Origin of the sequence: Stenotrophomonas sp. SMYL41 (assembly GCF_036319965.1) — a bacterium.
In the GTDB taxonomy this organism is placed as follows: domain Bacteria; phylum Pseudomonadota; class Gammaproteobacteria; order Xanthomonadales; family Xanthomonadaceae; genus Stenotrophomonas; species Stenotrophomonas maltophilia_R.
Map to the genome: position 1 here is coordinate 109,518 of NZ_JAWIRX010000008.1, position 105,687 is coordinate 215,204.

Consider the following 105,687-nt stretch of genomic DNA (forward strand, 5'->3'; position numbering starts at 1 on the left):
CATCTTCTGGGCCTGCTGCATCAGTTGGGCGATATTGCCGCGCATAGTGTCTTACTCGTCAAAAGAACGGATGGAATCGGAAACAACCCGTGCGCCATGCTGTTGGATCAGCACCTGCACTTCCGGGTCGTCCATGAAAACAGCCTCTGCCACCTGCTGCCGCTCGCCACGCTGGCGGTCGGCCCGCTGATGCAGGGTTTCGGCCGGAACGTGTTCGGTTTCCACGGTCTCAACCACGATCTTCGGCGCCTGGCCGAGGGCCTTCTGCAGCATCTCGCCCAAGGCAGCCAGCGCGCGCTCCGAGCGCAGGTATTCAAATCCGGGCGAAAGGCCCAGTTTCAAGGTCCCATGCTGGCAGCTGATGAACGCGGCGTTGGCGGCCAGCTGCCGCGAGGGGCCGCTGAGGCCGCTGTTGGCGACCAGGTCCAGCCAGTCTTCGGCAGTGGCCAGCTCGCTGACACCGTCCTGCGGTGCGGCGGCATGCGCCGGGGCCGGCTCGGCATGTTCGGCTGGTGCAATGGCAATGCCTTCGGCGCGGAACGGGCGCTCGGGCAGCGCAGGCTCGCTGGGAGCCGCGACGGGAGCCGGCGGTTCGTGCCAGGGCGCAGCCATGGCGGCGTCCGGGCCGGACATCTCGGCCGCCAACGCCTCGTCACGCGCCTCGGCTTCGCCGGTGGCCCAGGGCGGCAGGTCGTCGCTTGACTCTGCAGTGACGGCAGGCGCCGGCGCTTCTGCCTCGACCTTCACCGGCGGCGGTGAGACGGGCTCTTCCACCGGAACCGGCTCGGGCTCAGGCGTCGGATCCGGCTCCGGTTGCGGGGCCGGCTCGGGTTCGGGTTCAGGTTCGCGTGGTGCGGCCTGCGCGGTGGCAGCCACCTGCGGCGCCACGGTCGGACTGGCCGAGGTTGCGGCAGCGGCCGGCGTCGCTTCGTGGCTACCGGTACCGGCACCACCACCGGCAGCGTTGCCGCCTGGCGCGCCGCCCATCGCACCGTCGCCCCCCTTCGGCACCGGCGGTACCGCTGCGGCCGGACGGAACGCCAACATGCGCAGTACCGCCATTTCAAAGCCTGCGCGCGGGCTCGGTGCCAACGGCAGGTCGCGCCGGCCATTCAGGGCCATCTGGTACCAGAGCTGCACCACTTCCGGGCGCAGGCGCTCGGCGAATGCCGCGGCATCCAGGCCTTCCGCGGCGGCGGCGCCCGGCACCAGCTGCTGCACCTGGATGCGGTGCAGCCCTTCGGCCAGCGCTTCCAGCACACCACTCCAGTCCGGCGAGAACTCGGCCAGCGCGGCCACCACCTGCAGCAGGCGCGGGCCATCGCCCTCGGCCAGCGCATCGAGCATCGCCGCCACCTGGGTGCGGTCCACGGTACCCAGCATGGTGCGCACCACGTCCTCGCGCAGCGCGCCGCCGGCATAGGCGATCGCCTGGTCCAGCAGTGACAGGCCGTCACGCAGGCTACCATCGGCAGCCTTGGCCAGCTGCACGATGGCGCTGCCGTCGGCCTCGATCTCTTCGGCCGCCAGAATGCGGGTCATCTGGCCCTGGATCTGGTCTTCATCCAGGCGCTTGAGGTTGAACTGCAGGCAGCGGCTGAGCACGGTGACCGGCAGCTTCTGCGGATCGGTGGTGGCCAGCAGGAACTTCACATGCTCCGGCGGTTCTTCCAGCGTCTTCAGCAGCGCATTGAACGCCGCCTTGGACAGCATGTGCACTTCGTCGATCAGGTAGACCTTGTACTTGCCGCGCGAGGGCATGTACTGCGCGTTCTCGATCACCTCGCGCACGTCGTCCACGCCGGTGTTGGACGCGGCGTCGATTTCCAGCAGGTCGATGTAACGCCCGGCGTCGATGTCCAGACAGGCGGCGCACTGGCCGCACGGGTCGGCGCTGGTGCCCTGCTCGCAGTTCAGCGACTTGGCGAAGATGCGCGCGATGGTGGTCTTGCCCACGCCACGGGTGCCGGTGAACAGGAACGCGTGGTGGACCCGGCCGCTGTCCAGCGCGTTGCTGAGCGCACGGACCACGTGTTCCTGGCCCACCAGCTCGGCAAAACGCTTCGGACGCCACTTGCGGGCAAGGACGAGATAGGACATCAGGCCACCGTTTTCCATCGGATGTTCCATTGTGCCATGCCTGTCCAGCCCCCTCGCCACCCATTGCCATGGATACGCCCTTGATCGGGGTGCTTGTGTCCGGCCGCGCCGCCCGCTAGAATCTGCGCCCCTGCTGAGGCGTTTGCCGATGGCAGGGATCCGGAGAGGTGTCCGAGTGGTTGAAGGAGCACGCCTGGAAAGTGTGTAAGCGTCTAAACCGCGCTTCGGGGGTTCGAATCCCCCTCTCTCCGCCAGACAAACGCAAAAGGGCCGCCCACAAGGTGGCCCTTTTGCGTTTGTCTGGCGGATGGGATGGGTGGTGAGAAGCCACGCCGGGGTTCGACGGTTCTGCAGGAGCAGAACCGGACCGCCGCAGGCGGGTCCCGAGGAGCAACGCGCATCGGGATCGGGTGCATGGATGCACCCGACAATCCCCCTCTCTCCGCCAGATAACTGAAAAAGGCTGCCCTCTGGGCGGCCTTTTTCAGTTATCTGGCCGGAGACGCGAAGTGCGCTGCACGCGGCTCGCCCAAACCTTGCTGCGCAACGTTCGGGCGCCTCCCCTTGCCGGCCTCTCCCCGCTCCTGATCCATCGGTAGATCCACGCCATGCGTGGATGCCGGGCCGGCCACCCCGCGTCCACGTTCGACGGCCGTTCAACGACAGGACCTGCCCCGCGTCGCGGCACCCCGCCCCCTCCCTCACCACTGACCACGCTGTCGCGATGCAACGACACGCTGGCACTCACTGCCTGTTGCTATGCTCGGGGCACAGGGGATTGATGCCCGCCAACGGGCCGGATGAGGAACATCAACATGCGGTATTTCATGACGAAGCTAGTGATCACCTCCGCCTTGCTGATCGGCAGCGGCACCGCAGTCGCACAAGGCGGCGGTGCGGCGCAGTTCGGCGCATTGGGAGGCACGCATGCAGGCAACGCCCTGGCGTGCGGTGCAACCCCGGAACAGGCGGCCAAGCTGCGCGCAAGCCACAAGGCGCAGGCAAAAACCGTGTTCGGTACCGAAGCAGGCTTCGACCAGGCGTATGACACGGCCGAAGCACAGACGCAGAAGAAGATCACCGATGCCTGGAAGAAGGGCCAGTACAAGCCCACCAGCGAAGTCTGCAACGAACTGATGAAGCAGGTGCGTTCATGATGCAGACGCACGGATCGACGATGTCCGCGGTGCGCGCGAGCCTGTTGGCCGCCAGCCTGGTGCTCGCACTGGGCGCCTGCAAGCGCGCTGGCGAAGCTCCCGCAGAGGGCGGCGCTTCATCGGCCGCGCCATCCAGTGCCGCCGCGGGATCATCGCCCGAGGCTCCACCGGCCACGAATGGAAACGGGAAAGCCTCTGCTTTCAACGTTGCCGACCTTCCGGTATCCCAGGCGACCATTGGCAGCTTCCCCTATCTCGGGCTGCCGCAGGGCTACGCCAGCCAGGACGTCGTGGACAGCGAATTCGATCGCGTACCGTTCTGGACCGGTGATCGCGTGGAATGGATCGAAGGCAAGATTCACTCTTCGGTACTGCAGAGCAGCGGCGATCACCCTTACTCGCAACTTGAGCTCAGCCGCAATGTGCAGAGCCTGGTCGAGGCCCTGGGTGGCAAGCGTATTTTCTCCGGCACCATTCCCGCCGATGCATCACGCGACATCGGCAACAGCAAGGCTGCGACCACCTATGTCGGCGGCATCGGCGATATCTACAACGAACCCGCAGAAACCTATGTCATCCATCGCGAAGATCGTGACATCTGGATTCACCTGGGTTCGGGTGGAAACGCCGGCGGTCTGCTCGTCGCAGAGACAAAGCCGGTGCAGATCACGGCCAAGGTCATTGAAGCCGACAACCTGAAGCAGGCACTGGACAGCAGTGGGAAGGTATCCATCCAGGTGAACTTCGCAACCGACGCCGCCGAGATCCTGCCGAATTCGGAACCACAGATCGCGCAGGTCACGCAGCTGCTGCAGGCCGATCCGAAGCTTCGTCTTTCCGTGGAAGGACACACTGACAACAGCGGCAGCCAATCGCACAACCAGACGCTTTCGCAGGCGCGCGCGGAGTCGGTACGCAATCGTCTTGTCGGCAGCGGAATCGCTGCTGATCGCCTGGGCGCGAAAGGCTTTGGGCAAAGCCAGCCGGTCGCCGACAATACGACCGAAGAAGGGCGTCGCGCCAATCGTCGCGTGGAACTGGTCAAGCGCTGATATCACGACGACTTTAATGCGCTGCAACCATCCGGAAAAAAGCACATGCCCTGCATGTGCTTTTTTCTTTTCCGCAGTGCGCGACCATCCACTTCATCTCGAATCCCGCAGAGTAAAAAGCATTCGGATCTGTTATTCGATTCGAGTGGGGAACGGGTCCTGCATGCATCACAGGAAGCGCGCCAATATTTCGACACACCAACCACCTGCGTGACATAAATGTGTCAATCAGATGTTAATTTCTTCAATGAAAATCGGTGCATCTAGCTCAAAATTGACGCACTAATGTGCAGACAATTGTTAATTTGCAATACGCATCACATTTTCAAATATTTCATTGCATATCGGAAAAACCTGACTTGTAACGTCAATTTTCTGTCGATAGGCTTGGCCCCGTTCTCGAACGAGCGACAAATTTTCGACGAACCAGGGTGTGAGCTTCCTGTCTTTACCTCGCCCTGCCATTAATCAGGATCCCCCAGCGGACACGCCGAATATCCCGCACACCCGGGAGGATTCCTGCCATCAAGGAGGAAATACATGGAACGCAGCCGTCGTCACATCCGTTTTTCCCGTAAGCAGGCCGGTCAGGGCATGACCGAGTACATCATCATCACCGCGCTGATCGCCATTGCCGCGATCGGAGCCGTCACCTTCTTCGGAGGCACGGTTCGCAGCCAGGTGGCAGGCATGTCGAAAGAACTTTCCGGCCAGAGCGCGACGCAGTCGATCAACCGCGCCAAGAACCAGGCCAACAGCGCCCAGCAGGAAGCTGACAAGACCAAGGGCATGGACGCGTACAAGAACAAGTAATACCCCAGCCCTGGCGGCATGAAGCCGCCAGGGCCCTCCCAGCATAATCTCCCTGCGCGCACCGCACGCGGCGCGCGACGGGCAGCCATGGCCTCCGGCCCAGGAATTCGTTATGCGCAGCGCATTGGCTTTGGCACGAAGCCGTGCGGCCCGGGGCGTTTCCAGCCACCGAACGGTCGCCGGCCAAGCAATGGTTCTCGGGCTGGCACTCATTCTGGTTCTGTGCATCGGGATTGTCCTGCTGTTCAACACAGGGCAGGTGGTGAACAAGAAGGTTGAGCTGGTCAATGCGGCCGACGCCGCGGCCTACAGCGTTGCAATCCAGCAGGCGCGCGCACTTAACTACGCGGCCTACATGAACCGTGCCCGCGTTGCCAACGAAGTGGCCGTGGCGCAGACGATCAGCCTCTATTCGTGGCTGAACCAGATGCACACGACCTCGATCGTCATCCGCACCACGCTGGATGTGCTCTCCGCCATTCCCTACATCGGCGTGGTGTTCAAGGCACTGGCAACCGCCTTCAAGGTCGCCGAACGCATTCTCAAGGTCACCCGCCAGGCGTTCCAGCCTGTCGCGCAGGCGGCCATCATCGCAATCGACAAACTCAACATGATGTTCGCCGCCTCGGTGCAGCTCGTCATTGAAGGCGTATCGCGCCTGGACAGCTACACCATCGCCAAGGATGTGCTGCAGCGGAACTCACCGCAGGCACAGCTGGGCACCATAGGAACCGCGGTGCTTGGCACGCAACTGGCCACCGCCGAGAACCGGCTGCTGCAACGCTACAACATTCCCCGCACCGCCAACGGTGGCTCGGCCACGCAGCGCCAGGGCGCCGATCGCTTCCGCAATGTCGTCATGCAGTCCCGCGATGGCTTCAGCAAGAGCCGCAGCGATGATTTCCTCGGCTTCCTGGTGCAGTCCGGCGGCACCGACATGGTCGACTACAACCGATGGGCCGCGCTGGACACCATGGCCGTCGAGCTTCCACTGCCATGGCCGCTTTCCGATATTGACATTCCGGTCGGCTGGGGTGGCGCGCAGGCCGTGGAAAGCTATCGCAACCAGCGCTTCCTCAATGGCTTCGGCAACGGCAACGGCTGGTACTCGGACTGGGACCGTCGCCGCTACCGCCCGTATGGCGAAGCGGTGCGCCGCAATCGTGGCGCGGCGTGGATTGTCGACCGCAGCCAGGATGCCAACGTGCGCTTCGCCAATGGCCAGCATCGCAAGGCCTTCTTCACCGGCTACAACGGCCTGCGCGACTATCACGACGTCAAGGCCGGGCAGGCACTGCAGCCCTACGCCGAGAATGATCGTGACCGCGACAAGGTCGGCCCGGTCTTCACGATCTATGCAGAGACCAGCGGTGCCAGTGCGCGCACCACGTCCGGCGCCGGCATTGGCGCCCCGGCCGGCTCGCAGATGGAACTGCCGGACAAGATGGCCAACAACAAGATTGCCGCACTCTCCTCCGCGCAGGTGTTCTTCGACCGTCCGGTGCAACTGCGCATGTTCAGCCGCGATGACCGCAAGCGTGAAACCGGAAACCTGTTCAGTCCTTACTGGCAGGCACGACTGGTCAAGACCGATGCCACCACCAAGGCTGCCCTGGCGGCAGCCGGAGCCTTGATGCCATGACGTTTGCTGTTTTCAATCGCCTGCACCTGTCGATCGCCACTCTGCTCATCAGCGGGTGTGGCAGCGCGGCGGACAACGGCGAGCCTGCCGCTGCCAGGAACATGCCGGGCATCCATCTTGACCAGATTGCCGAAACCCTGGTGGATGGACGCAACGCGGCGCGTGCCAGCTACCAGCAGGCACTGAGCGACTGCCAGGCGGCAGGACTGCCGACCCGCGCGCTGGATGACGCCGATGTCGCCCGCCTGGGAACCGTCCGTTACGAAGCTTGGCTTTCCAGCAACGAGGAAGTGTTCCGTACCCGCGAGTGGCGTCTGCTCAACGATGGCCCGGCGACCAGCTGCCAGTTCCGGCTGGAGGCCACCGGCCTGCAGGAGACCCAGAGCGCCGCCGGCGTGGAGCAGGTCGACCTGGCAACGGGAGAGCGCAGCCAGTCCCCTGCCGACAGCGACGGGCTCACCCGCTTTGCCGCCGAAGCCGACGAAGGCGCCGCCTCGCCGGGCTTCCAGCGCGCGGGCAACCGCAGGGTCGCCGGCCAACCGTGCAACGCGTGGAAGGACGAGAACGGACGGTTCAGCCAGTGCGTGTGGTCGGCCGGTGCCAGCTGGGGCTTCACCCCCGGTGCGCTGAACGACTACCGGCCGAGCCGCTACGCCATTGTCCTGGAGCAGGAACCCCTGGACGGCAATGGCACCCGCCTGACCACGCAGCGCATGACGGTGGGCCAACCCTTTGAACGCGGCGACCTCGAGGTACCGCGCGAACCGTCCTCCCAACGATGACCTGCTGAGGTAGCCATGGACAGGGAACGCCCATTCCGCGGCGCGCGTCGCCAGCGCGGCCAGAGTCTCACCGAAGTCGCCGTGCTCTGCGCCGTGTTGGTGCCGATTTTCCTGCTGATCCCGATCCTCGCCAAGTACATCCACGCCCGCCAGGCCACCCAGCAGGCCGCGCGCGCGATCGCGTGGGAAGCCACCGTATCGCCGGACTACAAGCTGCCGGCCAGCGGACGCCAGCGCGATCTTGCCGTCGACCGCTACTTCGGGCGTGCCAACGACCCCATCGTCAGCCAGGCCCAGACCGGCGCACGCGATGCCGCCGTCGGCGACGTACTGATGAACACCTTCTCCAACCAGCCGCTGGTGCGGCGCGGTGACCTCGCCCTGGTTTCCTACACCAGCACGTCGGCAGGCGGCATGATGAAGAAGATCGGCGACGTGACCTCGATGTTCGGTTCGTTCCCGCCCAACCGCAACGGCCTGACCCAGGCCCAGCTGCGGTTGGATGTGCAGGATCTGAAAAGTGCCAACGGCAGTGCGGCCGCCTACCTGGAACCTTTCGATTCGCTGGGCCTGAAGCTGCAGGCCACCCATGTGGTGCTGGCAGACCCCTGGAATGCCGCCGGTTCCGGGCTCAAGGTCAACTCGTCACGCTCGGTCATTGCTCAGGTCAAGCCGTTGGTGCCATCCCAGCACATGGCGGGCATCGCCAAGGCCTTTGACGGCCTCTCCGGCATCCCGATGATCGGGACGCTGAGCAGGCTTGATCCCGGTTACATCGCACCCGACGTGGTGCCTGTCGACAAGTTGCCCGCCTATGCGCCGTCGCGTTGACCTGCTGGCGGCACTGGCCGCGCTGCTGCTCGCCTGGCCCGCGTTGGCCGCGTCCTGGCCCGACATTCCCGAGCCCGAGGGTGCCCAGAGCGAGTGGGTCGCCAAGGACATGCTCTACAACGGCCTGCCCATGCGCATCTCGCGCTTCACGTCCTCATTGCCGGTGTCGTCCATCGTCGGTTTCTACAACCGGGAATGGCCCGGGCAGACCGTGATCAACGAGGTCGGTGGCAAGACCGTGATCGGCCATGCGCACGGCGAGCACTACGTGACCGTCGAGGTATCGGCCAAGGGCAGTGGCAGCCAGTCGCAGATCGGCATTACACGCCTGCTCAAGCGCAAGCCCGATGCCGCGGCAGGCGCTGATTTTCCGAAGCCGTCCGGCACCCAGGTGATCAATGACATCTCCTACCTGGACACGCCCGGGCGCAGCCTGTCCATGGAAAGCACGCTGTCTCCGTTCCAGACCGATGCCTTCTACGCCAGCCGCCTTCCCGCGGACGGCTGGCGCCGCAGTTCCGGCCCTGCCGGGTGCTCGATGATCGCGCTGCAGTGCGTGGTCCGCTACAGCAAGGGCAACCAGGAAATGACCATGACCTTCAACCGGCACGAGCAGGGAACCTCGATTGTCGTCAACCAGTCGCAGCACTGAGACCACCGCCATGAGAAAACGCATTCCACCGTCCCTACGCCGCCAGCGCGGGGCCGCACTGATCGAGTACGCCGTGGTCGCTTCCGTCGGTGTCCTGGTCCTGGTCGCCGAGCCGAACATCGTGCTCGAGCTGATCGATTCACTGCGCAAGGCGTACCAGGGATTCACCTACATGCTGTCGATGGGAGTCGTATGAAGGCGCTCCCGCTGAAAGCCAACCGCAACGTCGTCTTCATCATCATCGCCCTCGCCCTTGGCCTGTTCGCGGCCCTGGTCGCCGTGCGCTACGTGCAGAAGGCAGTGAACGAACGCGCCGCACCGCCGGTGGAAATGGTGCCGGTAGCCGTGCCCAAGACCGACATGGAACCAGGCAGCATCGTCACCGTTGCCGACCTTGCAGTGCGCGAGGTCCCCGCCGACCTGCCGCCTGCCGATGCGATCACGCCCGACAACGTGTCCGAGTACAGCGGACGCATGCTGCGTGCACCGATCCGCGAAGGCGCACCGTTGGGTGCCAGTGCACTGGTACCACTGTACGACCAGTTCTCACGCGTGATCGCCAAGGGCAACGTGGGCTACACCCTCCAGGTGGACGAGACGAACTCGATCTCCGGCATGATCGCTCCCGGGGACCATGTCGACATCCTGCTGACCGTCGAGCAGGAACAAACCGGTGCGCGGGTGCTGCCGCTGCTTGAGGACATCAACGTGCTGGCGACCGGCAACCGCGTCGGTGAAACGCCGGCCTCGGAAGATCAGCAAGGCTATTCGAACATCACCCTGGAACTGACACCGGCGCAGGCGCAGCGACTCACGGTCGCTGCCAAGGCGGGTTCGATGCGGGTGATGCTTCGCCAGGTGGAGGATCGTGGTGCGTTCGGCCTCAGTGGCATGACGCAGAGGGAACTGCTCGGCAACGGCACGCAGGGTCGTGCTGGCGTGCAATTCATCATTGGGGGCAAAGGGTCGACGAATGCACAGCAATAATGGAATCCGCAGCCTCATCGCCGCCACTGCGGCCATCGCTGTTGCCGCCGCACCACTGCTGGCCGTGGCACAGACCACCGGCACCCAGCTGACCCCGGTACCGGTCATGGCCGCACCGCGCCCTGCCGTCCAGGCACCGCCGCAGGCAAGCGCCAACCATGCACCGGTGCCGGGGGGGCAGAGCGCTTTCCCGTCGCCGGTTCCCGATCCGGCCTATCGCACCAACGCTTCGGCGATGCCTGCCGTGCCGCTGCCCACCCGCGCCCGGATCTATGCCGGCCAGGCCGCGGTCTACACGTTGCCCAGCGGGCTCAAGCGCGTGGCCGTCGGTAGCGGCGAGATGCTCGAGGTCACCAACGTCGGCCCACGTGACCTGATCATGATGGGCATGAAGGCCGGCTCCACCACGGTTCACCTGTGGCTGCAGAACGGCAAGCAGCTGCAGGTGCAGGTGGACATCTCCGAGAACGATGCGGTCAGCCTGGCCGAAACCATCCGCACCCTGCTGGCCGATGTGGAGAAGATCAATGTGCATGCCGTTGCCGACCGCGTGGTCATCACCGGACAGGACATCAATCCGGGCATCGGCAGCCGCATCGACGCGATCCAGAAGATCTACCCGACAGTGTTGAACTTCACTACCGCCGACCCGGTGGGCATGCGCCCGATGGTGCAGATGGACGTGAAGATCATGGAGTTCGACACCAATGCTTTGGAAGAACTCGGCATCCAGTGGGACAACGTCATCCGCGGCCCGGTGGCGGGCATCGTCAAGGATTTCACCAACAACAACTACTACCGCATCAACCCCGAACAGAGCCCGGCCAACGGCGTGCTGTTGCCGAACAAGCTGCAGGGAACCCAGGCCTTCTTCGGCATCGCCACGCAGATCGGCTCGGCGATCAACCTGATGATGAACAAGGGCAAGGCGTTCCTGCTGGCCTCGCCTCAACTCAGTGCCCGCAGCGGCGGGCAGGCGAAGTTCCTGGCCGGCGGCGAAGTGCCGATCCCGGTTCCGCAGGGCTTCGGCCAGGTCACGGTCGACTACAAGGAATACGGCATCAAGCTCGACATCGAGCCACTGGTCAACTTCAACGAGGACATCTCCACCCGCATCCTGGCCGAAGTCAGCCGTGTCGACCCGACGGTGACCGTGCAGGGCGTGCCGGGCTTCACCACCCGTCGCACCGAGTCGGAAATCAACGTCCACGCCGGGGAAACCATCGTCATCTCCGGGCTGATCGACTCCAGCGCGCAGCAGGATGCCAAGCGCCTGCCGCTGCTGGGCGACATCCCGATCCTCGGAAAGCTGTTCCGCTCCGATGGCTTCCGCGGCAACCGTACCGAGCTGGTGATGTTCGTTACTCCGCGCGTGGTGACGCCGGGTTCGCAGGAAAACCTCGATGGCCTGGAGCGTGCGCGACAGATCCAGGAGCGCGGTCAGCAGGCCATGCCGCGCCGGAACAAAGATTTCGTGCAGTAACCGGAGCCGGCGCATGTTCAACATCCTCATCGACACACCCAACCGCGACCAGCGCCGTGTCCGCTGCCTGCACCGTGAATGCGGGATCGGCCGCGGCGACGGCAACCTGGTGGTGCTGCAGGGTTGGAGCATCGCCCAACGCCATGCGGCGCTGAAGCGCGAGGACCAGGGCATCTTCATCGAGAGCCTGGGAGGCCGCTCGCCGGTACTGGTGAATGGTGAACAGGTCAAAGGCAGCCGTGGCCCGCTCACCAGCCGTGACCGCGTGCAGATCGGTGACTACCTGCTGCAGGTGGTGGACGACGACCCTCCGGCCGAACCCACGGCCGACGCCGGTAGTTTCAATGCGGGCGCGGCCAACGATGCGCCGGTGGATTCCACGCAGGTGCCGGTGCCGGCTCCGGGACCGGCGCAGCCATCCAGCGAACGCCAGCTGGCGCGGCCGGAGCAGTTGCCGCCGGACATGGCTGTCTATCGTGCAAAGCTGCATGCCTCGCTGGTCAAGCAGATGGACCTGCGCCGGCTCGATGTGCGGAGCATGGACGATGAGTCGCTGCGCAATGCCACGATCAAGCTGATCGATGAAGTGATGCAACGGGAGTTCTCCGAGCTGCCGAAGACCATCAACCCGCGCAGGCTGGCCAAGGAGGTGCTCGACGAGGCCATCGGCCTGGGCCCGCTGGAAGACCTGATCGACGATGCGACGGTGACGGAAATCATGGTCAACGCGCACGACCAGATCTTCATTGAACGTGCGGGCCGTATCGAGCAGTCCCCCATTGTCTTCACCAGCGACCGCGCGGTGCTGTCGGCCATCGAGCGCATCGTGACGCCGCTCGGTCGTCGCATCGACGAAAGCTCGCCCATGGTCGATGCGCGGCTGAAGGATGGCTCGCGCGTCAACGCCATCATTCCACCGGTGGCGTTGCGCGGCCCGAGCATCAGCATCCGAAAGTTCGCCAAGCGCAAGCTGGAAGGAAAGGACCTGCTCACGTTCGGTTCGCTCAGCCAGCCGATGCTGGAATTCCTGATCGTTGCGGTGCGCGAACGGCGCAACATCGTCGTTACCGGCGGCACCGGCTCCGGCAAGACCACCCTGCTCAACATCCTGTCCAACTTCATTCCCGATACCGATCGCATCGTCACCATCGAGGACGCGGCCGAACTGAAGCTCGTCCAGCCCAACCTGGTCGCCCTGGAAGCACGCCCTCCCAACATGGAAGGCAAGGGCCACATTTCCATCCGCGACCTGGTGCGCAACGCGCTGCGCATGCGCCCGGACCGCATCGTGGTTGGTGAGTGCCGCGGCGGTGAAGCACTGGACATGCTGCAGGCCATGAACACCGGCCACGAAGGATCGCTGACCACCGCCCATGCCAACAATCCACGCGAGGCCCTGTCGCGCCTGGAAGTAATGGTCATGATGTCCGGCATGGAACTGCCGATGACGGTGGTGCGCGAGCAGATCTCGTCGGCAGTGGACCTGATCGTGCACCAGAAGCGCTTTCCCTGCGGTTCGCGCAAGGTCAGCCACATCACCGAGCTGACCGGCATGGAAAGCGGCACCATCCAGCTGCAGGATGTATTCCTGTTCAAGGCACGTTCCAGCGCTGGACGCGATGGCAAGGTGGTGGGCGAGTTCGTCGCGACCGGTGCAGTGCCGGAGTTCTATGAAGAGCTTGCCGAGCGCGGCGTCGCGGTCGACCTGGACATCTTCCGCACCGGGGGACGGCGGAATGAGTGACATCCTCCTGATCGCCCTGCTGTGTTTTGCCTGCGTGACAGGCTCGGTACTGCTGCTGGCGCGTGCCAGCTCCGGCTTCATGGACCGCTACCGCGCCAACTTCATGGACCAGGCGCGGGTCAATCTGGCCGACATGTTCCTGTTCGTCGATCCGCGTGTGCTGTTCAGGACCAATGTCCTGATGCTGCTGGCGATTCCGGTGGTGCTATGGATCGTCACCGGCGGCAACCTGCTGCTGCCGATCCTGGCCCTGGTGCTACTGGCGGTGGCGCCGCGCAAGATCTACCTGTGGCTGAAGCAGCGCCGCCTCGACCAGATCCAGCAGCAGTTGCCGGATGGCCTGCTGATGCTGGCCGGCAGCCTCAAGGCCGGCGTCGGCTTCAATCCCGCACTGGAGGCACTGGCCCATGATGGCCTGCCCCCGCTGGCGCAGGAGCTGGCACTGGTGCTGCGCGAACAGCACATGGGCGTGCGCACGGAGGAGGCGCTGGACAACTTCGCCGCCCGCGTGCCCATCGCCGATGTGAAGCTGTTCGTTGCCGCCGTCAGCATTTCGCGCGAGGTCGGTGGCAATCTCGCCGAAAGCCTGTCCACGCTCGCCGAAACGCTGCGGCGCAAACTCATCATGGAAGGCAAGGTCAAGGCACTCACCGCGCAGGGACGCCTGCAGGGCATCGTCATGGCGATGCTGCCAGCCGGCCTGGTCGGCTTCCTCGTGCTGTTCTATCCAGAAACGATGAACCCCATGTTCCACACTTTCATCGGCTGGTGCGTGATGGGCCTGATCGGGGTACTGGAATACCTTGGCTACCGCATGTGCCGCAAAATCATGACGATCGACATATGAACGCCCTGCTCATCCTGGTCGCACTGCTTGCCGCTGCCGCTGTTGGGCTGCTTGCATTCGCGCTGCGCGGACTGGTGCAGTCGGTCGAGGTGGACCAGCGCAACTACCAGGATCCGCTGCCGCTGCTGCTGCGCATCCTGTGGCCCTTGATCACGGTCGCTACGCGCCTGGCCGGGCCGCGCCTATCCTCGGCGCAGCTGGAGCGCGCGCACCGCAGCCTGCAGTCGGCCGGCCAGGATTTCGTGCTGTCACCGGAAGAACTGTATGGCGCACGCATCGTTTCCGCCGCCGTTGCCAGTACCTTCCTGCTGCTCACCATCATCCTGCTGGGCAGGTTCGGAGTCGGCTCGGTGCTGATGGCCCTGGCGTTCGGCGCACCGTTCGGCTGGATGTATCCCACGCTGTGGCTGGGCGAACGGCGGAAGGCGCGCTCCAAGCACGTGATCCGCGACCTGCCCATCTTCCTCGACTTCATCACCATGGCCGTCGAAGCGGGCCTGAACATCACAGGCGCGATCGAACAGTCCGTCGACAAGGGGCCACCCGGACCGCTGTCACAGGAGTTCTCGCGCATGCTGCGCGATCTGCGTGCGGGCCTTCCGCGCGCCGAAGCGCTGCGACGCATGTCCGATCGCGCCGACATTTCCCAGTTGACCAGCTTCACCAGTGCCTTGATCCAGGCCGACCGGGTGGGTGCAAGCCTGAGTGACACGCTGCGCTCGCAGGCCATGCAACGCCGCGAAGAGCGCTTCCTTCGCGCCGAGAAGCTTGCCCTGGAAGCACCGGTAAAGATGATGCTGCCGCTGGTGCTGTTCTTCTTCCCGCTGATCTTCGTCGTCCTGGCCTACTTCATCTTCCTGCAGATGAAGCAGCAGGGAATCCTGTGAGCCCCCGCACATGAGAACCGGCGCCCTGATCCGCGACCGTCAGCAGTTGCTCAGCTGCGTCTGGCACGCCGATCGCTGGCACCAGCGGCTGCGCGGCCTGCTGTTGCGCGCGCCACTCCAACCCGGGCAGGGCCTGCTGATCACCCCCTGCTCGAGCGTACACACGCTGGCCATGGGGTATCCGCTCGACCTGTTGTTCCTGGACCGCGATCAGCGCGCCGTTGGCTGGCGCGAGGCCGTGCGCCCCTGGCGTGGTGCCTGGTGTCGCGGTGCCTACTCCACGCTGGAAATGCCGGTGGACAGCCTCAGGCATATCGCTCCGGTGCTGGGCGAAACGTTCCACTGGTGCCCTTCTCCGCCTGCGGCACCGCCATCCACGAGGGCGCTGCAATGAAGCACATCCGCTCATCCATCCACCGCCAGCGGGGACAATCGCTGCTTGAATTCTGCATCGTGGTTCCGGCCTTCATCTTCCTCATCCTGGTCATCTTCCAGTTCGTCCTGATCTATCGCGCCAAGTCGCTGCTGGATTTCGCCACACTGCAGGCCGCGCGTGCCGGTGCGGTCAGTGGTGTCAATCATTCGGAGATGCGCAGTGCACTGGAAATGGCGATGGCTCCCTTGTACGCAACCTCGCCGGATGCCGCCGGTGCCGTCGCCGCCCGCGCCAAGGTCGCCCTGCTGTGGAAGAACCCGTTGCTGTCGCCGAAGATCGAGGTCATTTCGCCCAGCCGCGCGGCGTACAACGAGTTCCGCGAGCGCCAGTTCGATGGACGCTATGCATTGCCGAACGACAATCTTGCGTTCCGCGATGCACGCGTCGGCAGCAGCCGTGTCAGCGTGCAGGACGCCAACATCCTCAAGATCAAGGTCACCTATCCGATGCCCCTGATCGTTCCGTTTGCCGACCGGGTGATCGCCGGTCTTTCAGATCTGGTCAGCGAAGGCGACAGTTTCCGCCCGGCCTCGATGCTGATCGAGGACCCGATCACCGGCCATCGCCGCATGCCGATCGAGTCCTATGCAATCGTCCGCATGCAGAGTCCCGTGCATGACAGCAACAACCTGGCGCGCTGACATGCGGATGCGGCTGGCCGGTCTGTTGCTGGCAGCCACCTGGGCCGTCGCCGCGCAATCCACGGAGACTGCTGACAGCGAACCTCCACAGGCGCGATTGCTGGCGCGCGCCTATGGTCTGGGCCCACTCGGTCCAAGCTCCCCTGGCGGTGAGGTCGAGGTCGAGATCCGCTTGCGCGGCCCTGCCATCCGCATTGATTTCCGAGGCAGCAATGCGCCCGATGCATGGCTGACGACCCAGGGCCAGCGCGGCCGGGCATGGCTGGTGAGCGAGCGCGGCAACTACACGCTGCCGGTCGCGGACTCCAGCGGTCCCTACTGGTACGATCCCGCCGCCCCATGCCATACGATCGGCGGGCGCTGCTCACCCGCACCCGGCGAGTTCATCCTGGGCCGCCTCGCTGCCGGCTGGCGCTATGACAATGCGCGTGGCCCTGATGGCACCACCTCCGGCACGTTGTGGATCGATACCCGTACCGGCCTGCTGCTGGGCTACCGGGGCCGCACCGGCAACCAGCGTACCGAGCGCGGCCTGCGTGTTACCGAGGTTGCTTTCGATGAAGTGCCATCGAGCCTGTTCGACCCGCCCGCAGGGTTGCGTCGACGCACGCAGGATGCGGCTGAGCGGTCTGCGCGGCACAGCGGCGCCATGGATCAGCACTCACTCCCGCCGCACCGGTAGATCCACGCAGCGCGTGGATCCACCGCTGGCCCGCTCCCCTTAGAAGCCTACCCGCAGGTTGATCTGCCCGCCGACATCGCGGCGGCCATCACCGTGCTGGCCCTGCACGAACATCGACAGCTGGCTGTTGCGGCCAAGGCCGACCGCCACACCGAGCTGGCTGACCAGCGCATTGCGCGCCATTACCGCACTGTAGACATCGAAGGCATCACCACCGACCGCGAAGCGGTTGCGGCTGGCCACATCAGTGTCACCCGACGCATGCTGCCAGCCCAGGCCGACGGTCAGCTGCGCCGGGAAGCGCTCGCCGCTGCCCACGTCCCAGCGGCCCCGCACGCCCACCGTGCTGACGTTGAGCGTGTCCTTGCCGCCTTCCAGCACCAGTGCGGCACTGCCGCCCTGCTCCACCGCGCGATCACTGTCGACCCAGTGCTTGGTGAACTGCACGTACGGCTGCAGCTGGGTCCTGCCATGGGTCCAGGTCCAGCTGCCTTCGACCTGGGCGATGGTCACGTCCGAATCCTGGCGGCTGTACAGGGTCTGGCCCAGCAGCGGCACTTCACGCGTGGTGCGCGTGCGGTAGTCACCGCGCGACACGCTGCCACCGACCGCAAAGCCGTTGTTCCACTGTCCCTGTGCATACAGGCCGAACGTGTTGCCACGCAGGCGGGCGCGCGAACTGCGATCGTACAGGCGCGTATCCAGCCGCTCGTTGCCGGCCGCCGCACCCAGCACCACATGTTCACCCAGCTGCCAGTCCACGCCCGCCATCAGCGCATTGCGGTTGGACCGGATCTCATCACCGTTGCCATCGCCATCCTGCTTGAACACCTTGCCACTGCCGGCCAGCCAGGCCGAGGCGCGCTCGCCACGCACGGTCGGCAGCTCACTGCCCAGGCGCTGGCGGATGCCCTCTTCCAGGTAGTTGTCGTACAGCAGCACCGCGCGGCTGGCCGCGTGCACTTCACCGGAGAGCTGGTCGAATGCGCTGCGCGCAGTGCCGGCGTCATACATCAGCACCGTGTTGTACAGGCCCAGCGCCGCGCCACTCTGCGGCAGGCTGTCCAGCGCCGCGGCGGTGTTGTACTGGTTGCGCGTGTTGGCCACGGTAGTGAATGCCGCCGTCTGCGCCACGTCGATCTGCAGGTTGGCAGTGTTGGCGGTGTAGACCGGAGTGACGGAGAGGAACGCCGAGGTGGATCTTCCTTCCGCGAACTGCCCGTTCACCCCACCGCCCGCATTGACCACGGTGTACTGCTGGCCCTGCTGGTAGCTGGTGCTCGGCGAAATGGTGTTCACCTGCACCGTGCTTCCGCCCACGTTGGCGCTGCCGCCCACCTGCACCGTGTCGCTGCCGCTGGCACCGAGATCGATACCCAGCGTGCTGCCCGGCGACAGGGTCAGGTTGCCACCCACCGTGATCGTGCCGGTGCCATTGCCTGCGCCGCTGCCGTTGCCCGGGCCATTGCCCGGCGACAGCACGCCACCACTGGACACCGTCACGCCGCCGCCGGTGCCGCCGATGGTACCGGTGCCGGACAGGGTCGTGCCGCTGCCGATGGTCCACTGGCCGCCGATGGTGCCGGTGACATTCAGGCCACCGCCGGTGACCTGGCCGGTGCCGCTGAAACCACCACTGTTGCCGCCGAGATTCAGGCCACCCGGGCCGGCCTGCACGATGCTGCCGCCGCCGGTGATGCTGCCGCCGAGCGTGGTGGTGCCGCCGGTGTTGATCACCAGGCCACCGTTGTTGGTGATGTTGCCGGTGATCGCGCCGCTGGCCCCGCCGTTGCCGACCTGCACGGTGCCGCCGGCATTGATGGTGGTGCCGCCGGTGTAGGTATTGTTGCCGGTCAGGGTCACCGTGCCGGTACCGGCCTGGGTCAGGCCGCCGCTGCCGCTGATGGTGCCACCCACCGTGGTGTTGCCCCCCACGTTGAACACCAGGCTGCCGTTGTTGCTGACGTTGCCGGTGATCGCACCGCTCGCGCCACCATTGCCGACCTGCAGCGTGCCACCGGCGTTGATGGTGGTTCCGCCGGTGTAGGTGTTGTTGCCACCCAGGATCAGCGTACCGCTGCCGGCCTGGGTCAGGCCGCCGCTGCCACTGATGGCGCCGCCGACGGTGGTGCTGCCCCCCACGTTGAATACCAGGCTGCCGTTGTTGGTCACAGTGCCGCCGATCGCGCCGGTGGCACCGCCATTGCCGACCTGCAGGGTGCCACCAGCGTTGATGGTGGTCGGGCCGGTATAGGTGTTGTTGCCGGTCACGGTCAGTGTGCCACTGCCGGCCTGGGTCAGGCCACCGCTGCCGCTGATGGTGCCGCCCAGCGTGGTGTTGCCCGCCACGTTGGACACCAGCGTGCCATTGTTGATGACGTCGCCGACGATCGAGCCGCTCGCACCACCGTTACCCAGCTGCAGCGTGCCGCCGGCGTTGATGGTGGTACCGCCGGTGTAGGTGTTGGTGCCGGTCAGCAGCAGCGTACCGCTGCCGGCCTGGGTCAGGCCGCCACTGCCGCTGATCGTGCCGCCCAGCGCGGTGGTGCCGGCCACGTTGGAAATCAACGCACCGTTGTTGGTGATGTCGCCGGCGATGGCGCCGGTTGTACCGCCATTGCCCACCTGCAGCGTGCCGCCGGCATTGATGGTGGTACCGCCGCTGTAGCTGTTGTTGCCGACCAGGGTCAACACACCACTGCCGGCCTGCGTCAGGCCGCCACTGCCACTGATCGCGCCACCGACGGTAGTGTTGCCCGCGACGTCGAAGACCAGGCTGCCGTTGTTGGCGACATTGCCGGTGATCGCGCCGGTCGCTCCACCATTGCCGACCTGCAGCGTGCCTCCGGCATTGATGGTGGTGCCGCCGGTATAGGTGTTGTTGCCAGTCAGGGTCAACGTGCCGCTGCCGGCCTGGGTCAGGCCACCGCTGCCGCTGATGGTGCCACCCAGCGTGGTGTTGCCGGCCACGTTCGACACCAGCGCGCCGTTGTTGATGATGTCGCCAACGATCGCACCGGTCGCACCACCGTTGCCCACCTGCAACGTGCCGCCGGCATTGATGGTGGTGCCACCGGTGTAGGTGTTGTTGCCGGTCAGCACCAGCGTGCCGCTGCCGGCCTGGGTCAGGCCGCCGCTGCCACTGACCACCGCGCCCACGGTTGCCGTCGTGCCCAGGTTGTAGACCAGGTTGCCGTTGTTGGTGATGTCGCCCAGCACCGAGCCGGTACTGCCACCGTTGCCGATCTGCAGCGTGCTGCCACCATTGATGGTAGTGCCGCCGGTATAGACGTTGGCGCCGCTCAGGGTCAGCGTGCCGCTGCCACTCTGCACCAGGCCGCCGGTGCCACTGAGCACGCCGCCGAAGGTGGTGGTGGCGTTGTTGCCGCCGGTGGTCAGGGTTGCACCGCCCAGCACCACGCTGGATCCGGTCACGCCAGCCAGGCCACCGATGCTCTGGCTGCCACCGGCACTGATGTCCAACGTGCCGGCGCCGGCCAGGTTCACCGTGCTGGCACCGGACAGGCTGCCACCGGCCGCCACCGCCATCGTGCCGCTGTTGATCGTGGTGTCACCGCCATAGCTGCTGGTACCGCCAAGAGTGACGGTCGCTGCGCCATCCTTGAGCAGACCACCCGCACCACTGATCGCACCATTCAACGTGAGCGCGTTGCTGCCCGCCAGGGTCAGCGTGCCGCTGCCCAGTTGCACGTTGTTGCCCACGGTCAATGCGGCGGTGCCATCCAGCGTGGCATTGCCGCCCACCGTCAGCGTACCGGTACCCAGCGCACCACCATTGCCCAGTGTCAGGCCACCGCCATTGAGCGCCACACCGCCACTGAATGTATTCGTGCCGGTCAGGGTCTGCACACCCGCGCCATTCTTCACCAGCCCACCGGTACCCGTAATGTCACCAGCGAAGGCCGTGTTCCCTACGCCGTTGAGTGTCAGCGTGCTGCCACCGAGCGCGACCGTGCTGCCGGCAACACCGGCCAGTGACCCGATGCTCTGCGCACCACCGGCAGAAATATCGAACGCCGTTCCAGCGTTGGCCAATGTCACCGCGCCAGTCGATGCCAGGCTTCCTCCGGCGCCAATCGCCAGCGTGCCCGCATTGATGGTGGTACCACCGGTAAAGGTATTGGTACCGGTCAGGGTCTGGGTGCCGGTGCCTTCCTTGACCAGCCCACCGGTCCCCCCCACCGAGCCACTGAACGTGCCATTGGCGGGGCCACCAATGGTCAAGGTGTTGCCGCCCAGGTTCACTGTGCCGTTGCCGATCAGGGTACCGAACTGCTGCGTGCCGCTGCCCGCCGACAGATCGAAGGTCGCACCACTGGCCAGGTTGACGATGCCACTGGCATGCAGGCTTGCGCCAGCGCCCAATGCCAGCGTACCGGCATTGATGAAGGTACCACCGGTATAGGTATTGATACCGTTCAAGGTCAGCGTCGCCGCGCCCTCCTTGGTCAGCGATCCGGTGCCACTCAGGCTGCCGTTGAGGGTGAGGTTGTTGCTGCCGAGCACGGTCAGCCCGGCGTTGAGGACGAAGTTGTTGGCCAGCGTCACCGCGGAGTTCGAATCGAGCGTGGCATTGCCCCCCACCGTGACCGCCCCGGTACCCAGAGCTGCATTGTTGCCGGCTACCAGGCCGCCTGCATTGAGCGCTACACCACCACTGAAGGTGCTGGCGCCGTTGAGGGTCTGCACGCCTGCTCCGTTCTTGATCAGGCCACCATTGCCGGTGATCGCACCGTTGAACGTGCTGTCTCCCGTACCACCCAGGGTCAGCGTGCTGCCACCCAGTGCCACCGTGCTGTCGGCCACACCGGCAAGCGAACCGATGCTCTGGTTGCCGGCCGAGATGTCGAGGGTACCGGTACCGGCCAGGTTCACCGCACCGGTCGACGCCAGGCTGCCACCGGCGCCGATCGCCAGCGTGCCACTGTTGATGGTGGTGCCACCGGTGTAGGAGTTCGCACCGGTCAGCGTCACGGTGGCCGCACCGTTCTTGATCAGCCCACCTGCACCCGAGATCACGCCACCCAGAGCCAGCGCCTGGCTGCCGAGCAGGTCGAGGTTGGCACCCGATGCAAGGCTGATGTTGTTGGCCAGGCTGACGCTGGTCGATGCATCCAGCGTTGCGTTGCTTCCGACCGTCAACGCCCCGCTGCCGAGCGCCGCGCTGTTGCCGACCACCAGGCCGCCGCCATTGAGGGCCAGGCCGCCACTGAACAGGTTGGCGCCGCCCAGCGTCAGTGCGCCAGCACCGTTCTTGACCAGGCCACCGGTACCGGAAATCGCGCCGTTGAAGGTACTGTTGCCAACGCCACCGAGGATCAGCGTCCGTGCACCCAGGCTCAGCGTTGAACCGGCCACGCCAGACAGTGAGCCGATGGTCTGGTTGGCACCTGCGGTGGAGATATCAAAGCCGGTACCCGCAGCGGCCAGGGTGACCGCACCGGTAGCGGCCAGGCTGCCACCCGGACCAATCGCCAGCGTGCCGGCGTTGATGAAGGTGCCGCCGGTATAGGTATTGGTCCCGGTCAGCGTTTCGATGCCCGAACCGACCTTGGTCAGGCCACCCGTGCCAGCGATCGAGCCACTGAACGTGCCGTTGGTGGCACCACCGACCTCGATCGAGTTGGCCCCCAGGTTGACCGTACCGTTGCCGACCAGGGTGCCGAAGGTCTGCGTGCCGCTGCCCGCGGACAGATCCAGCGTGGCGCCGGTGGCGAGGTTCACGGTACCGCTCGCCGCCAGGCTGGCACCGGCGCCCAGCGCCAGCGTGCCGGCGTTGATGTTGGTACCACCGGTATAAGTGTTGACGCCGTTCAAGGTCAGCGTTGCGCCGCCATTCTTGGTCAGGCTGCCAGCCCCGGAAAGTATGCCGTTGAGTGTCAGTGCATTGCTGCCGAGCACGGTCAGCCCGGCATTGAGGGCAATGTTGTTGGCCAGTGTTGCCAGGCCGGTGGTATCCAGCGTGGCAGCACCACCGACAGTCAGCGCCCCCGCACCCAGCGCCGCGTCATTGCCGAGCACCAGCCCGCCTGCATTGAGCGTCACGCCACCGCCAAACGTGTTGGCCCCGGACAACGCCTGCACGCCTGCGCCCACTTTCACCAGGCCGCCGCCGCCACTGATCACGCCGTCGAACGCGGCGTTGCTGGCGGTTCCGAACGTCAATGAATTTCCGCCCAGCGACAGCGTGCTTCCGCCCGCACCATTGAGTGCGCCGATGGTCTGGCTGCTGCCGGCACCGGAGATATCGAAGCCAGCGCCCGCGCCCAACGTGACGTCACCCGCCGCGGACAGGCTGCCGCCCGTGCCCAGCGCCAGCGTGCCGGCAGTGATAGTGGTACCGCCGGTGTAGGTGTTGGCACCGGACAGCGTCAGCGTGGTAGCGCCGTTCTTGATCAGACTGCCATTGCCACCGACCACGCCCGACAGCGTCAGCGCATTGCTGCCCGGCAACGTCAGTGCAACGCCCGAGCCCAGCGTGACTGCATTGCCGAGCGTCACTGCCGCGCCCGCATCCAGCGTGGTACTGGCATTCACCGCAAGCGCGCCGGTACCGAGCGCACCATTCGCGCCGACCACCAGGCCACCGCCGTTCAAGGCCAGGCCGCCGCCGAAGGTATTGGTGTTGTTGAGGGTCAGCAGGCCCGCACCATTCTTGATCAGGCTTCCGTTGCCAGCCACCACACCCACAAGGGTAAGGTCACTGGTGCCGCCCAGCGTCAGCTGGGTTCCGGCACCAAAGTTCACCGCGTTGGCCAGGTTCAGGGGCACCGTTCCGTCCAGGCTGACGTTGCCGCCAATCCCCAGCGCTCCTGTGCCAAGCGCGCCCGCATTGCCCAGCACCAACCCGCCCGCATTGAGCGCCAGTCCACCACTGAAGGTATTGGCGCCGGACAACGTCTGCACGCCAGCGCCGACTTTGATCAATCCACCACTGCCATCAATGGCGCCGGCAAAGCTGCCATTGCTGGCGCCGCCAAAGGTGAGTGACTGCGTACCCAGCGCCACCTGGCTGCCTGCCACGCCGTTCAACGCACCGATGGTCTGGCCGGCACCCGCTGCGCCGATATCCAGCGTCGCACCTGCACCGGCAAGATTTACTGCCCCACCCGCGGCGAGACTGCCACCCGCACCCAGCGCAAGCGTGCCGGCATTGACCGTGGCGCCGCCCAGGAAGGTATTGGCACCGGACAGCGTCAGCGTCGAGGCGCCGTTCTTGATCAGGCCACCGGTTCCCCCCACCACCCCGGTCAGGGTCAGGTTGTTGCTGCCCGGCAGGGTCAGCGTATTGGCGCCCAGGTTCACCGCATTGGTCAGCGAAACCGGGGCGCTCGCGTCCAGGGAAACATTGCCGCCGATGTTCAGTGCCCCGGTGCCAAGCGCACCGTTGGCGCCCACCGATACGCTGCCCGCGTTCAACGCAAGGCCACCGCTGAAGGCATTGCTGTTGTTCAACGTCAGCACACCGGTACCGGTCTTGATCAGGCCACCCGTGCCAGTGACCAGACCGCCTAGAGCAACGTCCTCGTTGCTGGCCAGGCTCAGCTGCGCGCCGGCGTCGAGATCGATGGCGTTGCCCAGGCTCAATGCCACCGAGCTGTCCAGGGTCGCGTTTGCACCGACGGCAAGCAGTCCGGTTCCCAGTGCGCCGGCATTGCCCAGCATCAGGCCGCCGCCGTTGAGCACCAGACCGCCACCGAAGGTATTGGCGCCATTGAGCGTAAGGGTGGTGGCACCGTTCTTGATCAGACCACCGGCGCCGGAAACGACGCCACCAAGCGTGACCGCCTGCGTGCCTGGCAACGACAGCAGTGCACCCGCCCCAAGCGCCACATTGTTGGTCAGGTTCAGGGCCGTGCTGCCATCGAGTGATGCATTGCCGCCCACGCTCAACGCGCCCGTGCCGAGTGCACCGCTGTTGCCCAGCTGCAGACTGCCGGCATTGAGGTTCAGGCCACCGCCGAAGGCATTGGTGCCGTTCAAGGTCAGCAGCGAGGCACCGTTCTTGGTCAGGCTGCCGCTGCCGGTGATGTTCCCGCCCAAGGTGAGGTTCTGGCTGCCCGGCAACGTCAGTGCTGCCCCCAGACTGATGGCGTTGGTCAGGTTCAGTGCTGCGCTGCCATCGAGCGAACTATTGCCGCTGACCGTCAACGCCCCGCTGCCGATCGCACTGTCGTTACCCAGCAGCAGCCCACCCGCCGCCAGGTTCAGGCCACCACTGAAGGTATTGGCGCCGGCCAGCGTCTGCACGCCGGTGCCCTGCTTGATCAGGCCACCGGTACCGCCAATCGCGCCGGCGAAGGTCTGGTTGGTGGCGTTGCCAAGAGTGAGCGTGCTGCTACCCAGCGCCACCGTGCTGCCTGCGGCGCCAGACAACGCGCCGATGGTCTGGTTGCCGCCAAGCGAGATGTCCAGCTCCGTCCCTGCATTGACCAGATTCACTGCACCGGTGGCTGCAAGGCTGCCGCCACTGGCCAGCGCGACCCTGCCCGCGTTGATCGCCAATCCACCGGTGAACGCGTTGGCACCGCCCAGCGTCAGCGTGGCAGCGCCGTTCTTGACCAGGCTGCCGGTGCCGCTGATGACGCCCCCCAGGGTCAGCGCATTGCTGCCCAGCACGCTGAGAGAACCCCCGGCACCCAGGTTGATGCCATTGCTCACGCTCATTGCCGTGCTGGCATCGAGCGTTGCCAGACCACCGACGTTGAGTGCACCGGTTCCCAGCGCCCCGGCATTCCCAAGCACCAGGCCGCCTGCGGTGAGTGACAGGCCACCGCCAAAGGTATTGGCATTGTTGAGCGTAAGCGTGGCCGGACCGCTCTTGACCAGGCTGCCGGTACCGCCGATCACACCATTGAAGGTCAATGCCTGCGTACCAGGCAGGTTGAGGAAGCTGCCCGTCCCCAGGGTGACCGCGTTGTCGAGCGCCAGCGCTCCTGCGCTGCCATCAAGGCTGACGTTGCCGCCGACACTGAGCGCACCCGTTCCCAGCGCACCGGCATTGCCCAGCAGCAGCCCACCACCGTTGAGCGCAACACCGCCGGTGAAGGCGTTGGCACCGGACAGGGTCTGGGTGCCCGTACCGACCTTGACAAGCGTGCCACCGACACCGCTGATGGCGCCGGAGAAAGTGGTGCTGGTGTTCAGGCCACCCAGGGTGAGAGTGCGTGCGCCCAGGTTGAGCGCACCGGATCCGGCGAGCGAACCGATGGTCTGGTTGGCTGCAACCGAGAGATCAAGGTTGGTCCCTGCGCCCAGCGAGATCGCTCCTGTCGACGAGAGGCTGCCAGCGGCGCCCAGTGCCAGTGCGCCGCCGGTAATGGAGAACGTGCCTGCAAGGGTATTGGCACCATTCAAGGTCAATGTGCCGGCACCCGCCTTGAACAGATTGCCTGCTCCGGAGATCGATCCATTCAGGCCGAGCCCATTGCTGCCCAGCAGGTTGAGTGTTCCGCCCCCGTTGATGACAAGGTTGTTGCCCAGGTTGAAGTTGGCCGAGGTATCCAGGGATGCCGTGCCGCCGATGGTCAGATTACCGCTGCCGAGCGCCCCCGCATTGCCCAGCACCAGTCCACCGGCATTGAGATTGACTCCCCCGGAGAACAGGTTTGCATTACCGAGCGTGACGATGCCGCTGTTGTTGACCGTGAGGCTGCCAGTCCCTGAAAGCACGCCCCCGAGTCCGAACGCATTGGTCCCAGACAGGGACAGATTGCCACCGAGGCTGAAAGCGTTGGCCAGGCTCAGACCCGCCGTGGAGGAGGCGATGGCACCGCCGTTGGCGGTGAACAGCCCTGTGCCGAAGGAGGCGGCATTGTTGAAGTTGATCAGACCATCGTTGAGCGTCGTCGGCCCGGTTCCGCCCCATGCGCCCTGCAGGTTCCACGTACCGCTGTTGACCGTGAGCCTCTGGAAGTTGAGGTACTGGTTCCAGCCCAGCGTGGTCACTGCACCGCCGGTACCGGACCCCGGACCGCTGACGACGTTCTGCAGCACCAGCGTGTTGCTGGCGGCGCCGGCGCCCACGCCGGCATTGACCGTACCGGCGGCGGCGAGCGAAACCGAAATACCACCCAGTGCATCGATTCCCGCCGAGGCCCCGGCCCCGGTTGCCACATTGGACCCGGACACCGCAGTAAACGTATTCCCCTGCGCTGAATCACCGAGATAGACGCTGCCGGTGATCGTGCCACTGTTGTTTACCGAGTTGCCCAACGTCGAGCCGGCCAATCCGACTCGTCCGGTGATCCCGCCGCTGTTGCTCAGAATCGTCTGCGCGCCACCGTAGCTGACGATGGCCGGCGCGTCGGCCGTGCCGAGTCCGCCCAGCAGGAAATTCATGTTGACGGTGCCGGCATTGTTGATCGTGGTGACACCGCCTGCGCCATTCTGCACGGACAGCGCGCGGCCATTCGCGCCCAGCAGGGAGCCGATATCAATGAAACCCTGAAGCGTGCCGGTCGCGCTGTTGGTAACGCTGATCGCCTGGCCACTGGCATTGCCAAGCACCGCGCCGGAGGCAGCAAAGAGACCGACATTGGTGCCGATCGTGCCGTTGTTGGTGAGCTGGATGCCGTTGCCGCTCAGCGTCATCGAATTACCCAGGCCAGCGGTACTTCCTACATTCGCGCCAGCTGCCACGGTCACCTGGACGCCGTTGGTGGCGTCCGCAAAATTATTGGTGGTTCCGGTGCAGTTGATTACTGGCCCCGGGGTCGTGCACGCCGCAAAGGCCGAACCACTGGCCAGCGAGGTGGCCAACGCCAGCGCCAGCTGGTGCGCCCGCAATCGCGGCAGCCGCTTCACGCAAACCGCGCTTCCACCAGGATTCTGGGCGACCTCCGAAGCAACCTGCATTACGCCGAGGGCGCGATTGAAAACCAGACGGTAAATGCGGTTCATCGGTAAATCTCCCTGAAAAGACCGGATGGCACTGCAGGCAGTTTTTTGAAGACGATGCGACCCATCCCGGTTCCCGACACGGAAACAAGGGCTGGCGGCATTAACTCCTGAAAATCTTCACATCTTCACGCGATCGCACCCAGGACAGGTGCGCCAACGTTCCCGTCAAGGCGAAAACTCCCCGATTTCGCCTGACGAATGGCGGCACTGTGCGACCGACGGCGCCAGTGCGATGTGAATCACGCTCGTTATTTTCATGACGCACGTCAAATAAAACGGGCGGACAAAATGATTTGCCGGAAATGCATATACCTGCGACGGGCGGGGATTCCCTTCCCCACCATAAGTAAATGATTCAGCTGCTGGAGAGTTTCATCAGCACCAGGCCCGAGACGATCAATACCGCCGCACCGATCCGCATCGCGCTGACCTGCTCGCCGAGGAACACGATGCCAACCACGAATGCCCCGACCGCGCCGATGCCGGTCCAGATCGTATAGGCGGTTCCCAGCGGCAGGCTGCGCATGGCCACCGCCAGCAACCAGAAGCTGGCGATCATGCCGATGAGGGTGACCACGGTGGGGGTGAGCTTGGTGAAGCCTTCGGACTGTTTCATGGACACGGCCCAGACGATTTCCAGCAGGCCGGCAAACAACAGATAGATCCAGGCCATGACGGCCCTCCTCTTGGTAGGGCCAGGCCGTCCTGGTCTTTGATTCCCGATGTGGGGGAGGTCGTTCCTCCTGGCCGGCATTCTAGCAACGGGGGTGGCCTCCGGCCGCCGTCGCCGGGAACGGGTTACAGCCGATTCAGCGCGTGAAGCTGGCGCCGATGGACCTGCCTGCGCTAGAATGCGCGTCTGCCATCGGCCAGCCGATGTGCGGTCCGGCTGTGGTCTCCGGCGCATCGCGCGCTGCTTCCCCTGATCCGTGAACTGGCCGCCCACCGGGCGGCCAACGTCTCTATGGTGGCCCCGTCGGCCCCTCGCGACGCTAGGTCGAAAACCCCGCCAGGGCCGGAAGGCAGCAACGGTATCGATCGACGCGGGCGCCGAGGTCAGCCGGCGGGGCCACCGCCTTTTCTGCACTGGGGTCAGATCCCTTTGCCCGGCAAAGGGCTCTGACCCTTAAGCCGTTCGTACCAGGCAACGCCCGCCGCTACCCTGCCTCGGGCGTTCCTTGGTGGAACACCATGCGCCATCCGTCCCCGTGCCGGCGCCACAGCGAACTGCGCAGCACCCAGCGTTGCGGCCGCCCATCGAGGTGATGGCGGCTGCGGTAGCGCACCTGGGCCAGGCCCTCGGCCAACAGCCGCACCGCGTACTGATCGGACTCGATCTGCACCTGCGCACGCTCCAACGGGATCTCCTGCAACGCGGCCGCACGGTCGTAGCATTGGCCGGAACTGCCGATCTCGCTGAAATCCTCATCCAGCAATGCCGCCAGTTGCTCACGGTCGGCCCGCACGTTTGGCGCATGCAGTGCACGCTCCAGCGCCTCCAGTTCGGCAGCCAGCGCCACATCGGCGGGCTGGCCGGTACCGCTCACGGCGGGTCCTGCGCCAGCACGTGCGGTGCGGTCGGGCTCGCCAGCGGCACGCACTGCCCCGGCTGCGCCACGCGGTGCCCACGCGCAGCCAGTGCCAGACCATCGGCTGCGCTGGCGTAGTGGTACAGCATCATCCGCGCCTGCAGTTCGGCGCTGTACTCACGCTCCAGATCGTCCACGCCGGTATGCGACGGATTGCCGTGCAGGCCGCAGTCGTGAGCGATCAGTTCGTTGTCGTTGGCAAAGCGGGCCAGCATCTCCGGAACCGGCCGGGTATCGCCGCTCCAGGTCAGCGCGCCCTGCAGGCGCAGGCCATAGGCGGTCTCCGGCCAATGGTGGCGCACCGGGAACACTTCCAGTCGCACGCCCTCATGCCAGAATGCCTCACCGACCACGATCAACTGGAAGGCATCCCAGAAGTTCGCACCGCCCTCGGCCAGCACGTTCGGGTAATCCCCGATGCGCTTGTGCAGCAGCGGCACCACCGTGGCGGGCACGTACAGGCGCACCTTGCCGCGTCGGTGCGCATTGAAGTAGGTGTCCACGAACAGGCGCTCGAAGCCGGCCACATGGTCCAGGTGCACGTGGGTGACGAACAGCGACTGCGGCATGTGCCCGTAGTGCGCCTTGAACGCGGTCAGGCCTTCGCCACCGCAATCGATGGTCAGCCACGGACGCCCCTCCCGCTCGATCACCGACATCGGCGACCCCAGCTCGACTGCCGACGCATTGCCGACGCCGAGGAAACGCAACGACCAGTCCATCAGGTGCCCCGGTTCCAGGCCATGTCATAGGCGCGGCGCAGCCGCGCGTAGTCCTTCTGCACATCTTCCACGCTGCGCTCGCCGCGCAGCTTGATCAGCGAGCGCAGCAGGCGCTTGAGATTGCGCTCTCGCCAGGCGGTCGCCGGGATGCGGATCACGCCGCGGTCGAAGTCGATCAGCCAGCCATGGCCACTGCCATCGAACAGGATGTTGTGCGCGTTGAGGTCGGCATGGTCCAGGCCGGCACGGTGGAAACGGGCGATCAAGCGCCCGGTCTCCTCCCAGGGGGCACCACGGCCGGCGACCAGCGCGCGGTCGGCCAGCGAGCGTACACCCTCGATCCGCTCCATCAGGATCGCCGCCCGGTAGCGCAGGCCCTCGCGCATGTAGAACGCGGCGATCGGCCGTGGCACCGGCAGCTTTTTCTCGCGCAGCGCCCGCATCAAGCGGAATTCGGCGAAGCTGCGGGTCCGGTCCGAGCCGCGCCAGAGGTACTGGTCGTGGCTGATACGGGCCGCCATGCCGCCGCGCAGGTAGTGGCGCAGCACGCTGGCACCGAACGGCGCATCGACGAACCAGGCACTGCCGCGGCCACCCTCGCCCACCGGCCGGGCCCTGCTGCCCCAGTGCTGGGGCGAGAACAGGCCGATCTCGGCTTGCCGCAGCCGCTCGCGGTCGAACAGAATGGCCCCGATGCCGCGACCCTCGCGGCATGGCGTCAGCGCTTCATTGGCGTCGAATGCGACCATTTCATTGAGTCTAACAACACATGGCATCAGCGTCCTCCTCCTTGTGCCTCCTGCGCCTGTCCGCACTTGGCGATGTCACCCACGTGGTGCCCCTGGTGCGCACCCTGCAGGCCGCGCGCCCGGACACGCCGATCCACTGGATCATCGACAAGGTCGGCCACAAGCTGCTCGACGGCCTCCCCGGCGTCACCTTCCATGCCTATGACAAGAAGAGCGGCATGGCCGGAGTCAAGGAACTGCGCAGGCAGCTGCCGCCGGGGCGCTTCGAAGCGCTGCTGCAGATGCAGGTCGCGTTCCGCGCCAACCTGCTGTCGGCCTTCATCCCGGCCGAGCGCCGCATCGGCTACGACCGCAGCCGCTCCAAGGACCTGCATGGGCTCTTCATCAACGAGCGCATCCCCGACCGTCCCGGCATCCATGTGCTCGATGCCATCGGCAGCTTCTGCGAACCACTGGGCCTGCGCCAGACCGGCGTCAGCTGGGACCTGGCCGTGCCGTCGTCCGCCTTCGAGTGGGCCGCCGCGCAGTGGCAGGACGATGGCCGCCCGGTGCTGATGATCTCGCCCTGTTCCAGCCACGTGCGCCGTAACTGGTATGCCGACCGCTACGCCGCAGTGGCCAACCATGCCGTCCAGCGCGGCTGGCAGGTGGTGCTGTGCGGTGGCCGCAGCGAACTGGAGCGCAGCATGGCCGACGCCATCCAGGCGCAACTGATCACACCGGCACTGGACCTGGTCGGCAAGGACACGCTCAAGCAGCTGCCTGCCCTGCTTGCCCGCGCCAACCTGGTGATGACGCCTGACTCGGGCCCGATGCACATCGCCAACGCGATGGGCACCAAGGTGCTGGGCCTGCATGCGGCCAGCAATCCAAACCGCAGTGGCCCGTACTCGGACCGCCGTTATTGCGTGGACCGTTACGACGACGCTGCGCGAAAGTACCTCGCCAAGCAGGCCACCGATCTGAAGTGGGGCACGAAGATCGAGTTCGACGATGTGATGGAACTGATCACCGTCGAAGACGGCATCGCCGCCTTCGAACGCTACGTGGCCGACCATCTGGGGTAAGCGGCGGGCGCCGTCCACGCATGGCGTGGACCTGCTGCATCGGCCCGCCCGGGATTACGCGCGCTGCGCGTAATCCTGATAGGACTTCTCTTCCACGTACGCCGAACCCAGCGCGAGGTTGATCGCCTTCTTGATGCGCGCGCGTTCGTCGTTGCGCAGGTAGACGCTGCGCGCCAGATCGATGAAAACCTGGTCGAACGCCTGTTCCTTTTCCTTCAGCCGGATGTCGTCCTCGATCTCCCACAGCTGCTCATTGACCGCCTTCAGCTCTGCACGCAGCTTGGCGATGTCCTTCACCGCGGCCGGGTGTGCCATCCAGGTCCGCTCAAGCGCCGACAGCTCCCTGCGCACATTGGCCAGCTTGCCCTCGTCGCTGATGCGCTCGGACTTGATCTGCAGGATCGAGATCTTGTCCAGCAGCTCGCCGAAAGAAACGGGGACGAGGATTTCAGCGGTCATGGGGAAAGCTCCAACAGGTGGTGCGTACATGGTAACCCGCAGCGTCCGGACGGATATGCCGGGTAGATCCACGCCATGCATGGATGAGCCTGCCAGCAGGAACAGCATCCACGCACCGCGCGGATCTCCCGTGATGCATCTGGAGGAACAAGCCCCTCTGCTGAGGGGCTGCCCCGACAGGGGCGGGGAGAGGCCGGCAAAGGGAGGGGCCCACAGGTTGCGCAGCAACGTGTGGGGCGACGCGCAGAGCGCGGCGCGTCCCGCGCCAGATAAAGAAAAAGGGCTGCCTTTCGGCAGCCCTTTTTCTTTATCTGGCGGAGAGGGGGGGATTCGAACCCCCGAGGCGCTATAAACGCCTGCCTGATTTCGAGTCAGGTACATTCAACCACTCTGCCACCTCTCCGGGTGGTCCCCGGCGGACCGGGGACGCGCATCATACGAGGAAGTGAGGCCGACGACAAGTCATCCCGGTCAATGAAGTGAAAATTTCCTGGGTGCATGCCTTGCCGGATGCCTGCAGCCCCCCGATGATGCCTGTCTCCCCAGCAATACCCGCCCCCGCACACCATGATCGAATTCGGACATCTCACCCACCCCGGCCTGCGCCGCGAGCTCAACGAGGACACCTACTACGGTGACAGCGAGCTGGCCCTGTGGCTGGTGGCCGATGGCATGGGCGGCCACGCCTGCGGCGAAGTCGCCAGCGCGCTGGCGCGTGAAACCATCGTGCGCGAGATCCGCGCTGGCGCGCCGCTGGCCCACGCCATCCGTACCGCCGACGAAGAGATCATCCGTGCCTCGCGGCGGCGCAACGACACACTGCCGATGGGTACCACCGTGGTCGCCGCACGCGTGCAGGGCAATCGCTATGAAGTGGCATGGGTCGGCGACAGCCGTGCCTACCTGTGGCGTGACGGCCAGCTGGCACAGCTCAGCCAGGATCACAGCGTGGTGCAGGAACTGGTCGCTCAGGGCAACCTGACTGCCGAACAGGCACGCGCCCATCCGCATCGCAACGTGGTCACCCAGGCGCTGGGCGTCACCGATCCGGCACACCTGAACGTGGCCACCACCAGCGGTGAGCTGCGCCCCGGCATGCAGCTGCTGCTGTGCAGTGATGGCCTGACCGAGGAAGTGGACGACCGCGGCATCGCCCGCACCCTCGCCTTCGAAGATGCAAGCGCGCAGGAATGCGTGGACACGCTGGTCGCCGCCGCGCTCGACGGTGGTGGCCGCGACAACATCAGCGTGATCCTGGTGCGCTGCCACTGAATGGCGTAATCCGGTAGCGCCAGGCCATGCCCGGCGAGAATCCGCCGGATACCGGATCCCATCGTTTACGCGCTGGCGGCTTCTTCCACCTTCGGGCCATCCCACAGCGCGTGGCCGGCCTTCTTGCGCAGCCGTTCCAGCCGCGCGGCATGCGCTTCCAGCTCCGACGGCGTCGCCACCACGCGCGGGCGCGGCAGCAGCTTGCTGGTATCGAAGGCCTGCAGCGCCGCCCCGGTGCCGCCCCCATCGTCATCGCCCAGGCCGAAGCCGATCTCTTCCTGGCCTGAAGTCAGTGCGATGTAGACGTCGCCCAGGATCTGCGCATCGAGCAGGCCGCCGTGCAGCGCACGGTGCGAATTGTCCACGCCCAGTCGCTTGCACAGCGCATCCAGCGAATTGCGCTGGCCCGGAAAGCGCTCGCGCGCCATCACCAGGGTATCGATCACCGTGCAGCGGTCGGTGATCCTGCCGTACTGCGGGCCCAGCAGCGACAGCTCGTTGTCAAGAAAGCCCAGGTCGAACGCCGCGTTGTGGATGATCAGTTCGGCGCCATCGATGAACGCCAGGAACTCGTCGGCGATCTGCGCGAAGTCCGGCTTGTCAGCCAAGAACTCCAGGGTCAGCCCGGTGACTTCCTGCGCGCCCTGTTCGAACTCGCAGTCCGGCTTGATGTACTGGTGGTAGTTGTTGCCGGTCGGGCGGCGCTTGAACAGCTCCACGCAGCCGATTTCGACGATGCGGTTGCCCTTCTTCCATTCCAGGCCGGTGGTTTCGGTATCGAGGATGATCTGACGCATGGGCTCAGTTTACCGGGCTGGCGTCGCGGATCTGGATGGCCGCATTGCGCGCCAGCGTATCCACCCGCTCGTTGTCCGGGTCACCGGAGTGGCCCTTCACCCAGCGCCAGTCGATCTGGTGCCGCAGCGTGGCCGCATGCAGGCGCTCCCACAGCTCGCGGTTCTTTACCGGGTCGCCGCCGGCGGTCTTCCAGTTCTTGCGGATCCAGCCGGGCATCCACTGGGTCAGGCCCTGCCGCACATACTGCGAATCGGTGTAGAGCACGATGTTGCACGGCTCGGTCAGCGTCTCCAGCCCGGAGATGGCCGCCATCAGCTCCATCCGGTTGTTGGTGGTGTGCGCTTCGCCACCGCTCAGTTCGCGCTCGTGGCCCTTGTAGCGCAGCAGCGCAGCCCAGCCACCGGGGCCGGGATTGCCAAGGCAGGAACCGTCGGTGTGGATTTCGATGGTTTTCAATACAACTCCAGATCAGGTAACAACGGTGCCGTGCCAACGCACCGGCAACGGTTTCGGCCCGGGCAGGGCCAGCGTGCGCTTTTCAGCATGGAACAGGCAGGCCGCGCGCAGCGGCGCCCAACCGCCCGGGCGACGGCTGCCAGCGCCGCGCCAGAGTGGGCCGAGGTAACGCATATCGTCGCACTCCAGCCCGTGGCGGCCGAGCAGCAGGCGGATCCGCTGCGGCGTGCGCACCACCAGGCCATGCTGGCGCCAGTGCGTGCGGTAGGGGCTGAACGGATTGAGGCTGCTCAGCCATAGGTGGCCGCCGGGCATCAGCACGCGCTCGCACTCGTCCAGCAGCTGGTCGGCATCGCCCGTGGTGACATGCTGCAGCACGACCGCGTTGACGCTCTCGTTGGCCAGCGGCAGCGGCAGCGCGCAGCGGGTATCGCCGGCATAGCCCTGTCCCTGACGGAACAGGCGCAGGCCGCGCCCGCCCAGCTGCGCATCGTCCAGCCAGGCGGCACTTGGTGCGATCCACAGCCAGGGCTGCGTCGGCAGGACAGACAGCTGCGGCAGCAGCAACTGCCGCTCTAGCACGCGCAAGGAGTCCGCCGGTTCAGTGTCGAACCACGGGGTCTGGCTCGCTTGACGGGTGCTCTGCAGCGCGGGCATGGTCCAATTCTATGCGACTGACTGCCCTGCCCGCATTTGCGGACAACTACATCTGGACGTTGATCGACGACGCTGGCGCCGCCGTGGTCGTCGATCCCGGCGATGCCGCGCCGGTGCTGGCGCTGGCCGATCAGGGCCTGCGCGTGGACACGATCCTGCTCACCCATCATCACGATGACCACATCGGTGGCGTGCCCGCGCTGCACGCACGTTTTCCCGGTGTACGGGTCATCGCGCCCGTCGAAGAGCGCATCCCCATGGCAACCGAACGGGTCGGCGAAGGTGAACGCGTTCAGGCACTGGGCCGGACGTTCCACGTACTATCCGTGCCCGGGCATACCCGCAGCCACATCGCGTTTCACACTGCTGAACATCTTTTCAGCGGAGATTCGTTGTTCAGCCTGGGCTGTGGGCGCCTGTTCGAAGGTACGCCGTCCCAGCTTCTGGCATCGATGCGCAAGCTGGGTACCTTGCCCGCGCAACTGCTGCTTTGTTGCGCCCACGAGTACACCGTGTCAAATGCCGTCTTCGCGCGGCATGTCGACCCCGCCAACGCTGCCCTGTGGCAGCGCCAAGAGGAGGCTTTGGCCATGCGCCGCGATGACCGTTCCACCCTGCCGGTAACCCTGGCCAACGAATTGGACTGCAATCCGTTCCTGCGTGTGCACACTGCGCCGATCCGCGCGGCAGTGTCGGCGCACCTGGGCCGCGACGTCGTTGACGACGTCGACGTCATGGCCGGCCTCCGGCACTGGAAAGACGGCTTCCGCGCATGATGCGCCGAAGTCTGCCGCTGGCCCTGGGCCTGGTCCTGGGGCTGGCCGGAACCGCCGGCGCGCAGTCGCTGGGCGCCGGCATCAGCCAGAACCTGACCGCTGCTGCGGCGCTGCCGCTGGATCCGGCCGCGTTGCCGGCTGCCTCCGTGCGCAATGGCCAGGAGATCTTCTCCAGCTTCCGCGACGGCCTGGCCGAACCCACCTGCGACGCAGAGGCCACCAGCCCGCGCTGGCAGAAGCAGTTCGCCCACGCCCCGTCGCGCCTGGCCAACCAGGATGACGATGCGCTGGTGCTGTTCGGCTACGTGGTCGAAGAGCTGCGCAAGGCCAACCTGCCTACCGAATTCGCACTGATTCCGTTCGTGGAAAGCGGCTATCGGCCCAACGCCCGCAACGGCAGCGGCCCGACCGGCCTGTGGCAGTTCATCGCCACCACCGCGCGCAACCATCGCGTACCCATGGCCAACGGCTACGACGGCCGCCTGTCGGCGGTCGATTCGACCCAGGCCGCAGTGCGCTACCTGAAGACCCTGCACGGCATGTTCGGCGGCGACTGGCGCTTGGCCACCATGGCCTACAACGCCGGCGAGTACCGCGTGCTGCAGTCGCTGCGCAAGGCCGGCATGAACGCACAGAACGCCAAGCCGTCCGCGCTGCCCGGCCTATCGCCGGTCACCTATGCCTATGTCGAGAAGCTGCATGCCCTGGCCTGCGTGCTGGAAGACGTGGAAGACCAACCCGGCGTGATGGCCTCGCTCGACCGCACCGTGCCGGTGCTGAAGGACCACACTCTGCCGGCTGGCACCAGCGTCCAGCAGTGGGCCGCACAGCGCGCCCTGGACCCGGCCAGGATCGCCCGCCTGAACCCTGCCCTGGCGGGCGGTGGCCGCGCCTCGTCAGGCACTACCCGCGTGCTGGCACCGGTCTCGGCCGCCAATGCGACTGCCGCCGAAGCGGCCACTGCACTGGTGGCCAGCGCCGCACCGGCTGCCGCCGCCACGCCAACGCCGCAGGTCGCCAGGACCGTCGCCGCGATTGCCGATCGTCCGCGCAGCCGCCGCCACACCGTGCGAGATGGCGAGTCGGCCTGGACCATCGCCCGCCGCTACGGCATGCCGGTCAAGGCCCTGCTGTCGCTGAACGGGCTGAGCGGCAGCAGTGTGCTGAAGCCGGGCGCGGTACTGCGCGTCGAAAACTGACGGCCGGCGCGGTCCCCCCGCGCGCACGCCTTCCTGCTGCGCCGGGCCCATGCTCGGCTTTTTCACGGCTGCGCCCGGCAGATGCAGTCCAGCAAGCTCGACTCTACATAGGCACGTAAAAAAAAGGCCCGGCATTGCCGGGCCTTTCTCATGGATGCAGCCGCAAGGCTTACAGGTTCGCTTCGGTGGTCTGGACCACGAACTTCCTGCGCATCGCCTCGATGTAGGCCTTGGCCGCGGCCATGCCGTCGATCTGGCTCAGCTGTTCCTTCAGCTGCTTCTGCTGCTCGGCGGTCACTTCCTTGATGTCGCCCGGATTGACCTTGTTCACCGCGAACAGCAGCGCGTGGCCATTGACGTCGACCTTGCCATAGCTCGGCTTGCCTTCGGCCGGTACCGGCGCACTGAAGATCGCGCGGTTGATTTCCGGGGTCGGCACCGGCTGGCTGCGCGGCAGACCCGGCATCGGGCTCAGCTGCAGCTTCTCGCTGGCAGCCAGCGACTGCAGGGCGGCGCCTGCCTTCAGCTTGGCCAGGATGGCATCGGCGGCCTTGTCGCTGGCCTGGCGCTGGCGGTCAGCGCGGATGGCGGCGATCACCTGCTCACGGGCCTTTTCCAGCGGCAGGGCCTGTTCCGGGGTGTGCGCAGCCACGCGGATGACCACGCTGTGGTTGGTCGCGCCACCCAGGGCGATCGGGTCGCTGGCGGTACCGTCCTGCACCAGCACGTCGGAGAAGGCAGCACGCAGCACAGCCGGGTCAGCGGCAATGCCACTGGCGGTCGCGCGGGTGATCGGGCCGAGCGTCTGCAGCGGCAGGTTCACTTCCTTGGCCGCAGCGGCCAGGTCGCTCGGGCTCTTGTTGATGGCATCGACCAGGTGACCGGCCAGCTCGTTGAAGCCACGCTCACCGTCCGCCTTCAGCTGCTCGGCGGCCAGCGTGTCACGCACTTCCTCGAACGACTTGCCCTGGCCACCGCGCACAGCGGCCACCTTGATGATGTGGTAACCGAACTCGGTCTTCACCGGGCCGATCACGTCACCGGCCTTGGCCGCAAACAGCGCGTCCTCGAACGGCTTCACCATTGCACCGCGCTCGACCCAGCCCAGGTCACCGCCCTGGTCCTTGGAGCCTGGATCTTCCGAATTGGCCTTGGCCAGCGCGCCGAAATCGGCACCAGCGGCCTTGGCTTCGGCCGCGAGCTTGTTCGCCTTGGCTTCGGCGCCGTCACCGGTGATCAGGATGTGCGAAGCCTGGCGCTGCTCCGGCGAGGTGAACTTCGCCTTCTCGTCTTCATAGCGCTTGCGCAGGGTCGCTTCATCGGCCGCCGTCGGTGCCGGCAGGTTCGCGCCATTGATCTCGACGTATTCCAGCGACACGCTCTCGGCCTGGCGGAAATCCTTGCCATGGCTGTCGTACCACTTCTTGATCTGCTCATCGGTGACCGGTGCGGTATCAGCCGGCACGGGCGGCAACGCGGCCAGCTCGACGTCGCGGGTTTCGCCCAGCAGCTTCAGCAGGCGCTCGGTCTCAGCCTGGGTGACGAAGCCCGAGCTCTGCAGGCCCGACGGGATCACCGACTGCTGCAGGCTCTCACGCACCAGTTCCTGGAACTGGGTCGGCGTACGCGGCGGGTTGCCGCCGGCCAGGGCCAGGCGATAGTTGTTCTCGTTGAACTTGCCGTTCGAATCGAGGAACGCCGGCATGGTCGCAATGTATTCACGCACCGCACCGTCGCCGATCACCACGCCCGCCTGCTCACCGACCAGGCGCACGACCTGCTCGTCGATCAGCTGGTCGAGCACGGCCATCTTGTTCTCGGTGCTCTCGAACGCGCGCGGGTCGAAGTTGTCGCCCTGCTGCTGGCGCTCACGCATGCGCTCCTGCTCGAAACGCGTGCGGAAATCCTGCGAGCTGATCTCATGGTGCTGCCACAGCATGCGCACCGGCCACCACGACGGCGCCGAACGCCACCAGGTCGGCGGCGCGGAAACCTTGGCCACGTTCTGTGCGCCAACGCCACCGAGGTAGCTGTTGTCGATCACGAACAGGAACGGAATCATCAGCAGCCCCAGGATCACGGTGACGATCCAGCCTGAGGTCTTGTCGCGGAGTTTCTGCAGCATGGTGAGGAATCACAAGGCCTGATTGGCGAGCCCGGCAGTGTAACCCGCTTCGCCGCAGGGACCAAAAGCACCAGCGGCGTGGCCTGCGCCCACCACCGCCGGCGCGCGCCACCCACGCATCGGCACCCTCCGGCGCAACGCAAAGAAAAAGCCCCCGGCTTGCGCCGAGGGCTTTTGAAGTTGGCGGAGCGGACGGGACTCGAACCCGCGACCTCCGGCGTGACAGGCCAGCATTCTAACCAGCTGAACTACCGCTCCGCGCTGAAACTTTGCAGGCGCCCAGTATATCCGAAGATTCCCTGAAAACCCAGCCCGATGAACACTTTTTTCAAAGTTTTTTCACAGGGACTTAAGAATTCTGCAATGGCGGAGCGGACGGGACTCGAACCCGCGACCTCCGGCGTGACAGGCCAGCATTCTAACCAGCTGAACTACCGCTCCGTTCTTGCAAAAACCTTTTCGCCTTGCCCCCAAACCTGCCGGGGGAGAAGACAAGGCCCCCAGCTTTCGGCCGGGGGCCTCGATGCAATGGCGGAGCGGACGGGACTCGAACCCGCGACCTCCGGCGTGACAGGCCAGCATTCTAACCAGCTGAACTACCGCTCCACAGTGTTGCTTTTTTGCTTTCAGCCGGCCTGGGCCAGGGAGAAAACAAAGCCTCCAGCTTTTGGCCGGAGGCCTCGTTGAATGGCGGAGCGGACGGGACTCGAACCCGCGACCTCCGGCGTGACAGGCCAGCATTCTAACCAGCTGAACTACCGCTCCACACTCAAACTTTTACCGCGGTGCTGTGGTGGGTGCTGAGGGTTTCGAACCCCCGACCCTCTCCGTGTAAAGGAGACGCTCTACCGCTGAGCTAAGCACCCCAGCGAGCCGCTTAGTTTACAGCATCCTTCAGGGCCTTACCAGCCTTGAACGACGGATTCTTCGAAGCAGCGATCTTGATGGTGTCGCCGGTCTTCGGGTTGCGGCCGGTGCGGGCAGCACGGTCGCGGACCTGGAAGGTACCGAAGCCAACCAGGGTGACCGCATCGCCGTCCTTCAGCGCCTTGGTGACGGCGGCAACGACGGCATCGACAGCGCGGCTGGACTCGGCCTTGGTCAGGTCTGCAGCTTCAGCAACGGCATCGATCAATTCGGTCTTGTTCATTCTCTACAACTCCTTTGGCGGTGGGTTCCGCTTATTCGACAGGGAAGCAACCGCACACGCTCTGCATGCGGCCGCCATGTGGAAACGGTTCGCCGAATTCAGTGATCGCCCGACTGCGATCACCCATTCGCGAGTGCTGCTTTTATACCAGTGGCCCTACCCCCACGCAAGCTGGAAAGCCAGCAACGACGCGGGTTTCAAGCCATTGGACAGCGCGCGTCAATGCTTGACGCGCGCGTTTCCACTCGGTTTGGCCTTGCTGCGCACCGTGACACGTTGCGCACTCTTGCGCGCCTTCTTCGGTGCCAGCGGACGCTCCAGCGCCAGGTCCAGGACTTCTTCGATGTACTTCACCGGCACGATCTTCAGATCGCGGGTGACGTTGGCCGGGATGTCGGCCAGGTCCTTGCGGTTCTCTTCCGGAATGATGACCGTACGGATGCCGCCACGCAGTGCGGCCAGCAGTTTCTCCTTCAGGCCACCGATGGCGGTGACGCGACCACGCAGGGTAATCTCGCCGGTCATCGCCACGTCGGCACGCACCGGCACCTTGGTCAGCATCGACACCAGCGACGTCACCATCGCCGCGCCGGCACTCGGGCCGTCCTTCGGCGTGGCGCCATCGGGCACGTGCAGGTGCACGTCGTGCTTCTGCAGGAAGTCGCTGTCGATGCCAAAGCCCACGGCGCGCGAACGCACCACCGACAGCGCCGCCGAGGCCGATTCCTTCATCACGTTGCCGAGCTGGCCGGTCAGGATCAGCTGGCCCTTGCCTGGCACCAGCGTCGATTCGATCTGCAGCAGATCACCACCGACTTCGGTCCAGGCCAGGCCGGTGACCAGGCCGATCTCGTTTTCTTCTTCGGCGCGGCCGAAGTCGAAGCGACGCACGCCCAGATACTTGTCCACGTTCTTGCCGGACACGTTCACCAGCGCCCTGGACTTCTTCGCACCCTTCTTCGCCTTCACCGGCTGCGGGCCGGCCAGCGCGATCTCCTTCACCACCTTGCGGCAGATCTTGGCGATCTCGCGCTCCAGGTTGCGCACGCCCGATTCACGCGTGTAATAGCGCACGATGTCCTGGATCGCATCACTGCCGATCTCCAGCTCTTCCGGCTGCAGGCCGTTGGCCTTGATCTGCTTGGGCACCAGGTAACGGGCGGCGATGTTGAGCTTCTCGTCCTCGGTGTAGCCCGGGATGCGGATCACTTCCATGCGGTCCAGCAGCGGGCCCGGAATGTTGAGCGAGTTCGAGGTGGCCACGAACATCACTTCGGACAGGTCCAGGTCCACTTCCAGGTAGTGGTCGTTGAACGCGTTGTTCTGCTCCGGATCAAGCACTTCCAGCAGCGCCGACGACGGATCGCCACGGAAGTCCATCGACATCTTGTCGATCTCATCGAGCACGAACAGCGGGTTCTTGCTGCCGACCTTGTTCAGGTTCTGCACGATGCGGCCCGGCATCGAACCGACGTAGGTGCGACGGTGGCCACGGATCTCGGCCTCATCACGCACGCCGCCCAGCGACATGCGCACGAACTTGCGGTTGGTGGCCTTGGCGATGGACTGGCCCAGCGAGGTCTTGCCCACGCCCGGCGGCCCGACCAGGCACAGGATCGGCCCCTTCATCTGCTTCACGCGCGACTGCACTGCCAGGTATTCAAGGATGCGTTCCTTGACCTTTTCCAGGCCGTAGTGGTCCGCATCAAGCGTATCCTGCGCAGCCTTCAGGTCCTTGCGCACCTTGCTTCGCTTCTTCCACGGCACGCCCAGCAGCCATTCCAGGTAGTTGCGCACGACCGCGGCTTCAGCCGACATCGGCGACATCTGCTTGAGCTTGTTCAGTTCGTTGCGCGCCTTGGCTTCAACCGCCTTCGGCATGCCCGCTTCGGCGATCTTCCGGGCCAGCTCTTCCAGTTCGCCCGGCGCGTCGTCCAGGTCACCCAGTTCCTTCTGGATGGCCTTCATCTGTTCGTTGAGGTAGTACTCGCGCTGGCTCTTCTCCATCTGCGACTTCACGCGGCCGCGGATGCGCTTCTCCATCTGCTGCACATCGATCTCGCCATCGACCAGGCCGACCAGCATCTCCAGGCGGTCACCGACGGCCAACGTCTCCAGCAGGCGCTGCTTGTCGGCCAGGCGCACGCTGATGTGCGCGGCGATGGTGTCGGCCAGGCGGGCCGGCTCATCGATGCCCGACAGGGTCTGCAGCAGTTCCGGCGGCAGCTTGCGGTTGGTCTTCACGTACTGCTCGAACAGCGACATCAGCGAGCGGGCAATCGCCTCGACCTCGCGCGTTTCACGCTCGTCGGTGGCGTCGATCTCCACGGCCTGGCCGTGCAGCGAGCCGTTGCGCTCGTCGACGTGGGTAACCTGCACGCGTGACAGGCCCTCGACCAGCACCTTGATGGTGCCGTCGGGCAGCTTCAGCAGCTGCAGCACCTGCGCCAGCGTACCGACCTGGTAGAGGTCGGCCGCGTGCGGGTCGTCGGTCTCGGCCGACTTCTGCGCCAGCAGCAGGATGCGCTTGTCCGCTTCCATCGCCTGTTCGAGCGCGTGCATCGACTTGTCACGGCCGACGAACAGCGGGATGACCATGTGCGGGAACACCACTACGTCGCGCAGCGGCAGGACCGGCAGGTCGAGGGTTTCACTTGGGGAACGGGCCATGGGGGCTCCAGGGAAGGGGAAAACCGCCTCCGGGAGGGCATCTTCCGGAGACAAAAAAAGCCGATGGTCCCGTTATGGGGCCATCGGCTTTCAGATGCAAGGCGTTCGTTTAAAGTCCTTTCCAATCAACAACCTGGAAGGATCACTCGGCGCCTGCGGCCTTCTGTTCAGGGGCCGCCGGGGTCTGGTAGATCAGGTACGGCTCGGACTTGTGCTCGATCACCGACTCGTCCACCACCACCTTGCTGACGTTCTCCTGCGACGGGAGGTCGTACATGGTGTCCAGCAGGACCGATTCGACGATGGTGCGCAGGCCGCGGGCGCCGGTCTTGCGCTTGAGCGCCTTCCTGGCGATGGCCGACAGCGCGTCCGGACGGAACTCCAGCTCGACGTTCTCCATCTCGAACAGCTTCTTGAACTGCTTGGTGATGGCGTTCTTCGGCTCGGTCAGGATCTTGATCAGGGCCGGCTCGTCCAACTCCTCCAGGGTCGCCACCACCGGCAGGCGGCCGACGAACTCCGGAATCAGGCCGAACTTGATCAGGTCTTCCGGCTCGACTTCGGCCAGCACCTTGCCCACTTCCTGCTTGCGCTCGCTGCTCTTCACCTTGGCGCCGAAGCCGATGCTGCCGACGTCGGTGGAACGGGCCTGGATCACCTTGTCCAACCCGGCGAACGCGCCACCGCAGATGAACAGGATGTTCTTGGTGTCCACCTGCAGGAATTCCTGCTGCGGATGCTTGCGGCCGCCCTGCGGCGGAACGCTGGCCACGGTGCCTTCGATCAGCTTCAGCAGGGCCTGCTGCACGCCTTCGCCGGAAACATCGCGGGTGATCGACGGGTTCTCGCTCTTGCGCGAGATCTTGTCGATTTCATCGATGTAGACGATGCCCTGCTGCGCCTTCTCGACGTCGTAGTCGCACTTCTGCAGCAGCTTCTGGATGATGTTCTCCACGTCCTCGCCCACGTAACCGGCTTCGGTCAGCGTGGTGGCGTCGGCCATGGTGAACGGCACGTTGAGCAGGCGGGCCAGGGTCTCGGCCAGCAGCGTCTTGCCCGAACCGGTCGGCCCGACCAGCAGGATGTTCGACTTCGCCAGTTCGACGTCGTCGTTCTTCTGCCGGCTCTCGATGCGCTTGTAGTGGTTGTACACGGCCACGGCCAGGGTGCGCTTGGCGCGGTTCTGGCCGATCACGTACTGGTCGAGAACCTCAAGGATCTCGCGCGGCTTGGGCAGCGAACTGCGCGCCGACTGCGCCTTTTCCTCGAGTTCCTCACGGATGATGTCGTTGCACAGCTCCACGCACTCATCGCAGATGAATACGCTCGGACCCGCAATCAGCTTGCGCACTTCATGCTGGCTCTTACCGCAGAAAGAGCAGTAGAGGATCTTGCCGGTGTCCGTGGAACGACCTTGGCGGTCTTCGCTCATGCTTCGCTTACCCAGTTACCCCACCCGCTGAACGGGGGTTCGATTCGAGAATAGCACAGGGCCGAGGGGACACCAGTCCCGCCCGACCCTGCAGGAACGGGGCCTCCATGGCCCCGTGAAGGCCGGTCAACCGGCCTGGATCGACTCATCCGGACGACGCTCCAGGACCTGGTCGACCAGACCGTAGGCCTGCGCCTCGAAGGCGCTCTTGAAGTTGTCGCGTTCGGTATCCCGCGCGATTGTCTCCAGTGACTGGCCGGTGTGCTTGGCCAGCACTTCGTTCAGGCGCGAACGCAGGGTCAGGATCTCGCGCGCGTGGATGTCGATGTCGGTGGCCTGGCCCTGGTAGCCACCCAGCGGCTGATGGATCATCACGCGCGAATTCGGCAGCGCATAGCGCTTGCCGGCTTCGCCCGCGGCCAGCAGCAGGGCGCCCATCGAGGCGGCCTGGCCGATGCAGGTGGTGCTCACATTCGGCTTGATGTACTGCATGGTGTCGTAGATCGCCATGCCGGCGGTGACCACGCCACCCGGCGAGTTGATGTAGATGTTGATGTCCTTTTCCGGGTTTTCCGATTCCAGGAACAGCAACTGCGCCACCACCACGTTGGCCATGTGATCGTCGATCGGCCCCACGAGGAAGATCAGGCGCTCCTTCAACAGGCGCGAATAGATGTCGTAGGCACGCTCGCCGCGGCTGGTCTGCTCGACCACCATCGGAACCAGGTTCAGGGCTTTGGTTCGGTTGTCCATTACGTGAGGTACCTATCTTGGGGGGCAACAACCCCGCGCCGGCAAAGGCGCGGGGCATCCGGTGATCCGCCCGGGCTTACTGGCGGATCGCGTCCTGGAACGACAGCTTCTCTTCGGTGTGCTGGGCACGCTCGGCGATCCAGTCGATCACCTGCTCTTCCATCACACGGTTCTGCAGGCCAGACATCAGCTGGGGGTCGTTGCGGTACATCTCAATGACCTGTTCCGGCTCTTCGTAGGTTGAAGCGATCAGACGCATCGTTTCGTTCAGGCGCTTGGCTTCCAGGCGCAGGTCGTTGATGCGGGCCACTTCACCGACCAGCAGGCCGACCAGCACGCGCTTGGCGGCAGCGTCCTTGAAGCCTTCATGGGCATCGGCCGGGATTTCGCCGACGTTCTGGCCGTTGCGGCGGATCTGCTCGACCTGCTGGGCCAGCATGGCGCGGGCTTCGTTCTCGACCAGGCGCGGCGGCATTTCCACCGACGAATAGGCGGCGATCAGCTGCTCGCCCACTTCGCGGCGCAGGCGGTTCATCAGAGCACCCTTCAGCTCGCGCTCCAGGTTGGCACGGATGTCGCTGCGGAACTGCTCGACGTCGCCGCCCTTCACGCCGAAGCTCTTGATGAAGGCTTCGTCGACCGCCGGCACGACCGGCTCGGACACTTCGGCGACCTTGACGGTGACCTGCACGGTCTTGCCGGCCAGCACCGGCACGCGCCAGTCAGCCGGGAACTCGACGTCCAGGGTCTTTTCTTCGCCCTTGGCCAGGCCGACCAGGCCCTTTTCGATGGTGTCGAACATCATGCCCTGGCCGAGCACGATCGAACCCTTCTCGGTGCCTTCGGCCGGCAGGCGCTCTTCGCCGGCCTGCGACCAGGTTTCCACCGCGACCAGGTCACCGTCCTGCGCGCCACGGCTGACCGGGGCCCAGGTACGACGCTGGTTCTGCAGGTTCTCGATCATCTGGTCGATGTCGGCGTCGGTGATCTCGGCGCTGTGGCGCACGACGGTCAGCTTGCTGACGTCGATGTCGCCGAAGTCCGGCACCACTTCCACGGTGGCCACGAAGGAGAATTCACCCTCGTCGCCCTTGTCGATGCGCGGGCTGCCGACGATGCGCAGGTCGTGCTCACGCACGGCGGCATCGAAGGTTTCGCGCAGCAGGCCGTCCAGCGCCTCGCCACGGACCTGCGCGCCAAAGCGCTGCTCGATCACCTTGGCCGGCACCTTGCCCGGACGGAAACCCTTGATGCGGGTGGTACGGGCGATTTCGCCCAGACGGCCGACGATATGGCTCTGCAGACGGTCTTCCGGCAGCGAGAAGCTCAGGCGGCGTTCCAGGTTGCCGGTGGATTCGATCGAAGCTTGCATGTTGACTCCTGCCACCGGTGGCCCAGGCCCCCGGCTCGATGATTGGGATGAAACGGTTGTAAGGACACGACGTCTGGGACGCGCCTGCTTGCCGCAGCCCTTTAGTTTCGCCCAATTCGGCCTGCACTGCCAGCGCGTGCCGGTCAAGGGGGCGCAGATGGCCCGATCAGGGCGGGGACAGGCCGGCACTGGTGCGAAAGGGGGGACTCGAACCCCCACGCCTTGCGGCACTGGAACCTAAATCCAGGGCGTCTACCAATTCCGCCACTTTCGCGTGGCCGGCACAGGCGCTCATTGTCGCAGGCGGCGACTGGAATCGGAAGGCCTGCACAAAGCTGAATCCACCGCACTCCGCGCCATTGCTGCATCGCAGCCGCCCCGGCGGGTGCGCGACCCGCCGGGAGGGCTGCAGCTTACCGCTGCGGCACGGCGCGGGCCGGCGCCATGCCTGTGCCAGACTCAACGGCTGCATCCACCTTCCGGACTTCCACGCCCCCATCGTCGGTACGACGCAGGGCCACCGACTCCGGCGCAGCCTTGCGCACATCCATCGAATAGTCCGCATTGCGCTGCACCTCGACCGCGTCGGGCAGGACCTCCCCCTCCGCGGGCTGGGCCGGCTGCATCTGCAGGGCGTCACCGACCGGGCGCGCCGGAATGCTCTCCGCGCCCGCATCGCGCTCGACGGTCTGCGCGGGATCATTGCCCGGCGCGCAGGCCGCCAGTGCCATCAAGGCGAAGGGAACCCACAGCGTGCGGTGCAATCGAGTGATCTCAGCCATCAACATCTTCCTTCGTGCATGCGCCATCGGCGCGGAAGATTCATTGGGTGCGATGCAGGAGGCGATGCGGTGAGAAGCAGTGCACAGCATTGAAAACAACGATGGCGCATATGCCCCAGATTTCAGCATCGCTTCAGTAGTTCCACGGCATGCGTGGATGAAGCACAACCCAGCGTACAGGCAAGAAAAAAGCCACTTGGCGAACCAAGTGGCTTTCGTCTGGTGGGCTGTCAAGGATTCGAACCTTGGACCTATTGATTAAGAGTCAACTGCTCTACCAACTGAGCTAACAGCCCGAAATCGGGGCGCGAATTATGACCCGATCCGCTCGGTGGGTGCAAGCACTTTCTTCAACATCGTTGAAACCAGCACTGCGATCCCGCTGCGTTGCGGATCCACGCCACGCGGGGTTCTGCAACGTGTGGCCCGTCGAAACGAAAGGGTCACACCTATAAGAAAAAAGCCACCTGGCATACCAGGTGGCTTCTGTCTTGGTGGGCCGTCAAGGATTCGAACCTTGGACCTATTGATTAAGAGTCAACTGCTCTACCAACTGAGCTAACGGCCCGTGAAACTCAGACGCACATTGTAGCGTGCTTTCTGTTTATTGCAATACCGTTTCGGCAGCGCCGATGCGGTTCAATCAGTGGGGTGGCTGAGGGGATTCGAACCCCCGACCACCGGAATCACAATCCGGTACTCTAACCAACTGAGCTACAGCCACCACTGAAACTTTCGTTCACCCGCCGATGCCACTGGCGGTGGAACCTCAAATCTTTGCCTGGAGACTGTCACCGAAGTTCCGGTCCGCCGAAGCGAGTGCGATATTCTGGTGGAGTCTTTACGCTTTTGCAAGCACTTCTTCACATCCGCCGATACGATCCCGCTGTCTCGCCGATGGCGCGCCCGACAGGAATCGAACCTGTAACCGCCGGCTTAGAAGGCCGGTGCTCTATCCAGTTGAGCTACGGGCGCCCGAACCGGAACGGTGTCCAATCCGACGTGACGTGGGATTGGTCGGGGTAGAGGGATTCGAACCCCCGACATCCTGCTCCCAAAGCAGGCGCGCTACCAGACTGCGCTATACCCCGGTCTTGCAATCCCCTCGGGTCAGGCCCGCGGAGTCGTTCATTGTCGCCAAGCACATCGCGAACTGTCAACGCAGGCGGTGCCGACCCGAAGTCTGCCACAGCGCCGTGCGTGGTCATCAGCTATGCTCGCGGTCATCGGCCGGATGGCCGTCCCGACCCTCATTCGCACGGAGAATACGCATGCGCAGCGGCAACCCGGCTCTTTCCGAGTCGACCTTCCTCGACCTCGCCAGCGGCTCGGTGGTGACCAGCCCCGACCAGGTGATGACCCTCAACGGCACCGCCAACAAGACCGGCATCCTGCTGTTGTTGGCCGTGCTGACCGCGGCGTTCGCCTGGAGCCAGTCGGTCGACGAGTACGGCCAGATTTCCGGCAGCGCAAGCCTGTACGCCATCGGTGGCGCGATCGGCGGCCTGGTGCTGGCGCTGATCACCATCTTCAAGAAGGAATGGTCGCCGGTCACCGCGCCGATGTACGCGCTGGTCGAAGGCCTGTTCCTGGGCGCCGTGTCCGCACTGTTCAACATGAAGTACCCGGGCATCGTGTTCCAGGCGGTGCTGCTGACTTTCGGTACCCTGGCCGCACTGCTGTTCGCATACCGCAGCGGCGTGATCAAGGCCACCGAGAACTTCAAGATGGGCGTGGTCGCCGCCACCGGCGGCATTGCCCTGCTCTACCTGGCTTCGTTCGTGCTGGGCTTCTTCAACATCAATGTGCCGGTGATCCACGACTCCAGCTGGCTGGGCATCGCCTTCAGCCTGTTCGTGGTGGTGGTGGCCGCGCTGAACCTGGTGCTGGACTTCGACTTCATCGAAACCGGCGTAGCCCAGCGCGCACCGAAGTACATGGAGTGGTATGGCGCATTCGGCCTGATGGTGACCTTGGTCTGGCTGTACGTGGAATTCCTGCGCCTGCTGTCGAAGATCCAGCAGCGCTGAATCCAGCCGCGCCGAGAACGACAAGCCGCGACCCGCAAGGGTCGCGGTTTTTTTTGGAGTCGAGCACGCTCGACACTACTGAACCCCGCCCCATGCCCGACACCTTCCACAGCTACCGCCCGGCAGAGGGCCACCGACTGCCGCATGATCCGTTCAACGCCATCATCGGCCCGCGCCCGATCGGCTGGATCTCCAGCCACGATGCAGACGGCACGTTGAACCTGGCGCCGTACAGCTTCTTCAACGCCTTCAACTACACCCCGCCGATCATCGGCTTCTCCAGCCAGGGCCGCAAAGATTCGCTGCGCAACATCCAAGCGACCGGCGAGTTCGTCTGGAACCTGGCCACGTTCGACCTGGCCGAGGCCATGAACGAAAGCTGCCGCGCGGTCGCCCCGGACGTCGACGAGTTCGCCCTCGCCGGCCTGACTCCGCTGGCATCCACCCAGGTCGCGCCACCACGTGTTGCACAGAGCCCGGTGAGCATGGAATGCCGCTGCACCCAGATCGTGCGCCTGCGCGACGCCGCCGGCCAGGACACCAACGGCTGGCTGGTGCTGGGCGAGGTGGTCGCGGTGCATATCGATGCCCGATTGCTGGTCGAAGGCGTCTACGACACTGCGGCGGCGGCCCCGATCCTGCGCGGCGGCGGGCCCGCCGACTACTTCCGCATCGGCGCCGAACAGCGCTTCCGCATGTTCCGTCCGGCCTGACGCTCAACCGGTTACGGGCGCGCCAGCAGCAACGGCAGCGACGACGCCAGCAATGCGATGCCCGAGGCGGTCAACAGGCTCAGCACGACCTGCCGGAACCGCAGCTCGCTGATGCCGATGTAGACACGCGCCCCCAACAGGGTCGGCACCAGCATGGCCGGTGCCACGATGGCGAAGTACGGCAGCATCTGCCGGCTCACCAGTCCGCTGCCGACATAGGTGGCCATGGTCACTGCCAGCATCGCCAGATTGAAGTTCTGGATGACCGCGCGCTGCTCGTCCTTGCCGAAGCCACGCAGCGTGCTCCACAGCGTCGGCACCGGTCCGGCGAAACCGCCGATGCCACTGAGAACGCCACCGGCCATGCCGGCGATCGCGTCACCGATACGACCACCCACGCGGATCGGCGGCAACGAGCGCGCCATCAGCATCACCGGGCACCACAGCGCAAGGAAGCCGCCCAGCAGCGCCTTGAACCAGTCCATGTCCAGCTGCGGCAACACCATCACGCCCAGCGGAATGCCCGCCAGCCCACCCAGCACGAACGGCAGCAGCAGGCGCAGATTGAATCCACGCCGCACGGTGAACACTGCCACCAGCTGACCCACCAGCGCGCCGAACACCGACAGCGTGGCGGCCAGTCGCGGCTCCAGCCCCCATGCCCAGAACGACATCGCCACCATGCCGAAAGCGAAACCGGACAGGCCCTGCACGAATCCGGCGACGATCGCCCCGAGCGCGACCAGCAGATACACCGACTCCATCACCACCTCGGTTGCAGCCGCGCGGCTACCCTGCCGCGCTCACCTGTGCAGCGTAGTGCGCCGCGAGATGCTCGACCAGCGCACGTACCTTGGGCGCCAGCGCGCGTGCATGCGGATACAGCGCGAAGTAGCGTCGTTGGCCGGCATGCCAGGCCGGCAGCACGCGGATCAAACGGCCGGCGCGCAGATCCTCCTGCACGGTCAGCGCGGTGAACAGGCTGATGCCCATGCCGGCCAGCGCGGCGGCGTACAGTGCGGGCGTGGCATCCACGCGCAGGCGCTGCCCGGCTTCGACGCTCGCGGTTGCGCCGCGCGGCCCCTGCAACTGCCAGGGCGGCATTGACGGCGTGGGACTGAAACCCAGCAGCGTGTACTGTGCCAGGTCCGCTGCCTGCCGCGGCAGGCCGTGGCGCGCCAGGTAGGCTGGTGCGGCGACCAGGATGCGCGGGCAGCTGGCCAGTTCGCGCGCGACCAGCTGGCTGTCCGGCAATGAAGCCGCAATGCGCAGGGCCAGGTCGAAACCACCGCCCACTACATCGACCAGCTGATCATCTGCCGACAGGTCCAGCGTGACCTGCGGGTAACGCTGCAGGAACGACGGCAGCCAGTGCGGCAGCTCCTGGCTGGCCACCACCTGCGGCACGCTGATCCGCACGCTGCCACTGGGCTGCGCCTGCCCGGCACGGGCACGGTCGTCGGCTTCCTGCAGGCGATCCAGCAGCGTCGCCGCCTCACGGTAGTAATCGCGCCCGGCCTCGGTCAACGACAGCCGACGGCTGTTGCGATCGAGCAGGCGCACCTGCAGGTGTTCTTCCAACTGCCGCAGTTGCCGCGACATCGCCGAGTGGGTGGTCCCCAGGCGTTCGGCGGCCGCAGTAAAGCTGCCGGCGTCGACGATGGCGCGCAGCGCACGCAGGGCGGCGAAGTGATCCATCGGCGGGCAGCTCCACGTGGCGGGGCCCGCGGCATGCGGACCCCGCCAGCTTATCAAGCGCCGTCGCCGGCCTGGCGCACCGGCAGCGCCAGGATTGCGTCAGTACTCATGACATCACCGAAGGTGTCCTCGATCTGGGCCAGAGAGGCCTCATGCAGCGCACGATGGCCGATGCGCTGGCCGCCGGCCAGATCCAGGTCGCGGCTGGCGCTCGCATCGGACGAAACGATCACCCGGTAGCCGCGCGGCGCCGCTGCCGCGTCGCGCGCGGCACCCGCCACGCAGGCATGGGTCTGCAGGCCGGTGACGATCAGGGTGTCGATGCCGGCGTTCTTCAGCACCTGGTCGAGTACTGCGGCGGACGCACCGGCGAACACGCTGACATTGTCCTTCTGCACCACGGTCTCGCCCTGGCGTGGCTGCAGGTCTCGATGGAACGCGGCATTGATGCTGCCCTGCGCGAACAGCGGCGCGCCGGCCGGCAACACGTGCTGCACATGGATCACGCGGATGCCATGGGCGTCGGCAAATTCGACCACCCGCTTGGCCTGGCGCAGCGCGGCCACGCCATCGGGGATGACCATGCGGCCACCGGCAAAGCCTGGTGCGGCCTTGGCATCGAAATACTCATTCTGGAAGTCGATCACCAGCACGGCGGTCTTCGCCGCATCCAGCGAGGTCGCCACCGGCGCGCCGGCCATGTGGCGGATGGTCGGATGGGCCGGTTCGACAGCGCTGACGGGGGTAACGGTGGCCATGCCGATCAGGCTGGCCAGGCCAAAGGCGGTGAGGTTCATGTTCAGGCTCCTGTGCGTTGGGAAGTGGGCACAGGATGCGGAGCGAATGGCGCACGAACCAGCCGTATATCAGCACATGATCTGTGCGAATTATGCACAGACCGGCGGTGTCGAGGCGAGCCATGCTCGACGCTGCAAGAGCGGGAAAACGCAACGGGGCGCCCGAAGGCGCCCCGCTGTGGATCCAACCGAGGTCGGCCGGCCGCTTACAGGCGGCTGGCGATGGCCTGGGCAAAGCTCATGGTGGTGCCGGTGCCGCCCAGATCGCCGGTCAGCGAGTCCTTGGCTTCCATGGTGGCGACGATGGCCTTGTGCAGGCGCTCGGCGTTTTCCGGCTGGCCGACATGGTCCAGCATCTGCGCGGCTGCCAGCAGCAGCGCGCACGGATTGGCCTTGCCCTGGCCGGCGATGTCCGGCGCGGTGCCGTGCACGGCTTCGAAAATCGCTGCGTCCTTGCCGATGTTGGCGCCCGGGGCCAGGCCCAGGCCGCCGACCAGACCGGCGCACAGGTCGGAGATGATGTCGCCGAACAGGTTGGTGGTGACGATCACGTCGAACTGTTCCGGACGCATCACCAGCTGCATGCAGCAGTTGTCGACGATCATTTCCTGGAACTCGATTTCCGGGTACTGCGCGGCGACTTCACGGGCGACGTTCAGGAACAGGCCCGAGGTCGACTTGATGATGTTGGCCTTGTGCACGGCGGTGACCTTCTTGCGGCCGGTGCTCCTGGCCAGCTCGAAGGCGTAGCGCACGATGCGCTCGGAGCCCTTGCGGGTGATGCGGGTGCCGGAGAAGGCGGTTTCGCCGTCGGCCGATACTTCCTGGCCTTCGGCCAGGTAGGCACCTTCGGTGTTCTCACGAACGGTGATCAGGTCGACGTTGTCGAAACGCGACTTGGTGTTCGGGAAGGTGTGGGCCGGACGCACGTTGGCGTACAGGTCGAAGTGACGGCGCAGGCTGACGTTGATCGAGGTGAAGCCACCACCGACCGGGGTGGTCAGCGGGCTCTTCAGCGCGACCTTGTTGCGCGCGATCGATTCCAGGGTCACCGCCGGCATCAGGTCGCCGTGCTTTTCCAGGGCCACCAGGCCGGCGTCGGCGTCTTCGTACTCCAGGCCAGTCTTGAGCTGGTCGAGCACGAACAGGGTGGCGTCCATGATTTCCGGGCCAATGCCGTCGCCGCGGATGACCGTAATTTTCTGCGTCATTGATCGATGTTCCGAACAGGGGGAAAAACGCCGTCCGGACGTGCCCGGAAACGCCGGCGCAAAGGAAGTTTCACCGGCAATTATGCCTTACCCGGCTCGGAGACCCCAAATAGGCAATTAGTCCGAGCCGGGTAAGGCAGAATTGCCCGCGCATCCCACCTTATCCCCGCTCCTGTCGGCGCGCCCCCTTGAACAACAAGGGGGCTCCCTGGGCTGTTGGATCGCGGGAACGGGCCCGGCGCTACCTCAATGCGCGTGCGCTTCCGGGGCGGCGGCGCCGCCTTCGAGCTGGTCGAGGAAGTCGACCGCGCGGCGCAGGTGCGGGATCACGATGGAACCGCCGACCACCAGGCCGACCGAGAAGGTCTCGAAGAACTCCTCGCGGGTCACCCCGGCGTCCTTGCACTGGGCCACGTGGTAGCTGATGCAGTCGTCGCAGCGCAGCACCATGGAGGCCACCAGCCCCAGCAGTTCCTTGGTCTTCACGTCCAGCGCGCCGGCCTGGTAGGTCTGCGTATCCAGCGCGAAGAAGCGGCGAACCACCTGGTTCGGTTCGCCCAGGATGCGCTCGTTCATGCGCTTGCGGAACTCGGTGAACTCGGCGATGCGGTCCTTGCTGCCGTCGTCGGCCGTGCTCATGCCTGGCCCTGCCCGGCCAGCAGCGGCTCGAGCTTGCCTTCACGGTGCAGGGCCATCATGTCGTCGTAGCCGCCGACATGGACGTCGCCGACGAAGATCTGCGGCACGCTGGTGCGGCGGGTCAGCGCCATCATCTTCTCGCGCTCGGCCGGGTCCAGGTCGATGCGGACCTCGGTCCACTGCTGGCCCTTGCTCTTCAGGAAGTTCTTGGCGGCCACGCAGTACGGGCAGACGGCGGTGGAATAGATGGTGATGGCGGGGGCACCGCCGGCGGTCTGGGCTGTCACGGGAAACTCCACGATGGATCGACGGTCTACATATGGTACCGGTGCGCTGGAATTTCCACGCCACGGCCGCAACACTGTGGATTAACGAATGGTTGCCCCCTGCCCTGCCACGCTTGGCGCGCCCCGCCCGAGGACCTTCTGCTTGCGAGCCCTGCTGCTGACTACCGCCGTCACCCTTGCCCTGGCCATGCCGCTGGCCCGGGCCCAGGAGAAGCTGCCCGACATCGGCTCCTCGGCCGGTGAGCTGCTGACCCCGGCCCGGCAGGCCGAGTACGGCGCGATGATGCTGCGCGAGCTGCGCAACTACGGCTACCTGCTGGAGGATCCGCTGGTCAATGACTGGCTGCAGACCATGGGCACCCGGCTCGGCTCCAACAGTGACCAGCCACGGCAGACGTACACCTTCTTCGTGATGAACGACCGCCAGATCAACGCCTTCGCCACGCTGGGCGGCTACATCGGGGTCAATGCGGGCCTGGTGCTGACCGCCGAGCGCGAGGATGAGGTCGCTGCAGTGTTGTCCCACGAAATCGCCCACGTCACCCAGCAGCATGTGCTGCGCGGTGTCGAGCGCGCCCAGCGTGACCAGATCCCGATCCTGCTGGGCATGCTCGCGGCGGTGGTTGCCGCCCAGGCCAGCAACAGCACGTCGTCCGGCAACGCGACGATGGCTGCGATCAGCTCCGGCATGGGCCTGATGCAGCAGCGGCAGATCAACTACACCCGCTCCAACGAGTCCGAGGCCGACCGCCTCGGCATCCGCACCTTGTCGCGCAGCGGCTACGACGTGGATGCCATGGCCGGCTTCTTCGAACGGATGTCGGCGGCGATGCGTGGCAACGAGGGCGGCTACAGCGTGCCGGAGTTCCTGCGCACCCACCCGGTCAACATCACCCGCATCAGCGAGGCCAAGGCCCGCGCCGAGCAGATGAAGAAGGATACGGTGCTGCTGACCACCAGCACCCCCACTGGTGAGCGCAAGGAGCGGGTGGACCCGGCCGATCCAAGCCTGGGCGAGCCGCTGCTGCGCGGCAACAATCCGCTGCTGCCCAGCAATGTGCTGCGCCTGCCGATCGGCCAGCTCAACCGTGGCGCCAGCGGCGACTTCGACTGGGCGCGTGAGCGCCTGCGCGTGCTCAGCGCGGATTCCACCCCCGAGCTGGAACGCGAGTATGCCGACCTGGCCAAGCGGCAGAAGGACGGTCTGAACGACGCACAGCGCTATGGCCAGGCACTGGCGGTGATGCGCGGTGGTCGTGCCGGTGCCGGCCAGGCCCGGCAGACCCTGGCCAGCCTGCTGCAGACCCATCCTGGCAACCTGTGGCTGGCGCTGGGCCTGGGCGAAGCGGAGTCGCGGGCGGGCCAGGCCGCCCAGGCCAACAGCCGCTTCGAGCAGCTGCTGCGTGAACACCCCAACAGCCGCCCGGTGGCACTGACCTACGCCGAGATCCTGAACGAACAGGGCAACCGCGAGGCCGGCCAGCGCGCGCAGGCAATGCTGCGCCCGCTGTTGTCGCAAAGCGGTAACGATCCGGTCTTCCAGCAGCGCTTTGCCCGCGCCAGCGAGCTGGCCGGCGACAGCGTGCGTGCGAGCGAGGCCTATGCCGAGGCGGCCTTCCTCAGTGGGCGGCCGGAACAGGCGCTGATGCAGCTGCAGGCGCTCAAGCGCAACCCGGCGCTGGATTACATCGGCCGGGCGCGGGTCGACGCCCGCATCGAATCGATCACCCCGACCGTGCTGGAGCTGCGCCGCCAGGGCGTGCAGGACCCGGACCTGGACCGCCGCTGAGCGCTGCATGACCGGCCGATGGCAATCCAGGCCGGTTCCGGCCGGGTAGTCACAAACATGTCATCAAACCGTAGTCTACTGGCACCACTCCAGTAACCGAGCCCTACGGTGTCCTCGTGCAGAAACGCATCCTGATCGTCGATGACGAGCCCGCGATCCGTGAAATGGTCGCCTTCGCCCTTCGCAAGGGTGATTACGAACCGGTCCACGCCGGCGATGCCCGGGAGGCCCAGACCGCGATCGCCGACCGCGTTCCGGACCTGATCCTGCTGGACTGGATGCTGCCCGGCACCAGCGGCCTGGACCTGGCCCGCCGCTGGCGCAAGGAAACGCTGACCCGCGAAGTGCCGATCATCATGCTGACCGCCCGTGGCGAAGAGAACGACCGTGTTGGAGGCCTTGAAGCAGGCGTCGACGACTATGTGGTCAAGCCGTTCTCGGCGCGCGAACTGCTGGCCCGCATCCGTGCAGTCATGCGCCGTGCCCGCGAGGATGACGAGGATGGCAGCGTGGCAGTCGGCCCGATCCGCATCGACGGCGCTGCCCACCGCGTGTTCGCCAACGACCAGCCGGTGCCGATCGGCCCGACCGAATACCGCCTGCTGCACTTCTTCATGACCCACCCGGAGCGCGTCTATACCCGCGCCCAGCTGCTGGACCATGTGTGGGGCGGCAGCGTGTACGTGGAGGAGCGCACCATCGACGTGCACATCCGCCGCCTGCGCAAGACGCTGGAACCGTTCAACGCCGAGAACATGGTGCAGACCGTGCGCGGCGCCGGCTACCGCTTCTCCACGGCCACCTGAGTCTCGTCGTGCCGGCGCCGCGCACCTGCGGGTGCCGGTGCCGGCAACTCTGCTATAACCCTCGGTTCACCCCAGTGAACCGCCGCACCTCAACGACGAGACCGCAATGCCCCGCCACATCCGCTCTGCCTGGTTGAAGACCCTGGCCACCGTTGCCGCGGTACTGCTGTTCTCCGGACTGGTGGGGTGGTTCACGGGCCATCTGTGGTTGTGCATCGCACTGGGCGCGCTGGCCACCCTGGCCTGGCATTACTGGCGCCTGCGCAGCGTGCTGCGCCGCCTGACCGCACGCCAGCGCTGGGACACCGCCGAGGAAGGCACCGGCGTCTGGAACGAACTGGACCGCCTGCTGTATCGCAACCAGGTGGAAATGCGCGTGCGCAAGCGCCGCCTGCTGGACATGCTGCGCAGCTACCGCGCCGCCGCCGCCGCGCTGCCCGATGCGGTGGTGGTGCTGGACCGCAACAGCCAGCGCGTGCAGTGGTTCAACGAAGCGGCCACCGCCCTGCTCGGCCTGCACCATCCCGGCGACCTTGGCGAGGCCCTGGTCGAACGCCTGCAGCCGATGCCGCTGGCCCACTGGCTGGCCGGTGGCCGCAATGCCGAACCGATCCTGGACGTGCCCTCGCCGGTCGATCCGGCGATCCGCCTGAACCTGCGCCTGATTCCTTATTCGTCGGATTACTGGCTGCTGATCGCCCGCGACGTCAGCAAGCTCCTGCGCCTGGAACAGGTGCGCCGTGACTTCGTGGCCAACGTTTCACACGAACTGCGCACCCCGCTCACCGTGGTCCACGGCTACCTGGACATGATGGACCCGGAGGATTTCCCGGGAACCGGACCGATGCTGGAAGAAATGCGCAAGCAGAGCCAGCGCATGGCCCAGCTGGTGGAAGACCTGCTGACCCTGTCGCGCCTCGAATCGCAGGAACACAGCGAGGAAGAGACCGTGGCCATGCAGCCGATGCTGGCGACGCTGCGCCGCGAGGCCGAGGCGCACAGCCAGGGCCGCCACCAGATCAGCATCGACGACCTCGCCGGTGTCGACCTGCAGGGTTCGACCAAGGAACTGCACAGCGCCTTCTCCAACCTGGTCACCAACGCTGTGCGCTATACCCCGGCCGGGGGCCGCATCGCGGTGGAGTTCCGCCGCGAGGGCGACGGCGCGGTGCTGGCGGTGCGCGATTCCGGCTACGGCATCCCGGCTACCCACCTGCCGCGCCTGACCGAACGTTTCTACCGCGTTTCCAGCAGCCGCTCACGCGAGAGCGGCGGCACCGGGCTGGGCCTGTCCATCGTCAAGCACATCCTCGGCCTGCACCACGCACGGCTGGAGATTGAAAGCGAGGTCGGCAAGGGTTCGGTGTTCTCCTGCCATTTCGATGCCGACCACGTGCGCCCGCGCGAGTCCGCCCCCCTGACCTCCATCGAAGAATGACGCCATGAGCAGCCTCGGATCCCTCCCCCTCCCCGTGAGCCCGGACAACGATCCGTTGCGCGACCCGGCGCTGTACATCAACCGCGAGCTGTCGCAGCTGGATTTCAATTTCCGCGTGCTGGCGCAGGCGATGGACCCGCAGGTGCCGCTGCTGGAGCGCCTGCGCTTCATGTGCATCTCCTGCACCAATCTCGACGAGTTCTTCGAGATCCGCGCAGCGGCCGTGCGCCACGCACAGGAATTCGGCCTGCCGCCGGCACCCGACGGCATGAGTCCGCAGGCGATCCTCAATGCCATCCATGACCGCGCCGCCGAACTGGTGGACCAGCAGTACCGCTGCTGGAACGAGACCCTGCGCCCGGCACTGATGGACGCAGGCATCGGCGTGCTCGGCCGCCATTCCTGGACCGACCGCCAGAAGCGCTGGCTGCGCGCCTACTTCCGCAACGAGATCATGCCGGTGCTGTCGCCGCTGGGCCTGGACCCGGTGCATCCGTTCCCGAAGATCCTCAACAAGTCGCTGAACATCGTGGTGGTGCTGAAGGGCACCGATGCGTTCGGCCGCGCCGGCCACCTGGCCATCGTGCGTGCGCCGCGCTCGCTGCCACGCATCATCCAGTTGCCGGAGAAGCTCGGCGGCCCGCAGAACTTCGTGTTCCTGTCCTCGGTGCTGTCCACCTTCGTCGATGAGCTGTTCCCGGGCCTGGAAGTCCAGGGCGCCTACCAGTTCCGCGTCACCCGCAACTCCGAGCTGGTAGTGGACGAGGAGGAGGTGGAGAACCTGGCACTGGCGCTGCGCGACGAGCTGGTCGACCGTGGTTACCGACCGGCGGTGCGCCTGGAAATCGCGCAGGACATGCCGCGCGAGATCGTGCGCACCCTGCTGCAGAATTTCGGCCTGACCGAGAACGCGGTGTACCGCATCGATGGACCGGTCAACCTCAACCGCATCATCCAGCTCTACGACCTGATCGCACAGCCGGACCTGAAGTACCCGCCGATGACCCCGCGTACCCTGCGCGACAGCGACGGCATCTTCGAGACCACCGCGCGCCACGACCTGCTGCTGCATCACCCGTTCGATGCCTTCACCGCAGTGCTGGAACTGATCCGGCAGGCGTCGGTCGATCCCAACGTGCTGGCGATCAAGCAGACCCTGTACCGCACCGGCAAGGATTCGCTGATCGTCGACGCCCTGATCCAGGCCGCGCGCAACGGCAAGGATGTGACGGTGGTGGTGGAACTGCGCGCGCGCTTCGACGAAGAGGCCAACCTCGGCCTGGCCGATCGCCTGCAGGAAGCCGGCGTGCAGGTGGTGTATGGCGTGGTCGGCTACAAGACCCACGCCAAGATGCTGCTGATCGTGCGCCGCGAGGGCCGCAAGCTGCGCCGCTACGTGCACCTGGGTACCGGCAACTACCACAGCGGCACCGCCCGCGCGTACACCGACATCAGCCTGATCACCGCCGATGCGGACATCGGCAATGACGTGCACCTGCTGTTCCAGCAGCTGTCCGGGCTGGCCTCGAAGATGAAGCTCAAGCGCCTGCTGCAGTCGCCCTTCACCCTGCACACCGGCATCCTCGGCCGCATCGAACGCGAGACGCGCATTGCCGCCGCCGGTCGCCCGGCGCGGATCATCGCCAAGATGAACGCATTGAACGAACCGCAGGTGGTGCGCGCGCTGTACGCCGCCTCGCAGGCCGGCGTACAGATCGACCTGATCATTCGCGGCGCCTGCACGCTGCGACCCGGCGTGCCGGGCATCTCGGACAACATCCGCGTGCGCTCGATCGTCGGCCGCTTCCTGGAGCACAGCCGCGTCTACTGGTTCGGCAACGACGGCGCACCGGAAATGTACTGCGCCAGCGCCGACTGGCTGGAACGCAACCTGCTGCGCCGGGTCGAGACCTGCTTCCCGATCCTCGACCCGGAACTGGCCAAGCGGGTATACCGCGAAGTCCTGCAGAACTACCTGGACGACAACCTCAACGCCTGGGAACTGGACGCCGACGGCGTCTACCACAAGCGCGCGCCGGCCCACGACGAGGCACCGCATTCGGCACAGATGGCATTGATGCAGGGGCTGTAGCCCGGTGTGTCGACCAAGGTCGACACCTGCCAAGAGCGGTAGGCACCGATTTTGGTCGGGATTGGATCAGTGCCGACCAACGGTCGGCACCCACCATCAGATCGCGGAATTCTGTCGAAGGCGGGGTGGGTCCGGTTGAGGGGGCGTGAGCGGCATGGGCCCGAGGCATGCTCGGACGGGTTGGGCAGGATGCCCAGCCCCGGTCTTGCCGTGTGCGCAGGACAGCGCACACGAGCAAGCGCGACCGAGCTTACATGGACGTACTTGCGCCGTCCCCCTCAACCGGACCCACCCCGCCATCCCACGGATAGCCCGCTGTTGCTGTTGCTGTTGCCGCCGGTTCGGCACGTGCAGGGCGCTGCCCTGCCGCACTCCCCTCTTCCAAAATGTGAAGGCCGCGCGGTGACGAGCACACCGCCCCTTCGGCTAACATTCGTCCATGCCGCATACCACCACGACTCCGCCCGCATTGCAGGATGGCGACCTGCTGGCCGCCATCGACCTTGGCTCCAACAGTTTCCACATGGTCATCGCGCGCTACACGCTCGGCCAGCTGCGGGTGATCGACCGCCTGCGCGAAACCGTGCGCATGGCCGACGGCCTGGATGGCAAGGGTGGACTCTCATCCGCTGCCCGGCAGCGCGCGCTGGAATGCCTGGCCCGCTTTGGCCAGCGCATCCGCAATGTGCCGCCGCACCGGGTACGCGCACTGGCCACCAACACCGTGCGCCAGCTGCGCTCGCCGCAGTCGTTCCTGGTCCCCGCCGAAACCGCACTGGGGCATGCCATCGAAGTGGTCAGCGGCCGCGAAGAGGCTCGCCTGATCTACCTTGGCGTGGCCCACGCGCAACCACCCAAACCCGGCCAGCGCCGGCTGGTGATCGACATCGGCGGTGGTTCGACCGAGTTCATCATCGGCATGGGCATGCAGACCCTGGAGCGCGAAAGCCTGCAGGCCGGTTGCATCGCCAGCACCCGACGCTTCTTCCCCGGCGGCAAGTTGAGCAAGAAGCGCTGGAAGGACGCGCTGGCCGAGATCGGCCGCGAGTTCCAGCCGTTCGCCAGCAAGTACCGCGCGCTGGGCTGGCAGGAAGCACTCGGGTCTTCAGGTACGCACAAGGCGATCAGCGAGATCTGCGCAACGATGAAGCTGAGCAAGGGCGCAATCACCGCCGAGGCGCTGCCCCAGCTGCGAGATGAATTGCTGAAGGCCAAGAAGATCGACGACATCCAGTTGCCGGGGCTGTCCAGCGACCGCCGGCCGATCATCGCCGGCGGCATCCTGGTGCTGGAGGCCGCCTTCCAGGCGCTGGGCCTGCAGAAGCTGCTGGTCAGCAAGGCGGCGATGCGCGAAGGCATCCTGTATGACATCGTCGGCCGCGCCGGCGAGAACGACCTGCGTGATGAATCGGTGGCCGCACTCAGCCAGCGCTATGGCATCGATACGGTGCAGGCCGACCGCGTGCAGGACACCGCGCTGTCGCTGCTGGAGCAGGTGCAGGAACGCTGGAGGCTCGATGCCGACGATGCGCGCATGCTCGGCTGGGCCGCGCGCCTGCACGAGCTGGGCCTGATGATCGCGCACAGCGGCTACCACGTGCATGGCAGCTACGTGCTCGAGCACTCGGATATCGCCGGCTTCTCGCGCCAGGAGCAGCAGATGCTGGCCGCCCTGGTGCGCAGCCACCGCCGCAGCGTGACCAAGACCGCATTCGACGCCCTGCCCGAGCGCCTGCTGCTGACCGCACGCCGGCTGGCGGCCCTGCTGCGCCTGGCGGTGCTGCTCAACCGCGCCCATGAGGACGACCCGCTGCCGGCGCTGGAACTGACCGCCGACGACAACCGCCTGTCACTGATCGTGCCGCAGGCCTTCATCGATGCCCGTCCGCTGCTGCGCGCCGACCTGATCGGCGAGACCGACGGCATCGCCGGGCTGGGCATCCAGTTCCGTCCGTTCGTGGCCTGAATACGCTGTCCCCTGTTGTCCACAGGACAGCAGGGGTGACGCACTTCCCACTCCCGCTTTGCGCAGTCTGGCGGTTTTTTATGCTGCTTCGCAACACAACGGCGCGGTACGGGCGATCGCACCCCTCACGTAAGCACCTGCTTTTGTTCACGTTTCGTGAAGGAAGAGGATGCAGCGTGACATAGATTGATACGAACTCTTTACAGGGCATTAACCAACGAGACTACTATCGGGTCACCGGCTCGGTCATTGACCCTGCTGGCTCCTTCGACGCCCACTTTGGCGTCCTTTGCACGACCTGAGAGAGAGAGCTCGCCATGACTTCACGCACCACCGCACTGGGGCAGGCCATCCGCTACGCCCTGGCTACCACCGCAACGCTGGCCGCCCTGCCCGCGTTTGCCCAGGACGGCAGCAGCGCCACTCCCACCAACCTCGACCGCATCGAGATCACCGGCTCACGCATCCGCCAGGTGGACGTGGAAACCGCCCAGCCGGTGTTCGCGATCACCCGTACGGCCATCGAGCAGCAGGGTTTCAGCTCGGTCGCCGACATCCTGCAGAACGTCACCGCAATGGGCAGCCCGGCGATCAGCCGCGCCAACGCGCTGACCGCCGGCGAGAACGCGGGGGGTTCGTACATCGACATGCGCAACCTGGGCACCCAGCGCACGCTGGTGCTGATCAACGGCAAGCGCCTGGGCATCAGCACCTCCGGTTACCAGGACATCTCTACGATTCCGGTGTCGGCGGTGGAGCGCATCGAAGTGCTGAAGGATGGCGCGTCGGCCATCTACGGTTCCGATGCCATGTCCGGCGTGGTCAACATCATCACCCGCTCCAATGTCACCGGTGTGACCGCCAACGTCTACCACGGCCAGTTCAGCCAGGGCGACGGCGCGCGTGACCGCTTCGACGTGGTGGCAGGCTGGAGCAACGACCGCATTTCGCTGACCGTCGCGGCCGAACATGCCGAAGAAAAGGCCGTGTGGGCCAAGGACCGCGGCTTCAGCGCCTATGGCCTGACCGACCGCCATGCCGACAACCTGACCAACTGGACCACCATCAGCCAGTGGGGCCAGTTCACTGGCCTGAAGGGTCGCCCAGGCTGCACCAACGCGAAGGACGGCTGCAACTACTCGCTCAATCGTGGTGCCGACCCGACCAACCCGGCGAACTACCACATCACCGATCCGTCGGCGTTCACCGGCGACGTCAGCAACGCCAACGAGCAGATGCACCTGAACTTCCCGCTCAAGCGTGATTCGGTGTACTTCGACGGCCGCTTCAAGATCACCGACAACGTCAACTTCCGTACCGAGCTGGGCTACAACAAGCGCAAGGCCGTGCGCCAGATCGCCGGCTACCCGCTGCAGTCGAGCACCGCCGGCGTGGGTTCGATGTCGATCGACAGCTACTTCAACCCGTTCGGCCGCCAGCATGGCTACGCCACCCCGACCGCCGTGGCCTGGAACCGCCGTACCTGGGAAGTGCCGCGCGTGACCACCAGCGAGCTGAAGACCTACCGTGCGGTGGCTTCGTTCGACGGTTCGTTCGAGATCGGCAGCCGCTACTTCGACTGGGAAGCGGGCTACCAGTACAACCGCAACGAACTGGAAACCATCGCGACCGGCAACCTGCACAAGGCGCGCGTCGCTGGCGGCGTCGGCCCGTCGTTCTACAATGCGGCCACCGGCAAGGTCCAGTGCGGCACCGCTGCCGCGCCGATCTCCTATGACGTGTGCAAGCCGTGGAACCCGCTGGTGCCTTACGGCACGATCGATCCGAACGGCATCGATGGCAACGCCGAACTGCAGGCCTGGCTGTTCCCGCCGGAAGTCACCACCGGCAAGACCACCAGCAAGAACTTCTTCGCCAACATCGCCGGTTCCATCGTGACCCTGCCGGCAGGTGACCTGGGCTTCGCCTTCGGTGTGGAAAGCCGCAAGGAAACCGGTGAGTACCGTCCGGATCCGCTGGCGCAGGCCGGCGCCACCACCAACCTGGCCGCGGGCCCGACCGGTGGCGGCTACAAGGTCAACGAGGCGTACCTGGAAATCAACGTGCCGGTGCTGGCGGACCTGCCGGGCGCGAAGGAACTGACCTTCAACGGTGCCACCCGCTTCTCGGACTACGACACCTTCGGCAACACGCTCAACAGCAAGTTCGGCTTCAAGTGGAAGCCGTTCGACCAGCTGCTGGTCCGTGGTACCTGGGCTGAAGGCTTCCGCGCCCCGACCATCAGCGATCTGTACGGTGGCGGCTCGCAGACCTTCGCCCAGTTCAGCGATCCCTGCGACGTGCAGTTCGGCTCCTCGCGCACCAGCGCCGAGGTTCGCGCCCGCTGCGCCCGTGACATCGCCAACGCTGCAACCTTCCGCCAGCTGCGCCAGGGCAATCAGCCGGTCGCCACTTCCGTCGATGCGACGCCGGTGCCGTTCGTGTCGGGTTCCAACCCGACCCTGACCCCGGAAACCTCGACCAGCAAGACGCTGGGCCTGGTCTGGAGCCCGAGCTTCATCAAGAACTTCAATGCATCGCTGGACTGGTGGAAGATCCGCATCGACAACACCATCGTTGCCGACAGCCCGACCCAGATCCTGATCGACTGCTACGAGCAGGGCATCGATGCACGCTGCCAGCGCTTCACCCGTGACAAGTCGACCGGCCCGACCGCCGGCATCGTCGATACCCTGCAGTTCGGCAGCCGCAATTCCGGCTTCATGGAAACCGAAGGCTACGACCTGGACCTGAACTACCGCCTGGAAACCAGCGTCGGCAAGTTCAACGCTGGCTGGGCCACCACCTATGTCAGCAAGAGCGAGTTCCGCTCGACCAACGACAGCACGGTGGTGCCGACTGTCTCCAATGGCATCGGCAGCAACTTCCGCGTCCGTTCGAACCTGGTGCTGGGCTGGGATCTGGGCAACTTCGGCGTCAGCTGGACCGCGCGCTACTATTCCGGCGTGAAGGAACAGTGCGTGGACATCCGTGCCTATCCGGACGAGTGCTCCGATCCGGGCGTGTACGCCCCGTGGTACAAGGGCGCACGCAACTACAACGAGCGTGGTTCGGTCACCTTCCACGACGTGCAGTTCCGTTACTCGCTGCCGTGGGATGCCACCGTCTCGGTCGGTGCCAACAACGTGTTCGAGAAGACCGGCCCGATCATGTACACCAAGCCGAACTCGGCCTTCTCGTATTACGGTGGCTACGACATCGGCCGCTTCGTCTACATGAAGTACCAGCAGCGCTTCTGATCCATCGCGCTGTGATGTGAAGCACTACGACCACGGCCCTTCGGGGCCGTGGTTTTTTCAGGGGGGCAGGGCCTCCATACGGTGGCCGGCGCCGCCGTCATCTGACCGTCGCAAAGCGGTCATGTCGGCTACATCGCCAGGCCCGAGCATGCCGGAAACCGGGAGGCCCGCCATGCGCTATGCCATCGTCACCGAGACCTATCCACCGGAAGTGAACGGCGTTGCCCTCACCGTGCAGGGGCTGGAACAGGGTCTGCGCGCAGCCGGGCACGAGATCGACCTGGTGCGCCCCCGCCAGTCCAGCGAAGCACTGGATTCGGCGCCGGGCACGCTGCTGGTTCCTGGTGCCGCCCTGCCCCGCTACCCCGGCCTGCGTTTCGGCCTGCCAGCGCCGATCCGGCTGGGCCGCCACTGGCAGAAGCAGCGCCCGGATGCGGTCTACATCGCCACCGAAGGTCCACTCGGATGGTCCGCGCTGCGTACTGCACGCCGCCTCGGGATTCCCGTCGCCAGCGGCTTCCACACCCGCTTCGACGAATACCTGCCCGACTATGGCGTGGCGTGGCTGCAGGCTGCCGCCATGCGCTGGATGCGCCGGTTCCACAACCAGGCGGACGCCACCCTGGTGCCGACCCGCGAGCTGCAGCAGTTCCTTGGCGAACAGGGCTTCGAGCGCGTGCGCCTGCTGGCCCGCGCGGTGGACAGCCAACAGTTCGATCCGGGCCGGCGCGATCCTGCGCTGCGCGAGGAATGGGGCGTGGATGGCAATGGCCTGGTGGCGATCTATGTCGGCCGCATTGCCGCGGAGAAAAACCTTGGCCTGGCGGTGAAGGCATTTCGCCGGCTGCAGCAGATCCGGCCCAAGGCACGCTTCGTGTGGGTGGGGGAGGGTCCCGCCCGCGAGAGGCTGGCACACGAGAATCCCGACTTCATCTTCTGCGGCATCCAGCGCGGCGACGCCCTGGCCCGGCACTTCGCCAGCGGCGATCTGTTCCTGTTCCCCAGCCGCAGCGAGACCTTCGGCAACGTGACTCTGGAAAGCATGGCCAGCGGTGTCGCCACCGTGGCGTTCGACTATGGTGCTGCACGCGAGTACCTGCGCAACGGCGAGAACGGCGCGGCGGTGGGCAGTGACGAGCAGTTCATCGAGGCCGCCGTGCAGCTGGCTGCCGATGACGCGCAACGCCGCGAACTGGGCGGCAACGCCGCGCGCGCGATGAAGCGCCTGCATCCACAGCAGGTGGTAGCCGAGTTCGATGCCCTGCTGGCCGAACTGGCACAGTCGAGGAGGAGCGGCCATGCGCACCACGCGGCTTGAGTTGCTGGCCGACCGCGACGCACGCCTGTGCCGACGGGCCAACCACTACTGCCGGCGCCGCCGGGTGCGCCGCCTGTTCTCGATCATCAGCCGGCTCGGCGATGGCGTGTTCTGGTATGTGCTGATGGGTGCGCTGGTGGTGCTGGACGGATTCGATGGCCTGCGCGCCTCGGTGCACATGGCTGCCACCGGCCTGGCCGCGCTGCTGCTGTACAAGGGCCTCAAGCGCTGGACCCGGCGCCCGCGGCCCTATGCGGCCGACCTGCGCATCCGCGCCTGGGTGGCACCGCTGGACGAATTCAGCTTCCCCTCCGGGCACACCCTGCATGCGGTGTCGTTCACCATCGTCGCCCTGGCCTACTACCCCTGGCTGGCACCGTTGCTGGTCCCCTTCACCGCCGGCGTCGCGCTGTCGCGGGTGGTTCTGGGCCTGCACTACCCCAGCGACGTACTGGCGGCGACGGGCATCGCGGTGCTGCTGGCGTCGGCCAGCCTGGCCTGGCTGCCGCTGCCGGTGTAGCCCGGGGTCAGATCCCTTTTCCTTCGGAAAAGGGATCTGACCCCCACAATGGCGGCGGCGCTACCGTCATCGGGGAGGGGCTAGAATGCGGGCATGACCACGCTGTTCATTTCCGACCTGCATCTGGACCCCAGCCGTCCGGAGATCACCGACCTGTTCCTCCGCTTCCTGCGCGAGCAGGCGCCCGGCGCCGATGCGCTGTACATTCTTGGCGACCTGTTCGAAGCCTGGATCGGCGACGACACGCCCTCGCCCGCCGCCGATGCCGTCGCCGATGCATTGAAGGTGCTGTCCGACAGCGGCGTGCCGGTGTACTTCATCCGCGGCAACCGCGACTTCCTGCTCGGCGAGGATTACGCGCGCCGTGCCGGCCTGCGCATCCTGCCCGACCCGTGCATGATCGAACTGTACGGCCGACCCGTGCTGCTGCAGCACGGTGACCTGCTGTGCACCGATGACATCCCCTACCAGCAGTTCCGTGCACAGACGCGCGATCCGGCGTTCCAGGCGCAGTTCCTTTCTCAGCCGCTGGCCGCACGCATCGCGTTCGCGCAGAAGGCCCGCGAAGCCAGCCAGGCGCGCCAGTCTGAAATGAAACAGGACGATCGTGCACAGTTCGAGTCGGTGACCGACGTGGCCGCTGCCGAAGTCGATGCCACCTTCGTGCGCCATGGCGTGGACACCATGATCCATGGCCATACGCACCGGCCGGCGATCCACACGCTGCAGGCCGGTGGTCGCGAGCGCACCCGCATCGTGCTGGGTGACTGGTACGAACAGGGTTCGGTGCTGCGCGTGGATGCCAGCGGCTGGACGCTGGATACTCTTGCCCGCAGCTGATGCGCGCGGGCCGGAAATCCGCGGCCGCACGAGGCGGCCGCGGACGATACAGGCTCAGCGGAATGCCGCGATCGTGTGCTTGGTATTGACCAGCACGCGCTGGTTGTCGGCGGTACTGGCATTGCCCATCGGGATGCCGCTGTAGCTGATGTTCGGGTTGGACCAGTAGTTCAGGCGCGGGCAGCTGCGGGTGCAGTTGTAGGCCATGATCGTGCGCCAGCCGGTGCCGGTTGCCGGCTCATAGCGGTAGCCATGGCCGTAGGCGTACGGCGACGTGCTCGGGTCGGTGGCGATGTCATGCCGCGCGCTCTGCAGATGGCCGATCTCGTGCGCGAACGAGTAGTAGCCGGTCGCGCAATCCCAGTACACCGCCGCGAACGCCGTCGACGCTGTCGATCCGATGCCCGAGGCCAAACCGCAGTAGCTGGCGTTGTTGATCAGCAGTACCCCGACGTCTGCGGCGGTGTTGTTGCGGCTGGTATGGATGCTGTCCATGTAGCCGTCGCTGGTGTTGCGGAAGCGGGTCAGGTCGGTGGTGAAGTTGCCGGACTCGGCGTAGCTGGTGGTCTCGTACCCGGCCAGCTGCAGGGTGAGGCCGACGTTGCTGTTGGTGTAGCCCTGGTTGGATTCGGCCACGGCCAGCTGCACCAGCGACTGCATGTTGCCGCCATAGGCAGCCACCGCAGCATTCGTCGCCACCACCAGCACGCGGATGGTCGCCGGCGTGCCGGACGAAGCCTGGGCGATACCGAGGCGATCATTGTTGCCCATCGGGATCTTCGGCAGCTGGTTGTAATCGGCCGGATGGTCGGCCGGCATCCGCGACTCATCCACTTCCACCAGCACGTGGCGGTTGCCCAGCGGGCGCAGGCGGTACAGCTTTCCATCCTTGCGGATCGAGCCGGTGATGGTATCGCCCGAGCGCACCAGGATCAGCGAATTGCCGGGATCGTCCTGGCCGTTGGAGGTGGCCGCGGTCAGCTTGTCCGAGGGCGAACGGAACTGGCCGTACCAGATGCTGCCGCCATCGGGCAGCGCCTGAACCTTGCTGCGCACCGCCTGCACGCGCTGGCCGAGCAGTTCGAATTCCAGCTGCGGCTGTGCAGTGGCTGCTGCATCGACACGCACTTCCTGTACCGTCGCCGTGGACGGGGTGGCCAGCAACTTGCCAAGTGCGGGCTCACTGCTTGCCGATGCGCGGCTGATGACCGTCACCGGCTCAAACAACGGTGCGGCATGCGCGGCCGCTGCCACCGACAAACCCAGGACCAGGCCACCTGCCGCTTTACCAATCGATCTGGACAACATTGCGTCGCTCCTTGAATGATGTGAACAGCGTTGATGCAGCACGACCCGGTTTGCCGGGTCTGGCCATCTGGCCTGCGCGGGTCGTGTGAATTCAATAGGCGAGTGAAATGAAAGTCGGGATTTGTGATCTACCGCATCTGCGTTCAGTCAGGTCAAAAGCGTCACTACACTTCGCCAATACACCGCTTTCGCGCTACCGTGACGCAGCCACGACGGGGAATGCACATGGCACCATCGCAGGACACGGACGAAGATGTCGGCTTGCTGCGGATCGGCCTGTTCTTCGATGGCACCCGCAACAACGCACACAACCTGGCGCGCGGTCGCCCACAGGTTCCGCAGCCACGCCCGGCGCAGCTGCGCGCGGATGATGATTCGACCTACCAGAGCCGGCTGACCAGCAGCTACGACAACGGCCTGACCAACATCGCGCGCCTGCAACAGCTGTATCCGGACAGCCGCCGCGATGCGATGGCCGTGCCTTCGCTGTCGATCTATGTCGAGGGCGTGGGCACCCGCGATGATGCCGATGACGATCTGATCGGACTGGCCTTCGGCATCGGTGCCAGTGGCGTTCGCGCGAAAGTGCAGCGCGCGCTGCAGGTGCTGCTGCCGGCGGCACTGGCCGAGCTGTCCGCGCGCTGGCAACGACCGCTGCATAGCGTGCAGGTGGATCTGTTCGGCTATTCGCGCGGTGCTGCCGCGGCACGTGATATCGCAAACCAGCTGCAGGCCTGGGACAGCGCGCGCTGGCGCCAGCTGCTGCAGGGCGCCGGCCTGCCCTGCACTGTGCACTTCGCCGCCGTCACGCCGGTGCTGCGCTTCATCGGACTGTTCGACACCGTGGTTGCGGTCAGTGGTGGCCGCGCCGACGAACACCCGCAGCTCGCCCTGCGCAGCGGCATCGCTGCGCGCGTGGTGCAGTTGACCGCGCGCGACGAACATCGCCAGCACTATCCGCTGACCACGGTGGCACCGCCGTTCACCGAGATCGCCCTGCCCGGCGTGCACGCCAACATCGGCGGTGGCTACAACCAGCTGGAAGAAGGTCCCAAGCTGCTCAGCCGCCCGCGCCGGCAGCAGTTGCGTCGCCCGGCCGTTGCCGACTACCAGGTCCCTCCACTGGCGTTGCTGCAGGCCACCACGGCCTACGCCGAAACGCAGGCCGATGCCGAGCGCTGGCGGCAGCAGCTGGGCGTGGGTGAAAAGGAGGTCTGGGTGGATGTCTGGCACCAGTGGCAACAGCAGCGTCGCGCCGGCAGCCGCAGCGTGCTGCTCTCCCCGGTGCTGTACGTCACCGCGGCTGCGGTGCTGCGCCGGCGCATCGATTGGCGCTACCAGTTGATCGCGCTGCAGGTGATGCAGCAGCACGCCATCGATGCCGGCGTGCAATGGACCGCCAATGCCGCTGGAGTTCCCGGCTGGGAGCTGCCGTCCTCCCTGCAGCCGATCGCACGCCGACTGGTGGCCGGACAGGCGCTGACCCAGCCCCAGGAGGCGCTGCTGCGCCGACGCTACCTGATGCAGTCGGCACACTGGAATTTCGATGCACTGGGCGACACTGCACTGACCTACACCGCCGACGCCGGCGTCAGCGAACTGCCCTACAGGCCGGGTCCCGGCCTGTTCTACATCAACCGGCCAACGGTGGATGGCAAGCGCGTGGTGTTGCCGAACGCATGAAAAAAGGGACGGAGGGGATTAAGTCGTTTGTGCCACAAACGACTTAATCCCCTCCGTCCCCTTTTCTGTCAGCCGGCCTGTTCGACCAGGTTGGCGAGCTCGTCGGCATCGAAGCCGGCCAGCAGGCGCGCTTCGATGTTGAACGGCCCATGCAGGTAGCCGCCGGCGTATTCCACCAGCAGCTCCTTGAACCGCGCGCGCGGTTCGACACCGGCGCGATCACAGTACCAGCGGTACCAGCGCGAACCGGCCGCAACGTGCGCCACTTCCTCGCGCAGGATCACTTCCAGTACGTCGGCGGTATCGCCATCACCCACATTGCGCAGTTTTTCGATCATGCCCGGGGTCACGTCCAGGCCACGCGCTTCCAGCACGCGCGGTACCAGTGCCATGCGCGCCAGACCATCATGGGCGGTCTTCCCGCACATTTCCCACAGGCCGTTGTGCGCGGGAAAATCGGCGTAGTCGTGGCCGTGTACCTGCAGGCGCTCGCGCAGCAGCATGAAGTGCCGCGATTCGTCGTCGGCACAGCTGACCCAGTCGGCATGGAACGCCGGTGGCAGGCCGCGGAAGCGGTACACCGCATCCCAGGCCAGGTCGATCGCATTGAGTTCGATGTGGGCGATGGCGTGGATGAAGGCGGCACGCCCTTCCACGCCACCCAGGCCACGCCGCGGCACTTCGCGCGGATGCACCAGCACCAGCCGAGCCGGCCGGCCAGGCATGCGGATCGGTTCCGGCGGCGGCGCATCGGCGGTCACCCTCAGGCGGCCGGCACGGAACGCGGCCGCATACGCCTGGGTCAGCGCCACCTTGCGCAGCGGGTCGGCTTCAGCCAGGCACTGCTGCGCCGCGCGCAGCAGGTCACCACCAACATCGGGCACCGCAACCACGCCTGGACCTCAGGCGCGGCGCTTGTGCTTGGCGTCGTCCGAACGCAACTGCTGGATGCGCTCGAAGTAGCCCGGCTCGATACCCGTCGGGTAGTGGCCGTTGAAGCAGGACGAATCGAAGTTGCGCAGCGCCGGGTTGCCCTCGCTGACCGCCGCTTCCATGTCTTCCAGGTCCTGGTAGATCAGCCAGTCGCAGCCCAGGTGGGCTTCGATCTCTTCCACGGTGCGGTTGTGCGCGACCAGCTCTTCGGCCGCCGGCATGTCGATGCCGTAGATGTTCGGGTAGCGAACCGGCGGCGCCGCGCTGGCCAGGTAGACCTTGCGCGCGCCCGCATCACGGGCCATCTGCACGATCTGCTGGCTGGTGGTGCCACGCACAATCGAGTCGTCCACCAGCAGCACCACGCGGTTGCGGAACTCCAGGTGGATCGGGTTGAGCTTGCGGCGCACCGACTTCACGCGTTCGCCCTGGCCCGGCATGATGAAGGTGCGGCCGATGTAGCGGTTCTTGATGAAGCCCTCGCGGTACTTCACCCCAAGCACGTTGGAGATCTCCAGCGCGGCATCGCGCGAGGTATCCGGGATCGGGATGATGGTGTCGATGTCGTGGTCCGGGCGCAGGCGCAGGATCTTCTCGCCCAGCTTGATGCCCATGCGCATGCGCGCCTTGTGCACCGAGACATTGTCGATCATCGAATCCGGGCGCGCGAAGTACACATACTCGAAGATGCACGGTGTGTGTTCGGCCGGCTCGGCGCAGATCTCGGAGAACAGCTCGCCGCGCGCGGTGATCACCAGCGCTTCACCCGGCTGCACGTCACGCACGCGCTGGAAGCCCAGTACGTCCAGCGCGGCCGACTCGGAGGCCACGATGTACTCGTCGCCCTCGGCATGGCTGCGCTTGCCCAGTACCAGCGGGCGGATGCCATGCGGGTCGCGGAAGGCAACCAGGCCCAGGCCCAGTACCACGCTGACCACCGCATAGCCGCCCTTGCAGCGGCGGTGCACGCCGGCCACCGCGCGGATCGCGGCTTCCGGGCTGAGCTGGCGCTGCTGCTCCAGTTCGTAGGCGAACACGTTCAGCAGCACTTCGCTGTCCGAATCGGTGTTGACGTTGCGGCGGTCCTGTTCGAACACCTGCTGGCGCAGCGCCTCGGTGTTGATCAGGTTGCCGTTGTGGGCCAGCGCGATGCCGTACGGTGAGTTGACGTAGAACGGCTGCGCCTCGTCCATGCCTTCCGAGCCGGCGGTCGGGTAGCGCACATGGGCGATGCCGACACTGCCTTCCAGGGTGGACATGGTGCGTGCATCGAACACATCGCGGACCAGGCCGGTGGCCTTCTGCACCCGCAGGCGGCTGCCATTGGCCGTGGCGATGCCCGCCGCATCCTGGCCGCGATGCTGGAGAACGGTCAAGCCGTCATACAACTGCCCGGCGACGTTCTGGTTGCCGACGATTCCGACGATGCCACACATGGTGCGAAGTCTCCGCTGGGCTGTGCCCAGTTACAAGGAAGGTGGCCGTACCTGGCCGCGGTGGTCGCCGCGCCCGCGGTCGACATTGGCCGGATCGCCCGGCTCGATACTGTCCGGCAGTGCTGGGGCGTCCGGGCGCACTTCGGCCGGATCGTATGCGTCGCCCTGTTCCGCTTTCGCGGGCCGCAGCCATCCGCCGCCCGCCACTACCTGGTTGAGGATGCCATTATCGCCTGCCGCGCCCGGCTTTCCCAAATCGGCGCCTGCGTTCTTTCCCAGCTCCATCAATGCAGATGGGGACAGCATGTCGGTCGGCAAGGTCTTGGGCAGCAGATCGGCGCCGGGCACCTGCCAGTGCGGCAGCTTCCCGTTCATCCAGGCCACGGCCGGGTTCAGCACCGGGCGGACCGCCGAGCGCTTCCAGGAGGGTTCGGCGGTCAGCGGGGTGAAACCGGCCAGCAGCACCAGGATCGCCGCGATCAGGCCGCCACGCACGGCTCCCAGCACGCCGCCCAGCAACCGGTCCAGGCTGGTCAGCATGCTGCGGTGGATCATCGCCTTGATGACCATGCCGATCACCGCGACCACGATCATCACGCCAATTCCCACGCCCAGGTAGCCGCCGACGAAGTGCTCGCCGCCAGGCGCGGCCGGCGCCGCCCACCAGCGTGCCGCATCGTTACCGAAGGCGAAGGCCGCCCACGCGGCCAGCAGCCACGACAGCGTGCCGATGACGATTCCAACAAAGCCACGCAGCATCCCGAGCAGAGTCGAGGCGGCGATCACGATCAGCAGCACCACGTCGATCATGGCGCCCCGCTCCTTCGGCGGCGCTGGCAACGGGCCTGCGCGTGGGTCATGGGTGCGGTCGGACCATGCCGGCCACGCCGACCTTGGCGGCGACCTGCGCCTTCAACTGCTCGGCGTCAGCCCGGTTGGCCACCGGCCCGACGCGGACGCGATGCAGGGTGCCCTTTTCGGTGCGCACCTGCTCGACGAAAGCACTGAAGCCGGCGGCACGGACCTTGTCGCGCAGCGCATTGGCATCGTTGGCCTGGCCGAACGCGCCCAGCTGCACAGCGAAGCCGACGCCACTGGCCGCCGGTGCGGCCGGCGTGGCCGGTGCCGCCGCCGGCTTGCTGGCGGTGGCCTCCGGCTTCGGCTCGGGCTTGGCTTCCGGCTTCGGCGCCGGCTTGGGCGGTTCCGGCTTGGTGGCCGCCGTCGGCGTGCTCGGCGGCAGGCTTTCGCTGCGCACCGGGTTGCTGGTGGCCGACGGCGTAGTGGCCGCAGCCGGGGCGCTGGCAGTCGGCGCCGGCGTGGCGGCGACCGCCGCACTGCTGCCTGCTGCCGCGTCCAGGGCGATGACTTCGGCCTTTACATCGGCGCGGACCTTCACCGCCTGCAGGCGGGCAGCCTCGGCCTGCGCACGGTCGGCATACGGTCCGACGCGCACACGCCACGCCTGGCGCCCGTTGATGGTGGTCGTTTCGGCAAAGCCCGGCAGCTGCGAGCGCTGCAGGTAGGCGATGACCGCGTCGGCGTCGGCCTTGCTGCCGTAGGCGCCAAACGTGACGGCGTAGTTGCCGGCGGCAACGGCCGGAGACGTGTCCACGGTCGGCGGAGTGGCCGGGGCGGCGGCCTCCTGCAGGGGCTTGGCCTGCCCGGCCTGCAGGCCGGTGGCTCCACCGGCCGGAGCAACCAGCGGCAGCTCACGGGTTTCGAACTGGCCATCGGCCGGTGCATCCGGCGCGGCGATCGGCACCGAGGCCACACCGCTGTCCGGCGCCGGTCCCTTGACCAGCATCGGCAGGAAAATCACGGCCAGCGCGACCAGCACGATGGCACCAATCAGACGCTGTTTCAGAGGCGTATCCACGTGAGGCGGCAACTGTCCGGAGGTTGCAGTCGATTATACGGGTGCCGGACCGGACGGCGTCGGCATTGGCTGAACGCGGATCAGGCGGCGCCCTGCAACCATTGCAGCGCGGCAGCAGCGGTATGGAAGGAGCCGAACACCAGCACGCGGTCACCGCGTTCGGCCCGTGACAACACCTGTGCCAGCGCCTGTTCGACGCTATCAACCCGCTGTGCCTGGGCCGCAGCCGTGCTGGCCAGGCGCGCCTGCAACTGGGCAGCGCTCTGCCCGCGCGGGCCGTCCAGGCCCGCCAGGGTCCACTCGCCGACCACGTCCTGCAGCGCCTGCACCACGCCTACCACGTCCTTGTCCTGCAGCGCGGCGTATACCGCGAGGGTGCGCCCGGCTGCCGCTTCGGCCTTCAGCGCGCGCGCCAGCTGGCCCGCCGCCTGCGGGTTGTGCCCGACGTCGACGCGGATCTGCACACCCTCCCGCTCGAACGCCTGCAGGCGGCCAGGGATGCGCGCCGCCGCGATACCGGCAGCCCACGCGGCGCGCGGCACCGGCTTGTCCAGCGCACGCAGCGCAGCGATGGCAGCACCCGCATTGGCCAGCTGGATCGGGCCGGCCAGCGCCGGCGCCGGCAGTTCCATGCGCAGGCCGACGTCGCGCCAGCGCCAGCGCTGGGCATCGATCGGCTCGTAGAAGTAATCGCTGCCACCCCGGATCGCATTGGCACCGACCAGGTAGGCACGTGCGAGCACGCTCGAGGGCGGATCGGTCTCGCCCAGGATCACCGGCTTCCAGCCACGGATGATGCCGGCCTTCTCGGTGCCGATCGCTTCGCGGTCCTCGCCCAGCCATTCGGCATGGTCGATGTCCACGGTGGTGATCACGGCCACGTCGGCATCGATGATGTTGACCGCATCCAGTCGACCGCCCAGGCCCACTTCCAGTACCGCCAGGTCCAGCCCGGCGTCGGCGAACAGCTGCAGCGCGGCCAGCGTGCCGTACTCGAAATAGGTCAGCGTGATCTCGCCACGCGCGGCCTCGACTGCGTTGAACGCAGCGACCAGCGCGGCATCGTCCACCTCCTGCCCGTCGATGCGCACGCGCTCGTTGTAGCGCAGCAGGTGCGGCGAGGTGTAGGCGCCGACCTTCCAGCCCGCCGCGCGCGCAATGGCTTCGATGAAGGCCACGGTGGAGCCCTTGCCGTTGGTACCACCGACCACGATGGTGCGCTGGGCCGGCGTCCCCAGCCCCATCGCCGTGGCTACGGCGCGCACGCGCTCCAGGCCCATGTCGATGGTCGCCGGGTGCTGGCGTTCAATGTAATCCAGCCAGTCGGCCAGGGTGGTCGGGGTGTTCGTCACGGCAGCGGTTCCAGCAGAAGCAGTTGATGCGGGAGGATGGATCAGAGAGCGCGGTGCTTGGCTTCACCGAAGAACGGGGTGTGGTGGGCGCAGTCGTTCAGGCGCACCACCTCCAGGCTGTCCAGGTCGGCGCCTTCGAGCAGGTTGAGCGTGGTCGGTGCCTGGCGGAAGGTCCACAGACGGGAGATCGGCAGGCCCAGCACCCTGCACAGGATCACCCGGTTGACCGCGTCATGGGCGACCACCAGCAGGGTGTCGTGTTCGCCAAGGCCTTCGGCAGCGCGGGCAAGGCCGCGCCAGCTGCGCTCCAGCACCAGGCGAAGCGATTCGCCGCCGGGCATCAGAACGGTATCCGGTTCCTCGCGCCAGGCCTGCAGGCGCGACGGATCCTTCTCGTGGATCTCGCTGGCCAGCAGCCCTTCCCATTCGCCATGGGCGATTTCCTGCAGCTCCGGCTCGGTCAGCAGCATGTCGGCACGGGCGGCGCCGAGCGCCAGCTGCGCGGTGCGCTGCGCGCGCGACAGCGGCGAGGCGACGGCACGGGTGATGTCGACCGAGGCCAGGCGGGCACCCAGTGCCTGGGCCTGGGCTTCACCGATCGGCGAAAGCGGGATGTCGATCTGGCCCTGGTAGCGGCCTTCGGCGTTCCACGGCGTTTCGCCGTGGCGGGCAAGCAGGATGCGCATGCGTGCAAGGGGTCCTGGGGGGAGGAGGTTTCCGCGTTTCGTTCACATCCTGTGAAGTACGCGGAACAGCGATGATACCTGTTCGGCGCACCGGGCCGGGCCGGGCATGAAAAAACCCCGCGACCTGCGTCGCGGGGTTCCGGAGTTTCCGGTCATTGGGTCGAGGTTTGCCGGCCAGCGGCCGGCACTACCGCAACCGGGTTATTTGGCCAGGTTCAGTTCCTTCAGCAGCTCCGGTGCCGGCGCCACTTCCTGCATGATCCACTGCATGTAGCGGCTGTCGACCGCGATCATGCGGGTCATCACCGGGTCGAACACCCAGTTGGAACTGACCGATTCCCAGTTGCCGTCGAAGGCCAGGCCGACCAGCTTGCCGTTCGCATCCAGCACCGGCGAGCCGGAGTTGCCACCGGTGATGTCCAGGTTGGACAGGAAGTTCACCGGCACCGAGCCGACGCGCTTGTCTTCCAGGCCGCCGTAGCGCTTGGCCTTGGCCGCGTCGAGCAGCGCCTTGGGCGCATCGAACGGATCGACGCCGGTGTCCTTGGCGACGATGCCTTCCAGCGTGGTGAACGGGGTGTAGGCCACGCCATCCTTGGGCTCATAGCCCATCACGTTGCCGAAGGTGATGCGCAGCGACAGGTTGGCATCGGGGTACACGAACTCGCCCTGGCTCTTCTTGTAGTCGGCCAGTGCCTGCAGGTACAGCGGGCGTGCGGTCAGCGACTCGCCTTCGCGGATCTTCTTCTGCTCTTCCTGCTTCAGCAGCGACGGCATGATCGCCACCGCGTACTGGATGGCCGGGTCGGTGCTGGCTTCGAACGCAGCGCGGTCGGCCTTGAACCACTTCAGGCGCGCATCCAGGCTGCCCAGCTCGGTGCCCGACAGCTTGCTCACCAGCGCCTTGACGGCGCTGGCATCGCTGCCGCCCAGCCATTTGTTCAGCACGTCGTTGTTGCGCTGCGCGGCCGGCAGGGCAACGTACTGCTCCAGCCAGTAGGCCTGCAGCTGCTGGTCCATCTTCGCCACATAGCGGCGATCCATCTGCTTCAGGCCGCCTTCCAGGGTCGGCAGGTCGCGCTGCTGGTAGCCGACCTCACGCTCGGCATCCGGCTTGCTGCGCTCGATCGACAGGCGGTACAGGGTGATCGCTGCGCCAACGGCCGAGGTGTTGTTGAACTGACCGACGAACAGGTCGCGTTCGCGGGTCGACCTGCTGGTATCCAGGTGCTTGAGCAGCTGCGCGTGCGCCGCCAGGGCCGGCTTGCCGGCGGCGCCCTGCTTCTTCAGCCAGGCCAGCACGGCGGCTTCTTCAGCCTGCTTCTGGCCAGCGGCGTCGATGCGCTTGAAGCCTTCCAGCTGGCCGGCGTAGTTCTTGGCCACGTTGTTCATGCTGGCCGCGGTGGCGGCGTACTTCACCTTGACGTCGGCGTCGGCCTTGCCCGCCTCATCGATCATCTTCAGCACCGCGTTGTAGTGCTTGGCGATGGTCGGGTAGGTCCAGCTGGCGGTTTCGTTGAACTCACCGGCCAGCGCGTAGCGGTTGGTGCGGCCCGGATAGCCGGCCACCATCACGAAGTCTCCGGCGCCGAGCGGCTGGTCGGTGAACTTCAGGAAGTGCTTGGGCTGGTACGGCACGTTGTCGGCCGAGAACGCGGCCGGCTTGCCGTCCTTGCCGACGTAGGCGCGGTAGAACGAGAAGTCGCCGGTGTGGCGCGGCCACATCCAGTTGTCGACGTCGCCGCCGTACTTGCCGACGCTGCCCGGGGGCGCGTAGACCAGGCGCACGTCCTTGATTTCCATGTTGCGGAACAGGCGGTAGGTGTTGCCGCCGGAGAAGGTATACAGGCGGCAGCGGAAGCCTTCCTCGGCCTCACACGCGGCGACCTGGGCCTTGTCGAAGGCGTCCAGCGCGCGGCTGCGGGCCAGCGGGTCGTTGCCGGCGGCGGCAATGGCCGCCTTGGCCTGGGCGGTGACGTCGGTGATCTGGTCGAGCACGTAAACGCGGGCGTTCGGGCCGGCGCTCAGCTCATCGCTGTGCTTCGGCGCGTTGAAGCCGTCCTTGATCAGGTTCTTCTCGGCCGTCGAATTCAGCTGGATCGCACCGTAGGCGCAGTGATGGTTGGTGACCACCAGGCCCTGCGGCGAAACGAAGCTGGCGGTGCAGCCGCCGAGGGCGACGACCGCGCCCATCGGGTCGCCGGTGAGGTTGGACAGCTGCTGCGGGGACAGCTTCAGGCCGGCCTTCTGCAGCGGACCGGCAATTTCCGGCAGCTGCTGCGGTACCCACATGCCTTCAGCGGCATGGGCGACCTGGGCCAGCCCGAGGCTGGCGACGATGGAGAATGCAAGCAGGTTCGAGCGCATGGAGCGGCCCCTGGTAGTGGAACCTTCGATTGTAGCCCGCCGCCCTGCCCCGGCCCGAACCCCGGAAGTCATGGGCTCACTTCGTTCCGCCGCGCGCACGGGAACCCTCCTGAGGGGGCGTGGTCGCCCCCTCCCCCGAACCAGGGAGGCGCTGCTGTTTGCAGTACGTTCGAAACGCCCGCTGGCGCACGCCTTTCGTTCCGCCACTGCACCCGCAGCGCAACATGGGAAATCCGCGCGGCACCCTATAATCCGCGCTTTCCCCCTGACGAGTTCCACCCCGATGGCGCAGCAAACGATGAAGGCCCTGGTCAAGCGCGAAGCAGCCAAGGGCATCTGGCTGGAAGAAGTTCCGGTTCCGACCCCGGGCCCGAACGAGGTCCTGATCAAGCTGGAGAAGACCGCGATCTGCGGCACCGACCTGCACATCTACCTGTGGGACGAGTGGAGCCAGCGCACCATCAAGCCGGGCCTGACCATCGGCCACGAGTTCGTCGGTCGCGTCGCCGCGCTTGGCTCGGCGGTGACCGGCTACGAGATCGGCCAGCGCGTCTCGGCCGAAGGCCATATCGTCTGCGGCCACTGCCGCAACTGCCGTGGCGGCCGCCCGCACCTGTGCCCGAATACCGTCGGCATCGGCGTCAACGTCAACGGCGCCTTCGCCGAATACATGGTGATGCCGGCCAGCAACCTGTGGCCGATCCCGGACCAGATCCCATCGGAGCTGGCCGCGTTCTTCGACCCGTACGGCAACGCCGCGCACTGTGCGCTGGAGTTCAACGTCATCGGCGAAGACGTGCTGATCACCGGTGCCGGCCCGATCGGCATCATCGCCGCCGGCATCTGCAAGCACATCGGTGCGCGCAACGTCGTGGTGACCGACGTCAACGACTTCCGCCTGAAGCTGGCCGCCGACATGGGCGCCACCCGCGTGGTCAACGTCGCCAACCAGTCGCTGAAGGACGTGATGAAGGAACTGCACATGGAGGGCTTCGACGTGGGCCTGGAAATGAGCGGCAACCCGCGCGCGTTCAACGACATGCTCGACTGCATGTACCACGGCGGCAAGATCGCCATGCTCGGCATCATGCCCAAGGGCGCTGGCTGCGACTGGGACAAGATCATCTTCAAGGGCCTGACCGTGCAGGGCATCTACGGCCGCAAGATGTACGAGACCTGGTACAAGATGACCCAGCTGGTGCTGTCCGGTTTCCCACTCGGCAAGGTGATGACCCACCAGCTGCCGATCGACGACTTCCAGAAGGGCTTCGACCTGATGGAAGAAGGCAAGGCCGGCAAGGTTGTTTTGAGCTGGAATTGACCCGGCACACGGCGACGCCGGGCATGGCCGGGCGCTACCGGAAAGAAAAGGGCGCCCTGTGGGCGCCTTTTTCATGTACCGCTGCCTGTCTGGAGGAGAGCCCCCTTGTTGTTCAAGGGGGGGCGCCAACGGCGCAGGGATAAGGTGAAATGCGCGGGGCAATCGCCGGTGCCGCAGGCCCCGGTTATTGCCCGATCGCGACCGACAGCATCACCCGGCTGTGGGCCAGCTTGCCGGAGTTGTCGCGGCCGTTGCCGTCGGTGCCGTAGTAGCCCAGGCCGACGTTGAACAGGCCGAACTGGCGCGCGACGCCGACGTTCCAGTCGGTGTAATCCTTGGCGATGCCATCCTCGAAGGTACTGCGACCGACGTTGGCATTCAGGGCGAAGTCCTTCGGCAGGCCCCAGCTGCCGCCCAGGCCGAAGTACCAGCCATCGGTGCTGCTGTTCCATACATCGTTGGTGTAGGCCACCGTCAGCTTGTAGGTGTCATCCAGCGTGGTGGTGGTGATCAGCTCGTTGTAGTTCTGGTGGCTGGACTTCAGGTAGGTGTAGCGGTTCAGCAGCACATCAACGTTGACGCGCTCGGTGACATCCACGCCGTAGCCGATCAGGTAGTCGACCTCGGTCTTCGGATCACCGGCACCGAAATCCACGCCCGAACCCCACACGCCGGCATACAGGCCAACCGGGCTGGTGTAGGTGAAACCGGCCTGCAGGGTCGGATCCTCGTCGGTCTGCGACACACCACGGAACAGGTAATCGGAAACAGCGGTGACGTTCCAGCTGTACGGCGATTCGTTTTCCTGGGCGCTGGCGGCGAACGGGGCGGCCAGGGTCAGGGCAGCGGCAATGGCGAGGCAGGCACGGGCGTGCTTCATGAGCGTCTCCGGTGGGGGCGGTGGCGAGGCGTGGAAGGCGGAAGCAGCCGGAGCGCGACAGCTCCGGTTCACGAATTCTTAACCAGTTTGCTATTGCGATGCAACATGCGCCGACCATGGCGATGGCCCATCCGGCCCGGTCGGCGAACGGCGATGCCCGGTAGAATCAACGGTTTCCCCGTTCAGAGCCGTGCCCACGCCATGACCGACGCCTCCTCCGCCCTGACCCGCCACTACGCCGAGGAACTGGACGCCATCCGCGCCCAGGGCCTGTTCAAGTCCGAGCGGATCATCACCAGCCCGCAGTCCGCCGAGATCACCCTCGACGACGGCCGCAAGGTGCTGAACTTCTGCGCCAACAACTACCTGGGCCTGGCCGACCACCCGGACCTGATCCAGGCCGCCAAGGACGCGCTGGACACGCACGGCTTCGGCATGGCCTCGGTGCGCTTCATCTGCGGCACCCAGGACCTGCACAAGCAGCTGGAGAAGCAGATAGCCGATTTCTTCGGCAAGCAGGACACCATCCTGTACGCGGCCTGTTTCGATGCCAACGGCGGCCTGTTCGAGCCGCTGCTCGGCGAGAACGACGCGATCATTTCCGATGCACTGAACCACGCTTCGATCATCGACGGCGTCCGCCTGTGCAAGGCCAAACGCTTCCGCTACGCCAACTGCGACATGGCCGACCTGGAAGCGCAGCTGCAGGCCGCTGATGCCGCCGGCTGCAAGACCAAGCTGATCACCACCGACGGCGTGTTCTCGATGGACGGCTTCATCGCGCCGCTGGACGAAATCACTGCGCTGGCGAAGAAGTACAACGCACTGGTGCACATCGACGAATGCCACGCCACCGGCTTCCTTGGCGCCACCGGCCGTGGTTCGGCCGAGGTCAAGGGCGTGCTGGAAAAGATCGACATCATCACCGGCACCCTGGGCAAGGCCATGGGCGGCGCCCTGGGCGGCTTCACCTGCGCCAGTGCCGAGGTGATCGAACTGCTGCGCCAGCGCTCGCGTCCGTATCTGTTCTCCAACTCGCTGCCGCCGCATGTGGTGGCCGCCGGCATCAAGGCGTTCGAAATGCTGGCTGCCGCCGACGACCTGCGCAGCACCCTGGCCGAGAACACCGCCTACTTCCGCGAGAAGATGACCGCCGCCGGCTTCGACGTGAAACCGGGCGTGCATCCGATCAGCCCGGTGATGCTGTATGACGCACCGCTGGCGCAGAAGTTCGCCGAGCGCCTGCTGGAAGAAGGCATCTACGCGATCGGCTTCTTCTTCCCGGTGGTCCCCAAGGGCCAGGCCCGCATCCGTACCCAGATCAGCGCCGCGCACAGCCGCGAGCACCTGGACCGCGCGATCGATGCCTTCACCCGCATCGGTGTCGAACTGGGCGTGGTCAAGGGCTGATCATGGCCGGGGTCGGATCCCTTTCCTGCGGAAAGGGCTCTGACCCCACCGGTCAAGGCGTGTCGACCAAGGTCGACACCCACAGGCGTCACTTCTTTTTCTTCTTGTCCTTGGGCTGGTCCTTGCTGGCCACCACCACCGGCTTGGCGGCGGCGTCCTGGCCGTTGCCTTTGGCGACACGGATCCCGTTGGCCTTCATCCAGGCATCGAACTCATCGGCGGTCATCTTCTTGTCGCCGTTGCTCATCAGGAAGCGGTAGCTGCCGCGACCATCCAGCTCCGGCGTCTTTACTTCCACCACCGGGGTCTCGGCAGGCGTTTCCGCCTTGGCCACCTTCTTGTGGCCGCCACAGGCGGTCAGCAGCACCATCGGCAGCAGCAGGCCTGCACAGCGCAGGGTTTGGTTGAGGGTCGGGTGGTACATGGCAGGCTCCGTTCGGGAATGTCGACAGCCAGGCGCCCCCTACGCCTGGAACGGTGGCCGGCAACTGCCGGCCGTGGGCGGTGATCAGCCCGGTGCGGCGGCCCCCAGCCGCTGCTGGTCGCTGACCTCCAGTACCCGCCATTGCCCCTTGCCGAGATCGCCGAGCAACAGCCCACCGATCGCGACCCGGACCAGGCGCAGCACCTGCAGGTCAAAGGCCGCCAACAGGCGGCGGATGTGGCGGTTGCGGCCCTCGTCGAGGACCACCTCCAGCCACGCGGTCTTGTCACCGCTGCGCAGCACGCGCACGGCCAGGGCGACGAGGAACTCGCCCTCGTCTTCGACACCGGCGCGCAGCGCTGCCAGGGTGTCCTCGTCAGGCAGACGATCCACCTGCACGTGATAAGTCTTCTGCGGCCCGGTCTCCGGGTCGGTCAGGTGCGCCGCCCATTGCGGATCATTGCTGAACAACAACAACCCTTCGCTGGCCTTGTCCAGGCGCCCGACCGGCGCGATCCACGGCAGGCCGGCACCATCGAAGCAGCGATACACGGTGTCGCGACCACGCTCGTCCTGCGTCGTTGTCACCACGCCGCGCGGCTTGTTGAGCATCAGGTACATGCGCTGCGGCGCACCCATCGGCTGGCCATCGACTTCGATCGATGGCGCAGGCTGTCCAATCGGGAACTCGGGATCGCGCACGATGCGGCCGGACACACGCACGCGGCCTTCGGCGATCCAGCGCGCGGCCTCGCTGCGCGAGCACACGCCGGCCTTGGACAACACGCGCGCCAGGCCATGGCGCACGCCACTGGAGGCATTCGGAACCGCACGCCCACGCGGTGCGTGGGAGCGGGCGGCGGGGGTGGCAGGTGGGCGGCGCGTGCGCAAGCCTCTGCTCCCCGCGGCGCTTACTTCTTGTCGACCGGCTTGGTCTCAGCCGGTGCTTCGGCCGCAGCCGGAGTGGCGACCGGCGCCGGACGCGCCTTGACCACGCGCACGCCGCGCGCCTTCATCCAGGCATCGAATTCTTCGGCGGTCATGCGCTTGCCGTTCTGGCTCATGTCGAAGCGCCACGGCGTGTTGTCGAACTCGGTCTGCGGCTTGTAGGCCGCCGGATCGTTCGGCTTCACCGCCGGCGCGCTCGGGATGGCCTTGGCGATGTTCTGGCAGCCGTCGATGCGCAGGCGCTGCAGCACCTGGTCCAGCGACTGCGATGGATCGTAGTTGCTGCTCAACACGCCAGCCGGCATGCCAAGCTGGTTGCCACGGATGTACAGCTCGTCGGCCACCGGTGCGATGGTCGTGGCCGGCAACGGCAGCGGCGACGCGCTGGTGTTGACCGAGCAATCGACCGCAGCGTGGGCGGCGGGAACCAGGGCCAGCGCCAGGACGGCGGCCGATGCAGAGCGCAGCATGAGGACATCCACGGAAGGAAGTGACGCGGCGAGTTTAGCAATGCCGCGCCAGCTTTCAAGCGCCACTTTCAATGAATACGGCAACTCATTGGTTTTATGGACAAAAACCCGACGAGCGGCTGCCCTCGCGCATGAAGATCCAGGTTCCTGGCCGCAGAAACAACAAGACCCGGCCGAAGCCGGGTCCTGCTGTGTCTTACTTGCAGAGCGTCAGAACTTAGTTCTGGACGTTCAGCTCGGTACGACGGTTCTTGGCGCGACCTTCCGGGTTGTCCGAACCATCCGGGTTGGTGTTCGGAGCAATCGGACGGCTCTCGCCGTAGCCGATCGGGCCGACCAGGCGACCGGCGTCAACGCCGTTCTTGGTCAGGTAGTTGTACACGGCGGTGGCACGACGCTCCGACAGCTTCTGGTTGTAAGCGTCGGTACCCTTCGAGTCGGTGTGACCGGCGACTTCAACGCGCAGATCCGGGTAACGCTTCAGGATCTCGGTGGCTTCGCTCAGGATCGCCACGGCGTCCGGACGCAGGTTCGACTTGTCGAAGTCGAAGTTGACGCCCTTCAGGTCGATGGAGACCGGAACCGGGCAACCGTCCGGACCGATGGTCTGACCCGGCTGCGAGTTCGGGCACTTGTCGTCGCAGTTGTTGACGCCGTCACCGTCGTCGTCCAGGTCGGCGCAGCTCGGGGCAACCGGAGCCGGAGCCGGAGCAGCCGCGACCGGAGCCGGGCCCAGCGGGATCACGACGCCGACCGAAGCCAGCACGTCGCCGAACCAGCTCTCGTCACGTGCGGCGATGCTCTGGTCGTCGAAGTCAGCGCGGTAGGCCACTTCGGCGCGGACAGCAACACGCTTCTCGAAGGTGGTCTGCAGGCCGACGCCCAGCTTGGCGGCAACATTGCCGTCCTTACGCTGGCGCGGGCCGTTGTTGTCGAGCGCAGCGTACTCTTCTTCCGACTTCTGGTAGCCCAGGCCACCGACGATGTACGGGTTCCAGCCGCGGCCTTCCTTGATGAAGTGGCGACGCAGGTCCAGCGAGACGCCGTACTGCGACCAGTTCAGGTCCTGGTTGCTGTCGAAGTTCGGGTTCTGGTAGTTCAGCTCACCGTCCAGCGACCAGTTCGGGCTGATGAACTTACCCAGGCCCAGGGTCACGAACGGAGCGTCATTGGTCAGACGGTCGCTGTCCTGGAAGTTGAAGCCGGCCGAACCGGTCAGGTACCAGCGGTCATCGAACTCCTGCGCCGAAGCTGCCTGGGCGAAAGCCAGGCCGCCCAGCAGCGCGGCAGTAAGGATCTTCTTGTTCATTGAGTACAGCTCCTATTTCGGGGGTATGAAACCGGTAGAGGCATGGGCCAGCACTAGTGCGTCGATGTACGACAGCCGATTCAGCACGCCACCGCCGCGAACATTATGCTCAGGCGGGTGAAGGCCATGTTAACAGTCCCGTAACATGTGAAGTGTTGCGCCCGACCGTCCGCCGGTCCGACGTTGAAACCCTATACAGGATGATGAAAATCCGCAAGACCCACACGCTGCAAGGGTTTGACGGGGTTTAAGCGGCAAAAACGACATATTGCGCAACGCGCTGCAGGACACGGTTCAGCAGGTTTGCGGAAACGTGAGGAACCTTATGATGGGATCACGAACCCAGCCGGAGCCGTGATGAAAGCCGTCGCCCTGAGTCGTGAATTCGCCCCTGCCCTGCGTGATGTCCTCCTGCCTCCGCCGCTGCCGCCACGCGGCCGCGACCTGCTGGTCCGGATCGAAGCGGTATCGGTCAACCCCGTCGACGGCAAACAGCGGGCCGCCACCGATCCGGCCACACTCGACGTTCCCCGGGTGCTGGGCTGGGACGCAGCCGGTGTGGTCGAAGCCATCGGTGACGAGGCCAGCCTGTTCGCCTCCGGCGACGAGGTCTACTTCGCTGGCGACGTGACCCGGCCGGGCTGCAACGCCCAGTACCAGTGGGTGGACGAGCGCCTGGTCGCCCGCAAGCCGACCACGCTCGACTTCGCGGACGCCGCCGCGCTGCCCCTGACCACGCTGACCGCCTGGGAGCTGCTGTTCCAGCGCATGCCCCTGCACCTGGATGATCGCCGCCATGGCGGCCAGCACCTGCTGGTGATCGGCGGCGCGGGCGGCGTGGGCTCGATGGCGATCCAGCTGGCCCGCCATGCAGGTTTCGAAGTGATCGCCACTGCCTCGCGCGAGGCCTCGATCGATTGGTGCCGGCAGATGGGGGCCACGCACGTGATCGACCACCGGCAGCCACTGCAGCCACAGTTGCAGGCGCTGGGCATCGATGCGGTCCAGGTTGCGCTCAATCTGGCCGACACCGATCACTACTGGGATGAGCTGGGCCAGCTGCTGGCACCGCAGGGCCATGTCGGCCTGATCGTGGAGCCGCGTGGCGCGCTGCGCATCGGCGATCCCTACAAGGCCAAATGCATCGGCATCCACTGGGAATTCATGTTCGCGCGCTCGCGCTTCGCCACTGCCGACTGCATCGAGCAGCACCGCATTCTCAGCCGCGCGGCCAGCATGATCGATGCCGGCCAGCTGCGTGGCACGCTCAGTGAAACGCTGGGCACGATCAATGCCACCAATCTGGACATCGCGCATGAACGCCTGGCCAGTGGGCGCACGGTGGGCAAGCTGGTGCTGGTGGGCTGGGACGACTGACGCCTCATGTAACGCCCCACCGGCAGGCTGGACGCTGCCTGTAGCGGTGGATTGACCGGCATCTGTATCTATGGACCAAGCGAAAACGGGGATACGGTGGAAACAGATTCCTCCCCCCCGAGCGTCGCCATGCCTACCGCCCTGCCCCTGCGCCTGCTGCAACTGATCACCGGCCTGTTCCTGTATGGCTTCGGTGCCTCGCTGATGATCCGCGCCGCCATCGGCGTGGCGCCCTGGGATGTGCTGTCGCAGGGCATCGCCGCACAGACGCCGCTGTCCTTCGGCCTGGCGACCAATGTCATCGGCGCACTGGTGCTGTTGCTGTGGTGGCCGCTGCGGCAGAAGCCGGGCGTCGGCACCGTGCTAAACGTGATGCTGATCGGTCCCTCCGCGCAGTTCGGGCTTTGGCTGCTGCCACCGGCCGTTGGCCTGGGCTGGCAGTTGGCGATGTTCTGCGCCGGTATGCTGCTGGTCGCGCTGGCCACTGGCCTGTACATCGGCGCCAAGCTCGGCCCCGGGCCGCGCGATGGCCTGATGACCGGCCTGCATGCCCGCACCGGCTGGCCGATCTGGAAGGTACGCAGCCTGATTGAAGGCAGCGTATTGCTGCTGGGCTGGTGGCTGGGCGGCAATGTTGGCCTCGGCACCCTCGCCTTCGCCCTGCTGATCGGCCCGTTGTGCGGAGTGACCCTGGGCTGGTTCGGGATTGGCCGCCCACCGGTGGGTAGCGCCGGGCCGCGCCCGGCGAGCGCGCAGCGCGGCCACGGGTAGTCATGTACCCGGCCAACGGCCGGCACCGCCCGCCAAGCAACCCTTGCCCCGGCCGCCGTTTCGCGGCACGCTTCGCGCTTCCGTACGCAAGCGTATCGACCATGTCGCCAGCCAACGAAAGTGCCTACCCCCATCTGTTCGCCCCGCTGGACCTGGGCTTCACCCAGCTGCGCAACCGCGTATTGATGGGCTCGATGCACACCGGCCTGGAAGATCGCGCCCGCGATTTCCCGCGGCTGGCGGCCTACTTCGCCGAGCGCGCCGAGGGCGGCGTCGGCCTGATCGTCACCGGCGGCTTCGCGCCGAACGTGGTCGGCTGGCTGAAGCCGTTCGGCGGCAAGCTGTCCTGGCCCTGGGAAGTGCGGCCGCACCGCCAGCTCACCGCCGCCGCACACCAGCACGGCGCGAAGATCTGCCTGCAGCTGCTGCACGCCGGCCGTTACGCCTACCACCCGTTGTCGGTGGCACCGTCGAAGCTGAAGGCACCGATCAACCCGTTCACCCCGCGCGCGCTTTCGGCCGGCGGCGTCGAGCGCCATATCGCCGACTACGCACGCAGCGCGAAGCTGGCCCGCGAGGCGGGCTACGACGGCGTGGAAGTGATGGGCTCGGAGGGCTACCTCATCAACGAGTTCATCGCCCCGCGCACCAACAAGCGCACCGATGCCTGGGGCGGCGACGCGCGCCAACGCATGCGCTTCGCGGTCGAAATCGTACGCCGCATCCGCGAGGCCTGCGGTCCGGACTTCATCATCATCTACCGGCTGTCGCTGGTCGACCTGGTGGAAGACGGCAGCAACTGGGAAGAGATCGTGCAGCAGGCGCAGGCGATCGAGGCGGCCGGCGCGACGATCATCAATTCCGGTATCGGCTGGCATGAAGCGCGCATCCCGACCATCGCCACCTCGGTACCGCGGGCTGCATTCGCCGGGGTCACCGCCAAGCTCAAGCCGCATGTGACACTGCCGCTGGTGGCGACCAACCGCATCAACATGCCCGAGGTGGCCGAACGCATCCTCGCCGATGGCGGCGCCGACATGGTGTCGTTGGCGCGCCCCCTGCTGGCCGACCCGCAATGGCCAAACAAGGCCCGCGCCGGCCGCGCCGAGACGATCAACACTTGTATCGCCTGCAACCAGGCCTGCCTGGATCACGTATTCGAGAACAAGCTGGCCAGTTGCCTGGTCAATCCGCGCGCCGCCCACGAGACCGAGCTGGTCTATCACCCGGCCCACGCGCCGAAGAAGGTCGCCGTGGTCGGTGCCGGCCCGGCCGGCCTGGCCTGTGCCACCGTCGCTGCCCAGCGCGGCCACCACGTCACCCTGTTCGATGCCAGCGACGAAATCGGTGGCCAGTTCAACGTGGCCAAGCGCATCCCGGGCAAGGAAGAGTTCCACGAGACCCTGCGCTACTTCCGCCACGCGCTGCAGGAAACCGGTGTGCAGCTGCGCCTCGGCACCCGCGCCGATGCCACCCAGCTGGCCGGCTTCGACGAGGTGGTGCTGGCCACCGGCATCACGCCGCGCAAGGTCGACTTCCCCGGAGCTGATCACGCCAAGGTGGTCAGCTACCTGGACGTGCTGCTGGGCCGGGTCGAAGTAGGTGCCAATGCGGCGATCATCGGCGCCGGTGGCATCGGCTTCGATGTCGGCGAGTTCCTCAGCCACGCCGGCGAGTCACCCTCTCTCGACCCGCAGCGCTGGATGGCCGAATGGGGCGTGGACGGCACCTTCGAGGCCCGCGGCTCGCTGGCCCAGCCGCATGCCGAGGCCTCACCGCGCCGGCTGTGGCTGCTGCAGCGCAGCCCGGGCAAGCCCGGCGCGCGCCTGGGCAAGACCACTGGCTGGATCCATCGCGCCACGCTGAAGGCCAAGGGCGTGCGCATGCTCGGCGGCGTCGAGTACCTCGGCGTGGACGACGAAGGACTGCGCATCCGCGTGGACGGCAGCGAACAGCTGCTGCCGGTCGACCATGTGGTGATCTGCGCCGGGCAGGAACCGAACCGCATGCTGCAGGCCGAATTGCAGGCGGCCGGCATCAACGCGCAGCTGATCGGCGGTGCCGATGTGGCCGCGGAACTCGATGCAAAACGCGCCATCGATCAGGGCAGCCGGGTCGCTGCCGCGCTCTGACAAGCGCCTGAATGGGGGGCGGAATGTGATTTTCGTCACCCCCGTTGAACCTGAATGTCAAGCCGAGCGGTTCACGATGCGTTCGGCTACGCCCCCCTACCTTGCGCCATCTTTCCGCTCACCAGCCAGTTTCCGGTGAGCCGGCGCAGCCCCTCGATCGGTACTGATCGTTTCTTTTGGGGCTGCCCACGGGGCGGCCCCGATGGCCGCCTCCCCATGACGCCAAGTCGTGCCCCGCCTCCTGTCGCCCTGCGGCCGGAACCGGAGTGTGCGGCCCATACGGAGCAAGGAGTTATATGAAACTGGCCTGGATTCTCTGGCTGTCGCAGTTGTTGCCGCAGCCGGCCGCTGATTCATTGTGTTTGAGCACCACCGTTTACCTGGAAGCCCGCGACCAGACCCTGCGTGGCCAGCAGGCCGTCGCCGAGGTCGCACTGCGCCGTCTCGACAGTGGCCTGTGGGGCGACTCGATGTGCCAGGTGGTCACCGCACGCAAGCAGTTCGCGCCGACCATCGTCTCCCCCGGCACCCAGCTGGGCAACGACGCGGCCTGGAGCGAGGCGATGAACGTGGCCTTCGACGCCGAGCGCAACTGGGCGCTGCCGGCCGGCGAGCGCCGCGAGATCGTGCCCGGTGCCAGCCACTTCGCCGCGCTGGCCATCGCCAGCCCGAACTGGCGCAACGCCTACCAGGTGGCCACCATCGGCGATCACACCTTCTACAAGGTGCAGAACCTCAAGCCGCGGCAGTCGTAACGATCCGTGCTGGCGGCAGCGTTGCCGCCCGCCGCCAGGCTCTGGGATAGTGGGCGTTTCCCGCCCGCATCACCTGGAGTTCCCATGAAGCTGTACAGCAAGCCCGGTGCCTGTTCCACCGCCGACCACATCGCCCTGCAGTGGACCGGCCAGCCGTTCGAGGTTGAACTGCTGAACAAGGACACCCTGAAGGGTCCGGAATTCCTCAAGATCAATCCGGCCGGCGCCGTTCCCGCACTGGTAGACGGCGACTTCGTGCTGCTGCAGAACGCCGCGATCATGGGCTACATCGCCGACAGCTTCCCGCAGGCCGGCCTCGGCGGCGATGGCAGCCCGCGTCAGCGCGCCGAAGCCACCCGCTGGCTGGCCTTCGTCAATTCCGACGTGCACCCGGCCTTCTCGCCGCTGTTCGCGCCAGGCAAGTTCATCGCCGACGAGAGCCAGTTCGATGCGATCCGCGCCGCCGCGCACAAGCGCCTGCGTGGCCTGTTCGAGACCGCTGACAAGCAGCTGGCCGACAAGCCCTGGCTGGCCGGCTTCCGCAGCTTTGCCGACCCGTACTTCTACATCACCCTGCGATGGGCCGCCGGCACCAAGGTCGACCTGTCCGGCCTGGACAACCTGGCCGCCTACAAGGCGCGCATGGACGCCGATGCCGGCGTGCAGGCCGCGCTGAAGGCCGAAGGGCTGGCCTGAGCCTGACCTGGGGGGTCAGAGCCGCTCGCGTGGCGAACGGATCTGACCCCATCGGTTCCATCGATCCGCTCAGCCGATCTGGCGGATCACTTCGCCCTTGGCATCGCGCAGGTAGGTCGGCACCACTTCAATGCGCAGTGCCCCCGCCACCGGGTAGATGCCGCGCTCGGCGCGCACGCCCGCCAGGGCCTGCAGCCCCGTTTCATCCAGCGCCCAGCGCGCGCTGTCTGCCGACACCACGCCGGCGTCACCGCGCGCGGCCGGTATGAATTCCCACTGGCGCTCGCGGCTGGCCAGCTCCAGCGATTTGCCGTGGCGCAGGCGCAGCGGCAGCAGCTCGCATACGCTGGCCACCTGGCCGGCACCGAGCACCAGCGTGGTGGCGCCCGCCTCCTGCCGCCAGTCCAGCGTCTCGATGAACAGCATGCCGGTGCTGGAGCCCTCACGCTCGCTGCCGGCCTGCACCTGTGCCGCCAGTGCCGGATCTTCCAGCAAGTTGCTGCGATGCAGGTCGCTGATCCAGAGCGGCATCGCCGGCTGCAGTGCCTGCAGCACGCCGCGCGTCGACCAGCGCTTGACCGCCTCCATCTCCTCATCCGTCAGCCCGACCAACTGCAGGAACAGCAGGTGACCGTTGGCGGTATCGCGTGCGGGAAGCTGCGGGTCGGCGATGAAGGCCAGATGGCACAGCCGCGTGCCGGTCTCCAGCGCAATGGGACCGTTGGCGTTGAGGTGGTGACCATCCTCGAACACGTTGCCACTGCCGAACACATAGCGCGCCAGGTTCTGCAGCAGGTTCATCGGCCACACCGGCGGCGTGCTGCCGGCGTTCTCACCGGCTTCGGCAGCGAGGCGGAAGGTCAGCTCGAAACCATAGCCGCTGGCGGCGACATCACTGCTCTCCTTGGCGTACAGCTCGGAGAAGCCGTAGGTGATGTAGTGCCAGTGCGGGATCGGCGTTTCCGCCCAGTACACGCTGATGCCATCCAGCGGATCCTGGCCACCGAGCGTGTACGGAAGCGCGGTGCCGAAGTGGCGCGGCTCCTGGCCGGCATACAGCGGCGCCAGCGCCGCATTGATCGCGTCCCAGCCTGGGGTGTCGGTGTCGTCGTGGTCGTCCTGCACGCGGGACTCCTTGTGGGGAAGTGAACCGATCACTTTACGCGGTGGCTCAGGCCTGCACGACCTCAGTGCCAGCGTTCACCAGGGCCGCCTGGGTTTCCTGCCACCAGCGCTGCGCCAATGCCGGGCTGCGCGCCTTGCCCACCGCCGCCAGCAGTTCCGGGCACAAGCGCTCCAGCGCCAGCGCATCGGTGCAGCGTTCGATCTTCAACTGCATGAAGTAGCCCTTCAGGCCCAGGTGGCGGCGCACCGCCTCGCTCATCGCAGCGTACAACTGCTGGTACAGCGCCGGATCCTGTTCGCGGCCGGTGCTGATACCACGCGCCGGCGCCACCTCTGCGCTTCCGCCGATCACTTCGATCAGGCCTTGTGCGGCCAGCTGTTCCAATGCATCGGGTGGTGCGCGCAGGCCTTCGAACAGGCCACGCAGCTCGGTGTCGTCGCGATGGCCATCGACCATCAGCAGGATTGAACGCAGTGCCGCCGGCAGGCGCCGGCTACGGTCTTCGATTTCCTGACGGCCAGCAGCCGTCTTGGCGTGCAGCAATGCCATTGCCTCCCCCCTCCCTTGATGCGCAATGCCAGCGCACCCTCGCGGGCACGCCCCCCTGGGTGCCATCCCCGGGCGGCACGCGCGTTCCCCGGCGCGCGCCGCGTGTTGCAGGTCGATGACAGGCCGAGCTTAGCGCAAGTGCGCAGAGTAGTGCCGGTCGCTGGCCGGCAACCTGGGGATCGATGGGGGTGCCGGCCAGCGGCCGGCGCTACCTGGTCAACGGCCCAGCGCCCGGCGGATCTCCTCCAGCGCGCTGGGGTCGTCCAGTGTGGACAGGTCACCCGGGTCGCGCTGCTCGGCCAGCGCCTGCAACGAGCGCCGCAGCAGCTTGCCGGAACGGGTCTTGGGCAGCGCGTTGACCACGTGCACGTGCGCCGGGCGCGCCACCGCCCCAAGCGAGGTGGTCACCGTGGCCATCATCTCGGCTACCAGCGCCGCCGTATCCTCGCCATCCAGCCCCTGCTTGAGGGTGACGAATACCAGCGGCACCTGCCCCTTCAGTTCGTCCTTGACCCCGATCACAGCGGCCTCCGCCACGCGTGGATGGCTGGAGATGGCCTCCTCGATCTCGCGCGTGCCCAGTCGATGCCCGGCCACGTTGATCACATCGTCGGTACGGCCAAGGATGAAGGTGTAACCATCGTCGTCGCGGATCGCCCAGTCCAGCGAGCTGTACAGCAGTTCCTTGAAGTGGCTGAAGTAGCTCTGCAGGAATCGGTTGTCGTCGTTCCACACCGTGCTCATGCAGCCCGGCGGCAAGGGCGGCGACACCACCAGCACACCCTTCTGCCCCGGGGCGACTTCCTCGCCGGTGTTCTCGTCGATCACCTTCATCCGGTAACCAAGGTTGGGGAAGCCCGGTGAACCGAAGCGCACCGGCTTCATCTCCAGGCCCGGCAGCAGGGTCAGCGCCGGCCAACCGGTTTCGGTCTGCCAGTAGTTGTCGATGATCGGCTTGCCTAGCGCTTCGCTGATCCAGTGCGCGGTCGGTTCGTCCAGCGGTTCGCCCGCCAGGAACAGGTACTTCAGCGCGCGCAGGTCGTGGCGATGGATGAAATCCGCGTCGTGCTTCTTCAGCACGCGAATGGCGGTGGGCGATGAGAACATCGTGCGCACGTTGTACTGCTCGCACAGCGCCCACCAGATGCCGGGGTCCGGGTTGGTCGGCAGCCCTTCGTACAGCAGCGAGGTGCAGCCGCCGATCAGCGGGCCGTACACATTGTAGGAATGGCCTACCGCCCAGCCGACATCGGAAGTGGAGAACATCACCTGTCCCAGCTTGCAGTCGAACACGGTTTCCATCGACTGTGCCATCGCCACCGCGTAGCCGCCGACATCGCGCTGCACGCCCTTCGGCTTGCCGGTGGTGCCGGAGGTATACAACAGGTAGCTCGGCTCGCTCGCTTCCAGCCACTGCACCGGCACATCGACTTCACCAACCTGCGCACGCAGCTCGGCGTACTCCACATCGCGGCCCGGCACGCGTGGTTCGGCGGCATCCAGTCCGCGCGACACGATCAGCACGTGCGGCGGCGGCGACGCGGCTTCGGCGCAGGCGGCGTCCACCATCGGCTTGTACGGAATCAATTTGCCACCGCGCATGCCGGCATCGGCGGCGATCAGCAGCTTGGGCTTGGCGTCGTCGATGCGCAGCGCCAGGTTGTGCGCGGCAAAGCCACCGAACACGACCGAATGCACGGCGCCGATGCGCGCGCAGGCCAGCATCGCGAACACGGCTTCGGCCATGTTCGGCATGTAGATCACCACACGATCACCGTGACCGACGCCGAGATGCTTGAGCACGGCGGCGAAGTCGTTCACTTCGCGATACAGCTGGCGGTAAGTGATCTCGCGGGTGCTGTTGGTCTCGGTGGAAATAGCGACCAGCGCAAGCTGCTCGGCACGCTCGGCCAGGTGCCGATCGACCGCGTTGTAGCAGAGATTGGTCTCGCCGCCGACGAACCAGCGCCGGAACGGCGGATTGCTGTAGTCGAGCACCTGCTGCGGCGGTGTGTGCCAATGGATGCGCTTGGCTTCCTCGCCCCAGAAGGCCTCCGGCTCGTCGATCGAGCGACGGTAGGTTTCCTCGTAGTTCATGACGCAGCCCTCCCAGACAAAGTCATGGGTTCGAGGATAGTCCGGCGCTGCCGCGCGGGCCGCCCTACCTTGGTAGGGGGTGGGGTTTTGTTCTGCAGGGCTTGCAGCCCTGCACCTGCCCAAGCCGAAGCAACAGCAGAAGCTGGCTTACTGGGGGATGGCGGGGTGGGTCCGGTTGCGGGGGACGCCGTGAATCCGTCCATGGAGGCTCGGTCGCCGCATCCATGCGGCTCACGCCCCCGCAACCGGACCCACCCCGCCTTCGACAGTTCTCCGCGATCTGTCGGAACGACGTTCTGCCTTGGTGGGTGTCGACCTTGGTCGACACCGTAGATCCACGCCATGCGTGGATGCATTTCGATTTCAATTCGAAATATTCGATTCCGATTGAGATTCAGCCACGCATGGCATGGATCTACTGGCTGCCGGCCAACTGTCGAAGGCGGGGCACTGTGGGTTTGCGGGGTGTGAGCGGCATGGATGCCGCGACCAAGCCCCCATGGATGGGTTTACGGCGTCCCCGCAAACCCACAGTGCCCCGCCATCCCACGGAATGCCGCGTTGGCTTTTGACGTTGCCGTTGCTTGAAGACAGGTGCAGGGCGCAGCCCTGCCGACACACTTACTCTCTAGAAGGGAGCCGCAGACTCGAACGCGAGCACCTCGCCTGTCACCGGATGGGTGAACCACAGGCTGCGCGCATGCAGATGCACGCGCTGCGAAGGCGCGGCGTCATACAGCACGTCGCCAACGATGGGATGGCCGAGACTGGCCATGTGCAGGCGCAGCTGATGGCTGCGGCCGGTGACCGGCTCCAGCGCCACCCGGGTGCGTCGCGCCTCAACATCGCGAGCCAGTACGTGCCAGCGTGTCAGCGCCGGCTTGCCACGTTCATGATCGATCCTCTGCTTCGGCCGGTTCGGCCAGTCCACGATCAACGGCAGGTCCACTTCGCCGGCATCGCCATCGAGCAGCCCCTGCACCACCGCTTCGTACCGCTTGCCGACCTGGCGCTGCTCGAACTGCATCGACAACGCCGCCTGCATTTCCTTGCCACGCGCATGCAGCAGCAGGCCGGAGGTCACCTGGTCCAGCCGGTGGACGGTCAACGCGTCCGGGTACAACGCCTGCAGGCGCGCGACCACGCAGTCCTGGTTGTCTGCGCTGCGGCCGGGCACGGACAGCAGGCCGGCCGGCTTCTCGGCCACCAGCAGCGCGTCATCGATGTAATGCAGGTGGATCATGCGGTTCCGTATCCGTCCAAACAAAAACGGGGAAGCCGAAGCTTCCCCGTTTTCTGCGTATCGGCCAACGGCCGGTACCTACCTCGATGGAAGACGTACCGGCCAGGGCCGGCACCGCCTGCATCAGCCCAGCAGGTGGGCGACGCCGGCGCGCTCTTCTTCCAGCTCGGCCAGGGTCTTGTCGATGTACTTCTGGCTGAAGTCGTCGATCGGCAGATCCTTGACCAGGGTGTACTTGCCGTTCTCGGTGGTCACTGCGAAACCGAAGATCACGCCTTCCGGAATGCCGTAGGAACCGTCGGAGGGCACACCCATGGTGACCCACTTGCCGTTGCTGCCCAGCACCCAGTCACGCACGTGGTCGATGGCAGCATTGGCGGCCGAAGCAGCCGAGGACAAGCCGCGGGCTTCGATGATCGCCGCGCCGCGCTTGCCGACGGTCGGGATGAAGGTATTGGCGTTCCACTCCTGATCGTTGATCGCATCGGCGATCGACGCACCATCGGCGGTGGCGAAACGGTAGTCCGGGTACATGGTCGGGCTGTGGTTGCCCCACACGACCAGCTTCTCCATGCCACCGACCGGCTTGCCGAGCTTGGTCGACAGCTGGCTCAGCGCGCGGTTGTGGTCCAGGCGCAGCATGGCGGTGAAGTTTTCCGGCTTCAGGTCCGGGGCCGACTTCATGGCGATGTAGGCGTTGGTGTTGGCCGGGTTGCCGACCACCAGCACCTTCACGTCACGGCTGGCGACCTTGTTCAGCGCCGCGCCCTGGGCGGTGAAGATCTTGGCGTTTTCCAGCAGCAGGTCCTTGCGCTCCATGCCCGGGCCACGCGGACGTGCACCCACCAGCAGGGCGATGTCAGCGTCCTTGAACGCGACTTCAGCGTCGTCGGTGCCGACCATGCCGGCCAGCAGCGGGAAGGCGCAGTCTTCCAGTTCCATCATCACGCCCTTCAGGGCGGCCTGGGCCTTGTCGACCGGCAGCTCCAGCAGCTGCAGGATGACCGGCTGGTCCTTGCCCAGCATTTCGCCGGAGGCGATGCGGAACAGCAGGGCATAACCGATCTGGCCGGCGGCGCCGGTCACGGCAACACGAACGGGTGCTTTCATGGGGGTTTCCTCTTGCTTGCAAGCGTTTGATGGGACGCCGCGGGCGTGGCCACGCAGGCCTGGCGGGCGGCGGGGAACAGGGAAACGGCCACCCGTGGGTGGCCGTTTCGAAGGGGGATCAGGCGGCGAGGTGCTTGTTCCACTCCGCGACGCGCTCGGCCTGGGCGGCCAGCACGGCGTCGACGTCGCCTTCCAGGGTGATCGAATGGATCACGTCGCCCTGCTTGACCGAATCGACGATGGCCTGGCCTTCCAGGACCTTGCCGAAGACGGTGTGGCGGCCATCCAGCCAATCGGTCTTGATGTGGGTAATGAAGAACTGGCTGCCGTTGGTGTTCGGGCCGGCGTTGGCCATCGACAGCGAGCCGACCTCGTGCTTCACGCCATTCTTCTCGTCTTCGAACTTGTAGCCCGGGCCGCCAGTGCCACGACCCTGCGGGCAGCCGCCCTGGATCATGAAGTCGGCGATCACGCGGTGGAAGATCAGGCCGTCATAGAAGCCGTGCTTGACCAGGTTCACGAAGTTGGCCACGGTCAGCGGCGCCTTGTCGGCGAACAGCTCGACCTTGATCGGGCCCTGGGTGGTGTCGAAAGTGGCGATGAGGGACATGAAGATCCTTGATGCAGAGGGGAACGCGTCTAGCCACCTAGTTTACACCTGCCTCGCGGCGGCGGCGGCTTCGACCATGGGCGCAGTTCCGGGCTTCAGCCACCGGATGGCCCCGCCCGCCGTGCAGGCCAGGTGGCCTCGACCGGCAGCGTGGACAGCCAGCTGAATGGGCCCCGAGACCGATGTGAAATCCACCTTTTCGCGAATCGTCAAGTTCGACGTATAATGTTGGACTTCTTTTTCCAAATCCGGCGCCGACTGGCCCCCTTTCGTATGTCCATCGAAAATCTTCGCAACATCGCCATCGTCGCCCACGTCGACCATGGCAAGACCACCCTGGTCGACCAGCTGCTGAAGCAGTCCGGCACCCTGTCCGAGCGCACCGTCCTCGCCGAGCGCGTGATGGACAGCAACGACCAGGAAAAGGAACGCGGCATCACCATCCTGGCCAAGAACACCGCCATCACCTGGGAAGACAAGAAGACCGGCATCAAGAACCGGATCAACATCGTCGACACCCCCGGCCACGCCGACTTCGGCGGTGAGGTCGAGCGCGTGCTGTCGATGGTCGACACCGTGCTGATCCTGGTCGACGCGATGGACGGCCCGATGCCGCAGACCCGCTTCGTGACCCAGAAGGCCTTCGCGATGGGCTTCAAGCCGATCGTCGTGGTCAACAAGGTCGACCGTCCGGGCGCCCGTCCGGAGTGGGTGATCGACCAGGTCTTCGACCTGTTCGACAAGCTCGGCGCCACCAACGAGCAGCTGGACTTCCCGATCGTCTACGCCTCGGGCCTGAACGGCTACGCCGGCCTGGAAGACACCGTGCGCGACGGCGACATGACCCCGCTGTACGAAGCGATCATGCAGCACGCGCCGAAGCCGGAAGTGGACCCGGAAGGCCCGTTCCAGATGCGCATCAGCCAGCTGGACTACAACAACTTCGTGGGCGTGATCGGCATCGGCCGCATCCAGCGCGGCACCCTGAAGAAGAACATGCAGGTCGCCGTCATCGACCGTGAAGGCAAGAAGCGCAATGGCAAGGTGCTGCAGGTGCTGGGCTTCATGGGCCTGGAGCGCATCGAGCAGGATTCGGCCGAAGCCGGCGACATCGTGGCCATCTCCGGCATCCAGGAGCTGACCATCTCCGACACCATCTGCGCACCGGACTTCCCGGAAGCGCTGCCGGCGTTGACCGTCGACGAGCCGACCATCTCGATGACCTTCCAGGTCAACAACTCGCCGTTCGCCGGCAACAAGGACCTGTCCGGTGGCAAGTTCCTGACCAGCCGCCAGATCAAGGACCGCCTGGACCGTGAAAAGGTCCACAACGTGGCCCTGAAGGTCGAGCAGCTGGAAGACGCTGACAAGTTCCTGGTCTCCGGCCGTGGCGAACTGCACCTGTCGGTGCTGATCGAGAACATGCGTCGCGAAGGCTACGAGCTGGCCGTGTCGCGCCCGGAAGTGATCATCAAGGAAATCGACGGCCAGTTGATGGAGCCGATCGAGCAGCTGGTGGTGGACATCGAAGAAATCCACCAGGGCGGCGTGATGGAAAAGCTGGGCACCCGCAAGGGCCAGCTGAAGAACATGGAATCGGACGGCAAGGGCCGCGTGCGCCTGGAATACTCGATCCCGGCTCGTGGCCTGATCGGTTTCCAGAACGAGTTCAAGACCCTGACCCAGGGTTCGGGCCTGCTGTTCCACGTGTTCGACCACTACGGTCCGAAGGAGCAGGGCGCGATCGCCAAGCGCATCAACGGCGTGATGATCGCCAATGCGCCGGGCACCACGCCGGCCTACTCGCTGGGCCCGCTGCAGGAACGCGGCAAGCTGTTCGCTGCTGAAGGCGACAACGTGTATGAGGGTCAGCTGGTCGGTATCCACTCCAAGGACAACGACCTGACCGTCAACGCAATCAAGACCAAGCCGTTGACCAACATGCGCGCTTCGGGCAAGGACGATGCGATCCAGCTGACCCCGGCGATCAAGTACTCGCTGGAACAGGCCCTGGACTTCATCGAAGACGACGAGCTGGTTGAGATCACCCCGAAGGAGATCCGCCTGCGCAAGAAGTTCCTGACCGAAAGCGACCGCAAGAAGGCTTCGCGCGGCGGCTGAGCCAGCACCCCGTGAACCAGAGCGGCTACAACCCGGATCCACACCGGCATCCGGGCCTGCATGTCATCGCCCTGCTCGAAGCGAGCAAGGCGATGCTGGCACTGTTGGCCGCCACCGGGCTGGAAGTGCTCGGTCCGCAGCCGCTGCGGCACGGCATCATGGTCCTGATCCGGCGTTTCAGCCTGGATCCGGACCATGGCACCCTGCCGTCGCTGCTGCACATGATCAGCCCCGACGCGGTGCACCTGGCCGCGGCGGGGATGATCGGCTACGGCCTGCTGCACCTGGTCGAAGCCTGGGGCCTGTGGCGGGCAAAGGCCTGGGCCTCCTGGCTGGGCTGCCTGACCGCCTCGCTGTACCTGCCCTTCGACATCTTCGCGATCATCCGCCACCCCGGCTGGCCGTCGTGGACGATCCTGGCGATCAACCTGATCGTGGTCTACGTCCTCGCCCGCGACCTGCGCAAGCGCCACCGCTGAGCACCGGCTACACTGGGGATTGGAGCCGACCAAGCCGCCCCATGCGCCTGTCCTTGCCGCCTCTGCTGACCTGCCTGCTCGCCGCGCTGCCTGCGCTGCTTTCGGCTGGCTGCAGCCCGGCCACATCCAGCGCGCATGCGGCCGAACCTGCGAGCCGCAACGTGCCGTTCCCTTACGCCGAAACCGATGTCGCCGACCTGCAGGCGCGGATGACCGCCGGTGAGCTGGACAGCACCACCCTGACCCAGGCCTACCTGCAGCGCATCGCCAGCCTGGACCGCACCGGGCCACGCCTGCGCGCGGTGATCGAGCTCAACCCGGATGCAGTGAAGGAAGCCGCTGCGCGCGACCGCGAGCGCCGCGATGGACGCCTGCGCGGCCCGCTGCACGGCATTCCGGTACTGCTTAAGGACAACATCAACGCCACTCCGATGGCTACCAGCGCCGGCTCGCTGGCACTGCAGGGCTTCCGCCCTGAGGACGCGTACGTGGTGCGGCGCCTGCGGGACGCCGGTGCGGTGGTGCTGGGCAAGACCAATCTCAGCGAGTGGGCCAATTTCCGCGGCAACGATTCAGTGTCCGGCTGGAGCGCACGCGGTGGCCAGACCCGCAATCCCTATCGCCTCAGCCACTCGCCCTGCGGTTCCAGCAGCGGCAGCGCGGTGGCGGTCGCCGCCAACCTGGCCAGCGTAGCAATCGGCACCGAAACCGATGGCAGCATCGTCTGCCCTGCGGCGATCAATGGCATCGTCGGCCTCAAGCCGACCGTCGGCCTCGTCAGCCGCGAGGGCATCATCCCGATTTCCTTCAGCCAGGACACCGCAGGGCCGATGACGCGCAGCGTCGCGGACGCGGCGGCCGTACTGACCGCGATCGCCGGCCGCGATGATGCCGACCCGGCCACTGCGACCATGCCCGGCCGCGCAGTGTACGACTACACCGCGCGATTGGATCCGCAGGGCCTGCGTGGCAAGCGCATCGGCCTGCTGCAGACACCGCTGCTGAAGTACCGCGGCATGCCGCCGCTGATCGAACAGGCGGCCAACGAGTTGCGTCGGGCCGGTGCCGTCGTGGTGCCGGTGGAGCTGCCCAACCAGGGCGCCTGGGCCGAGGCCGAACGCACGGTGCTGCTGTACGAGTTCAAGGCCGGGCTGGAGCGATACTTCAGCACCTACCGCGCTCCCCTGCGCAGCGTGGCCGATCTGATCGCCTTCAACCAGGCGCACAGCAAGCAGGAACTGGGCCTGTTCGGCCAGGAACTGCTGGTGGAGGCCGATGCCACTGCCGGCCTGGCCGACCCCGCCTATATCCGCGCACGCAGCGATGCACGCCGGCTGGCCGGACCGGAAGGCATCGATGCCGCCCTCTCCGCCCACCAGCTCGATGCCCTGGTGGCACCGACCACCGGCGTGGCATGGCCGATCCGCAGCGAAGGCGACGACTTTCCCGGCGAGAGTTACAGCGCCGCCGCCGTGGCCGGTTATCCCAGCCTGACCGTCCCGATGGGCCAGATCAATGGCCTGCCGGTCGGCCTGCTGTTCATGGGCACCGCCTGGAGCGAACCGAAGCTGATCGAAATGGCCTACGCCTATGAACAGCGTACCCGCGCGCGGCGACCACCGCACTTCGACACCGACACCCTGATCGACGCCGGCGAGCCGTGATCCAGTAGTGCCGGCTGCTGGCCGCCAGATCCCGGGTCGGCGGCCAGCGACCCGCGCTACCGTTCGGGTTCCGGCTCCACCGGTACGATTGCCGCCTCTCCATCTTCAGCACCCGGCGAACGCACATCTGCGGTACGTGCACGTGGCCCGCGCGGCATGTCCAGTTCGTCTGCATGCTGCAGCCGCGCACGCACCTGCGGCAGTGCCTGCGGATGCTCGCGCGCAAGGAAATCGAGCATACGTTCGCGCACCAGGCAGCGCAGATCGAAGGCATCACCGGAGCTGCGCGCACTGACCAGCAGGCGCACCTGGATCGCACGCTCGCTGGTCTCGGTCACCTGGGTCACGCAGACCCGGCCATCCCACAGCGCCTCCCCCCGGCAGATGCGCTCCAGCTCAGCGCGGATCGCCGCGATCGGCGCACGATAGTCCAGCCACAGGAACGCCGTGCCGAGCAGGTCCGCGCTGCGCCGCGTCCAGTTCTGGAAGGGGTTCTCGATGAACCAGGTCAGCGGCACCACCATCCGCCGCTCATCCCAGATGCGCACCACCACATAGCTGCTGCCGATCTCCTCGATGCGCCCCCACTCACCTTCGACGATCACCACGTCATCCAGCCGGATCGGCTGCGTCACTGCGATCTGCAGGCCGGCGATCAGATTGCCGAACACCGGCTTGGCGGCGATACCGGCCACCAGACCGATCAGGCCTGCCGAGGCCAGCAGCGCGGTACCGATCTTCTGCACCATCGGAAACGTCAGCAGCACCAATGAAGCGCCCAGCACGATGATGCCACCCATCAGCACGCGGCTGAGCACCCGCGTCTGGGTCTGGATGCGGCGTGCTTCCAGGTTGTCGGAGACATCGATGGGATGGCTGCGCAGGATCGCCCGCTCCCCTGCCGCTACCGCACGCACCAGCAGCCAGATGAAGCACGCGGTCAGCGCGATGTGCAGCACGTGCTGCAGGTTGGCCAGCAGCGGATCCTGCAGCGGCGTAGCCTGCAATGCGGGGATCAGCAGTAGCAGCGGCCACGCGGTGGCCATCGGCAGACCGAGCACACGTCCGATGCGTGCACGCCGACGATCACGCCCTTTCAGCCGATGGTAGATCCACAGGATCAGCCACGCGCCGATGCCGCCCACCACTACGGCCAATCCCAACGGCCATGCGTATGCCTGTGCGCTTTGCCAGTGCACCACTGTTACCTCCACTCGAACAGCCAGGCGGACAGCCTCGCGCATGGGGCATGAGCGCCACGTCAGTCGTTCGTAAGCAGGGTGTTGGTCGGCAGGGCTTGCAGCCCTGCACCTGCCAGAATCCGAAGCAACTGCAACAGCAACAGCAGAAGCTGGCATTCCGTGGGATGGCGAGGTGGGTCCGGTTGCGGGGGACGCCGTAAATCCGTCCATGGAGGCTCGGTCGCGCCATCCATGGCCCTCACGCCCCCGCAACCGGACCCA

At 66.1% G+C, this 105,687-nt stretch carries 86 protein-coding genes, 13 tRNA genes and 1 other RNA gene (1 of these 100 cut by a window edge); 44 read left to right on the forward strand and 56 right to left on the reverse strand.

All coding sequences use genetic code 11. The annotated features are described in order from the left end of the window. Both V3B30_RS11440 and dnaX read right to left on the reverse strand, forming a co-directional pair. Positions 1–45, reverse strand: the beginning of a protein-coding gene (locus tag V3B30_RS11440) for a YbaB/EbfC family nucleoid-associated protein (protein WP_010483846.1). The gene continues 276 nt to the left of window position 1, outside the view; 45 of the gene's 321 nt are visible here — the first part of the coding sequence; the start codon lies at positions 43–45; its stop codon lies off the left edge, out of view. 6 nt (positions 46–51) lie between these two features. After that, positions 52–2,118, reverse strand: a complete 2,067-nt coding sequence (dnaX, locus tag V3B30_RS11445) for a DNA polymerase III subunit gamma/tau (protein WP_100471451.1) — start codon at positions 2,116–2,118, stop codon at positions 52–54. A gap of 143 nt (positions 2,119–2,261) precedes the next feature. Between dnaX and V3B30_RS11450 the strand changes: the two genes are divergently transcribed. From V3B30_RS11450 to V3B30_RS11530, 17 genes are all read left to right on the forward strand, one after another. Further along, positions 2,262–2,354: transfer RNA gene (locus V3B30_RS11450), tRNA-Ser, on the forward strand. Between the two features lie 573 nt (positions 2,355–2,927). Then, complete coding sequence (locus V3B30_RS11455) at positions 2,928–3,257, forward strand: hypothetical protein (RefSeq protein WP_157804587.1); 330 nt, start codon at positions 2,928–2,930, stop codon at positions 3,255–3,257. After that, positions 3,254–4,309 (forward strand): OmpA family protein, encoded by a 1,056-nt coding sequence (locus tag V3B30_RS11460; RefSeq protein WP_262083184.1) that lies wholly within the window; start codon positions 3,254–3,256, stop codon positions 4,307–4,309. Before V3B30_RS11455 ends, V3B30_RS11460 begins: the two co-directional genes overlap by 4 nt. A 540-nt stretch (positions 4,310–4,849) precedes the next feature. Next, positions 4,850–5,122 carry a hypothetical protein gene (locus V3B30_RS11465; RefSeq protein ID WP_014036176.1) on the forward strand — a complete coding sequence of 91 codons (273 nt, stop codon included), beginning with the start codon at positions 4,850–4,852 and terminating at the stop codon, positions 5,120–5,122. 190 nt (positions 5,123–5,312) lie between these two features. After that, complete coding sequence (locus tag V3B30_RS11470; protein WP_262083183.1) at positions 5,313–6,764, forward strand: pilus assembly protein TadG-related protein; 1,452 nt, start codon at positions 5,313–5,315, stop codon at positions 6,762–6,764. Further along, a complete protein-coding gene (locus V3B30_RS11475; protein ID WP_262083182.1) occupies positions 6,761–7,546 on the forward strand; it encodes a hypothetical protein in 786 nt (261 codons plus the stop codon). The genes V3B30_RS11470 and V3B30_RS11475 overlap by 4 nt, the downstream gene beginning before the upstream one ends. A 15-nt stretch (positions 7,547–7,561) precedes the next feature. Beyond that, complete coding sequence (locus V3B30_RS11480; RefSeq protein WP_014036173.1) at positions 7,562–8,377, forward strand: hypothetical protein; 816 nt, start codon at positions 7,562–7,564, stop codon at positions 8,375–8,377. Beyond that, entirely contained in the window at positions 8,361–9,029 is a 669-nt protein-coding gene (locus V3B30_RS11485; protein WP_262083181.1) for a hypothetical protein, read from the forward strand. The genes V3B30_RS11480 and V3B30_RS11485 overlap by 17 nt, the downstream gene beginning before the upstream one ends. A 10-nt stretch (positions 9,030–9,039) precedes the next feature. Continuing rightward, positions 9,040–9,225, forward strand: coding sequence for a hypothetical protein (locus V3B30_RS11490; protein WP_014646171.1), 186 nt, complete (start codon positions 9,040–9,042; stop codon positions 9,223–9,225). After that, a complete protein-coding gene (gene cpaB, locus V3B30_RS11495; protein WP_014036170.1) occupies positions 9,222–10,016 on the forward strand; it encodes a Flp pilus assembly protein CpaB in 795 nt (264 codons plus the stop codon). The genes V3B30_RS11490 and cpaB overlap by 4 nt, the downstream gene beginning before the upstream one ends. Next, entirely contained in the window at positions 10,003–11,499 is a 1,497-nt protein-coding gene (locus V3B30_RS11500) for a pilus assembly protein N-terminal domain-containing protein (RefSeq protein ID WP_262083180.1), read from the forward strand. The genes cpaB and V3B30_RS11500 overlap by 14 nt, the downstream gene beginning before the upstream one ends. A 13-nt stretch (positions 11,500–11,512) precedes the next feature. Beyond that, positions 11,513–13,243, forward strand: coding sequence for an ATPase, T2SS/T4P/T4SS family (locus V3B30_RS11505; protein ID WP_262083179.1), 1,731 nt, complete (start codon positions 11,513–11,515; stop codon positions 13,241–13,243). Further along, on the forward strand, positions 13,236–14,090 hold the full coding sequence (locus V3B30_RS11510) for a type II secretion system F family protein (RefSeq protein ID WP_262083178.1): 855 nt from the start codon (positions 13,236–13,238) through the stop codon (positions 14,088–14,090). Before V3B30_RS11505 ends, V3B30_RS11510 begins: the two co-directional genes overlap by 8 nt. Further along, positions 14,087–14,977 (forward strand): type II secretion system F family protein, encoded by an 891-nt coding sequence (locus V3B30_RS11515; protein ID WP_014036166.1) that lies wholly within the window; start codon positions 14,087–14,089, stop codon positions 14,975–14,977. Before V3B30_RS11510 ends, V3B30_RS11515 begins: the two co-directional genes overlap by 4 nt. A 10-nt stretch (positions 14,978–14,987) precedes the next feature. Then, positions 14,988–15,371 carry a DUF192 domain-containing protein gene (locus tag V3B30_RS11520; protein ID WP_262083177.1) on the forward strand — a complete coding sequence of 128 codons (384 nt, stop codon included), beginning with the start codon at positions 14,988–14,990 and terminating at the stop codon, positions 15,369–15,371. Further along, on the forward strand, positions 15,368–16,054 hold the full coding sequence (locus tag V3B30_RS11525) for a TadE family protein (RefSeq protein WP_262083176.1): 687 nt from the start codon (positions 15,368–15,370) through the stop codon (positions 16,052–16,054). The genes V3B30_RS11520 and V3B30_RS11525 overlap by 4 nt, the downstream gene beginning before the upstream one ends. 1 nt (position 16,055) lies before the next feature. Continuing rightward, the gene (locus tag V3B30_RS11530) at positions 16,056–16,736 is read left to right on the forward strand and encodes a hypothetical protein (RefSeq protein ID WP_262083175.1); all 681 of its coding nucleotides are present in this window, start codon (positions 16,056–16,058) and stop codon (positions 16,734–16,736) included. A 39-nt stretch (positions 16,737–16,775) separates the two neighbouring features. On the opposite strand, the gene V3B30_RS11535 is transcribed toward V3B30_RS11530, so the two are convergent. Both V3B30_RS11535 and V3B30_RS11540 read right to left on the reverse strand, forming a co-directional pair. Next, complete coding sequence (locus V3B30_RS11535) at positions 16,776–27,659, reverse strand: autotransporter-associated beta strand repeat-containing protein (protein WP_262083174.1); 10,884 nt, start codon at positions 27,657–27,659, stop codon at positions 16,776–16,778. A 355-nt stretch (positions 27,660–28,014) separates the two neighbouring features. Next, positions 28,015–28,332, reverse strand: a complete 318-nt coding sequence (locus V3B30_RS11540) for a multidrug efflux SMR transporter (protein WP_100471448.1) — start codon at positions 28,330–28,332, stop codon at positions 28,015–28,017. A 300-nt stretch (positions 28,333–28,632) separates the two neighbouring features. Here V3B30_RS11540 and ffs point away from each other — a divergent pair. Further along, positions 28,633–28,729, forward strand: an RNA gene (gene ffs, locus V3B30_RS11545) — signal recognition particle sRNA small type. Positions 28,730–28,816: 87 nt separating this feature from the next. Here ffs and V3B30_RS11550 read toward each other — a convergent pair. The 3 genes from V3B30_RS11550 to V3B30_RS11560 are packed head-to-tail and all read right to left on the reverse strand — an operon-like array spanning position 28,817 to position 30,719. Next, on the reverse strand, positions 28,817–29,206 hold the full coding sequence (locus tag V3B30_RS11550) for a nuclear transport factor 2 family protein (RefSeq protein ID WP_262083173.1): 390 nt from the start codon (positions 29,204–29,206) through the stop codon (positions 28,817–28,819). Further along, complete coding sequence (locus tag V3B30_RS11555) at positions 29,203–29,970, reverse strand: MBL fold metallo-hydrolase (protein ID WP_100471446.1); 768 nt, start codon at positions 29,968–29,970, stop codon at positions 29,203–29,205. The genes V3B30_RS11550 and V3B30_RS11555 overlap by 4 nt, the downstream gene beginning before the upstream one ends. Next, entirely contained in the window at positions 29,970–30,719 is a 750-nt protein-coding gene (locus V3B30_RS11560; RefSeq protein ID WP_032958195.1) for a 3-deoxy-D-manno-octulosonic acid kinase, read from the reverse strand. Before V3B30_RS11560 ends, V3B30_RS11555 begins: the two co-directional genes overlap by 1 nt. 20 nt (positions 30,720–30,739) lie before the next feature. Here V3B30_RS11560 and V3B30_RS11565 point away from each other — a divergent pair, with 20 nt between their 5' ends. After that, positions 30,740–31,786: a glycosyltransferase family 9 protein gene (locus V3B30_RS11565; RefSeq protein WP_100471445.1), complete on the forward strand. Its 1,047-nt coding sequence runs from the start codon at positions 30,740–30,742 to the stop codon at positions 31,784–31,786. A 54-nt stretch (positions 31,787–31,840) separates the two neighbouring features. On the opposite strand, the gene V3B30_RS11570 is transcribed toward V3B30_RS11565, so the two are convergent. Continuing rightward, positions 31,841–32,245 carry a DUF6165 family protein gene (locus V3B30_RS11570; protein ID WP_100471444.1) on the reverse strand — a complete coding sequence of 135 codons (405 nt, stop codon included), beginning with the start codon at positions 32,243–32,245 and terminating at the stop codon, positions 31,841–31,843. 312 nt (positions 32,246–32,557) lie between these two features. Then, a tRNA-Ser gene (locus V3B30_RS11575) sits at positions 32,558–32,648 on the reverse strand. Between the two features lie 164 nt (positions 32,649–32,812). Between V3B30_RS11575 and V3B30_RS11580 the strand changes: the two genes are divergently transcribed. Next, entirely contained in the window at positions 32,813–33,517 is a 705-nt protein-coding gene (locus V3B30_RS11580) for a PP2C family serine/threonine-protein phosphatase (RefSeq protein ID WP_262083172.1), read from the forward strand. A gap of 65 nt (positions 33,518–33,582) precedes the next feature. On the opposite strand, the gene dnaQ is transcribed toward V3B30_RS11580, so the two are convergent. The 3 genes from dnaQ to V3B30_RS11595 are packed head-to-tail and all read right to left on the reverse strand — an operon-like array spanning position 33,583 to position 35,428. Continuing rightward, positions 33,583–34,314 carry a DNA polymerase III subunit epsilon gene (dnaQ, locus tag V3B30_RS11585; protein WP_100471442.1) on the reverse strand — a complete coding sequence of 244 codons (732 nt, stop codon included), beginning with the start codon at positions 34,312–34,314 and terminating at the stop codon, positions 33,583–33,585. Positions 34,315–34,318: 4 nt separating this feature from the next. Beyond that, the gene (gene rnhA, locus V3B30_RS11590) at positions 34,319–34,771 is read right to left on the reverse strand and encodes a ribonuclease HI (protein ID WP_005408275.1); all 453 of its coding nucleotides are present in this window, start codon (positions 34,769–34,771) and stop codon (positions 34,319–34,321) included. A gap of 12 nt (positions 34,772–34,783) precedes the next feature. Next, positions 34,784–35,428 (reverse strand): class I SAM-dependent methyltransferase, encoded by a 645-nt coding sequence (locus V3B30_RS11595; protein WP_262083171.1) that lies wholly within the window; start codon positions 35,426–35,428, stop codon positions 34,784–34,786. A gap of 11 nt (positions 35,429–35,439) precedes the next feature. Between V3B30_RS11595 and gloB the strand changes: the two genes are divergently transcribed. Both gloB and V3B30_RS11605 read left to right on the forward strand, forming a co-directional pair. Beyond that, complete coding sequence (gloB, locus tag V3B30_RS11600) at positions 35,440–36,204, forward strand: hydroxyacylglutathione hydrolase (RefSeq protein WP_262083170.1); 765 nt, start codon at positions 35,440–35,442, stop codon at positions 36,202–36,204. Continuing rightward, a complete protein-coding gene (locus V3B30_RS11605; RefSeq protein ID WP_262083169.1) occupies positions 36,201–37,403 on the forward strand; it encodes a lytic transglycosylase domain-containing protein in 1,203 nt (400 codons plus the stop codon). The genes gloB and V3B30_RS11605 overlap by 4 nt, the downstream gene beginning before the upstream one ends. Before the next feature lie 169 nt (positions 37,404–37,572). Here the strand turns inward: V3B30_RS11605 and V3B30_RS11610 are convergent, their stop codons facing one another. From V3B30_RS11610 to V3B30_RS11695, 18 genes are all read right to left on the reverse strand, one after another. Next, complete coding sequence (locus V3B30_RS11610; RefSeq protein ID WP_262083168.1) at positions 37,573–39,528, reverse strand: peptidyl-prolyl cis-trans isomerase; 1,956 nt, start codon at positions 39,526–39,528, stop codon at positions 37,573–37,575. A gap of 181 nt (positions 39,529–39,709) precedes the next feature. Then, positions 39,710–39,786: transfer RNA gene (locus tag V3B30_RS11615), tRNA-Asp, on the reverse strand. A 106-nt stretch (positions 39,787–39,892) separates the two neighbouring features. Then, positions 39,893–39,969 (reverse strand) — tRNA-Asp (locus V3B30_RS11620). 88 nt (positions 39,970–40,057) lie between these two features. After that, positions 40,058–40,134, reverse strand: a tRNA-Asp gene (locus tag V3B30_RS11625). 82 nt (positions 40,135–40,216) lie between these two features. Continuing rightward, positions 40,217–40,293: transfer RNA gene (locus V3B30_RS11630), tRNA-Asp, on the reverse strand. Between the two features lie 26 nt (positions 40,294–40,319). Continuing rightward, positions 40,320–40,394, reverse strand: a tRNA-Val gene (locus V3B30_RS11635). An 11-nt stretch (positions 40,395–40,405) separates the two neighbouring features. Continuing rightward, positions 40,406–40,678 carry an HU family DNA-binding protein gene (locus V3B30_RS11640; RefSeq protein ID WP_004146343.1) on the reverse strand — a complete coding sequence of 91 codons (273 nt, stop codon included), beginning with the start codon at positions 40,676–40,678 and terminating at the stop codon, positions 40,406–40,408. Positions 40,679–40,897: 219 nt separating this feature from the next. After that, positions 40,898–43,348 carry an endopeptidase La gene (gene lon, locus V3B30_RS11645; RefSeq protein WP_262083167.1) on the reverse strand — a complete coding sequence of 817 codons (2,451 nt, stop codon included), beginning with the start codon at positions 43,346–43,348 and terminating at the stop codon, positions 40,898–40,900. 142 nt (positions 43,349–43,490) lie between these two features. Next, on the reverse strand, positions 43,491–44,780 hold the full coding sequence (clpX, locus tag V3B30_RS11650) for an ATP-dependent Clp protease ATP-binding subunit ClpX (RefSeq protein WP_004154600.1): 1,290 nt from the start codon (positions 44,778–44,780) through the stop codon (positions 43,491–43,493). 126 nt (positions 44,781–44,906) lie between these two features. Next, complete coding sequence (gene clpP, locus V3B30_RS11655; protein ID WP_004146318.1) at positions 44,907–45,533, reverse strand: ATP-dependent Clp endopeptidase proteolytic subunit ClpP; 627 nt, start codon at positions 45,531–45,533, stop codon at positions 44,907–44,909. Positions 45,534–45,609: 76 nt separating this feature from the next. Continuing rightward, on the reverse strand, positions 45,610–46,905 hold the full coding sequence (tig, locus tag V3B30_RS11660) for a trigger factor (RefSeq protein ID WP_100471436.1): 1,296 nt from the start codon (positions 46,903–46,905) through the stop codon (positions 45,610–45,612). 189 nt (positions 46,906–47,094) lie between these two features. After that, positions 47,095–47,179 (reverse strand) — tRNA-Leu (locus V3B30_RS11665). Positions 47,180–47,318: 139 nt separating this feature from the next. After that, positions 47,319–47,687 carry a hypothetical protein gene (locus tag V3B30_RS11670; protein ID WP_262083166.1) on the reverse strand — a complete coding sequence of 123 codons (369 nt, stop codon included), beginning with the start codon at positions 47,685–47,687 and terminating at the stop codon, positions 47,319–47,321. Positions 47,688–47,907: 220 nt separating this feature from the next. After that, a tRNA-Lys gene (locus V3B30_RS11675) sits at positions 47,908–47,983 on the reverse strand. Between the two features lie 196 nt (positions 47,984–48,179). Further along, positions 48,180–48,255 (reverse strand) — tRNA-Lys (locus V3B30_RS11680). A 79-nt stretch (positions 48,256–48,334) separates the two neighbouring features. Continuing rightward, positions 48,335–48,411, reverse strand: a tRNA-His gene (locus tag V3B30_RS11685). Between the two features lie 174 nt (positions 48,412–48,585). Continuing rightward, positions 48,586–48,662 (reverse strand) — tRNA-Arg (locus V3B30_RS11690). A gap of 39 nt (positions 48,663–48,701) precedes the next feature. After that, positions 48,702–48,778, reverse strand: a tRNA-Pro gene (locus tag V3B30_RS11695). Positions 48,779–48,958: 180 nt separating this feature from the next. Between V3B30_RS11695 and V3B30_RS11700 the strand changes: the two genes are divergently transcribed. Together V3B30_RS11700 and V3B30_RS11705 are read left to right on the forward strand one after the other, a co-directional pair. Next, entirely contained in the window at positions 48,959–49,717 is a 759-nt protein-coding gene (locus V3B30_RS11700; RefSeq protein WP_262083165.1) for a Bax inhibitor-1/YccA family protein, read from the forward strand. Positions 49,718–49,809: 92 nt separating this feature from the next. Continuing rightward, positions 49,810–50,430: a flavin reductase family protein gene (locus V3B30_RS11705; protein WP_100471433.1), complete on the forward strand. Its 621-nt coding sequence runs from the start codon at positions 49,810–49,812 to the stop codon at positions 50,428–50,430. A gap of 11 nt (positions 50,431–50,441) precedes the next feature. On the opposite strand, the gene V3B30_RS11710 is transcribed toward V3B30_RS11705, so the two are convergent. From V3B30_RS11710 to grxC, 6 genes are all read right to left on the reverse strand, one after another. Continuing rightward, positions 50,442–51,194 (reverse strand): sulfite exporter TauE/SafE family protein, encoded by a 753-nt coding sequence (locus V3B30_RS11710; RefSeq protein ID WP_262083164.1) that lies wholly within the window; start codon positions 51,192–51,194, stop codon positions 50,442–50,444. Between the two features lie 25 nt (positions 51,195–51,219). Next, positions 51,220–52,128, reverse strand: coding sequence for a LysR family transcriptional regulator (locus V3B30_RS11715; protein WP_262083163.1), 909 nt, complete (start codon positions 52,126–52,128; stop codon positions 51,220–51,222). 53 nt (positions 52,129–52,181) lie between these two features. Next, positions 52,182–52,925, reverse strand: a complete 744-nt coding sequence (locus V3B30_RS11720; protein WP_100471430.1) for a cysteine hydrolase — start codon at positions 52,923–52,925, stop codon at positions 52,182–52,184. 206 nt (positions 52,926–53,131) lie between these two features. Then, a complete protein-coding gene (locus V3B30_RS11725) occupies positions 53,132–54,136 on the reverse strand; it encodes an isocitrate dehydrogenase (protein WP_262083162.1) in 1,005 nt (334 codons plus the stop codon). 246 nt (positions 54,137–54,382) lie between these two features. Continuing rightward, entirely contained in the window at positions 54,383–54,775 is a 393-nt protein-coding gene (locus V3B30_RS11730) for a carboxymuconolactone decarboxylase family protein (RefSeq protein WP_100471428.1), read from the reverse strand. Continuing rightward, positions 54,772–55,062: a glutaredoxin 3 gene (gene grxC, locus V3B30_RS11735; protein ID WP_004154541.1), complete on the reverse strand. Its 291-nt coding sequence runs from the start codon at positions 55,060–55,062 to the stop codon at positions 54,772–54,774. Before grxC ends, V3B30_RS11730 begins: the two co-directional genes overlap by 4 nt. Before the next feature lie 88 nt (positions 55,063–55,150). Between grxC and V3B30_RS11740 the strand changes: the two genes are divergently transcribed. The 9 genes from V3B30_RS11740 to lpxH all read left to right on the forward strand — a co-directional run bounded on the left by V3B30_RS11740 (position 55,151) and on the right by lpxH (position 69,091). Continuing rightward, positions 55,151–56,851 (forward strand): M48 family metalloprotease, encoded by a 1,701-nt coding sequence (locus V3B30_RS11740; RefSeq protein WP_262083161.1) that lies wholly within the window; start codon positions 55,151–55,153, stop codon positions 56,849–56,851. A 116-nt stretch (positions 56,852–56,967) separates the two neighbouring features. Next, complete coding sequence (gene phoB / locus V3B30_RS11745; RefSeq protein ID WP_005408258.1) at positions 56,968–57,657, forward strand: phosphate regulon transcriptional regulator PhoB; 690 nt, start codon at positions 56,968–56,970, stop codon at positions 57,655–57,657. Between the two features lie 106 nt (positions 57,658–57,763). Then, the gene (gene phoR / locus V3B30_RS11750) at positions 57,764–59,095 is read left to right on the forward strand and encodes a phosphate regulon sensor histidine kinase PhoR (RefSeq protein WP_087921666.1); all 1,332 of its coding nucleotides are present in this window, start codon (positions 57,764–57,766) and stop codon (positions 59,093–59,095) included. A 4-nt stretch (positions 59,096–59,099) separates the two neighbouring features. Then, on the forward strand, positions 59,100–61,187 hold the full coding sequence (ppk1, locus tag V3B30_RS11755) for a polyphosphate kinase 1 (RefSeq protein ID WP_100471426.1): 2,088 nt from the start codon (positions 59,100–59,102) through the stop codon (positions 61,185–61,187). Between the two features lie 439 nt (positions 61,188–61,626). After that, positions 61,627–63,153 (forward strand): exopolyphosphatase, encoded by a 1,527-nt coding sequence (gene ppx / locus V3B30_RS11760; RefSeq protein WP_100471425.1) that lies wholly within the window; start codon positions 61,627–61,629, stop codon positions 63,151–63,153. 317 nt (positions 63,154–63,470) lie between these two features. Beyond that, positions 63,471–66,413: a TonB-dependent receptor gene (locus V3B30_RS11765; RefSeq protein WP_262083160.1), complete on the forward strand. Its 2,943-nt coding sequence runs from the start codon at positions 63,471–63,473 to the stop codon at positions 66,411–66,413. A gap of 172 nt (positions 66,414–66,585) precedes the next feature. Then, entirely contained in the window at positions 66,586–67,731 is a 1,146-nt protein-coding gene (locus V3B30_RS11770; RefSeq protein ID WP_100471423.1) for a glycosyltransferase family 1 protein, read from the forward strand. Next, on the forward strand, positions 67,712–68,251 hold the full coding sequence (locus tag V3B30_RS11775; RefSeq protein WP_100471422.1) for a phosphatase PAP2 family protein: 540 nt from the start codon (positions 67,712–67,714) through the stop codon (positions 68,249–68,251). The genes V3B30_RS11770 and V3B30_RS11775 overlap by 20 nt, the downstream gene beginning before the upstream one ends. A gap of 93 nt (positions 68,252–68,344) precedes the next feature. Continuing rightward, positions 68,345–69,091, forward strand: a complete 747-nt coding sequence (gene lpxH, locus V3B30_RS11780) for a UDP-2,3-diacylglucosamine diphosphatase (protein ID WP_262083159.1) — start codon at positions 68,345–68,347, stop codon at positions 69,089–69,091. A 54-nt stretch (positions 69,092–69,145) separates the two neighbouring features. Here the strand turns inward: lpxH and V3B30_RS11785 are convergent, their stop codons facing one another. Then, entirely contained in the window at positions 69,146–70,399 is a 1,254-nt protein-coding gene (locus V3B30_RS11785; protein ID WP_100471420.1) for a M12 family metallo-peptidase, read from the reverse strand. Positions 70,400–70,624: 225 nt separating this feature from the next. Here V3B30_RS11785 and V3B30_RS11790 point away from each other — a divergent pair, with 225 nt between their 5' ends. Then, positions 70,625–72,082 (forward strand): DUF2235 domain-containing protein, encoded by a 1,458-nt coding sequence (locus V3B30_RS11790; RefSeq protein ID WP_262083158.1) that lies wholly within the window; start codon positions 70,625–70,627, stop codon positions 72,080–72,082. A 68-nt stretch (positions 72,083–72,150) separates the two neighbouring features. On the opposite strand, the gene V3B30_RS11795 is transcribed toward V3B30_RS11790, so the two are convergent. From V3B30_RS11795 to V3B30_RS11825, 7 genes are all read right to left on the reverse strand, one after another. Continuing rightward, entirely contained in the window at positions 72,151–72,975 is an 825-nt protein-coding gene (locus V3B30_RS11795) for a ferritin-like domain-containing protein (protein ID WP_262083157.1), read from the reverse strand. A 9-nt stretch (positions 72,976–72,984) separates the two neighbouring features. Next, on the reverse strand, positions 72,985–74,451 hold the full coding sequence (gene purF, locus V3B30_RS11800) for an amidophosphoribosyltransferase (protein ID WP_005408246.1): 1,467 nt from the start codon (positions 74,449–74,451) through the stop codon (positions 72,985–72,987). 30 nt (positions 74,452–74,481) lie between these two features. After that, positions 74,482–75,261: a CvpA family protein gene (locus V3B30_RS11805; RefSeq protein ID WP_262083156.1), complete on the reverse strand. Its 780-nt coding sequence runs from the start codon at positions 75,259–75,261 to the stop codon at positions 74,482–74,484. A 46-nt stretch (positions 75,262–75,307) separates the two neighbouring features. After that, a complete protein-coding gene (locus V3B30_RS11810) occupies positions 75,308–76,327 on the reverse strand; it encodes an SPOR domain-containing protein (RefSeq protein WP_262083155.1) in 1,020 nt (339 codons plus the stop codon). A gap of 80 nt (positions 76,328–76,407) precedes the next feature. After that, the gene (gene folC / locus V3B30_RS11815; RefSeq protein ID WP_100471415.1) at positions 76,408–77,679 is read right to left on the reverse strand and encodes a bifunctional tetrahydrofolate synthase/dihydrofolate synthase; all 1,272 of its coding nucleotides are present in this window, start codon (positions 77,677–77,679) and stop codon (positions 76,408–76,410) included. A gap of 41 nt (positions 77,680–77,720) precedes the next feature. Further along, entirely contained in the window at positions 77,721–78,365 is a 645-nt protein-coding gene (locus V3B30_RS11820; RefSeq protein WP_100471414.1) for a histidine phosphatase family protein, read from the reverse strand. A 201-nt stretch (positions 78,366–78,566) separates the two neighbouring features. Then, positions 78,567–80,732, reverse strand: coding sequence for a S46 family peptidase (locus V3B30_RS11825; RefSeq protein ID WP_262083154.1), 2,166 nt, complete (start codon positions 80,730–80,732; stop codon positions 78,567–78,569). A gap of 298 nt (positions 80,733–81,030) precedes the next feature. On the opposite strand from V3B30_RS11825, the gene tdh reads away from it, so the two are divergent. Next, a complete protein-coding gene (gene tdh / locus V3B30_RS11830; RefSeq protein WP_010483949.1) occupies positions 81,031–82,053 on the forward strand; it encodes an L-threonine 3-dehydrogenase in 1,023 nt (340 codons plus the stop codon). A gap of 184 nt (positions 82,054–82,237) precedes the next feature. Here the strand turns inward: tdh and V3B30_RS11835 are convergent, their stop codons facing one another. Next, the gene (locus tag V3B30_RS11835) at positions 82,238–82,933 is read right to left on the reverse strand and encodes a TorF family putative porin (RefSeq protein ID WP_262083153.1); all 696 of its coding nucleotides are present in this window, start codon (positions 82,931–82,933) and stop codon (positions 82,238–82,240) included. A gap of 201 nt (positions 82,934–83,134) precedes the next feature. Between V3B30_RS11835 and kbl the strand changes: the two genes are divergently transcribed. Further along, on the forward strand, positions 83,135–84,343 hold the full coding sequence (gene kbl / locus V3B30_RS11840; RefSeq protein ID WP_005415440.1) for a glycine C-acetyltransferase: 1,209 nt from the start codon (positions 83,135–83,137) through the stop codon (positions 84,341–84,343). 88 nt (positions 84,344–84,431) lie between these two features. Here kbl and V3B30_RS11845 read toward each other — a convergent pair whose 3' ends face one another. From V3B30_RS11845 to V3B30_RS11860, 4 genes are all read right to left on the reverse strand, one after another. Then, positions 84,432–84,767: a hypothetical protein gene (locus V3B30_RS11845; RefSeq protein ID WP_100471410.1), complete on the reverse strand. Its 336-nt coding sequence runs from the start codon at positions 84,765–84,767 to the stop codon at positions 84,432–84,434. 84 nt (positions 84,768–84,851) lie between these two features. Beyond that, positions 84,852–85,658, reverse strand: coding sequence for a pseudouridine synthase (locus tag V3B30_RS11850; RefSeq protein WP_238381531.1), 807 nt, complete (start codon positions 85,656–85,658; stop codon positions 84,852–84,854). Positions 85,659–85,678: 20 nt separating this feature from the next. Then, positions 85,679–86,185 carry a hypothetical protein gene (locus V3B30_RS11855; protein WP_065176011.1) on the reverse strand — a complete coding sequence of 169 codons (507 nt, stop codon included), beginning with the start codon at positions 86,183–86,185 and terminating at the stop codon, positions 85,679–85,681. A 217-nt stretch (positions 86,186–86,402) separates the two neighbouring features. Beyond that, complete coding sequence (locus V3B30_RS11860; RefSeq protein WP_049416163.1) at positions 86,403–87,494, reverse strand: OmpA family protein; 1,092 nt, start codon at positions 87,492–87,494, stop codon at positions 86,403–86,405. Positions 87,495–87,851: 357 nt separating this feature from the next. Between V3B30_RS11860 and V3B30_RS11865 the strand changes: the two genes are divergently transcribed. The 5 genes from V3B30_RS11865 to V3B30_RS11885 all read left to right on the forward strand — a co-directional run bounded on the left by V3B30_RS11865 (position 87,852) and on the right by V3B30_RS11885 (position 93,225). Next, positions 87,852–88,871: a zinc-binding alcohol dehydrogenase family protein gene (locus V3B30_RS11865; RefSeq protein ID WP_262083152.1), complete on the forward strand. Its 1,020-nt coding sequence runs from the start codon at positions 87,852–87,854 to the stop codon at positions 88,869–88,871. Positions 88,872–89,000: 129 nt separating this feature from the next. Beyond that, positions 89,001–89,642: a hypothetical protein gene (locus V3B30_RS11870; RefSeq protein WP_100471407.1), complete on the forward strand. Its 642-nt coding sequence runs from the start codon at positions 89,001–89,003 to the stop codon at positions 89,640–89,642. A 101-nt stretch (positions 89,643–89,743) separates the two neighbouring features. Beyond that, a complete protein-coding gene (locus V3B30_RS11875; protein WP_100471406.1) occupies positions 89,744–91,774 on the forward strand; it encodes an NADPH-dependent 2,4-dienoyl-CoA reductase in 2,031 nt (676 codons plus the stop codon). Between the two features lie 296 nt (positions 91,775–92,070). Beyond that, entirely contained in the window at positions 92,071–92,529 is a 459-nt protein-coding gene (locus V3B30_RS11880) for a cell wall hydrolase (RefSeq protein WP_004145661.1), read from the forward strand. A gap of 84 nt (positions 92,530–92,613) precedes the next feature. Further along, a complete protein-coding gene (locus V3B30_RS11885; protein ID WP_049434020.1) occupies positions 92,614–93,225 on the forward strand; it encodes a glutathione S-transferase N-terminal domain-containing protein in 612 nt (203 codons plus the stop codon). Positions 93,226–93,294: 69 nt separating this feature from the next. On the opposite strand, the gene V3B30_RS11890 is transcribed toward V3B30_RS11885, so the two are convergent. From V3B30_RS11890 to V3B30_RS11915, 6 genes are all read right to left on the reverse strand, one after another. Further along, entirely contained in the window at positions 93,295–94,350 is a 1,056-nt protein-coding gene (locus V3B30_RS11890; protein ID WP_100471404.1) for a suppressor of fused domain protein, read from the reverse strand. Between the two features lie 46 nt (positions 94,351–94,396). Then, positions 94,397–94,900 carry a hypothetical protein gene (locus V3B30_RS11895; RefSeq protein WP_262083151.1) on the reverse strand — a complete coding sequence of 168 codons (504 nt, stop codon included), beginning with the start codon at positions 94,898–94,900 and terminating at the stop codon, positions 94,397–94,399. Positions 94,901–95,116: 216 nt separating this feature from the next. Beyond that, complete coding sequence (prpE, locus tag V3B30_RS11900) at positions 95,117–96,997, reverse strand: propionate--CoA ligase (protein WP_262083150.1); 1,881 nt, start codon at positions 96,995–96,997, stop codon at positions 95,117–95,119. Positions 96,998–97,625: 628 nt separating this feature from the next. Next, complete coding sequence (locus tag V3B30_RS11905; RefSeq protein ID WP_100471400.1) at positions 97,626–98,240, reverse strand: RluA family pseudouridine synthase; 615 nt, start codon at positions 98,238–98,240, stop codon at positions 97,626–97,628. A gap of 123 nt (positions 98,241–98,363) precedes the next feature. Continuing rightward, positions 98,364–99,350 carry a malate dehydrogenase gene (locus V3B30_RS11910; protein WP_262083149.1) on the reverse strand — a complete coding sequence of 329 codons (987 nt, stop codon included), beginning with the start codon at positions 99,348–99,350 and terminating at the stop codon, positions 98,364–98,366. A 118-nt stretch (positions 99,351–99,468) separates the two neighbouring features. Further along, complete coding sequence (locus V3B30_RS11915; protein WP_004153629.1) at positions 99,469–99,960, reverse strand: peptidylprolyl isomerase; 492 nt, start codon at positions 99,958–99,960, stop codon at positions 99,469–99,471. A gap of 273 nt (positions 99,961–100,233) precedes the next feature. Here V3B30_RS11915 and typA point away from each other — a divergent pair, with 273 nt between their 5' ends. The 3 genes from typA to V3B30_RS11930 are packed head-to-tail and all read left to right on the forward strand — an operon-like array spanning position 100,234 to position 104,224. Further along, on the forward strand, positions 100,234–102,081 hold the full coding sequence (gene typA, locus V3B30_RS11920) for a translational GTPase TypA (protein WP_100471399.1): 1,848 nt from the start codon (positions 100,234–100,236) through the stop codon (positions 102,079–102,081). 11 nt (positions 102,082–102,092) lie between these two features. Next, positions 102,093–102,560 carry a DUF2127 domain-containing protein gene (locus tag V3B30_RS11925; RefSeq protein ID WP_005415426.1) on the forward strand — a complete coding sequence of 156 codons (468 nt, stop codon included), beginning with the start codon at positions 102,093–102,095 and terminating at the stop codon, positions 102,558–102,560. 41 nt (positions 102,561–102,601) lie between these two features. Further along, entirely contained in the window at positions 102,602–104,224 is a 1,623-nt protein-coding gene (locus V3B30_RS11930) for an amidase (protein ID WP_262083148.1), read from the forward strand. 56 nt (positions 104,225–104,280) lie between these two features. Here V3B30_RS11930 and V3B30_RS11935 read toward each other — a convergent pair whose 3' ends face one another. Beyond that, positions 104,281–105,468 (reverse strand): mechanosensitive ion channel family protein, encoded by a 1,188-nt coding sequence (locus V3B30_RS11935; protein WP_262083147.1) that lies wholly within the window; start codon positions 105,466–105,468, stop codon positions 104,281–104,283. Positions 105,469–105,687: the final 219 nt, after the last annotated feature.

Bases quoted from the DNA above. Each gene is read 5' to 3' on its own strand.
- V3B30_RS11580 (WP_262083172.1), top strand. From the start codon at position 32,813: ATGATCGAATTCGGACATCTCACCCACCCCGGCCTGCGCCGCGAGCTC.
- V3B30_RS11905 (WP_100471400.1), bottom strand. From the start codon at position 98,240: ATGATCCACCTGCATTACATCGATGACGCGCTGCTGGTGGCCGAGAAG.
- V3B30_RS11700 (WP_262083165.1), top strand. From the start codon at position 48,959: ATGCGCAGCGGCAACCCGGCTCTTTCCGAGTCGACCTTCCTCGACCTC.
- V3B30_RS11785 (WP_100471420.1), bottom strand. From the start codon at position 70,399: ATGTTGTCCAGATCGATTGGTAAAGCGGCAGGTGGCCTGGTCCTGGGT.
- V3B30_RS11820 (WP_100471414.1), bottom strand. From the start codon at position 78,365: ATGCGCATCCTGCTTGCCCGCCACGGCGAAACGCCGTGGAACGCCGAA.
- cpaB (WP_014036170.1), top strand. From the start codon at position 9,222: ATGAAGGCGCTCCCGCTGAAAGCCAACCGCAACGTCGTCTTCATCATC.
- lpxH (WP_262083159.1), top strand. From the start codon at position 68,345: ATGACCACGCTGTTCATTTCCGACCTGCATCTGGACCCCAGCCGTCCG.
- V3B30_RS11860 (WP_049416163.1), bottom strand. From the start codon at position 87,494: ATGAACAAGAAGATCCTTACTGCCGCGCTGCTGGGCGGCCTGGCTTTC.
- V3B30_RS11775 (WP_100471422.1), top strand. From the start codon at position 67,712: ATGCGCACCACGCGGCTTGAGTTGCTGGCCGACCGCGACGCACGCCTG.
- V3B30_RS11875 (WP_100471406.1), top strand. From the start codon at position 89,744: ATGTCGCCAGCCAACGAAAGTGCCTACCCCCATCTGTTCGCCCCGCTG.
- V3B30_RS11710 (WP_262083164.1), bottom strand. From the start codon at position 51,194: ATGGAGTCGGTGTATCTGCTGGTCGCGCTCGGGGCGATCGTCGCCGGA.
- V3B30_RS11870 (WP_100471407.1), top strand. From the start codon at position 89,001: ATGCCTACCGCCCTGCCCCTGCGCCTGCTGCAACTGATCACCGGCCTG.
- kbl (WP_005415440.1), top strand. From the start codon at position 83,135: ATGACCGACGCCTCCTCCGCCCTGACCCGCCACTACGCCGAGGAACTG.
- V3B30_RS11530 (WP_262083175.1), top strand. From the start codon at position 16,056: ATGCGGATGCGGCTGGCCGGTCTGTTGCTGGCAGCCACCTGGGCCGTC.
- V3B30_RS11610 (WP_262083168.1), bottom strand. From the start codon at position 39,528: ATGCTGCAGAAACTCCGCGACAAGACCTCAGGCTGGATCGTCACCGTG.
- V3B30_RS11885 (WP_049434020.1), top strand. From the start codon at position 92,614: ATGAAGCTGTACAGCAAGCCCGGTGCCTGTTCCACCGCCGACCACATC.
- purF (WP_005408246.1), bottom strand. From the start codon at position 74,451: ATGTGTGGCATCGTCGGAATCGTCGGCAACCAGAACGTCGCCGGGCAG.
- V3B30_RS11460 (WP_262083184.1), top strand. From the start codon at position 3,254: ATGATGCAGACGCACGGATCGACGATGTCCGCGGTGCGCGCGAGCCTG.
- V3B30_RS11535 (WP_262083174.1), bottom strand. From the start codon at position 27,659: ATGAACCGCATTTACCGTCTGGTTTTCAATCGCGCCCTCGGCGTAATG.
- V3B30_RS11725 (WP_262083162.1), bottom strand. From the start codon at position 54,136: ATGACGCAGAAAATTACGGTCATCCGCGGCGACGGCATTGGCCCGGAA.
- V3B30_RS11835 (WP_262083153.1), bottom strand. From the start codon at position 82,933: ATGAAGCACGCCCGTGCCTGCCTCGCCATTGCCGCTGCCCTGACCCTG.
- typA (WP_100471399.1), top strand. From the start codon at position 100,234: ATGTCCATCGAAAATCTTCGCAACATCGCCATCGTCGCCCACGTCGAC.
- V3B30_RS11500 (WP_262083180.1), top strand. From the start codon at position 10,003: ATGCACAGCAATAATGGAATCCGCAGCCTCATCGCCGCCACTGCGGCC.
- V3B30_RS11505 (WP_262083179.1), top strand. From the start codon at position 11,513: ATGTTCAACATCCTCATCGACACACCCAACCGCGACCAGCGCCGTGTC.
- V3B30_RS11705 (WP_100471433.1), top strand. From the start codon at position 49,810: ATGCCCGACACCTTCCACAGCTACCGCCCGGCAGAGGGCCACCGACTG.
- V3B30_RS11560 (WP_032958195.1), bottom strand. From the start codon at position 30,719: ATGGTCGCATTCGACGCCAATGAAGCGCTGACGCCATGCCGCGAGGGT.
- V3B30_RS11565 (WP_100471445.1), top strand. From the start codon at position 30,740: ATGGCATCAGCGTCCTCCTCCTTGTGCCTCCTGCGCCTGTCCGCACTT.
- V3B30_RS11805 (WP_262083156.1), bottom strand. From the start codon at position 75,261: ATGATCGACGTGGTGCTGCTGATCGTGATCGCCGCCTCGACTCTGCTC.
- V3B30_RS11715 (WP_262083163.1), bottom strand. From the start codon at position 52,128: ATGGATCACTTCGCCGCCCTGCGTGCGCTGCGCGCCATCGTCGACGCC.
- V3B30_RS11935 (WP_262083147.1), bottom strand. From the start codon at position 105,468: ATGCGCGAGGCTGTCCGCCTGGCTGTTCGAGTGGAGGTAACAGTGGTG.
- dnaX (WP_100471451.1), bottom strand. From the start codon at position 2,118: ATGGAAAACGGTGGCCTGATGTCCTATCTCGTCCTTGCCCGCAAGTGG.
- V3B30_RS11570 (WP_100471444.1), bottom strand. From the start codon at position 32,245: ATGACCGCTGAAATCCTCGTCCCCGTTTCTTTCGGCGAGCTGCTGGAC.
- V3B30_RS11855 (WP_065176011.1), bottom strand. From the start codon at position 86,185: ATGCTGCGCTCTGCATCGGCCGCCGTCCTGGCGCTGGCCCTGGTTCCC.
- V3B30_RS11730 (WP_100471428.1), bottom strand. From the start codon at position 54,775: ATGAGCACGGCCGACGACGGCAGCAAGGACCGCATCGCCGAGTTCACC.
- V3B30_RS11485 (WP_262083181.1), top strand. From the start codon at position 8,361: ATGCGCCGTCGCGTTGACCTGCTGGCGGCACTGGCCGCGCTGCTGCTC.
- V3B30_RS11895 (WP_262083151.1), bottom strand. From the start codon at position 94,900: ATGGCATTGCTGCACGCCAAGACGGCTGCTGGCCGTCAGGAAATCGAA.
- V3B30_RS11470 (WP_262083183.1), top strand. From the start codon at position 5,313: ATGGTTCTCGGGCTGGCACTCATTCTGGTTCTGTGCATCGGGATTGTC.
- V3B30_RS11930 (WP_262083148.1), top strand. From the start codon at position 102,602: ATGCGCCTGTCCTTGCCGCCTCTGCTGACCTGCCTGCTCGCCGCGCTG.
- dnaQ (WP_100471442.1), bottom strand. From the start codon at position 34,314: ATGCGTCAGATCATCCTCGATACCGAAACCACCGGCCTGGAATGGAAG.
- V3B30_RS11765 (WP_262083160.1), top strand. From the start codon at position 63,471: ATGACTTCACGCACCACCGCACTGGGGCAGGCCATCCGCTACGCCCTG.
- V3B30_RS11825 (WP_262083154.1), bottom strand. From the start codon at position 80,732: ATGCGCTCGAACCTGCTTGCATTCTCCATCGTCGCCAGCCTCGGGCTG.
- V3B30_RS11910 (WP_262083149.1), bottom strand. From the start codon at position 99,350: ATGAAAGCACCCGTTCGTGTTGCCGTGACCGGCGCCGCCGGCCAGATC.
- ppx (WP_100471425.1), top strand. From the start codon at position 61,627: ATGCCGCATACCACCACGACTCCGCCCGCATTGCAGGATGGCGACCTG.
- tdh (WP_010483949.1), top strand. From the start codon at position 81,031: ATGAAGGCCCTGGTCAAGCGCGAAGCAGCCAAGGGCATCTGGCTGGAA.
- V3B30_RS11520 (WP_262083177.1), top strand. From the start codon at position 14,988: ATGAGAACCGGCGCCCTGATCCGCGACCGTCAGCAGTTGCTCAGCTGC.
- V3B30_RS11540 (WP_100471448.1), bottom strand. From the start codon at position 28,332: ATGGCCTGGATCTATCTGTTGTTTGCCGGCCTGCTGGAAATCGTCTGG.
- V3B30_RS11595 (WP_262083171.1), bottom strand. From the start codon at position 35,428: ATGCCCGCGCTGCAGAGCACCCGTCAAGCGAGCCAGACCCCGTGGTTC.
- V3B30_RS11770 (WP_100471423.1), top strand. From the start codon at position 66,586: ATGCGCTATGCCATCGTCACCGAGACCTATCCACCGGAAGTGAACGGC.
- V3B30_RS11510 (WP_262083178.1), top strand. From the start codon at position 13,236: ATGAGTGACATCCTCCTGATCGCCCTGCTGTGTTTTGCCTGCGTGACA.
- V3B30_RS11865 (WP_262083152.1), top strand. From the start codon at position 87,852: ATGAAAGCCGTCGCCCTGAGTCGTGAATTCGCCCCTGCCCTGCGTGAT.
- tig (WP_100471436.1), bottom strand. From the start codon at position 46,905: ATGCAAGCTTCGATCGAATCCACCGGCAACCTGGAACGCCGCCTGAGC.
- V3B30_RS11465 (WP_014036176.1), top strand. From the start codon at position 4,850: ATGGAACGCAGCCGTCGTCACATCCGTTTTTCCCGTAAGCAGGCCGGT.
- clpX (WP_004154600.1), bottom strand. From the start codon at position 44,780: ATGAGCGAAGACCGCCAAGGTCGTTCCACGGACACCGGCAAGATCCTC.
- V3B30_RS11670 (WP_262083166.1), bottom strand. From the start codon at position 47,687: ATGGCTGAGATCACTCGATTGCACCGCACGCTGTGGGTTCCCTTCGCC.
- V3B30_RS11490 (WP_014646171.1), top strand. From the start codon at position 9,040: ATGAGAAAACGCATTCCACCGTCCCTACGCCGCCAGCGCGGGGCCGCA.
- prpE (WP_262083150.1), bottom strand. From the start codon at position 96,997: ATGAACTACGAGGAAACCTACCGTCGCTCGATCGACGAGCCGGAGGCC.
- V3B30_RS11740 (WP_262083161.1), top strand. From the start codon at position 55,151: ATGGTTGCCCCCTGCCCTGCCACGCTTGGCGCGCCCCGCCCGAGGACC.
- V3B30_RS11525 (WP_262083176.1), top strand. From the start codon at position 15,368: ATGAAGCACATCCGCTCATCCATCCACCGCCAGCGGGGACAATCGCTG.
- V3B30_RS11915 (WP_004153629.1), bottom strand. From the start codon at position 99,960: ATGTCCCTCATCGCCACTTTCGACACCACCCAGGGCCCGATCAAGGTC.
- V3B30_RS11790 (WP_262083158.1), top strand. From the start codon at position 70,625: ATGGCACCATCGCAGGACACGGACGAAGATGTCGGCTTGCTGCGGATC.
- lon (WP_262083167.1), bottom strand. From the start codon at position 43,348: ATGGCCCGTTCCCCAAGTGAAACCCTCGACCTGCCGGTCCTGCCGCTG.
- ppk1 (WP_100471426.1), top strand. From the start codon at position 59,100: ATGAGCAGCCTCGGATCCCTCCCCCTCCCCGTGAGCCCGGACAACGAT.
- V3B30_RS11720 (WP_100471430.1), bottom strand. From the start codon at position 52,925: ATGAACCTCACCGCCTTTGGCCTGGCCAGCCTGATCGGCATGGCCACC.
- V3B30_RS11640 (WP_004146343.1), bottom strand. From the start codon at position 40,678: ATGAACAAGACCGAATTGATCGATGCCGTTGCTGAAGCTGCAGACCTG.
- clpP (WP_004146318.1), bottom strand. From the start codon at position 45,533: ATGGACAACCGAACCAAAGCCCTGAACCTGGTTCCGATGGTGGTCGAG.
- V3B30_RS11605 (WP_262083169.1), top strand. From the start codon at position 36,201: ATGATGCGCCGAAGTCTGCCGCTGGCCCTGGGCCTGGTCCTGGGGCTG.
- V3B30_RS11880 (WP_004145661.1), top strand. From the start codon at position 92,071: ATGAAACTGGCCTGGATTCTCTGGCTGTCGCAGTTGTTGCCGCAGCCG.
- V3B30_RS11555 (WP_100471446.1), bottom strand. From the start codon at position 29,970: ATGGACTGGTCGTTGCGTTTCCTCGGCGTCGGCAATGCGTCGGCAGTC.
- V3B30_RS11455 (WP_157804587.1), top strand. From the start codon at position 2,928: ATGACGAAGCTAGTGATCACCTCCGCCTTGCTGATCGGCAGCGGCACC.
- V3B30_RS11480 (WP_014036173.1), top strand. From the start codon at position 7,562: ATGGACAGGGAACGCCCATTCCGCGGCGCGCGTCGCCAGCGCGGCCAG.
- phoR (WP_087921666.1), top strand. From the start codon at position 57,764: ATGCCCCGCCACATCCGCTCTGCCTGGTTGAAGACCCTGGCCACCGTT.
- gloB (WP_262083170.1), top strand. From the start codon at position 35,440: ATGCGACTGACTGCCCTGCCCGCATTTGCGGACAACTACATCTGGACG.
- V3B30_RS11515 (WP_014036166.1), top strand. From the start codon at position 14,087: ATGAACGCCCTGCTCATCCTGGTCGCACTGCTTGCCGCTGCCGCTGTT.
- V3B30_RS11475 (WP_262083182.1), top strand. From the start codon at position 6,761: ATGACGTTTGCTGTTTTCAATCGCCTGCACCTGTCGATCGCCACTCTG.
- V3B30_RS11845 (WP_100471410.1), bottom strand. From the start codon at position 84,767: ATGTACCACCCGACCCTCAACCAAACCCTGCGCTGTGCAGGCCTGCTG.